Here is an 88,349-nt window from a genome sequence, read left to right on the forward strand (position 1 = left end):
TTACCCCCCGCAAGGATGCACCATCCTTTGCAAAGGAATCTCTGCATGCCGTTTATAAACAGGCGGTTTATATTTCGATGGGAACCATTTTAAATAAGGATCTTGATTTTTATAAGCTGTGCTTTACGGCTTTTCGTGATTTGCCTGTGCAGTTTATATTGTCTTCAGGGAAGGATACTGATTTGGAGCCCATTGCTGATCTTATTCCTGACAACTTCATCATCAGACCCTATCTCCCACAATTGGAAGTGCTGCAGGGTGTAGATGCTTTTCTGACACATGCGGGCATGAACAGTGCAAGTGAAGCTTTGTATTATAATGTACCGTTGGTCATGCTCCCGTTAACCTCGGATCAGCCACGTGTAGCAGGCCGGGTGCAGGAGCTCGGAGCAGGTGTCATCGTGGATAAAAATAACCTTACACCCGACGTACTGAGAAACGCGGTGTTAGAAGTGCTCGGTAATGCCTCCTACAAGGAACATGCTGAGGTTATTGGGAAAACGTTACGCGATGCTGGTGGGTACAAGCAGGCTGCTATCGCTATTCAGAACTTTATGGGCAAGCGGTCGTTATCAGCCACGCCCATCTCTTCGCTTGAATAAAGAGGCGACTTGCCTCTATTAAAATTAGACGAGAAAGCCACCACCCCGTTAACGGGGTGGTGGCTTATATTTGATTCATCCGCGTATGGAGGGGTAGAATAAACGGAGAGGGCATATCACCTTTTCCATATCGTTTTAGTATATCTTTCGCAAAGGAGAGTTTACAGATGAATCATACAATTCCGGAATATATGTTGAATGATGGCTTAAAGGTACCTGCCATTGGCTTTGGTACCTATAGCTTAAAAGGAGAAAAAGGTGTTAAACCCATAGCGTCCGCGATGGATGCAGGTTACCGACTAATTGATACAGCGTATAACTATGAGAACGAGGCGACTGTTGGGAAGGCCATTAAACAGAGCTCCGTTTCCAGAGAAGACCTGCTCATTTCATCTAAACTGCCAGGGCGTTACCATGCCTTTGAAAAGGCGATTGTAGCCATCCAAGAATCTCTATACAGAGCAGATCTTGATTATTATGATCTATATCTGATTCACTGGCCAAATCCCAAGCAGGATATGTATGTGGAAGCGTGGCAGGCACTCATTGAGGCGAAGAAACGCGGATATATCCGTTCAATCGGAGTTAGCAATTTCCTTCCGGAACACAATGAACGCCTGATTAAGGAGACCGGAGTAGCGCCAAGTCTGAATCAGATTGAACTGCATCCATTCTTTGATCAAGCGGATCAGCGGGAGAAGGATTCGCAGCATGGCATTGTTAACGAATCGTGGAGTCCGATTGGTCGTGGCAATGATGCTGTACAAGATATCGTAAAAGATGAGCAGATCCTTCGTATTGCCGAGGCTCATGGCAAAACGGGTACGCAGGTTATTTTGCGCTGGCATACCCAGCTTGGGTCAATTCCGATCCCTAAAGCAGGTTCGCTTCAACACCAGCAAGAAAATATCGATATTTTTGATTTCGAGCTGAGCGAGAAGGAGATGGAAGTCATTTCTTCTTATAATCGTAAAGATGGACGGTTGTGGAATCAGGACCCGAGTGAATACGAAGAATTTTAAATGCTTATTATAAAAAGTTCGGTTCACCTTACGGTGAGTTGAATGGTTATAAAATAAATATAGCCTCCTAACCTACAGAGATGTAGATTAGGAGGCTTTTTGATGTATGTTTTTACAAACGTTCATCACTTATTTACTCACCGTTCAATCTGGATATATGATCTTGATCTCTTGCATTCATGTGCAAATCCTGCGCCGCGCATGGAAATATCAAATTTTGGATATGTCCGCAAGAATGGAGGATAGCCAATATAGCGGACAAACGGTAACTTTATGGAGAGAGATGACAGGGCTGCTTATCCACGATACAAATTCAATGGGGGGACGTGAAGTGATGAAAAGGTCATGGAGAAAACGACTGACAATTGGAATCTGCCTAATGATGAGCATAGCTGCTCTTGGGGGCTGTTCAGGAGACAACGGAAGTGCAGGTGAAGCAGGAGGAGATGGACCTACCCCCATTTCAATCTGGATGTCGATGAATACCAATGCTTCCATCACACTCAAGAGCATGAATGAAATCACGGCGATTAAGGAATGGGAGAAGAAAACCAATACCAAAATCGAATTCCAGCATCCCGCTGTGGGTGCCGAGACCGAACAGTTCAATGTCATGATTGCCTCGAATCAGCTGCCTGATGCCATGTTTGTCAATGGAGATTACGCCAAGCTATTCAATGATGGTATCATCATTCGACTTAACGATCTTATTGATGAATACGCTCCCAATTTGAAAAAGATCCTGGACGAGAATCCCGAGGTTGCCAAACAGTTAAAAGCCGACAACGGAGATATCTATGCGATACCGCATCTGCGGCTTGGGGAATACAAAACCTTCGGCGGTACGTTCATCCGTCAGGATTGGTTGGATGAGCTGAAGCTGGAGAAACCGGAAACGATTGAGGAATGGGAGACGGTACTCAAGGCCTTCAAGGAGAAAAAAGGCGTTGCAGCGCCCCTGTTGTTTGGTGCACCACCCAAAATGAGCACGATGGGACCAGCCGCACCGACATATCTGGAGGCTTACGGCATCACTAATAATACGTTTATGAAAGATGGCAAGGTGGTCTATGGACCAATCGAGCCAGAATATAAGGAATTTCTAACGATGTTCCATCGCTGGTATCAGGAGGGATTGATTGATCCCGATTTTGCTACCAATGATCAGAAAACATACGACGCCAAAATTTTGAGCAGTCAAGCTGGTGCGTTTTTCACCTTCATCGGTGGAGGTGTAGGCCGCTACCTGCCCGCTCTGCAGGAAACGGATCCGAACGCCAACCTGACAGCCACTCAATATCCGGTGCTGAATAAGGGTGATGAACCACTGTTTACCGGACGTTCCTGGGAGTGGAGCAGTAGCGGCGTTGTGCTCACCAATAGCAACAAACATCCGGAGGAAACGGTCAAAGCACTCGATTATTTCTTCAGTGAAGAAGGACATATGCTGAAAAATTTCGGTATGGAGGGCCTCACCTATACGATGAAGGACGGTTACCCGACCTATACTGATGAGATTTTGAAAAATCCAGACGGTCTGTCGGTTGCTCAGGCCATGGCCAAACATTTTATTGCGAACTATCCCTTCGTGGGGGAGGATGACGATAGGTACAACGAGCAATATTATCAGCTCCAACAGCAGAAGGATGCGGCGGTTCTGTTCTCCAAATACAGCGAGAATACACTGAAGGTGGGCCTTCCTCCAACCAGTCTGACAACAGAAGAATCTACGGAGTACAGCAAGATCATGAGTGATATTGGAACCTACCGGGACGAGATGTTCGTCAAATTTGTCATTGGGGTTGAGCCGATTGAGAACTTTGACAAGTTTGTGGATCAGATCAACAAGTTTAACGTGAAACGGGCTATTGAAATTCAGCAAGCTGCCCTGGATCGGTATAACGCCAGATAAGGAAGAGATGTCCACGGTGGTGTAGCCTTTTTACGACTTTGCTACCGTGGATGCCCTCTTTGGAATGAAAAAGGAAGGGGATGAAAGAGTTGTCGCACAAGCTTTCCTTGTTATGGCTCAATTACAAAAAGAATAAAGCCATCTATTGGATGGCTCTTCCCGTCGTTTTATATTTTCTCGTCTTCAAATACCTGCCGATGTACGGAGCCATCATTGCGTTCAAAGACTACTCGGTGGGCAAAGGCATATGGGGCAGTGATTGGGTCGGATTGCAGCATTTTCGTGATTTCTTTCAGAGCTATTATTTCTGGCGAATTCTGAAGAATACTCTTTTGCTAAGCTTTTATCAGCTGTTGTTCGGTTTTCCGGCTCCCATTCTTCTTGCTCTTCTGCTTAACGAGCTCAGACATGAAATCTTCAAACGTACGGTGCAGACGATCTCGTATATTCCTCACTTTATTTCCATTGTTGTCATCTGTGGCATGATTGTTGATTTTTCGTCCCGAGATGGTCTATTCAACACCATCATTGGTTATTTTGGCGGTCAGAGCAGCGCGCTTCTCAGCGATCCAGCCAATTTCCGTACCATTTATACCGCCTCATCGATCTGGCAGGAGCTTGGCTTCTCCAGCATCATTTATTTGGCTGCACTTAGCGGCATTAACCCCGAGCTTTACGATGCTGCCAACGTGGACGGAGCGAGTCGGCTTCGCCAGGTGTGGCATATCACGCTTCCCGGCATCATTCCGATGATTATGATCCTCCTCATACTCCGCATTGGTGGACTGATGGAGATTGGGTTCGAGAAAATTATTCTGCTCTATAATCCGAATGTGTATGATACGGCAGATGTGATCTCGACGTTTGTCTACCGCAAAGGGATTAGTGAAAGTGCCGAGTTCAGCTATACCACCGCGGTGGGTCTCTTCCAGTCGGTCATTAACTTTACGCTGCTAATCGGTGCCAATCGCCTGTCCAAGGCGATATCCAATACCAAGCTGTTCTAGCCAAGAACGAGGTGAAGGGAGGGAGTTTCTTTGCGAATGAAAAGGTCCATTGGAGAGCGTCTGTTTGGCGGTGCGAACGCAATTCTGATGACAGGGCTAATTATCGTAACCTTGTATCCACTGCTGCATGTGCTAAATGCATCGCTTAGCGACTCAGGTCAACTCATGGCCCATAGAGGTCTGCTGCTTTTCCCCAAAGGAATTACAATGGAGAGCTATAAGCTGGTGCTAAGCAACCCCAATATTCTGTCCGGATACCGGAATACGATATTCATTGTGTTGGTGGGCACGGCGCTTAATCTGCTGTTCACCATTCTGGGGGCGTACACGTTATCTCGCAAAAGCTTTATGCTCCGTAATCCGATTATGCTGGCGATTGTATTTACGATGTTTTTTAACGGCGGAATCATACCATCTTATCTGTTGATCAATAACACGCTTCATATGGGCAACAGCCTCTGGGCTCTGATTGTACCCGGTCTGATCAGCAGCTATAATCTGATTATTATGCGAACTTCCTTTGCGGAAATCTCGGAAAGTCTACTAGAGTCGGCCCGTATAGACGGGGCAGGAGAGATGCTCATTCTGTGGCGGATCGTCGTACCATTGTCCATGCCCGTTATTGCGGTGATGATTCTCTTTTATGGCGTCGGTCACTGGAATTCATGGTTCAGTGCGATCCTGTATATTCGGGACCGGAACCTGTTTCCACTTCAACTGGTGCTGCGAGAAATTCTGATTCAGAACAGTACAGACTCTATGACCACAGGAGCAACCGCTATGGACAAAGAGGCCATCGGGGAAAGTGTGAAATACGCAACCGTTATGGTAGCCACCCTGCCTATATTGTTCATCTATCCGTTTCTGCAGAAATACTTTGTTAAAGGTGTTATGATCGGAGCAATCAAAGAATAGAGTTGCCTTATCAAGCCATACCAAATAACAAACGGTGAGGAGGAGACGCATGAAGAGAAAAAGCATCCTGTTATCCTGGGGCATTTCTTACATGGTCATTCTGCTCATACCGATTGTGATCGGTGCTGCTGTTTTTGCCGAGTCTCGGATGTTGCTTGAGGAAGAAGTGAATCGTTCCAACATGGTGCTGTTATCTCAGGTACAGGAAACCATTGATAACCAGATTGGTGATATTGGCAGCATTAGCAATCAATTAATGGCTGACTCCCAACTCATGAGCTTCATTAATCATGCGTCTGAACAGGATGCCCGCTGGAGGTTCATGGGGATTGATCTGATCAAAAACCTGAAATCTACACGCGTCGGAAACGGCTTGATTAGTGAACTGTATATCTATATCAAACAATCCGATATCGCGTTGTCCTCGTCTTCACTGATTCAAAAAAATTATCTATATGACATGTTCTATCAGGGCACCAATGTAACCGAGGAAGCTTGGACCCGGCTTATGCATGATTCCGGTAAGAGCATGTACCGAAAGATGGAGGTTCGGAGTGAAGATCGACGGATTGAAGACACGCTGGTCTATATTCAGCCGTTTCCTATTCAGAATGGCGCTGACAGCCCTGCGACCTTCGTTGTTAGCCTGGACCCTAACCGATTCCAGCAAGCCATTGATAACGTACGTTTGGAAAAAGAGAGCACTGTGTTCATTCTGGATCACGACGGTCAAACGTTATTTTCTACCGGATCACTTGAAACCCCTTACATGAGTGGGGAGGACCTTAACCTTTTCGATGATGCTGGGAAAAGAACGGAAACGATCGATTGGAACGGAGAATCCGTGACCATATCGCAGATTTCTTCTAAGATCCAGGACTGGAAGTATGTATCCATCATACCTACCCGAATCTATGCCAAGAAGCTGACGGTTATCCGCGATATTACGCTTGGAGGCGTTGCTGCAGGGCTTATCCTTGGCGGGGTGGCAGCCTGGTGGTTCACTAGACGGAATTACCGTCCGCTGGGACGGATCATGAACATTATCTCGGATAAGGTCAAATGGAAGCTGGAACAGCCGGACGATGAATATGGCATTTTGCAATCTGTTCTGATGCAAGCCTGGGAAGAGCAGGATCAATTTGCGAACAGGCTTAAGGATCAGCAAAGCGTTATAAGGAGCAGTCTGCTCTCCAAGTTGATGAAGGGAAGGGTACAGGTGGGTGAGGAGTTTGCATCGACCTTGGAACGTTCAGGTATTCGATTCGAGACGGAGTCGTTTGCTGTATTGCTCCTGCACATTGAGGATGTTGAAGGGCTGTTCCGTTCCAGAGTACGTGAGCAGGACCAGGAGGAGCAGCATCAATTTGTGCACCTGATTCTGACCAATGTGCTGGAGGAGATGATCGGCTCAATCGGTCATGTATACTCTGCGGACATTGATGGAAGAATTGCGTTCCTGATCAATATTCGGGAGTGTGAGGAGGATACCAGTCATCGGTTAATTCGTGCAGTCGAAGAAGCCCAGCGTTTCATCGGCTCCCGATTCTGCGTGTACTTCTCTGTTGGCGTTAGCCATGTTCATCACCGTATTGCGGAAATCGCGGATTGTTTCCGGGAATCGGAAGAAGCGCTGGAATACAGGCTGATTCTGGGGATTGGTCAAATTATTGATCCGAACCGAATTCGTCGACCCAAGGAGGAGCTGTATTACCCTCTTGATCTGGAGAGACAGCTCATCAATTATATTGCTACTGGAAATTATGCCCGTTCCACGGAAGTGATGAATGAAATTCTCATGACTAATTTTGCGGGAGAGCCCTTGTCTGTTGAACTGGCTCGCTGTCTGATGTTTGAGTTGATTGGTACCTTTCTGAAAGCTACGGAGCAGATCAAGACGGACGACCAGAACGAGATGACGCAGCGCAACGACCTGATTCGGCAATTGTTTGCATGTGAGACATTTGAGGAGATCGAGTCCGAATTGCTGCGGATACTGGAGACGGTATGCCAGACGGTGCATGAGCGCAAGCGGTCCCGCAGTGAGGAATTGAGGGATCAACTGGTGGAATTCATTCATGAGAGTTATGCAGATGTCAATCTGGGCTTGACCCATTTATCGGAGCGCTTTCGGTTTCATCCAACCTATGTCTCAAAGTACTTCAAGGAACAGACCGGAGTCAACGTGATCGATTACATCAACCAATATCGAATTGAGCAATCCAAGAAAATTCTACAGGCAGAGGAACTGACGATCCAGGACGTATCCGAGCGGGTGGGTTTCCTGAACAGCAATTCGTTCATTCGTGTTTTCAAGAAATATGAGGGGATCACTCCCGGTCAATATAAGCAAAATAGCAGACTTGTCCAGCAAGAGGCTTGAAGAATATGACTTGTCTAGAGGAGGAACTGTTCCATGTGGAAAAAAGCTATTGAAGATGCACTCCATGTCACTCGGCATAATATAGATCGATTCGAAGGACGCTTTCCCCATGTTAGTAATGGGGATGAGCATTATGTGCTTAACGATAATACGGAGTGGACGGCAGGGTTCTGGTCAGGCATCCTGTGGTTATGCACGGAGTATACTCAGGACCCGAGGTTTCGTGAGGCTGCCGTGAATAGCGTCGATAACTTCCGTCGGCGAATGGAACAGAAAATTATTTTCGATCATCATGATATTGGCTTCCTTTATTCGTTGTCTTCTAAGGCACAATGGATTGTGGAGCATGACGTCGCTGCAAGGGAACTCACGCTGGAAGCTGCTGATATGCTGATGAAACGCTGGCGGGAGGATGCTGGACTGATTCAGGCCTGGGGGCGGGAAGGTGATGTGAACAACGGAGGGCGAATTATTATCGATTGCCTGCTCAATCTTCCACTGCTGTTCTGGGCGTATGAGCAGACCAATAACGAGGAGTATCGTCGCGTCGCCGAGCTGCACGCGCTGAAAAGCCGCCGTTTCCTCGTTCGTGGAGACGACTCTAGTTACCATACCTTTTATTTTGACCAAGCTACCGGAGAGGCCATTCGAGGGGGGACGCATCAAGGCTACAATGATGGTTCTACCTGGACTCGCGGACAGGCATGGGGGATATATGGTTTTGCACTGTGCAGCCGCTATCTGCAAAGTGCAGAGATGCTGGAGACAGCCAAACGTCTTGCCCGTTATTTCATTGCCTATCTTCCGGAGGATGAAGTAGCGTATTGGGATTTTGATGCTCCGCAAATGTCTGACACGAAACGGGACAGTTCTGCATCGGCTATTGTTGCCTGTGGTCTGCTGGAAATTGCTGGGCGGCTTGATGGAGCCGATCCTGAGCGGGAGGTTTTTCAGAACGCAGCGGAATCGTCTATGAAATCTTTAATTCATCATTATTCCACGCAGGGCTCGGATACAGCCGAGGGTCTGCTGAAGCATGGTTCATACTCCGTAAGAGGTGGAGATTCACCTGATGATTACACGATCTGGGGCGATTATTTTTATCTTGAGGCGCTGATGCGTCTGGAAAGAGGTATTCCTGGATATTGGTACGATCGATAAGGTGACTCCTTATATACATTAGTTTTTTTGTTGTATCAACTTGTGAAGTGAGATTAAGGGTCAGTATAATGTTATCTATTGAGAGTATTGGGCCAAACATTTATATTCTGGTGGGTTTCATCCTCCATGCTCCAGAAGGGGGATGTTTTCTTGAAAGTTCTTGAAACAGATCGGTTAAACCTTCGTTGGCTGTCACCGGATGATGGGGAGTTTATGCTTGAGCTTTTGAATGATCCTTCGTGGCTGGAGTTCATTGGCGATAGAGGTGTGAGAACCGTGGAAGGCGCACGTGAATATATCCTGAATGGCCCAGTTGAGATGTACAACCGCTTAGGGTTCGGGCTGTTCTTGACGGAGCGGAAGGCGGATGGTGTTCCGGTCGGGATTTGTGGGCTGATCAAACGAGATTCTTTGGAAGATGTGGACATCGGGTATGCTTTTCTTCCAAAGTTCTGGGGGAATGGATATGCGTACGAGTCCGCTTCGGCAACACTGACCCATGGAAGAACGGTGCTGGGCTTCGATCGTATTGTGGCGATCACTTCTTCAAATAATCAAAAATCTGCAAGGCTTCTTGAAAAACTGGGATTAAAATTCGAAAAAATGATCCGGTTTTCGGATGATGCAGAAGAGCTAAGATTGTATGGATCAGATAAATAACGAAATTGGGCTTGGATGATGAGTCTCCATTTCAATATTAATATAAATATATAAAAGGGGATGTCCCATAAGTCATGAACATGACGAGGACATCCTTTTTAGCTTATTACTATTTAACGAAACGAGCACATGTTATTAGCTGCAATTTCCATAAGTCTACGATTTGGTTTAACGAATGATAGAGATGTTATTTCTCCAAATCTCTATATCGTAGGTTGATGAGGATACAAACGTTTTTGTTTCCGTTGTTCCTCCAGAAGTTGCATCATCCATTGCTGAATGTTCATCGTCTGCGCAGTGGCATAGGCGGAATGGGCGAGATTGCAGGTCTCCAGCGGGTCATCTGTCAAGTTGTACAATTCATATTCATCCTGTACCGGCTCTGTTTTCGTTAACGTTACACATTGTCCTGAAGCGGGCTTTCCAACGGGCTGTGTGATGACATCTTTTACCCCAGGCTGACTCCAAAATTGAGTATTGTCAAAGTACCGGGAAAACTTCCAGATTTCCGGTTTGTTGTTTTTATAAAGGGTGGTAATTACGGTTTCGATATGGTTGGGTTGTACAACAGACGAATAGGATATGCCTAATGGATTGGTTTGGTGCTGACCACGTGTGACATCATCGTCCGTCATAAAATAGACCGGTTGCTGTGTCAGAGCCGGATTATCATCTCCATAAATTAGAGGTGTGAGATTCCGTCCTACCAAATGGCGGGCTTCACTGAAATTCTTTTGCAATCGTCCATGGATTTCGGAAACGTTAATATGGGCCAGACCCAGCATGGTTGGCAGCAGATCGACATGACTTGTCAGGCTATGCACATGTTGTTGCTCGGGAAACAGTTGTTTATTGTGAATCAAAAAAGGAACATGAAGGTATTCCTCATAGGCACAGTACCATTTTTGATGAAGATTGCCGTGAGCGCCCAACAGATCGCCATGATCCGATGTGAAAATAACAATGGTATTGTCATAGAAGGAGGAGCGCGTAAGAGCCTCATACACTTTGAACATTTGGCAATCCGCATTTTTTTGCAATTGGTAATATAGCTGGCGGTAGAAGCTCTGATTGGTGATGGGCTGTAAAGCTTTTGGATACAAGTCTCGGTAACTTGCCTGACAACGTGGTTTGGTACCAAGCCACTCGTGTATTGTCGGAGGAGCGTTGACTGCGGGCATCGGATCTACCTCGAATTTGAAATCGGATAGGCGCGCGGCGAGATCACCATATAACGTAATATCATGGGGGTTCACAAAGGAAGAGACAATGAGCCAGGGCTCGACTTGTTGGTGTTCATTCTTCCTGCGATCAAGGGACTCAATGAGATGAACTGTTTCGGCGGCGTATACCTCATCACGTCCACTTAAGCCAAAAGCGGCGGAGGAAGCGGAGTTTCGGGGGTTTCTGCCTATGGGATCAGGGCCGATCCAATCGGAGAATCCGAAGTCCTCCAAACGACTCGCGTGAAGGTACAGGCTTTCCAACTGGGGTTCAGGAACCCCGGTCAGGGGGTGGTAACTGGGAACGCTTTGGTGGGTGCCGGGAGAGATGATATCCGCATTGGATATATGCCATTTCCCTTTATAGTACGTCTGGTATCCTGCTGCTCGGAAGTAATTGCCCATCGTAGGCACCGTATTAGGATTCAGCCAGAACATGTCAGAGTCATACGATTCCTTGGCAATGCCAACAGTCTGACTGACACCGTGCAGTGATGGATACTGACCTGTGAAAATGGTAGCCCGGCTGGGACAGCAGGCGGTTGTTCCGATATAATGCCGATGGAATTCCATACTATGAGACTTTAAACGTTCCTGGGTAATCAGATTTTCTCTGCGCCATGCCTGTATTTCTTTGCTCTCATATACAGGAGGATAACGCTCTTCATCTACAAGAATGACGAGAAAGTTGGGTTTCTCCATAATAGAAGATGGCAGGGAAGTATTGTTCACGGAGTTCATACACCCTCAATCGTTTTTTACTTTAAGGTATGTGATGATGATTACGAAAAGTCCATATCCACTGACTGCGCTTGTACACAAAACGACCGTTTCCCAGTAGAAGAATGGGGAACGGTCGTTACTGTATATATCTCTTGGATTACTTTAAATTTGCGTTTTGGGCGCAAGTTCAATGGCGGAACGGATGGCGGCCAGCATGCTTTTGTCATCGGCGATGTTTTTGCCTGCGATGTCAAAGGCTGTTCCATGGTCTACAGAAGTACGGATAATGCCGCCTTTGAGACCCACCGTAATGTTCACGCCTTCTTCAATGCCCATGACCTTAATTGGTGCATGTCCTTGGTCGTGATAACAAGCCACAACGATATCAAAATCGCCACGGCCAGCGCGGAAGAATAACGTGTCCGCCGGAAGTGGACCAACGACGTTAATGCCTTCCTTTTGCGCACGTTCGATGCCGGGCTGCAGTTTTTCTTCCTCTTCACCATTACCGAACAGTCCGTTCTCACCTGCATGCGGGTTAATACCGCAAACAGCTACACGCGGATTTTCGAAGCCAGCTTTTTTCAAAGTATCATGAGCCAGTTTAACCACAGTGTATGTTCTTTCCGGGTTGATGCTGGCAATGGCATCAATCAGACCCATATGCGTCGTAAGGTGAATCACTCGCAGATTGGGTGTAGTCAGCATCATGGAGAAATCCTCAGTATCGGTCAAATCAGCCAAAATCTCGGTGTGACCTGGATACAAGTGCCCACCTAGGTGCAGGGCTTCCTTGTTCAGAGGCGCTGTGCAGATGGAGTGAATTTGCTGTTTTTTCGCTAGATCAATGGCCTTCGCCAGAAACTGAAATGCTGCATCTCCCGCAACGGCAGACACTTTTCCATATTCCAGATCTGCAGGAATGAGATCCAAATCAATAACGTCCACTGTACCGAATTCATACTTGGCTTCGGATGGTTCATGAATGGCATTTACTTTCAGGCTCGATCCGATGACAGGCAGGACACGCTCCAATATTTTTGCATCGCCAATGACGAGTGGATTGCAATTTTTGTAGACCTCCTGATGGCCCAATGCTTTCATAATGATCTCGGGTCCAATACCTGCTGCATCGCCCATTGTAATTCCTACGGTTGGTTTCATACGGTAACTCCTCCTTTTAATTTTTCTATTGCATGGATGAAGACGTCGGGCTTGCCGAACCCGCCCGCTTTGGTAATCACGTGCAGATCCTCAATTCCAATAAATTTCGATATCGGTACACCAATTTCAAGCTCATCAAGCAGCTCAAAACCGCTGATATTCCACTTCATACAAATTTGTTTAGCTGTATCTCCGCCCGTCATAGATACACCTTTGAAATACCCATTCTCCAGCAGCTTGGCGCAGATTTCACCTATGGCCCGTACAATTTCATTGCTGACCTCGGTGTGATTAAGTCCTCTGACTTCACCCGTAGCACGTGCTAGTTCAATATCTACCTGTTCGGCGGTTGAATAGAGGACAACGTCATTGCCTTCTACGGCTTTGGCCATCACTTCCTCATACACACGCTCGATTTCTTGCTCACGATCTGCTGCTCCCGATACGGCTTTGAACGAGTGGAACGGGATGGATGATACGTCGGTTTTCTGTAGCAACTGCTTGAGCTGCTCACGAGAGTTTTTGTTCACACTCCCTACAACGGTGAGGATCGGACCTGGATTTGCCGGAATGGTCAATTCCGCAGATTTGGCTCCCAAGCCGTAATGAGTGGGAAGATAGTTCGCAATTCCCGCCGATCCTGCCCAGGCAAATGAATAATCAAGCTTGCTGGTGATGCTTAGTACCTGCTCCAAATGCTGCTCATCCGTCGAGTCGACGAGGATATAGGGAATGCCGTTTGCCTTAAAGGTTTCCAGTTGCGTCTTCATATGATCTGTACCCGATTCAAGATCACTCACCGTAATCTCGCCCACTTCATACTTGGTCTGAAGCTTGAGCAAATCCGGAAGATATGAAAGGGTCACAGGTGTCTTTGGATCATTCGCAATCTCGGTATCGGCCAGTGGAACGCCGTTCAGATAATGCGTGCCATTAAGAATGGTGCGATTGTTCTTGGGATAGCCTGGGGCGATCATCATAAAATCGGGTTTGACCACATCATACAAAGCGTCGATCTCGATCCCGATGTTTCCGCGCATGGTTGAATCCATTTTTTTGAAAATGGTGCCAAATCCGTTCTTTAACAGCAGTTCGGCTGCTCGACTAACCCGCTGATACGCATCCTCCGGTGTGATGGAACGGCTGTCGGTATCAAACACGACCGCATCGTAATTACGAATGTTATTTTCGTCCATGTTGAATAGTACGCTTGTCTTTAATCCATGGCGGGCAAGCTGCACCCCGCTGTCATTGGCGCCGGTCAAATCATCTGCAATAATGGCTAATTTCATGCAGTCATCCCTCCTTGAAAATCAAAATTAAATATAAGTCCGGTCAGCTAAATTCAATGCATTTATGTGGACGGTCTTTGATTGTATTTCTCGACACCGCCTGATTTCTCCAGCCTTTTGGAGAGGAATCCGATGAAGATCGGCAGTAGAATGGCAGTCGTCACAACACTCGCAGCAATTTGTACTGTAGCAATCTCGGCAATCGGGGCAAATGAAGCATTGGCAGCCACGATGGCAGCAGGTGTACCTACAGCGTTACCGGCTGTGGAACCTTCCGAAGCTCCGACAATGGGATTCCAGCCAATGGCTTTGAAGAGCAGGTAGCCGACGCCGCCAGTAATCAATACAGTAATTACACCCAGCATGATGCCGCTAAGTCCGCCTTGAATGATGGACGAGAAGTTGATGCCCATACCGAGTGAAAAGGCGAAGAATGGAACGAGCTTGTCACTGCCTTTGTGCAGCCATTCAGCAAGGTTACGATCCAGGTTACCGATAACAACACCGACGATCAGTGGAAGCAGTACGGCTACAAAAGCCATCGGGGAGAACATGCCGTTGGCAAAGCCCATCGCACCGAAAATGGAAAGAGCAACCATGGTGAGGAACGGTCCGTCGCTGAGTGCGAGGAACGGATAAGCCGCTTTGTCATCTTCTTTGCCGTATTGTCCAGCCAGCGCGATGTACAGTCCACCATTGGAATTCGTCATTGCAGCGATAATGGCAAGCGGTGCCAAACCAAGGAATAAACCATTGGAATCCGCAAAATAGATGGCGATCAAACCTAATACTGCACCAACTGCCCACTTGAACACAAGCAAGGTAACGCCTTTACCAACCGAAGAACCGGCCGTCTTGAACGTAATTTGCGTACCAGCAATCAACAGGAACAGGGCGATCAATGTGCTTGAGCTATTTACGAACAGGGCTTCCGTGAAACCCCCGATTCGCAAAGCATTCGGAAAGAATGTGTTAATGGTTGCACCGAGCAACAGGGGAACAACCATCATACCGCCAGGAATACGATCTAATGTTGCTTTAATGTTCATAGTAGTGGCTCCTTATGAAGTAATCGTTTTTATAAAGCGTTTGCAGGGATTATGTTATCTCATATTGTTTATTTTAGCAACACTTAATTATTGTAAATTTTAAGTGATAGTTATAAGTGTTTAATTATGCAACACATATAATCGTAAAAAAAGCGTAAACCTAAAGTTACTCTTTAAGTTTACGCCATAACGTGGCACGGTTAATCCCTAAGCGTTCGGCCGCCTTGGATTGATTATTGTTTTCCTCATGTAGAACGAGTTGAATAATCTCTTTTTCGATTTCTTTCAGCGTACCACTAAGCTTCATCGTATTGGGTGAGGGTTGTTCACCGAGCAGGTGTGATAAGGTTTCGGCTGAGATCACGTAATCCTGCTCATTCAGTGCAGCCTGTTTGATAAGATGCCTCAACTGGTTCACAGTCATATGCGGGACTTGATCCCTAATTAGCTGCAACGCGTCCTCTTTCATCTTCACCGCAACCGTCCCATACTTCTGGTAGTAATCGCTGAGGAAATGCTGGATCAGTGGAGCGAGATCCTCCTGCCTGTCCACAAGGCTCGGCATAATGATCGTATTCAGCTCGACATCCAGCGTTCTGTTAGGATTCAATCCCTGTTCCCCCAGGATGAATACCCCGATCTGCCTCTGTAGACAGGTCTGAATGAATGAGATCAATTCCTCATCTTTCGAACCATTTTCCAAATGATTAATTTCTACGTTTCGCACTTTGGAGAGTGGTATTTTGTGCAAATGTCCTGGAGGAACCTGGGCAAGATCGATTTGGAGCATCAGCCCACCGCTGGAGTACATTTGATGAATATGTTTTACGAGAAAAGACTTGCCCGAATCCGCTTCGCCTAGCAGATAAATGGGTTCATGGTTTTCGTAAAGCGCCCGGATATTCTTCAATACGGCCTGCATGGCAGGGGATTCGGCAACAATCGGCTCCATGGATATATCGGTATATGCCGTTATGCCGAATTGTGCAAAAGCATAGGGCTGTCCTTTTTCAAGGGAGTATACTTTATAGGTTTTTTTACTTAACGTCGTTTCGTAGGCCGTCACCGTAAGCTGGTAATCATCCACGATGAACACATTTTGAACTTGGGATTGATGGAAATCCAGGTTGGTATTGGTGAGGTGAATCTGATTATCGGTCAGCGGATTCTGCTCAAAATCAGTTAAATTCTCGAATACAACTTCGTTCTGGTCGTCCAAGATCATGAGATTTGGATGCTCCTGGGTAACCAGGTTGTTCAGTATGATGGATATCGCGTGATTTTTGCTCAAGTACCGATATACCAACTGTGCATCTTCAAGCGCTCTGAGAATGGATTCCTTGCCAGACTGGATCAGCAATCCTTCCATTCCATAGGTTTTGGCTGTATTCACGGTGATAACATCGCCAACAATCTGACGGTAACCTGACGCTTTCAGCTCCAGCAGCAGCCTTGCCACATCCTCGGAGCTGCCTATGGTATACACCTTTAAAGGCAGTTCCATCAGATCGATAATCGACTGTGCTCCTGAAGTAATATTGGCAAAGCCAACGATAGCGGTTTGGCCGTTGAACTGGCTTGCCAGCGTTAGCGAACGAATCATGTCATATCCGGACAACTGCACATCAATGACGGGAATGGTTACGGCTTCCTTGATTAGTTGGGCAGTACCGCCGCGGCTAATCATAATCTCCGCTCCGTTTCGTTCAGCCTGAGCCGCCAATTCGGCGCCTTTCATCAGGTCGCCCACCTCATATTGAATGGCTAACTGGGGAAATAGCGGAATACATTCTTCTATAATAGTGGTCATGGATTCGTAAGGAGCGATAATATGAACTCGTGTACGCATAATTTTCCTGCCTTTTATAAAAATCATTCATGGTTCCTGCTGGTACATCAGACCAGAGGGCTTTCCTTATTATAGCCAACTTGCAGAGGAATGGCATCCCTGGCTCCTGACGGACAGGGAATATCCCTTAACCATCAGCAATGGTTATTGTTGCAGTGGCAGTAAATGAAACCTTCAACCTCATATTCATGTATTATAGTACATATGAACTGATCGAAGGAGGAACGGATGATGGGAATCTTATCGAGGTTTAGGGACGTGATGAAAGCGAATGTGAACCATGTGCTGGCTCGGTCGCAAGATCCGGAGAAGACGGTGAATGAATATATGCGGAGCTTGAGCAGTGATTTGGGTCAGGTGAAGGCAGAGACGGCTGCGGTTCTCTCGGATGAGAGCCGGGCGAAGAGAGCTCTGGACGAATGCAGCGCAGAGGTTAAGAAATTACAGCGGTATGCAGAGAAATCTGCGGAGTCCGGTGATGAAGCCAAGGCACGTGGTTTTTTGGAAAAGAAGGCAGAGCAGGCTAAGAAACGGAATGAATTACAAGCTGCCTATGATCGGGCTTCTGCCAAAGCCAAAATGATGAAGCATATGCACGAGAAGCTGGTTGCGGATATGGGGCAATTGGAAGCTCGGCATTCCGAGGTGAAGGGAAGAATGGCCGCTGCCAATGCGCAACAACTGGCCAATGAACGGAACGCCTCCGCTACCAATGCGAATGCTGCTTTGAAGGCGATGGAAGACAAAGCGAATCAGGCACTTAACGAAGCTGAGGCTTTGGCTGAACTTCGTGCTGGGGCACAGGAAGATGATCTGGATGTACTCATTGCGCAGTTGGAGCAGCAAATGAATGCCGAAGCGGGTAATAATGCACAGGTGACGCCGAGTCCAGAGGAAGAGCTTGCAGCAATTCAGAAGAAATTGGAAGATAAATAATGATATATATCATGTAGTACATTTCGTTAAACATTGAGGTGAGCAAATGCCGGTAATCGAGTACAAATGTCCCAACTGCGGCAGTGGAATGCTTTTTGACAGTGCAACTGGAGCGTTATCCTGCCCCAGCTGCGGACGACAGGATAATATCGAACAGATCCCCGATCCGCTGAAGAAACAGGTGTTCACGGAGAATGAGGTCAAGGAGTATCACTGTAACAGCTGCGGCGCGGATATTGTGACTGAGCCGGAGACAAGTGCAACGACATGCAGCTTCTGTGGAGCTGCCGTTGTTCTGAGTGATCGACTGACGGGAGATCTGGCACCGGCCATGGTCTTACCCTTTTCGATCAGTAAGGATGAGGCCAAGCAGGCGTTCAAAAAGTGGTGCAGAAACGGCTTGCTGACACCTAGTGGATTCATGACAGCTGATCGGGTCAAGAGCATTACCGGGATATATGTGCCTTTCTGGTTATATGAGTTACATAACAAAATCGAAGTTCATGGCCGTGGCACAAAAATTAGAACCTACACGCAGGGTGATTACCATTACACGGAAACGCAGCATTTCGATATTTACCGGAGAATACGGCTTAATTATGTGAATCTGCCCATTGATGCTTCGGAAAAAATGAAAGATGAACTGATGGATAAGCTGGAGCCATTTCCGTATAACCAGTTAAAGCTTTTCAAAACCCCGTATCTCGCCGGGTATATTGCGGAAAAATATAGTTATACCGATGAGGAGCTGTACCCGCGCGCCAAGGAAAAAACGAGCTCTTATATCGATTCTTATATTGCATCAACGGTTTCTGGTTATAACAGTGTCAGTTACACAGATAAACAGATTGATACTACGTTAAAAAATGCAGACTATGTGTTGCTCCCGGTATGGATGGTTTACTATGACTACAATCGTTCGCAGTATACCTTTGCCATGAATGGACAGACAGGTAAAGTGGTTGGTAAACCGCCTATTAGCAAAGCTAAAGTTGCCGGATGGTTCGCAGGAATTTCAGCCGTTTCTTTGTTGTCATTGAAACTGGTCTCCTGGATGATGGGAGGTGGATTCCTGTGAGGAAAAGAAAACATCTGGCATGGATGGCAACGCTCATTTTATTTGTGATTACCCTCGTGTCTCCATTGATTCCAATGTCAGTTGTATCGGCAGCAGACAGCAAGAACCTGATTTACGATGAAGCTAATCTGCTGAACGAGCAGGAGAAAAGTGAACTGAACGCATTGGCGAATGAGTATGGGGCTGAAAGACAGACGGATTTTGTTATTCTGACAACGAATAATACACAGAATCAGGATGTACAGCTGCTGACAGAGGATTTCTATGATGAGCACGCTCTTGGGTATGACAAAGCGAATGGAAATGCGGTCATTCTGACGATGGACATGAATAATCGGGAAGTGTATTTGGCTGGATTCTATAAAGCTGAAGATTATCTGGACAACGGTCGGCTGCAATCAATCCGAAGCAGGATTACCTCTGAATTATCTAGTGGGGATTACAAACTCGCTTTTGAGAAATATATTAAGCTTTCCTATAAATATATGGGGTATGAACCTGGTGTGAACCCGAACAATATTTTATTTAACGGTTGGTTCCAATTAGGAGTATCGGTATTAATAGGAGGCGTTGTTGTTGGGATTATGACTTACCGTTCTGGCGGACGTGTGACGGTCAATCGGGCGACCTATGAAGATTCAAGTACTTCCAGTGTAATCGATCGTCAGGATCGGTATATTCGTACTACTGTAACCAAACGCAAAATTGAGAAGAACAACAATAACGGTGGCGGAGGTGGCGGTGGGGGCGGAGGTACCAGCCGAGGCGGTCATTCGCACAGTGGTAGTAGAGGATCTTTCTAGCAGGAAAAACAACAACTCAACTTATGTCATGATGATGCAAAATGCTTACTATAGAAGGGATGGGAACGAGTATGGGATTTTTCAAAAATCAATTTTCGAATGTGGTGGAATGGGAAGAGTTCAGAGATGATATGATTTTCTGGAAGTGGAGTAACCGTGAGATCAAGAAGGGAAGTAAATTGATTATCCGTTCGGGGCAGGATGCGATCTTCCTGAATAACGGCAAGGTGGAAGGGATTTTTGAGGACGAAGGGTCGTTTAATATCGATTCCGAGATCATTCCGTTTCTGTCTACCTTAAAAGGCTTCAAGTTCGGATTCAACAGCGGCATGCGGGTCGAAGTGCTGTTTGTGAATACGAAGGAGTTTACGGTTCGATGGGGTACGCAAAGTCCGGTATTAATTCCGACTCCTCAACTTCCAGGTGGGATGCCGGTTCGTGCGAATGGTACGTTTAATTTTAAAGTGAGTGACTATGTTACATTGATCGATAAAATCGCGGGTATCAAGCAGAGCTATCTGGTCGAGGATGTTAAAATCCGAATTACGTCTGTGCTGGATCAGTTGCTAATGAAATGGATTAGCCGTGAGGGTAAGGACATGTTCAACCTGCAGGCGAATGCCTCGGATATTGCCAAAGGTATTCAGGAAGATCTGGATATGCAAATGATGGACATCGGGATCGGAATCACAGGCTTCCAGGTGATGAGCTTCAATTATCCGCAGGAGATCCAGGATATGATTACGAAGACTGCTTCACATGAAATGATCGGCAATTTGCAAAAATATCAGCAGGTCAGCATGACTGATGGCATCTCATCCGGTAAAGTTAAGGGTGGCGGCGCTGCTTCGGATATGGCGGGCATGATGATGGGCATGAACATGGCGAATGAAATGATGAAGAACATGAATCAGAACCAGAACAACCAGAATCAGAATTCGGATCAAAAACCTGCGGCTAATCAAAACAGCGATGCAGGTGCATCTTCTTCGTCTGGAGACAATAAAAAGCCGAATTTCTGTCCGAACTGTGGCGCTAAGAATGAAGGAGCAAATTTCTGTCCAAACTGTGGTCAGAAGTTGGGTTAACCTATATCTAAATATAAGAAGGGCTTACTCTAAGGTCAAACTTTGGAGTAGGCCCTTTTTTCATTCTATTTTAAATGGGAGAAAACGGTTGACATCGGACCATAAATCATTTATCTTTAAATTAAGATATTTAATTTGAATACAAATTACACCGAGAAAAACAAATATCTTAATTCCGATTTACGAGGAGAGATCAAGATGATGATTCCAACATTGACCAGAATAAATGAACTTTCAAGAAAAGCCAACGCGGCAGGATTGACGGAGATGGAGAAAGCAGAACAAATTCGTCTGCGCCAGGAATATCTGCAAACCTTTCACGGTTCGATCAATGATATTCTGCTGAATGTAACCATCTATGATCCGAACGGCGACGACGTCACTCCGGATAAACTGAAACAGGAACAGGCCCAACAAAATAATAACTGAATCAGCTCGGTTGAATATCTTAATATTAAGATAATATAAATGATCTATAAACCTAGGAGGAAATGATGATGACCATTCAAACTGCAGGTATTCACCATATTACAGCTTTTGCGGGAGATCCGCAGGCCAATGTCGACTTTTATGCTGGAGTTCTGGGACTTCGTCTTGTGAAAAAAACGATTAACTTCGATGCACCAGACGTTTACCATCTGTACTTTGGGGATGAGAACGGAAGTCCGGGTACCATTATCACGTTCTTCCCATCAGCCGGATCACCACGAGGCAAAATTGGTGGCGGTCAGGTCGGCATCACCTCATATGTGATTCCACCTGGGACTATTGGCTTCTGGCAGGATCGGCTGGAGCAGTATAACATTGAGGTAACCAAAACAAGTCGTTTTAACGAAGAGCTGCTGCAATTCGAAGACAGTGAGGGCTTGCGTCTTGAACTGGTTGAACGTGAAGAGGGGCCAGCCAGCACCTGGGTGCATGAAGGCATTCCAGCGGACAAAGCCATCAAAGGATTTGGAGGTGCCGTGCTATTCAGCGTCAATCCGCAGAGAACGATGGATGCGCTGGACAAAATACTTGGATTCACCAAAGTAGACGAAGATGAGGAGTATGTACGATTCCGGTCCGTCGGAGATATCGGTAATGTCGTGGATGTTCCTGTCACCCGGATGGCTTTGGGGGCAGGCGGAGCAGGGACGGTCCACCATATTGCGTGGCGTGCCAAAGATTTTGCAGAGCACGAGCAGTGGAGAGAAGCTGTACAACAGTACGGCTATCAACCAACCCCAGTTCGGGACCGTCAATATTTTAGCGCAATCTATTTCAGAGAAGCGGGCGGAATCCTGTTCGAAATTGCTACTGATCCTCCTGGATTTGCGAAAGATGAGCCTGCGGAGTCGCTTGGACAGAGACTCATGCTGCCTGAGTGGTTTGAGCCATATCGTCCCCAAATCGAAGGCAATTTGCAACCCATCCAGGTAAGAACGGTAGAGCCTTCACATTCTATGATGGCACGTTAAAGAAGGGCCAGAACAAGCAATCTTTTTGATATGAGTTCAACTAAAGGAGCATTGAAGGATGATGGAGAAAAAGGTTACCTGGCTGGAGCTGTTCTATGATTTGCTTTTTGTAGCAGCGGTCTCCAAAGCGGGACATGTCCTGCTGCATGCCGAACACGGCGTGATTTCCTTTGAATATCTGATGAAATTTGTTTTGATTTTTATTCCTGTCTGGTGGGCATGGGTCGGTCAGACCCTATTTATTAACCGTTATGGTCAGGACATTTTCATCCATCGAGTCTTTCTTATCCTTCAACTCCTGTCTGTTCTGGTGATGACGGCGAGTCTCTCGGTTGATTTTGATCAATACTACCTTCCTTTCTTTGCGGGTTATATTGGTTCAAGGACACTTACAGCCATTCAATATTTTATGATTCATAATTCCAAAAGCGAACATCAACAAAAAGCCGCTCGTTATCTGGGTGTATGCTTCATCATCGGCATATTGATCTCAACAGGTTCCCTGTTCTTTGATTCATGGCTGCGATATGCGATTTTGTACGTGGGAATTGCCGTGGATATCATTCTCCCGCTCATCGGACGCAAAAATCTGGTGAAGGTTCCGATACACACGCATCATTTATTGGAACGTTTCGCTCTGTTCACGCTTATCCTGCTTGGTGAGTCGGTCGTCAGCATCATTGCCGTGCTGCAAATGGATCACTGGGATGTACGATCTGTTCTGTTCGCGGCATTTACATCCATATTTGTGATTGCGATGTGGTGGCAGTATTTTGATAATGTTGAGAAAAAGGTCAGTAAAGAAATTCAGACCGCCGGGCAAGCGATCATATACGGCCATCTGTTCATCTATATATCCATGAGCATGATTGCCGCTTCCATTCAACTGTTATACCTGGATGAACTCAATTATGGTTTCATGTTGGCCTTTGTATTTGGTTCAGTTCTGCTGTATTTTCTGTCCACCTCGCTGGTGTTCCACCGATACAGGCATGCTCATCTGCGGCTACGTCCGCGTCACTTGGTGTTTATGCTGGGGATAATGGCTGCGTTTATTGTTGTCGATCTGGTCTATCGGGTGCCTAATTATGCAATCGTGGGAGAGAACATGGTGTTCTTCCTTGTCTATGCCAAATTAACGACCTAATGAGTAGATCACACAAGAATAAAAGTCACGGACGAATGACGTTCGTGGCTTTTTAAGTTGGATAATCGTAAAATCATGTCCACTGTGAGAAAAAACGTTTAACCTGATTTATTTTCTACCATAGAATCTGTTAATATGAGACTAGATACAAGTGAATCTACCAGATTAACGAATATACATAGTGATTCGTGGGTATGGAGATGACAATCAGGAGGGAAATCATTGAGCACACATCAAATCGGAGTTCCATTGGAAGGGTTTGCAGAGTTTAGCCGCACGGTTGCCGCTGAAGGCGCAGTGCTTTTGAAGAACGAAGGACAAGCTCTTCCGATTCGAAAAGACGAAAACGTTTCAGTGTTTGGACGGATTCAAGTCAACTATTATCGCAGTGGTACAGGCTCAGGCGGCAGCGTTCATGTGGCGTATACTACCAATTTGTTGGATGGTCTTCGCAGCAAAAAAGGACTTAAAGTTAATGAAGAATTGGCAGCTGTCTATGAAAAATGGATTGAGGAAAACCCGTTTGATGACGGTGGAAAAGTATGGGCGGCAGAGCCTTGGAATCAGAAAGAAATGCCTTTAACGGATGAAGTGGTATCCCAAGCCAGAAGTAAATCCAGCAAAGCAATCGTGGTGATTGGACGAACAGCAGGCGAAGATCAGGATAATGTGGATGCACCAGGCAGCTACCGGTTGACGGAAGATGAGAAAGCGATGCTGAAGCAGGTCACGAATCATTTTGAACAAACAATCGTCGTGTTGAATGTATCGAACATCATGGACATGAGCTGGTTGAATGATGAAAGTTACGTTCATCCGATCCAAAGTGTCATTTACTCGTGGCATGGCGGTATGGAGGGTGGTAATGCGATCGCCGATGTACTGGCCGGAGACGTTACACCAAGTGGTAAATTAACGGATACGATTGCGTATTCCATTGAAGATTATCCTTCCACAAGCAATTATGGCAATGAGTTTAAGAACCTTTATCAAGAAGATATCTACGTAGGCTATCGTTATTTCGAAACGTTTCGACCTGAAAAAGTACAATTTGAATTTGGATACGGCTTGTCCTATACCACGTTCACAACCAAGGCAGAAGACGCAAAATGGATCTCCCAAGACGGAGAAAATAGCATTAAGGTGAATGTAACCGTAACCAATACGGGCACGACCTATGCCGGTAAAGAAGTAGTGCAGATCTATTATGAAGCCCCACAAGGTCAATTAGGGAAACCTGCAAAAGCTCTGGTGGCATTCGGCAAAACGAATCTGCTTCAGCCGGGTGAGTCTCAGCGCCTGACCGTGAGCTTCCCTGTGGATTCCATGGCTTCCTATGATGATGCTGGCGTAACTGGACATGCATCGGCGTATGTACTTGAGCCAGGAACATATCGTTTGTACGTAGGAACCAGTGTCAAAAATGTGGAGCATGTCAGCATTGATGGCCAAGATGGCTACGTCGTAGAAACGATTCAACTCGTGGAACAGCTCCAGGAGGCAATGGCACCGACTGAAGGCTTTACGAGAATGAAGCCGGGAGCGCGCAAAGAAGACGGATCTTACGAGCTGATTTTTGCAGATGTACCGACGCGCCAAGTATCCATGGCTGAACGAATTGAACAATGCTTACCGCAAACGCTGGAGCAAACGGGCAATCAGGGCTACAAGCTGAGAGATGTGAAGGATGGCAAAATCAGCCTGGAAGCATTTATCGCCCAATTGAGTGATCAGGATCTGGCAGCCATCGTAAGAGGAGAAGGTATGAGCAGCCCACTCGTTACATCGGGTACAGCTTCCGCATTTGGCGGCGTGAGTGACAGTCTGTTCAATTACGGAATCCCTGTTGCATGTACTGCAGATGGTCCATCCGGTATTCGTATGGATAGCGGGGAGAAGGCTACACAAGTTTCCATTGGAACTTTGCTGGCCGCAACATGGAATGCAGAACTCGTCGAAGAGCTGTATGTGATGGAAGGTCAGGAATTGCTGAGAAATCAGGTGGATGCACTGCTCGGGCCTGGATTGAATATTCGCCGGAGTCCGATGAATGGACGTAACTTTGAGTATTTCTCAGAAGATCCGTTGATTTCTGGTGTATTTGCTGCTGCTTGCACAAAAGGAATCATGAAGGGTGGCTCTAATGCTACACTGAAACATTTCGCCTGCAACAATCAGGAGAAACATCGCAGTAAAGTGGATGCTGTTGTATCTGAACGTGCATTGCGTGAGATCTATCTGAAAGGGTTCGAGATTGCCGTGAAAGAAGGCGGTGCGAACTCGATCATGACCTCCTACAATCCGATTAATGGACATTGGGCGGCTTCGAACTACGATCTGAACACGACCATTCTTCGTGGGGAGTGGGGCTTCCAAGGTATCGTGATGACCGACTGGTGGGCTATTATGAACGATGGCGTTGAAGGTGGACCAGCAGATCGGAAAAACACCAACTGGATGGTTCGCGCTCAAAACGATCTGTACATGGTTGTACCTAACTATGGCGCAGAAATCAACGGCTGGGATGATAACACGATCGAATCTCTGGAAAATGGGACGTTGACACGCGGAGAGCTTCAGCGCTCGGCTATGAATATTTGTGAGTTCATCATGAATGCACCTGTCTTCTCCAGAAAACATGAGATTGTAGAGAATGTCGCTTCATTCCAAGCGAATGCTTCACTTTCCTCAGAGCAGGCACAAGTGCTGGCTAATGATGTACAGGTCAAACCCGTTGTGGGCGAACCTGTCTACATGAAAGTGGATGAAGCAGGTCAATATCGGATTATTGTACAGATCATGTCTCCTGAGCCGGAACTGGCTCAAAGTGCATGTAATGTGATTCTTAATGATCAATTGATGACGACCATTCAAACCAATGGTACTGAAGGTAAGTGGATCAGACAGAAACTTGTCAAAGTGGATTTGGAAGCAGGCTTGTACGAATTGAAGCTGGACTTCACCAAACCAGGTCTGCAGATCGACTGGATCGAATTCAAACAAGTGTAACGCAGGATCGTCTGCTCTGTTGTAACTGAACATGACGACTGTTATGATTGTGTTATGAGATCCGGAATTTCTGAACAATCTGGTCAGGAGTGTTGCGAAGGATGAGAAGGTATAATTTTTGGAGCCCCATTCTGCTGATTGCGGTTGCGCTGATTGTCAGAGGCCTGGTTACCAATCTGGGCGTTCTGTTCGGCATGTCGCATGATGCAGCAAGTAATATTGCAATTGTTGCCATGTTGATTGCTGCACTGATAATGTTTAATCGAATGACAAAGGCAAAGCGAAAATGAACATATAATATTCGATATTGATCAAGAGAGAGGCACCCTTAGGGGTGTCTTTTTTGTGTATTGACGTTTCATTCATAACGTCTTAGACTGTTTATGAATAAAACAATAACATTTTTATGATAACGAAAATAACAAATGTAATTACTCCAATGGCTAACCCATCATTTTCCGAAAGGAGACCCATTCATGAAGGTTATGGCGGCATGGTTTGCAGGCAAGCATGAAAAGGCAATTGATGTGGTGAGCAGGAAGTGGGGACTGCAGGAGGGTTCGTGGATCGTTCCGCTGAGATTGGTAGAGTCTTCGTGGAACAGGGATCGAATTGCAATCAGAAAGCTGACTTTCAACGACAGATGAACATAATTAAGGACCGCTGGAGATACTGTGCTCTGTCGGTCCTTTATGGCATTTGACGGAAAGCGGACAGAAAACCGGCATGAGAGGAGAGGGATCCAGTAAATACAACCGATTGGGTGAAGGCAGCAGCACAGGTCGTGCCATCAGAACGTCAGCTGAAATGGCAGGAGATGGAGTTCTATGCATTTATTCATTTTACCATGAATACGTTTACAGATCAGGAGTGGGGAACGGGAAATGAAGATCCCGATATCTTTAACCCTTCTCATCTGAGTACCCGGCAATGGGTTCAGGCGTGCAAATCTGCCGGTATGACCGGATTAATTCTCACATGCAAGCATCACGACGGATTTTGTTTGTGGCCAAGCCAGTACACGAAACATACGGTAGCCGCCAGCCCTTGGCGAAATGGTACGGGTGATCTGGTGAAAGAAGTTGCCGATGCCTGCCGTGAAGGCGGGTTGAAGTTCGGTATCTATCTGTCTCCTTGGGACCGTCATGAAGCATCCTACGGAGATTCAGAGCGATACAACGAATTTTTCAAAAATCAACTGCGTGAGCTGTTAACTCAATATGGTGAACTTTTCTGCGTGTGGTTCGACGGAGCATGCGGAGAGGGGCCGAATGGGAAAAGGCAGGTCTACGATTGGGATTCCTATTATGCGCTGATCCGGGAGTTGCAGCCAGAAGCTGTAATCTCGGTATGTGGACCGGATGTTCGCTGGTGCGGCAATGAGGCAGGTCATACCCGGACTTCAGAATGGAGCGTCGTACCTGCTTATTTACAGGATAACGAGAAGATCCAGGAGCAATCCCAGCAGGTGGATGATGGCGAGTTTGCCAGCAGAATTAATACACAGGATGCAGATTTGGGGAGTCGGGAGGTGATCCGGCAGCATGAGGGCAAGCTCATCTGGTATCCAGCGGAAGTGAATACGTCCATCCGTCCGGGGTGGTTCTATCATGCAAGCGAGGACGATCAAGTCAAATCGCTGGAGGAACTGCTTGCCATCTATGATGGAGCGGTTGGAGGCAACGGGAATTTTCTGCTTAACCTTCCACCAGATCGACGCGGCCTTATTCACGAACAGGATATTGAGCGGCTGCAGCAACTCGGAGACTTTTTGCGCAGTACTTATCGACAAAGTCTGGCTGTTGGGGCGAGAATTCAGGCATCGGATACCATGGATGGAGAACATGCCGCTACCCAGGTATTGTGTGAAGAATCGGATATGTTCTGGTGCCCATCTGAAGGAACTGAACTGGCTTGGCTGGAGATAGAACTGCCGGAGGAAAAGCGGTTCGACCGAGTCGTTCTCATGGAGCATATCCGTTCAGGCCAACGAATTGAGCGCTTTACGCTGGAGGCAAAGGGTGAGAGTGGGGATTGGCAGGAGCTGTATCGCGGCACGATTGTTGGTCACAAACGAATCTGTAGTTTCGAACCTTTTACCGCCAGAACTATTCGTCTGACCATTCATGAATCCAGATGGTATCCAACGTTGTCCTGGCTGGGTGTATATCTGAGCAAACAAGAGGTGCATGAAGCTGGCGATTGAGCCGTAACATTTGTAGATAAGCCGATTTTGGATTCATCCCATGGAAAATAGAGTAGCAAACGATTATTGGTAATTGTATGATCTTATGGAAAAAGGTATATGTAAGGTAGAGCCACACACCAGCAGGAGAGGATGAGAGGATATGAAAGTAGGACTCAGCACATACAGTCTGCAACAGGCACTGGATGCCAAGGAACTGACTGTACCCGACGCCATCCGTTACATCGCCGAGCAGGGCGGAGAACATGTGGAGATTGTTCCGATCGGGTACAGCCTGATCGACCAACCGGAATTAATTGACCAGATTCGAGGGGCTGCGCAAGACGTGGGAATTGATATTTCCAATTACGCAATAGGTGCCAACTTCGTTACTGGAGAAGGTCCGGATGCACTTGAAAATGAGATTGCTGCTGTCATGAAGCATGTGGATGTCGCTGCCGCACTTGGCGTTACGAGAATGCGCCATGATGTTGCGTTTCGTCCTGCACAGGAGGGCACTGTCGCTCAGTTTGAGGCGGATCTGCCTGTTCTGGTGAAGGCCTGTCAGCGAATTGCCGATTACGCAGCGAGTCATGGTATTACAACAAGTGTGGAGAATCATGGTTACTATGTGCAGTCCAGTGAGCGTGTCCGGCGGTTGGTGCATGAGACGGCACGTGAGAACTTCAAGACAACGCTGGATATCGGCAACTTCCTGTGTGTGGATGAAGACCCAGTTAGCGCTGTGAAAAACAACATTCCTTATGCATCCATGGTGCACGCCAAAGATTTCTATCGGAGACCTTCCTACCGTAATCCTGGAGAGGGCTGGTTCCAGACCGCACACGGCAATTACCTGCGCGGAGCGATTGTGGGTCACGGGGATATCGACATGCCGGAAGTATTCCGTGTGTTGAAGCAGTCCGGTTATGACGGATATATCTCTGTCGAATTCGAAGGTATGGAAAATTGCAAAACAGCATCCCGAATCGCGATGGATAACGTCCGCCGCTTCTGGGAGGAAGCATAAGCAGCTACTTACTACTATATAAGTGGAATCAATTTTTATATGTAAGGCTGAAGTAACAGAGGTGAAGTTTGGAACTGTAGGAGCGGTAGCGTCCGCCTTTGTCTGCGGATTTCAACTGCTGAGAGCAGTTGATACAAGAAATCTGTAGACAACAGCGGCCGAAAGTCCAAACATTCACCGTAGTTACGTTAAGCCGATTATCATATGTTTTGAATCAACTGATATGACCATCATTCAACAGATTATGGAGGGGAAAATCCATGTCCAAACTTAAAATTGCCGTTATCGGTGCAGGATCAATTTCCGATTTTCATTTACAAGCGTATGACAGTAATCCCGAAGTTGAAATATACGCCATATGCGATCTGAATGAAGCACGTGCCCAGGAAGCAGCTAAAAAATATAACGCTACCCATGTATTCACCGATTATAAGGAGCTCCTGGCACTACCTGAAATCCATTCGGTCAGCATCTGTACCTGGAATGATACACATGCCGAGATCAGCATTGCTGCACTGGATGCGGGTAAAAACGTACTTTGCGAGAAGCCGCTCTGTCAGACGGTAGAAGACGCGTTAGAGGTAGAGAAGGCTGTTCACCGCAGTGGAAAGCTGCTTCAGGTTGGCTTTGTACGCCGTTATAGCGACAATGCGCAGATCCTGAAGAAGTTCATTGATGAAGGCGAGCTGGGAGAGATCTATTATGCCAAGGCATCCTGTCTACGGCGTTTGGGCAATCCGGGCGGATGGTTTGCAGATGTGGAACGTTCTGGCGGCGGCCCGTTGATCGATATTGGCGTACACATTATTGATATCTCCTGGTACCTGATGGGCAAACCGAAGGTGAAAACCGTCTCCGCGAATGTCTCCAATCGATTGGGTAACCGTGCCAATATCCGTAATCTATCGTTCTACCAGGCAGCGGACTATGATGCGAACAAAAACACCGTGGAGGATATGGCCAACGCACTGATTCGTTTCGAGAACGGAGCAAGCCTGCTGGTAGATGTAAGCTTCACACTGCACGCGAAGCAGGATGAAACTTCGGTCAGACTCTATGGCGATAAAGGTGGAGCTGAACTGGAACCGGAAATTTCACTGATTGGTGAGAAATTCGATACCATTTTGAACATGACGCCACAGGTGGATTTCAAATCTCTTGATTTCGCAGGTTCTTTCCGTAATGAAGTCAATCATTTTATCGACAGTACCCAAGGACGCAAAGAGACGCTAAGCCCCGTTGAGGATGGCGTTGAAATCATGAAAATCCTCTGTGCCATCTACGAGTCCGCACGTGAAGGACGCGAAATTTCACTGTAGATATGGTGTTGCGATCCGAAAATGGCAACGCCACTCGAAGTAGTGAGGTCTAACAAGTCTATACTTGTTGAACCAAACATTTCGCCAAAACGGAGTTAGAACCAATCTGAAGAATGCACTGCAATCGAAATGACTGGGCTTATAGGTCTTTATAAGTTGAAACTGAACGTTTAAGCCAAAACGGAGATTGCAGAACCAATCTGAAGAAGCGAAGCGCTCGCCTTTATCCCCGGATTTCGACCAATTATAAAGTGAAATCAAAGAAATCCGGGGATAACAGCGATCGGAAGATGGTACTGCAATTGGAGTGACAGAGCTTAACTTGTGTAGTTTATCTTATATCCAATCCAAAGGAGATGAACGGGATGAGCGAAACCAAAGATATGGTGCTGGAACAGGAAGAACAGGTCGTCGAAGCCGGGGTGCACAACTTTAGCAAAGAAGAGGAATGGGTGAAGCCTGAAGATCCGTTGCTGAATGAACGTCTGGAGTGGTTCAAGGATCAGAAGCTGGGGCTGATGATGCATTGGGGTCCCTATTCCCAACTTGGACTCGTGGAGTCCTGGGCGCTAAGTGACGAGGATGGCGATTGGTCGCGCAATGATATCGACTGGACTGACGACATGGAGCATTTCAAGCAGGAATACTTTGATCTCAACAAAACCTTCAATCCCATTCGCTTTCAGCCTGAAGAGTGGGCACAGATGGCCGCTGATAACGGGTTCAAATATTTCCTGTTCACCACCAAACATCATGATGGTTTCTGCATGTGGGATACACATACCACCGATTATCGCATCACGGGCAAAGATACTCCTTTTCATACCCATAAGTATGCGGATATTTGCCGGGCGCTTTTTGATGCTTTTCGTGCCAAGGGGCTCGGGATCTCGGCTTACTTCTCCAAAGCGGATTGGCATACGCCATATTACTGGACACCTGGCATGGAGCGAGGAAGCCATATGTGGCGTGGACCATCCTATGATCCGAAAGCGTATCCATGGCTGTGGGAGAAATTCGTGGAGTTCACGCATGAGCAAATTATGGAGCTGCTAACCAACTACGGACGCATCGAATGTCTGTGGCTGGATGCAGGCTGGGTACGTGAAGGCCGTCACGGTCAGGATATCCGATTGGGCGAAGTGGTGGAGCGGGCACGTCAGACAACTCAGCCGTGGCTCCTCGCAGCAGATCGCACAGTAGGCGGACCGTATGAGAATATCGTAACTCCAGAACAGACCATCCCTGAGCATCCAATGAATATTCCTTGGGAGAGCTGTATCACGGTGGGCAATTCCTTTGCGTTTGGATATGATGATCAGTACAAGTCAGCAAGACAGTTGGCGCATATTCTGCTTGAGGTCGTATCCAAGGGTGGTAATTTGGCGCTGAATGTGGGACCACAACCGGACGGGCGTCTTCCAAAAGGGGCAGTCCGAAGTATTAAAGCCCTCGGAGAATGGATCGGTACTCACGGGGAGGGCATCTATGGCACGCGGATTTGCGGACCATACTTCACAGGAGAGTGGGCCTTTACACGTAAGGAAGATCTCAACGTATCGTATGCCTTCCGTTTGTACAGAAGCGAGAACGAGGCGGTACAATCACAGGTGGTCATTCCATTTATGGAAAAGGTGGAGCGAATTGAACTCGTCGGCACAGATGATGTGCTGTCATTCCAACGGACGGAAGATGGACTTGCTGTAGAGTTGCCGCAAGCGGCAGTTACGGAAGTAGCACCTATCACGCTGACGTTCAGATTGTTCACAAACCAATAAATCTACAATTCAAATCCCGGGGGATTTTTACAGTCCTTCGGGATTTTTTTGGTTGGTGATTTTTGCGAAATACCTGTGCTAAAGGACGATTCCCCCTTGTCCAGCAAGGGTTTTGGGAATAAGGAGATGTGGGAGAAAATTGCAAATTGATAAAAGAACACCGCTCAAGGTACTATCGATTTAAGAAAGCGTTACCTGACATTATTACTCACACGGATGACGCTAATACAGAAAAATGAGTCAAAGAAAAGGATGTTTAAGGGATGTAAATGTAATGTATTATTACACTTAAGGTGTAGAAGGAGTGACGCGAATGAGTCGAGCTACGGAAAGCATACCTGCACCGGTGGAGCTCCAGCAAGGAAGGAATTACGCAGAACCCAAGCGACAGCATCCATTTATAAGAAGCCTCAAGAAGCATTGGGAGCTCTATCTACTGGTGCTTCCTCCCGTATTGTATCTGTTAATTTTCAAGTACATTCCGATGGTTGGTGTACAGATTGCCTTCAAAGACTTCAGTGTCGTCAAAGGAATCTGGGGTAGCCCATGGGTTGGACTGAAACACTTTGAAGCCTTTTTTGAATCCCCAAACTTCTGGCTGCTGATCAAAAATACGATTGGGATCAGTTTCTACTCGTTACTCGCCGGATTTCCCATTCCGATCCTGCTGGCGCTCGCGCTGAATGAGATCCGAACAGGTTACTTTAAAAAGACCGTCCAGATGGTCACGTACGCTCCGCATTTTATCTCCACAGTCGTCATGGTATCCATCATCATTCTGATGCTGTCACCGCATGTGGGTGTTGTAGACAAGCTATTTACCTTCCTGGGTTTCCCGATGACCAACTTTATGGGCATTCCCGAATACTTCAAATCCATCTATGTGTGGTCGGGGGTCTGGCAAGGCATGGGCTATTCATCGATCATTTATATCGCGGCTCTCGCTGGGGTTGATCCATCCCTCTATGAGGCAGCGAAGATGGACGGCGCTTCAAGGCTCCGGAAAATCTGGCATATCGACCTACCAACGCTCGTACCGGTCACCGTCATCATGCTGATTCTGAGTTTGGGCAGCATTATGGGCGTGGGCTTTGAAAAAATATATCTAATGCAGAATCCGCTCAACACGAGCGCTTCGGAAGTCATCTCCACGTATGTGTACAAGGTCGGTCTGATCGGGGCCAACTTCAGCTTCTCCTCGGCGGTAGGATTGTTCAACTCCGTTATCAACCTGATCCTGCTGGTTATCGTCAACGGCATTTCCCGCAAAGTATCCCAGAACAGCTTGTGGTAAAGGAGGAGCTCATCCATGTTTAACCTGATGAATCGTAACCGGATCAAGGACCCGCTCGGTGACCGTATCTTCATGACATTCAACTATATCTTTCTGTTCGCCATACTTCTAACAGTGTTTTACCCGCTCTTGTATATCATCAGTTCTTCGTTCAGCTCCTCGCGTGCCGTTACATCCGGTCAGGTGTGGCTGTTCCCGGTAGACTTTAACATCAAGGCCTATATCTCCATTTTCAAAAGCCAGCAGCTCATGCTCGGTTTCTACAACACGATCATCTATACCGTTGTAGGCACATTTATCAATGTGGCCCTTACGGTCATGCTCGCATATCCGCTATCGCGCAAGTCGTTTTACGGACGGGGAGCCATCATTATTTTCATGATGATCACGATGTTCTTTGATGGCGGTCTGATTCCAACCTATCTCTTAATGAAAGATCTTCATCTGCTGGATACACGCTGGGCGATGTGGCTGCCAGGGGCGCTCGCGGTGTTTCAGGTTATCGTAGCGAGGACCTTCTTCCAGTCTTCCATCCCGGAAGAACTGGGGGAGGCGGCGGAAATGGACGGATGCCGGGATATCCGGTATTTGATCAGCGTAGTTCTTCCGTTATCGAAGCCGATTCTGGCGGTCATGACCCTGATGTATGCGGTGGGCCACTGGAATGCGTACTTTGATGCCCTAATCTATCTTCGTTCCGAGAAGCTGTTCCCGCTCCAATATGTGCTGCGCAATCTGCTAATTCTAAACGCCGCAGACCCGGCAATGTTGGCCAATACGAGCCAGCAGATGAGAGATCAGGGGTTCGAGCAGGTCCTGAAATACGCACTGATCGTAGTTGCCAGCATTCCTATTCTCATCATGTACCCGTTTGTGCAGAAGCATTTTGTTAAAGGGGTTATGGTTGGCTCGCTCAAAGGATGATCTTTGTAATCTGTGTCCGTTACGTCACTTGAAAGGAGGTGGGGGAACACTCCGGCTTCCGGGATAAGGTTTAACACGAGTACGTAATCAGAATGTTATGCCGTTTTCAACAAAAAGGAGGAGTCAGATTGAAAAAATCTTGGATTTCGATGTTGTTTCTGGTCTTTGCTTCGATGGCTTTGTTGTCCGCATGTGGTTCATCCGAGGATGCGGGTACAGGGAGCGGCGGTAGCGGGGAGAGCGGTGGCCCGGTAACGATGACCTTCTTTGCCCCACAAGGTAAAGCGTCCATGGAAGAAAATGAGTTCACCAAATTTATCGAAGACAAGTTCGATGTTACCCTGAAATGGGATCTGGCCCCGACGGACGCTCTGCAAGACCGCAGACAGTTGCTGCTGGCGAGTGGGGATTATCCCGAAGTGTTCCTCCATGGCAAGTTCACGACCTCAGACCTTCAAACATACGGAAAACAGGGCGTGTTCCTCCCGCTGCAGGATCTGATCAAGCAGTACGGTCCGAACCTGTCCAAGATGATGGAGGAGAAGCCGTACTTCAAAGAAGCGGTAACTGCGCCGGATGGCAACATCTACGCTCTGCCGATTTTCAATGAATGTTACCACTGTACGTACGCTCAGAAATACTGGATTAACACCGAGTGGCTGGACAATCTGGGTCTCAAAATGCCTACCACGACAGAAGAACTCTACACGGTTCTGAAGGCGTTCAAGGAACAAGACCCGAATGGCAACGGCAAAGCCGATGAGATTCCACTCACCGGTGCACCCAACAAGTACGTATGGAATGGCAACATCGATGCCTATTTAATGAACAGCTTTATCTATAATGACAACGATAAATATTTGATTGTGAATGATGGAAAGGTTGATTTTGCAGCGAATAAGGAAGAGTGGAAAAAAGGGCTGGAGTACATGCACAAGTTGTATGCAGAAGGCCTGATTGATCCGGCTTCCTTCACACAGAACGATCAGGCAATCGGGCAGTTGGGTAACAAGGAAGGCGATGAAGTGGTCGGCTCCATTACGACAGCGCTGGTCAGCTACCTTGTGAACACGTATGACAAAGATATCACCCGCCACCAGCACTGGGACATCGTGCCTCCGCTGAAAGGGCCGGATGGCGTGCAGACGACAGGTGCTACGCAAAGCGTAGGTGAGTTCGAGTTTGCCATCACCAATAAAGCGACCGAAGCACAACAGATCGCTGCGATCAAAATTGTAGATTATATGTTCAGTGAAGAAGGCGCTTTATATGCAGAGTACGGGCCGACCGAAGGCAAAGGCTGGAAGAAGGCGGATGCCGATGAGAAAAACATCAATGGTGAGCCTGCCAAATACAGCTACTACAACCTGCCTGAGCGTGACCCAAATGTTGTAGTCAACGAGAGTTGGTCACAGATCGGAGCACATGACTTGTCCAATACGTTCCGGAATCTTTTTGCAGAAGGTCAGAACCCACTGGAAGCGGAGGGTTACGGTACACGTCTAGCGCAAGCAACCAATGTATATGAACCTTATGCGCCAAAAGAAGTCTATCCTGCGAACGTATTTATCCGTCCTGAAGATACAGAAACCGCTGCGCAGCTCACGACAGCCGTCAAGGATTACGTGATGACCAATATGGCTCAATTCATTATCGGCAGCAAGAGCATCGATAAGGAATGGGACGCGTACGTGAAAGGTTTTGATGGTCTGGGACTCAGCAATTACCTTGAGATTTACCAGCGTGCGATTGAGAAGAATCAATAAAGCTTGATGGATTCATGAATGAGGCTGTCCCGATGCCAACACAGGAATCGGGACGGTCTTCTCCTTTTGACAACCCCACTTCATCCGATATAATTTACTGAATATTTATGGAAAATTAGCGACCAGATTGGCGTGGTTGTCATTCCAGCTTATGCAAAATGCTCATGCGTATAAACAGTGGTGGGGGGCCTCGGAGATGAACAACAGTTGGTTTAGACGTTTGCTGCTATCGTATTTGCCTGTTTTTTTTATCGTGACCACAATCCTGTTTATCATTTTCTTTCAGGTATTCAATGAACAGAACCGGAGAGAAGCACTCAAGGCCAATGAATTTCTGGCGTCACAGGTAACGCAATATTTGGACAATTCACTACGTTCCATCGACTTCAAGGTGCTGCGTGATATTTTGACCAATCCCAACCTGAAAAATTATTATTCGGTAACCGGAAGCGAGGATGTGTATGCCGAAATTCAAGCAGTCCAGGTTATTGATGAATTAAAAATAGAGTATCCGCTGATTGATTCCATATATCTGGTGAGATACAACGACGATACGGTATTCAGCAACGGCAAGGCAGTGCCGATTGAGGAATTCCCGGATGCAGCGTTTATTAAAGACAGTCGTGCTGCGGCAACGCAAAAGTGGGTGGGGGCGAGATCCTTTAAGGCATTCCTGACAGAGGAAGGAAAACAGGTCATTACACTCATTCGCGGTGTCGGAAACGGCACGGGTCTTGTGGTTGTTAACGTCGATCTGCCGACCTTGCAGAAATCCATCATGCAGATGTATGACCCTGAATTCACCTTCGTGAATATCTTCAATCGCTCGGGTGGCAATCTGTGGGACGGAGGAATTCAGGATGGAATTACGGCGGTTTCTCCCAAAACAGACTCAGGTGAAGTATTCTCCGAGTTTACATCCAGCTACAGCGGCTGGAAGGTACAGACGGGACTGAATAATGGCAAGATCGTCAAATTTGCCCTGAAATTTTATAATATCTGGTTTGTTTTTGCCGTTGCTGTTGTCCTGATTGGTGTGGTGTGGGTGATCTATGTGACACGTAGAAATTACAAGCCCATCCAGCAGATTGTCACGTTGATTGAGACGGTGGCTTGGCAGAAACAGCCAGGGGCGGGTTATACGAAGGATAACGAGTTCCGTTTTATCCAGACTACGCTGGAGCAAATGATTGATCAAACTAAGCAATATCAGGAGGAGCATGAAGAGAACCTGATTTTGCAGAAGAAATACTTCTTTCAGGAGCTGCTTGAGGGTACGCGGGACTTTACCGGTAGTGAACTTACAGCGGAGATGAGCAGGTTCAAGCTCCCGCAGTTAGAGGATCGATGGGCTGTAATGGTGGTGGAGATTGATCAGTATTCCCGGTTCATGGAGGAGTACCACAATCAGGATCAATCCCTTCTGAAATTCGTGTTATCCAGCATTCTGCAGGAGAGTGCAAGGCACGAGGGCACCGAAGTGTGGGCAGAGTGGATATCGGATCAGCGTCTGTATGCCATACTCTGGATTCCTGAAATGGAGAAAGGTGAGGAGACCGAGCAGAGACTGCTCTCCGGTTATCTTGACAGGGTTGGGCAGTATTTGAACTTCACCGTAACCATCGGTATTGGAAGAGTCGCAGTGGATGTCCGTGGTCTGAGAGCTTCGCTGAAGGAGGCGGTGCATGCCTTGGAATACAAGGCTGTGCTCGGCATGAATCGGATCATTCCATGCGGGGAGGTACCGAACTCAACCAATGATGTGTATGAGTTCCTGAAGACGATCTCTTTGCTGGTGCAGGCGATGCGACTCTCGGAAGATGTGTGGGAGAAGCATTTTGACCGCTTGTTCGAACAGATCCATGAATCCGTGCTCTCCCGCCAGGAGATTATGAATACGGTCCAATTGCTGTTCCAGCACTATAACCGGGAGTTCGCAGAACTTCCACGAGAGTATCAGGAGCGATGGGCATCTGTATTTACACCACTTCTTCCTAGGTTGGAAGGTTGGGAGACGTTGGATGATTTACGTGCGCTGTGCTGGGAAGGTTTCCGTGAGCTGGCTGATGAGATGCAGACGCTTCATTGCTCCAGAAAACATCGATCTCATATTCTTGAAATTCGCAAGTATATTGAACAGAACTACAACAACCCCGAGCTGTCGCTGAATTATCTAAGTGATCTATTTGATATCAATCCCAAATATTTAAGCAAGCTGTTTAAGGACGAAATTGGTGAGAAGTTCGTGGATCTTCTGATTAGTCACCGTATTGAGAAGGCGAAGCAGCTCATGCTGGAGACGGATAAGGCCATTCAGGAGATCAGTGAGGAAGTTGGGTATACGAATTACAATTCCTTCAATCGGGCGTTCAAGAATGTGGTGGGTGTAGCGCCTAGCGACTACCGAAAAGCCATGTGAGCCCATGCACCAGACTAAGCCGAACTCATAAGGAGAATGTGCATATGGACTATAAAGATGCTTCACTTCCCGTTCAGGAGCGGACCCAAGATCTGCTCGGGCGGATGACCACGGAGGAGAAGATAGGGCAGCTGATCCAGCCGATGGGGTGGAAGACTTATGTTAAGGAAGCAGATAGTACGGTTCAGGTTACAGATGAGTTTAAAAAGGACATCGCAGAGGGCGGGATGGGGTCGTTGTATGGAGCACTTCGTGCTGATCCCTGGACGGAAGTGACGCTGGAGACTGGCCTAACGCCTAGGCAGGGAGCTGTTGCCACCAATGAAATTCAGCGGTATGCCATGGAGAACTCCCGGCTGGGAATTCCCATATTGTTCGGGGAAGAGTGTTCTCACGGGCATATGGCCATTGGGGCAACCGTATTCCCGGTGCCGTTAGCAGTAGGAAGTGCTTGGAACACGGAATTGTACCGCAAGATGTGTGAAGCGATTGCTATGGAGACTCGGAGCCAGGGAGGAGCGGCAACATATTCGCCTGTGCTTGATGTAGTACGGGACCCGAGATGGGGACGGACGGAGGAATGTTTTGCCGAAGATCCATACCTGATCGGTGAACTGGCGGTTGAAGCGATAAAAGGTTTACAGGGTGACCGGCTCGATTCTAATCGGACGATTGTGGCGACACTCAAACATTTTGCAGCCTATGGCAGCTCGGAGGGTGGGCGCAATGCTGCTCCGGTGCATATGGGACTGCGAGAGCTGCACGAGGTGGATCTGCTGCCGTTCAAGAAAGCAGTGGAAGCCGGAGCATGTTCTGTCATGACAGCGTATAACGAGATTGATGGTGTGCCTTGTACGTCGAGTTCGTATCTGCTGAATGATCTCCTGCGCGAGCAATGGGGTTTTGACGGATTTGTCATTACTGACTTTGGTGCAATTCAGATGCTCGTCAATGGACACAACACCGCGGAGAACGGGGAGCAGGCCGTCGCTCAGTCGCTTAAGGCAGGGGTGGATATGGAAATGTCCGGGTACATGTACGGTAAGCATCTCAGGCAGGCCCTGTCGCAAGGATTAATTGAAGAGCAGGATCTGGATACAGCGGTAAGGCGGGTGCTGGAGATGAAGTTCAGACTGGGCTTATTCGAACAACCTTTCGTTGATCCTGACTTTGCAGAGCAGGTGATCGGATGTGAAGAACATATTCAGCTGGCGAGAAAAGTCGCGCAAGAGGGAATCATTTTACTCAAAAATGAAGACAACACCCTTCCGCTCGGTAAAACAGGTACAAAACTGGCGGTCATTGGCCCAAATGCGAACCACGTCTACAACCAGCTTGGCGACTACACCTCGCCGCAGCCGAGAGGACAGATCGTTACGGTGCTGGATGGGATTACGCGCAAGCTTGGTGCTGACACCGGAAAGGTGCTGTACGCACCAGGCTGCCGGATCAAAGGGGATTCCAGAGAGGGCTTTGCGCAAGCGCTCGCCTGTGCTGAAGAAGCAGACACCATCATTATGGTGATGGGAGGGTCAAGTAGCCGGGATTTTGGCGAAGGGACCATTGATCTGCGGACGGGGGCATCCGTTGTTACGGATGATCCATGGAACGATATGGAGTGCGGCGAGGGGATAGACCGCTCGTCTCTGAACCTGATGGGGGTTCAATTGGAACTGGTGCAGGAAGTACATAGGCTGGGGAAACCGGTTATTGTCGTTTATATTAACGGACGGCCGATTGCCGAACCATGGATTGATGAGCATGCCCATGCCATTGTGGAAGCGTGGTACCCCGGGCAGGAGGGGGGCAACGCCATTGCGGATATTCTGTTCGGTGATGTGAATCCATCTGGTCGTCTTACCGTCTCCATTCCCAAGCATGTAGGTCAGCTTCCGGTCAGCTACAATGCCAAACGCACACGGGGCAAGCGATATCTGGAGACTGATTTGTTACCACAATATCCATTTGGCTTTGGGCTGAGTTATACAGAATTTAAGTACGAGAATGTAAGAGTTGTGCCGGAAGTGATCGGACCAGACGATGAAGCCGAGGTGCAGGTAGAGGTCACCAATACGGGAGTAGTTGCGGGAAATGAGGTGGTGCAGCTGTATATTACGGATGTGTCGGCTTCGGTCACCCGAGCCGAAATTTCGCTGAAGGGATTCCGTAAAATTCATCTGGAGCCGGGACAGACCCGGACGGTGACGTTCCCTGTGCAAAAAGAACATCTGGAGCTGATCGACTCCCGTCTTCAGCCTGTTGTGGAGCCCGGTGAATTCAAGCTGATGGTTGGCAGCAGCTCCAGAGACTGGACTGCTTGTAGTTTACACATCCAGAAGGTGGGGGTGGAGGTATGATTCGAATTCAGCGATTCATTCAGGATCTGGCTCAGCAGCAATGGACGGATACCATTGAACTTCTAGAGTGGCAGATGCAGAAAGCCAAGTATATCCGTCCTGGCGAATACGAGTATGAACAGGAGAATGCGGCTGTTCAAAGCTTGAATCCGCTCCATAGCAACCATGGAACGACTTATTTTCTGAGCAAAACCGTAGAGATTCCGGCCCATTGGGAGGAAGATGTGGTCGGATTGATCTTCGAGGCCGGGGGTGAAGGGCTACTGAAGGTGAATGGCACACCTTATAACGGACTGGACCGCAATCATGGGTATGTACCGTTGCCGAAGAGCCGAGTGGGAACTACGCCTTTGCTGGAGATCGAGCTATATGATCCCATACCGGAACCACATGACCCCTTGAATCGACAGGCGGTCATTCAGCCGCCAATTCAGGGCATCCGAGCCGCTTTGGTTCGTGTTAATTCGCCTTTACAGAGTCTAATGTATAGCATTACGGTACTTGCAGAATCACTCAGAGCATTGCCGGAGAAAGACTTAAAGCGCACCCGTCTTATCCGGGATATTCATCAGGTGATGGATAAGATGTACAACGAGCCGGAGCGCTGGAGTGAAGCGGCATGGGTACAGCATTGGGAAGAATGGCTCGCACAGTCGGTGCAGGAGGAAGACCCGGAAGAGTACCGGGACGGATTCATGCATCTGGTTGGGCAGTCCCATATCGATATTGCTTGGCTGTGGCCTGTGCGTGAGACCGTGCGCAAGTCCAGCCGCACCTTCTCCACGATGTGTACTTTGATGGATGAGTATCCGGAGTTCGTGTATTCGCAGAGTCAACCACAGCTGTATGCATTCGTGAAAGAGCACTTTCCAGAGCTGTACGAACGAATCAAAGCCCGAATTGCAGAAGGCCGCTGGGAACTAGTTGGTGGCATGTGGGTAGAGCCTGATCTGAACATTCCGAGTGGCGAGTCGCTGGTGCGGCAGATCTTATACGGGCAGAACTTTTATCAGGAGGAGTTCGGCAAGCGTTCAAACATCGAGTGGCTTCCTGACACGTTTGGCTACTGTGCTTCGCTGCCACAACTGCTCAAGCTGGCTGATATTCCTTATTTTATGACCACTAAGCTCAATTGGAATGATACCAACGTTTTCCCGTATGATCTGTTCCACTGGGTGGGCATTGACGGCACCTCGGTGCTTGCGTATCTCAATCATGGAGTGAATGAACATACCCGGCCCAAGGATGTCGATGAGCACTGGCAATCCTACAAGCAGAAGGATGTACACCCCGAGCAAATGCTGCTGTATGGGCATGGCGATGGTGGAGGCGGGGTAACGAATGAAATGGTTGCGTTCGCAGAGCGATCCCATTTCATGGTTGGGCAGCCCATTAGCAATTTTAGTACAGCAGGTGCGTTCTTCGAAGAAATTTCGACCAATAACCCTAAGCTGCCAAAATGGCATGGCGACTTATATCTGGAACTGCACCGTGGAACCTATACAACTCATGCGCGCAACAAACGGAGCAATCGCAAAGCGGAGGTGTTGTATCGGGAAGCGGAAATCTGGGGGCAGTTTGCCGGAGTTGAAGCAGCGCAGGCGAAAAGTGATCTGGATGAAGGCTGGAAGCTGATCATGCTGAATCAATTCCATGATATTATCCCGGGCACGTCCATTCCCGAAGTATACGTAACATCTATGGAGGAGTATACGAAGGTATTCGCTCTGGGGACATCGGCTATGGAAGGTACCTTTGGCCGTATTGAGGACCGCATTGCGACAGATGGCTTCGACGGTCTGCCCTATGTTGTATTTAATAGCCTAGGCTGGGAGCGGGGAGAAGTCATTACGATTACAGGCGACGAGAAACTGAGCGGTTTAGCAGCGTTTGACCATCAGGGTAATCGTCTGCCGAGTGACCTTGAGGCAAATGGAAACGTGCTGACTTTGTCAGTCTATGTCCCATCCATTCCGGCCTTTGGGTATGCCACGATATGGCTACGCCAGGCACCGGATGCCAATCTTTCTACATTGAAGCAGGATGAATCTTTCCCTTCTGTCTGGGAAACGGACTTTTACAGGCTTGAATTTAACGATGTAGGAGAGGTCACCAGATGGTATGACAAATCCATGCAACGGGAGTGGCTGAAGTCGGGCGATAAAGCGAATGAGTTACAGTTTTTCCATGACAGGCCAACGTATTGGGATGCTTGGGATATTGATCCGCGGTTTGAATCGCAGCGAGCAGGAGTGGCAGAGCTGATCTCCAAAGAAGTAGTACAGCGTGGAGTAACGCAGGATATCCTTCGGTTTCACTGGAAGTTAAACGAGTCTGAGATTTACCAGGATATCATTCTATATCATCATCAACGACGTGTTGATTTCAAGACAAAGGTGAACTGGGCGGAGAGCCATAAGCTGCTTAAAGTGGCTTTTCCCGTTGATTTGGTATCAGCGAAAGCTGCCTATGAAATCCCGTTTGGTGCGCTGGAGCGCCCTACTCATAACAACACCAGTTGGGAGCAAGCCCAGTTTGAAGTGTGTGGTCACCGCTGGGCGGATATCTCCGAGGGCAACAGTGGTGTAAGCCTGCTGAACGATTGTAAATATGGATATGACATCAAGGATCAGATGATCCGTCTTTCCCTGCTCCGTGCTCCTAAATGGCCGGATGAACATGCTGACCAGGGTGAGCATGAATTCACGTATTCCCTGCTGCCGCATCAGGGAGATTGGCGGGAAGCGGGTGTGGTACGACGTGCGATGGAACTGAACCACCCGGTTCGGGTTGTTGCAAGTGAACGACACTCTGGCACATTGCCAGCAGAGCACAGCTGGGTTCATTTCCATAGTGAACATGTCATTCTGGATACGATTAAGGCTTCCGAAGACGGTACGGGAACGGTACTTCGTTTCTATGAGTCATCTGGTGGAAGAGAAACGGTTGAGATTCAATGGGCTGACGCGCGTATACAGACGTCTGTAGTCAATCTGTTGGAGGATGATATTAGACCACTAGCTTGTCATGAAGGGAAGTTTGAGCTGACGTTCAAGCCATATGAAATTCAAACCGTGAAGCTGGTCTCAGCAGATTAGTCTCAAGAAACCGGATAAGAAATGATCGGAGAAAAAGGAGTGACCGGGTAGGGGTCGAAAATTGTATAGAGCATTCCGTCCATCATGAAGGCTCACCAGGAATGAAAAATCAAATACCGAATTAACGGGAGGGTATGGCATGAAATTAACAAACAAGATTGGCGTTATCGTGGATAGCTTCGGTGTAGGTGTACGTGAAGGATTAAGCAAAGCGAAGGATGTAGGTGCAGAAGGCGTACAGATCTATGCAGTCCATGGAGAGATGGACCCCGAGAACCTCTCTCCGGTGGCCCGCAAGGAGTTAAGAAGTTATATCGATTCTCTTGGTCTTGAAATTTCTGCCTTGGTTGGCGATTTGGGCGGCCACGGGTTCCAGGTCAAGGAAGATAATCCGTGGAAAGTAGAGAAGTCCAAGCGCATCGTGGATCTTGCTCTAGATCTAGGTACGAATATCGTCACAACACATATCGGTATTGTTCCGCACGATCCTTCCTCCGAAGTGTATGCCACACTGCATGCCGCATGTGAGGAACTGGGCCAATACGCCAAAAGCGCAGGAGCCTACTTCGCGATTGAGACGGGACCGGAAACGGCTGCAGACCTGAAAGGGTTTCTGGATACCCTGTCGACTAACGGGGTTTCGGTGAATTTTGATCCGGCGAACATGGTGATGGTTACCGGAGATGACCCTACACGAGGTGTTCATCTGCTGAAGGATTATATTGTGCATACCCATGTGAAAGATGGTGTGCGCCTGAAGGAAGTAGACCCGAGGGACGTATACGGTGCAGTGGGATATGCGCCTATGGATCATGAGAAAATTGCCGAAATGGTCTCTTCCGGAACGTTCTTCCGTGAGGTACCGCTGGGCGAGGGCAGTGTGGATTTTGACGCATACTTTGCAGCCCTTCGGGATATTGGCTACAAAGGTTATCTGACGATTGAACGCGAGGTAGGCGACCAGCCGGAACAGGACATTCGCAAAGCGGTTAAATTTATCCAACAATACCGATAGGGAGCTGAGCAGATGAAAGTGGGCCTGAGTACGTATAGCTTGTTGAACGATCTGAATTCAGGTGAAATGACGGTTCTGGATATCATCGACTGGATTGCTGCAAATGGTGGCGAGCATATGGAGATGGTTCCGTATGGTTACACCGTGGAGGACAATCCTGATCTCGCCGACGCCATTCGGGAGCGAGCTGCTTCTGCGGGTATTGAGCTGTCCAACTATTCGATGCCTGCGAATTTCGTGCAGGAGACGGAAGAAGCTTTTGAAGAAGAGATAGCTCGGGTCAAAAGACATGTCGATGTTGTACACCGGATGGGTGTAAAGCATATGCGTCATGACGTAACGGCGTTTACGTTGCCTAAGGAGAAAATGACCATTGCATGGTTTGAGGAAAATTTGCCGCTGATGGTGAAGGGAAGCCAGATCATTGCTGATTATGCTGCACAGTTTGGCATTACAACGACCATTGAGAATCACGGCTTCAGTGTGCAGGCCAGTGACCGTGTGCAGCGTGTGCTTCATGCCGTAGATCGTCCCAACTTTAAAACGACACTCGATATCGGCAACTTCATGTGCGTGGACGAGAATCCGATTATCGGGGTCATGAAAAATCTGCCGTACGCTTCTCTGGTCCACTTCAAGGACTTTTATTTCCGCCCTTATGATGAGCATCCCGGCGAAGGGGAATGGTTCACTACCGCTTACGGTAACTTCCTGCGCGGTGCTATTGTGGGGCAAGGGGATATTCCAATTCGCAAAATTGTGAGGCTGATTAAAGACTCAGGTTATGATGGTAACATTACGATTGAGTTTGAGGGCATGGAGGAATGCAAATCTGCTTCCAAAATCGCCATGAGCAACCTGCGCCGCTTCTGGGAAGAGGCTTAAGGCAATCATTTAGTTTTAAATCGTGGGGCCACTTTAAGGAAGTGGCTCTTTTTGCACTTCTTATGTTGGGAAATATACGCGAGGAATGGGTAACGTAAGCGAACTGATCAAGTCGTCAGATCCCTCTCCATTCCCCGCATTAATTCAGTTCGAGGTATTTAGCCGCGAAGCCTAAAACACTAACATTAATTGGTTCTACATAAGGATTAAGTTACGATCATCACAAGTATGGTATAATAGATCTATTCAGCCTGGAAAATGACTGGCTATGGATAGGGGAGATCACTGATCTATGCAGGTATTCGAGGACTGGAACCAGAAAGTGAAGAAAACGTTTAATGCTACGAATCCCGAGGTTGTATTGACGGTATCTGAAGCAGGGAGTTTGCTCGGTCTGACCAAAGATCAGATGAAACTTTATGTAGACAAGAATAAACTAACTAAGGTCCCGATCATGAGAAGTGTTCACCGATACCTCTTGTTGAAAAGTGAAATAGATAGCATCGTAAAAACGCGCTAACCTCATAGGATCGACCGCAGCCATTTTACCGATAGGATTCGGGAGAGTGGTTTTTTTTTGGAGAAAGGAGGAACAGACCATGCTGAGCAAACTCTCGAGAGGGCTATACCATTGGGTGAATTGGAAATGGGTGGTGGCTTCGGTTGTTATTTTTGCATGCTTTATTGCATTCATTCTTCCCTGGCAGGCGGCGAAGTCGGAAGAAGTAACAGGAAGTGGAGAATCACCGGATACATCCTTCCTGTATTCGGCAAATGATCTCTACCAGATGGCTGATCAATATGGCGAAGAAGGGCGGAGCGCTTATATCCAGGCACGTTTTACATTTGATCTCGTCTGGCCGATCGTTTATCTGTTCCTGTTGTTGGTTTTGTTGTCTATTCTGTATCGAGTGATTCCGCCAGAGAATCGCTGGCGAAGGCTTAATTTGCTTCCAGTTGGAGGATGGGCCTTAGATATGCTTGAAAATGCAGGGGCCTCCTTGACGATGTATCGTTATCCTGTACATACTCCCGTGGTAGCGGAGTTGACCCCGATTTTTACTCTGCTGAAATGGTGTCTCATCTCTACCAGTTTTGCTGCGCTGGTACCGGGTATTATCCTAACAATCTTTCATTTCGCTCGCACAAACCGGGGATAAAATAAGGAATACAGGACAATCCTACCACTGGATGATTTTTGTGCCCCAGTCTGCTGGAAGTTGAATGAATAGTGGTCAGAGCCCCTTTGGAGAGGGGAATTTGTTCAGAGGAGCTTGTGGAAATACCTTCTTGTCAGTGGACAACTTATTCGTATATACTCTTGTCGCAAGTGGCAGGAATGGTTCAATTACATGATATCAAGGAGATGAAGCACGAATGGCGATTAGCTTGAATGTTTATCTTGTAACGGATGGTAACGGACGTGAAGCAATAGAATTTTATAAAAAGGCATTTGGAGCGGAAGTGCTGGCTCTCCAAACATTTGGCGATGGTCCTTCCAACCCAGACCACCCCGTTCCTCCCGAAGCGAAAGACCGCATCATGCATGCTTCTTTGCAGATTGGCAGTTCTGTACTGATGTTATCCGATACATTCCCTGGCATGCCTTATATTGTGGGTAATCATGTGAATGTCACGGTGAACACGGATACTGCGGATGAAGCCAAAGAAATTTTCAACCAGCTGCAAGACGGTGGCGAAGTGAAAATGCCGATCCAGGAAACATTTTGGAGTCCAGCCTACGGCACGGTTATCGATAAATTTGGCGTTCAGTTCCAGATCAGCTGTGCAGCAGCCAACCATCAGTAAAATGTAAGCTAGTGTCTCTGACATAAAAGATAAAACTACAAAACCTCCAGGACATGAGTAACGTGTCTGGAGGTTTTTTTGTGACTCCTGCAAGGAGTGTGTATACTTGCTAATCTGAAAATTAGACTTCTTTCTGAATCTTGGAAGGATTGTTGATTTTGTAGGGAACAGGGTTCTTGGTCAGCTTTTTCTTGATAATCTTTGCTTCAAAAGTAAGCACATCGCCAACCTCAAGCTCCTGCTTCTTGATCGTGGCACTGTGGCTGGACCAGGCTTCGCCAACGTCAATAACTTCGGGCTCGGTGATCGTAAGAGCTTCATAGATAATGACTTCATCATCATTGTCGGAGAAATGGTTCGGCACGGTCGTAAATTCCTTCACAACAGCGGACATTTTCACTTTACCCTCCGGCAATTCAATCTTAAGCGATTTAGCTTTACCTGCGGTTTTTGCCTTTAGTTTAGCAGCACTGCTTGTTGCGTTAGCGGGTCCAACATACTCTTCCACCAGACCATCAGGGTCGCCTTTTAGCTCGGAGGAGGTATCATCGTTATCCGTGTCCACATCCAGTTCGGAATCAAAGTCACTCATACCGGATGGAATCTTATCCGAATAGGAAGCAGTAACAGGATCTTGTGCAGCATCAGAGCTAGGGAGCTCTTCTAAGTTGGTTGTAGCGACTGGTTCATTAGATTTGTCCTTTGCCGTACCCGCTCCAACCGGACTTTTTACATTATAGCTGGACGCCTGCATTTCTTTCAGATAAGACGGATGAATGCAGTGTTTCTGGTTATTGTCCAATTGAATGACTGCTGCCATATGATCGACAAAGCCAATGATGGTGCAAGGCATATTCAGCCCATTCCCTTTATAATAGAACGTTTTGACCTTTGTTGCTTTTTCCGAAAGCAAGCCCCATTCCTGGCACTTCTCAATCAACTCGTCCTCGTTCTCCAAAGCGGTATAATACTGCGGTTCGATCATAAAAGCATATGCCATAACGAATTTCCGCCTTTCCAATCATATCTTCATGTTCATCGTTGCCAAATTACACTCAGTGTATCACAAAAGTGGACTCTTCGATGAGGAATATAAAAAGCGCCTGCGTAGGCGCCTATGGTATAATTTTGGTAGACAACGGGTGGGTATTACCGTAATGAAGTCATAAACAAAAACCCACCGTTAAACAGGTTGACCGCCTGCGGTGGGATTTGCTCTGCATCTGAACAGACGTGCGCCGTGAGAGGATTTCACCTCTCCATATTGTCTATTCTTATGTTATCATAGCCATTTTATACAGGCAAATGAGTGACTGTTCCTACATTAAAATTAATATTTTTTTATGAATATCTTCAAGGAGGATGATCTCCATGGACAAAAAAGTGAATCCTCAAACTCTTTGGCTTGGGGTGGGTATTGCCATTGGAACGAGTATTGGTGTGGCAACAAACCAGATCACTCTGGGGGTTGCCTTTGGTGTGGCAATGGGCGTCGTGGTTGGATCTGTCGTTAGCAAACGTGCAGGCTCGGGGCTGGATGATATGCTGAGTGAACATGTCAAGGAATTGTATAAGCAGGAGGAATGGGAAGAGGTACTTGAGCGGTCGCAGGATCATCCGGTGCTGCTTCTGAAACACAGTACAACTTGTCCAGTCAGTGCGAGAGCATACAGGGAGTTTATGGCCTTTGTGGGCTCGAATGCATCAGATCCCGGGCAGAAGATGGAGTACCGGATCGTCAAAGTCATCGAAAGCCGCTCGCTTTCCCGCCGCATTGCGGAAGATACCGAGGTTCACCATGAATCGCCGCAAGTCCTGCTGCTGGACGGCGGCCAAGTTATTCAACATACGTCACACGGGAAAATTACCCGGAAGAGACTGCTGCAATGGGCCCAGAATCCGTTTGGATAAAGGGCACCCAACATACATAGACCCGCTTCCTTCAGCTAATCGCTGAGTGGAACGGGTCTTTTTTACGCTTTTTTTACACCCTGGAGGGTATTTCTTTACCCCCTTTTTACAGCGTTTCGTATTACGATTTCATATGTAGAAGGTTGCAAGAACGGTAGAGAGAGGGAGGGGAGCACATGGTGAATGATGCCACGATAATTGGGCTGGTCGTGCTGTTGTTTGTGGTGTTCTGGGGCTTTGTGAAATTTTGTGAGAAAGCATGAATGCATAGGGCATGAAAGGGGAGAAGCCGTATGATCGTCATCGGCATGATTGTGCTCGCACTGGTAGTCTATCTTGGTTACGTGCTAGTGAGGCCGGAGAAGTTCTGATGGTCGCTTGGGGCACGAAACCAGAAGCACTCGGATCGTCGATTTTAGGGAGGAAATGCGGATATGAGTAGCGGTTTATTACAAGTGGCGGTGACGCTGCTGATCATCATACTATTGGTGAAGCCAGTAGGGAGTTATCTGGTGAAGGTGTTTGACGGCAAACGAACAGGATTGGATCGGATATTTGGCGGGCCTGAGCGATTGCTGTATCGATTGATGGGGGTGAAGGAGAACGAGTCGATGGGTTGGAAAAAGTACCTGTCAGCCGTGCTCATTTCGAACTTCATCATGCTTTTATTGATGTTTCTGGTGCTGCGGCTGCAAAAGTATTTGCCACTCAACCCGGATGGCATTGGTAATATGCCTGCGGCGCAGGCCTTTAATACAGCTGCATCGTTCATGACCAACACGAACTGGCAGTCTTACACGGGCGAGAACGCCCTGTCGTATCTGTCACAGATGCTGGCCGTGACGTTTCCAATGTTCACCTCAGCCGCGACCGGCTTCGCGGTCGCTATTGCCTTCATTCGCGGCCTGGTGGGCCGACGGGATGAACTGGGGAACTTCTACGTCGACGTGGTACGGTCGATTACGAGAATCTTTTTGCCGCTGAGCTTCATTGTGGCGTTGTTCCTCGTATTCCAGGGTGTGCCGCAGACACTGGCGGGAGCGGTGAACGCAACCACACTGGATGGGGCACAGCAGACGATTAGCCGCGGGCTGGTCGCTTCGCTGGAGTCGATCAAACACTTGGGTACCAATGGTGGAGGCTGGTTCGGAACCAATGCAGCGCATCCATTTGAGAACCCCACGGCTTTGTCGAACCTGGTGCATATCGTCTGCATGATGCTGCTTCCTACTGCGCTGGTTTATGCCTTCGGCATCATGGTGAACAACCGGAAGCAGGGCTGGACGCTGTTTGCGGCTATGAGTTTACTTTTCCTCGTGATGCTGACCACGGTATTTGTTTCGGAATATCGCGGTGTGCCAGCGCTGGATGCGGTGGGAATCCAAGGTAATATGGAAGGCAAGGAAGTCAGGTTTGGGGTATCCGAATCGGCGCTTTTCACAGCGGTGACTACAGCAGCCACAACCGGGTCGGTGAACAATATGCATGAGTCGCTTACCCCGCTTGGTGGCATGGTTGCACTGGCCGAGATGATGCTCAACAACGTATTCGGCGGTAAAGGGGTAGGTTTGCTCAACGGATTGCTCTATGTGATTCTGGCTGTGTTTATCTGTGGGCTGATGGTTGGGCGGACCCCTGAATTTCTGGGCAAAAAAATTGAGGGTAAGGAAGTGAAGCTCGCGTCTATCGCGCTGCTTGTTCATCCTTTGATTATTCTGGCTCCGACCGCGCTGGCGCTTATGCGCCCTGAATCTGTCGCTTCAATTTCGAATTCAGGCATGCATGGTCTGACCGAAGTGTTATATGCCTTTGCATCCGGAGCTGCCAATAATGGATCGGCGTTTGCCGGACTGAATGCCAATACGGACTTTTACAACATCGCTATTGGTGTGGTAATGCTGCTTGGAAGATACATTTCCATGATCGCGATGCTCGCCATTGCCGGATCACTGGCCACCAAACGGGTTGTTCCCGTAACAACGGGTACATTGCGTACGCACACGCCTCTTTTTGCAGGTATTCTGGTGATGATGATTGTGGTAGTTGGGGCGTTGACGTTCTTCCCATCACTGGCGCTTGGACCAATCGCAGAACATCTGGCGATGATCCGATGATGAACGGCACGGTGATCGGATATGGGAATAGGAGCAAGGACGTAAAGTGCGGAGGTGGATTATCACAATGAATGTAGTAGAACGAAAGAAGGAGCAGACGGTGGAAGGATTAGACAGAGGCACGATCAGAACCCAGGGTAAAGGCACGAGAGGTACGGGCACGGATCCCGGTACGCCCAAAAGAAGCAAAACATTAAGTCGGGATATTCTGCTTCAGGCATCTCTGGATGCCTTCAAGAAGCTGAACCCGGTCGTCATGATCAAAAATCCGGTGATGTTTATCGTCGAAGTCGGTACACTCATCACATTGCTGTTATGTATCAATCCAGATCTATTTGTTGCATCCGAGGCAGGGCGAGGGTACAACATCGCGGTGTTTCTCATCCTGTTGTTCACGTTGCTGTTTGCCAACTTTGCTGAAGCACTGGCAGAGGGACGGGGTAAAGCTCAGGCAGATACGCTACGGAAGACGAAATCGGACACGACTGCAAAGCTGGTACAGAAAGATGGGACCATTAAGCAAGTGTCTTCGACCCAGTTGAAAAAAGGAGATATCGTCCGTGTAGAAGCAGGCGAACTGATTCCCACGGACGGTGAGATTATTGAAGGGCTGGCCTCTATCGACGAGTCCGCTATTACCGGGGAATCGGCTCCCGTAATCAAGGAGGCGGGCGGTGACTTTTCCTCCGTTACAGGAGGCACGCGGGTTACTTCTGACTATATCGTGATGCGTGTGCAGACCGATCCGGGGGAGTCGTTCCTCGACCGAATGATCTCACTCGTTGAAGGCGCACAGCGCCAGAAAACGCCGAATGAAATTGCGCTGACAACACTGCTCGCCGTGTTGACCCTGATATTCCTGATTGTCATCATGACCATGGTGCCAATGGCGAACTATTTGGGCATCCGGCTCGATCTGGCTACCCTTATCGCATTGCTTGTCTGTCTGATTCCGACGACGATCGGCGGGTTGTTATCCGCGATCGGTATTGCCGGGATGGACCGTGTCACGCAGTTCAACGTACTCGCCATGTCGGGTAAAGCGGTGGAAGCGGCAGGGGATATTGATACGCTGATTCTGGATAAAACCGGAACTATTACGTACGGCAACCGCATGGCCTCGGAGTTTATTCCTGTTCAGGGCGTATCTGCACAGGAGATGACTCGGGCTGCGCTGCAAGCTTCCGTAGTCGATGAGACACCGGAGGGGCGCTCGGTTGTTGAATTGGCTGGCAAGCAGGGTGAGAACTGGGCGGAGACAGAATATGCAGATGCAGAACATGTGAACTTCACTGCAGAAACTCGCATGTCGGGTCTGAATCTAAGCGGTGGGAAGCAAATTCGCAAAGGTGCGGTGGATGCGATCAAACGCCATATTTCCTCCCGTGGAGGACGGATACCCGGCGATTTGGACGATATAGCTAACCGAATTGCAAAAGCTGGGGGTACACCGCTTGCTGTTGCGATTGATGACCAGATTTATGGTGTGATCTATCTGAAAGATACAGTGAAACCAGGGCTAAAAGAGAAGTTTGCTGAGATGCGAGCCATGGGCATCAAGACGATCATGTGTACAGGGGATAATCCCCTGACGGCGGCGACCATTGCGCTGGAAGCGGGCGTGGATGATTTTATTGCCGAGGCCAAGCCGGAAGACAAGATTACCGCGATCAAAAAAGAGCAGCAGGAGGGCAAGCTCGTCGCCATGACCGGCGACGGCACCAACGATGCTCCTGCTCTGGCGCAGGCCGATGTCGGCCTCGCGATGAATTCGGGCACCATGGCGGCCAAGGAAGCGGCCAACATGATCGATCTGGATTCCGACCCGACCAAGCTGTTGTCGGTGGTCTCCATTGGCAAGCAGCTGCTTATTACCCGCGGCGCACTGACGACCTTTTCGATATCCAATGATATTGCCAAGTATTTCGCCATCATTCCGGCCATGTTTATTCTAGCCATGCCGCAGCTTCAGGCACTCAATATTATGAATCTCGCTTCACCGCAGTCCGCAATTTTGTCAGCGCTGATCTTCAACGCCATCATTATCCCACTGCTAATCCCAATCGCCATGCGGGGTGTGAAATATCGGGCTATGTCCGCGGAGCGGCTGCTTGGACGAAATGTGTTCATCTATGGTGTGGGCGGTGTAATTGTTCCGTTTATCGGTATTAAGCTGATTGATCTGGTACTGTCGGGGCTTATTTAACTAAGTATTTAAAAAGAAGCCTTGATTTACACGACAACGAAGAGTGCAGAACCAATCTGAAGAAACGAAGTGTTCGCCTTTATCCCCGGATTTTATCCCTTGGAAAAGGGAATCAAAAAAAATCTGGGGATAACAGCGATCGTAGGATGGTGCTGCAATCGGAGTGAACCAGTGTAACACGTATAGGTTGAGTTTTTACAATAACAAATCAGGATGTGATTCATATGAAACAGGTACTGCCCGCCATTCGGTTGTCTGTCGTACTTATGCTAATTTGCGGTATTATCTACCCGCTTGTTACAACCGGAGTGGCGCAGCTGCTCTTCTCAAATCAGGCGAACGGCAGTCTGATCACACAAGGCGGGAAAACCATCGGTTCGTCTCTGCTGGCGCAGGAAGTAAAATCGCCGGGGCTGTTCCAGCCCCGGGCATCGAACGCTAATTATGATGGAACTGCTTCGGCAGGTTCCAATCGCGCCGTGGCCTCGGAGGCGTATATTGTTGAAATGAAGGAAAAGGTGGCTCAGCTCAAGCAAGAGAATCCGGGCTTGCAGCAAATTCCTGCAGATCTCGTGACAGGTTCCGGTTCCGGTCTTGATCCGGATCTGTCACCGGAAGCAGCAAAAGCACAGATTCCCCGGATTAGCCAGGCAACGGGCCTTGGTGAGCAAGAGCTTGCCAAGATCGTGGAGGAACATACACAAGGGCGCCAGCTAGGCATTTTCGGTGAGCCGCGTGTGAATGTGACCGCTCTGAATCAAGCGTTGACGGCTGAGCTAAAATAACAGGCATCGTGTTGGGTAGATCCACGGGGAATACAACTTCCCTCGGTTGTTCGTATCAGGCCTTCTTCCGAGCTTCGGAAGGGGCTTTCTCCATTTTAAGTAAAGGTTATGTTGGGGGAGTGAACAGGATGGAAGACAGCTTCAAGCGGAAGTCCCCGGAAGACATCTTGAAGATGATCACGAAGCTGCAGCAGGGCACCTTGAAGATATATATCGGTCCGGTCAGCGGTTCGGGCAAAACGTATCATATGCTTAGGGAAGGAAACACATTACGCCACCAGGGGATCGATGTGGTCATCTGCGCTGTGTCGACCATGCAAAGACCGGAGACCGTGGAGCAGCTTGGCGAGTTGGAGCGGATTCCAAGCATTCACTGGTCTCGCTGGAAGGATGGCATGGAGATGAAGGACCTGAATCTGGATGCTCTGCTGGCACGTAATCCGGAGGTCGTGCTCGTTGATGGGCTTGCTCATAGAAATCGAAAAGGGGCACGTCATGCAACCCGACTGGAAGACATTCGGTATTTGCTGCGACACAACATCAGTGTCATTACAACGGTGAATGTATATGAACTGGAGGGATATACGGAGCTTGCACGCCAGCTAACGGGAATTGCAGCAGAGCATACTGTACCTGCCGATACCCTTGAACTGGCCGATGAAGTGAAATTGATCGATGTAACCCCGGAAACCGTATTAAGCCGTCTTGCGGAGGGACACCTTCGGGGACATGAAGGTGAAGCGGTGTTTCGGCATGGCAATTTGGGCATTTTGCGTGAACTGGCTCTTCGACTTGTTGCGGAAGGGGTCAACGAATCACTGCGTGAGCACCGGGAAGAGATGGGAATTACGGTTACGACAGGCATCATGGAAAGCATTTTGGTATCCACCCAATATCACTGGAACGGGTCCATCTATATTCGGCGCGGACAGCAGATTGCGAAGAGATTAAACGGGGATCTGCATGCCGTGACCTTTCGCAATATGAAGCAGCCGCTAACCAAGGAAGCTACTGTTTTTCGTCGAAACATGATTAAACTGGTGGAGAAATTCGGGGGACAGTTTGAGGAATTGCCTGTATTACACCGCCGTAACATTCCATCTACGCTTGCACGCTACGCAGTCCAGCATCAGATTACCCGTATTGTTATGGGACACTCACGGCACAGTCGCTGGCAGGAGCTGTGGCGGGGATCATTTGTTAATTCATTGCTGCGCAGAGTGCGGGGTGTCGATCTGTTTCTGCTTGCCGATCGGGCACAGCATGAGGGCGAGCGGGTACTTCCGACCCGATTGTCGGATACAGAGACGCCAACATATCGCAGGTTAAGTGAGCAGGAGATGAAGGCACAGATTGGTCAGATTCGGCGTGGTAAGTTCAAGGTATACATCGGTGCTGCGCCAGGTGTAGGAAAAACCTATATGATGCTCCGGGAAGGCAATGATCTGCTCCGCAAAGGCATCGACGTACGGATTGGTCTGCTGGAGACACATAATCGGGCGGAGACGGTGGAACAGATCGGCCAGTTATCCATCATTCCACGAGAGCAGCGGGTGTACCAAGGGGTGCAGCTCGAGGAAATGGACACTGATACCATTCTTCGTCTATGTCCTGAAGTGGTATTGGTGGATGAACTCGCGCATACGAATGTCCCGGGAAGCTTGCGGCAAAAGCGTTACGAAGATGTGCAGATCCTGTTGGATGCGGGCATCTCTGTCATCACTACCGTGAATGTGCAGCATCTGGAAAGTCTGAACGATGCGGTGGAACATATTACGGGAATTCGAGTCCGAGAGACCGTGCCGGATCAGATTTTACAAATGGCAGATGAGGTCCAACTTATCGATGTTGCCCCCCAAGCCTTGCGGCAACGCATGCGGGAGGGTAAAATCTATGCAGCAGCCAAGGTGGAACAAGCGCTTGGTCATTTTTTTCGCATTGGTAATCTGATTGCCTTACGGGAACTTGCCCTGCGGGAATTGGCCGATGATGTGGATGAACGCCTCGAATCACAGGAGCGCAAAAGTGCACTTCGCGGTCCCTGGCGCAGACAGGAGGCGGTCTTTGTCTGTGTAAGCAGTGATGAGCATGCGGAGCGGCTGATTCGCCGCGGATTTCGTACAGCCTACCGGTTAAAGGCGGTCTGGCATGTGCACTATGTTCATGTAGGTGAAGTCATGAGTGATGAAGTGAAATGCCAGTTGGAGGAGCTGGAACAGCTGACCGTTCGACTGGGCGGCAAATTTCATATTCATCATAGCCAGAGGCTGAGAGATGTGGCTGGTATTTTGGCGGGTAAAGCTTCTGAAGAAAAAGCAACGCAGTTGGTGGTTGGTCAAGCGAGACGAGTCTGGTGGCTGAATGGCTATCGTGGAAAGGGAACGGTGGTCAGCAGGCTGGTGCGGTTATCCAGACATATGGACGTATTGATCGTTGCGGACTACGATTATGATCTGAGCGGGATGTGAGATGTGCTGTGTCTGAACGAAATAAAGGGGAAGACTTCCGGCTGAAGCTGAACCGTGTTCCCAAATATATATGGGTAACCCTTGGAATCACATTGCTAACCATTCTGCTTCATGCGATAGGGATTAGTGATGACCTGGTTAACGTGGGGTTAATTTATCTTTTTCCGGTATTGGTCAGCGCTGTGTACTGGGGAATGGGTCCGGCCATATATGCAGCAAGTCTTAGCGTTGTTGCCTTTGACTTCTTTTTTGTTCCCCCGTTTCTCAGTTTTACGGTTGAAGATTTGCGATATATGTTTTCTTTTATAGTGTATTTGGCAGTGGCGGTATTAACGGCGAGTCTGGCGGGGCGCCTGCGGCAGCAGCTGGAGGTGGTAAAACAACGCGAGATTACGACGAATTCGCTATATGCTTTAAGCCGTCAGATGACGGCTGTTACAGATTTGCATACTCTACTCGGCAACATTGTGAGACAAGTGTCACTGACACTTGGGGCTCCGGCGGCAATATATCTCCCGAATGCTCAAGGCGAACTTCAGGTTACCTCCTCTTCGGAGGATTCGGATTCAATAGCCTGGGGTGAAGGGGAAGCTGAAGTCGCTATTGCCAAATGGGTGTATAAACATGGCGAAATTGCCGGACGCGGCTCCTCCAGCCTGCGGGAATCGTCTGGTCTGTATGTGCCGCTGCGTACAGAAGACCAGACACATGGGGTGCTTGCTGTGAATCTGGAATCCAGCGATCTTCAGGAGCAGCGGGAAGAGCTGCGTTTGCTGGAAGCGTGTGGCGGGCTGGCAGCAAGTGCCATTGCCCGTGTCAAGCTGGCTGAGGAAGCGAGACTCGCGCAAGTGACGGCTGAATCGGAACGAATTCGCACCGCTTTGCTGGACTCGGTGTCCCATGAGCTACGGACACCCCTTACGGCCATCATTGGTTCAGCGACAGGTTTGCTGGAGAATGATTCTCTTTTTACCCCGGAGGATCGAAAAGAACTGACAGGCAATATTCGGGATGGAGCGCTTCGCATGAACAGGCTGGTAACCAATTTGCTGGGCATGGTGAAGCTGGAGAGTGGCATGTTGCAGCTGCGCAGAAAATGGTGCGACGTGGGCGACATGATCGGCATTGTGCTAACCCAGGTTCAACAATTCATCCAGCACCGTCGCATTCGGGTTGAATTGCCCGATCAGCCGCCGTTTGTATCCGGGGATGAGGTTTTGCTGGAGCAGGTTCTGGTCAACGTCATCAGCAATGCCATCAAATATTCACCAGAGGACAGTGAAATCGTCATTACGGTGAAGGTGGATGAGCGGCATGGACGAATGACTATTGTGGTGGCTGATTCGGGTGTTGGGATTCCGGAAGCAGAGCGCGAGCGGGTGTTTGAGAAGTTTTATCGATCCGAATCGTCACGGCATGTGACAGGTACGGGACTCGGGCTTGCCATCTGTAGAGGAATCGTCGAAGTTCACGGAGGTACGATTACCGCAGAACCGAATCCGGGAGGCGGGACGCGGGTATGCATCTGTTTGCCCACAGAGGAACCCGAAGCATCATTCCCGTATATGGGACAAGGAGAGGAAGAATGACATGACGGCACCGCAAGGCGCGCGTATATTAATTGTGGATGATGAACCACAAATCCGTAAACTGCTGAAGGTTACGCTTCAGGCGCATCATTTTGAGATTCACGAATGCGCCGACGGCGAAGAAGCGGTCATTCAGGCGAGCATTGTACATCCTGATCTGATTGTGCTTGATCTGGGCTTGCCCGGTATGTCTGGAATGGATGTACTTCAGCGGATTCGGGAATGGTCGCAGGTACCAGTCATTGTGCTGACTGCAAAGGAACGCGAAGAGGATAAAATTGCTGCACTTGATGGCGGGGCGGATGATTATGTCACCAAACCGTTTGGCATGGGGGAGCTCGTTGCCCGTATTCGGGTTGCCCTTCGCCATGTGGCTAAAACTACAGATGAGCCGGTATTACGTTTTGGTTCGCTTACCATTGATTTGGCCCAGAGACAGGTCGATTTGGATGGATCACCCGTAAAGTTAACACCAACTGAGTATGAAATGCTGAAAGTGCTCGCAACCCATGCAGGCAAAATTATTACCCAACGCCAGCTGCTGCAACAGGTGTGGGGAGGGCATCATCATGAGTCGGACAGCCATTACTTGCGGGTATATGTCGGTCATCTGCGCAAAAAATTGCAGGAAGATCCCACGCGTCCACGTTTTATTCAGACCGAGCCGGGAATCGGCTATCGTTTTCTGCTTCAGGATTAGGCTGGGAAACAAGATAAAAGCTCAAAAAAGCACCAGCCCCTCCCTGCTGAGAGGAGACTAGTGCTTTTGAATTGCAAACAATGAACTTCTTATGACGTGTACTTCGGCAACCAGTCGCCATGAGCTTCGATCAGTTCATCACACATTGAGACGATATCATCGATGGACAGCTCGGCAGCTGTATGCGGGTCAAGCATCGCGGCATGATAGATGTGCTCTCTTTTGCCCGTAATCGCCGCTTCAATGGTCAACAGCTGGGTGTTAATATTCGTGCGGTTCAATGCCGCGAGTTGCGGAGGCAGGTCCCCGATATACGTCGGGCTAATACCTGATCCATCAACAAGACAAGGCACCTCAACACAGGCTTCACGAGGCAGGTTGGTGATCAGTCCGTTATTCATGACATTACCGCCGATTTTGTAAGGGCGATCCGTCTCCATAGCTTCCATAATATGCGAAGCGTATTCGCGGCTGCGCGTATGTTCAATATTTTCGCTGGATAACAGCTTCTCACGCATTTCTTTCCAGCCTTCAATCTGGTTCATGCAGCGGCGCGGATACTCATCCAGCGGAATATTGAAGCGTTCGATCAGCTCCGGGTAGTTTCGTTTGATAAAATAAGGATGGTACTCGGCATTATGCTCGGAGGACTCGGTTACATAGTATCCAAAACGCTGCATCAGCTCATAACGCACCATGTCATCATGCTGCTCTTTCTGCTTTTCCTTCGCCAGACGTTTAATCTCCGGATACAGATCTTGACCATCGCGTGTCACTTCAAGCAGCCAGGCCATATGGTTGATACCCGCAACTTTTGCGACCACACCCGTCTGATCAATCCCCAGTGCTTCAAACAGATGCGGTACACACACCTGTACACTGTGACACAGACCTACAGTTTTGATTCCGCCATGCACGTTCATGACATTCGTTAGTACCGCCATCGGGTTGGTGTAGTTCAGGAACCACGCATCAGGACACACTTCCTGCATATCCCGTGCAAAATCGAGCATCACCGGAATCGTCCGCAAATTACGGAAAATCCCGCCAATCCCGAGCGTATCGGCAATCGTCTGACGCAATCCATATTTCTTCGGAATCTCAAAATCCGTAATGGTACATGGATCATAACCGCCCACCTGAATGGCGTTAATCACATATTTGGCTCCGCGTAGTGCTTCCTTGCGGTCGGTATAAGCTTTGATGGCACATTGGCTTCCGAGCGAACTGGCCATACTGGTAAGCAAACGCTCTGAGTCGCTTAGGCGTTCAGCATCAATATCGAACAACGCCAGCTCAAAATCCTGAAGTGCTTCGGTCATCATAACGTCACCCAATACATTTTTGACAAAAACGGTGCTTCCCGCACCGAGGAACGTAATTTTGTTCATCTCAAGTTCAGCCTCCCTGAATTAATGGTGTACCTCCAATATAGGCGGATTGGGCTTATATAACTATGGCTCAACCTCTCTGAAACATGGCATAATCCCATTTTTGGATTCGCTTACAGCTAATAATTCATTTATTTACCTGTTATAATTTTAGTGAAGAGATTGCCTGTTGTGGTGAACGGAGGGAGTGTGGAATGTTGAAATTAATCGAAACGAACGTGGTTCCTATGGATTTGACGCAGATGGAATTGGTACTGTTATTTTTCGGTTGGCAGGCATGTGATCCGTCGCATTATTGGGGTCCGGGTGTTCGGGATGCCTATATTGTTCATTACATTCATGAAGGCCGGGGCACTGTGTTTATGGCGGATCAGCAATACGAGCTTACACAGGGTCAAGGCTTTGTGATTCTTCCGGATACGCTTATTCATTATGAAGCGGATGCGAAGCAGCCATGGACTTATTCCTGGTTCGGGTTCAAGGGTGTTCATGCCAAGGCATTCATGCAGCGGGCTCACATCAGTCCGGAACATCCTGTATTTGAGGCTAGAGATGGAGACACATTTGCTCGTCTTTATACGGAGATGGTTCAAGCATCAACACGTACCGGGGGAGATGTGTTCAACCAGAGCCTGCTGTACCGGCTGATCGCCGAATTGATTGCATCTTCTCCCGCAGAAGAGCAGCTGCAACGGCCACTGTCCACTAAAGAGGAATACATCAGGCAGGCCGTTCAATTTATGGAGAACAGGTATAGTCAGAGAACTTCAATTCTAGATATTGCCCGAGCCGTAGGTTTGGATCGCACATATCTGTCAGGGCTTTTCAAGGAGAGGTACGGCAAGTCATTACAGGCTTTCTTTCTCGAATACCGGATGAACCGTGCAGCTGAACTGCTGCAGCATTCAGCCCTGTCGGTTAGTGAAGTGGCCCACTCTGTGGGGTACACAGATCCATTACTGTTTTCCAAGATGTTTAAGCGAGTGACGGGTGTGTCTCCAAAAGGGTCGAGAAGCATGGAACAGGGAGATTAGTCTTCATTATGCTGTATGTATTGGGGAGAGTGGGGAGTTTAAATTCAAAAGGGTTGCTGCAAAGTCATGTTCATGACTTATGAAGCAACCCTTATTTTGATGATTAATGCGGTACTTGGGATTGGAAATCGTCCCGGCTGGACTGATCTGCGTGGTAAAAGACCACATCGCCATCCTTTACAGGCCATATTTTGCCTTGGCTGTCTACAGGAATGTTACTGAAGCCCTCCATTTGCCACTGATTCATTAATGGTGCATGAATGTATTGCAGATGCGGCGCATCCGTATTGCCATTCCTTACTGTCTCCAGATTGAAGTTAACCACGATATAACCGTTCTTTAGAAATACAGCGGCCTTTTCATCCAATTGATTTTGTCTGGCAAGCGGTTCAAGACTGGTTCCCTTCGGCACGGCGTAGACATCTGCCGGAAGACTATATTCCCCATACCAACGCTGAATGGCTGCATTGGCTCGGTCCGCATTCACCCCAGTAGGGATGTTTGTCTTTGGTCCAATTAATGTGCGGATCGGAGCCGACAGGATCATCCAGTCATAGCGTCCAACCCAGGTTTTCTGGTGAGAAGTCTGATCCACCAGTCGGACCATAAAATCAGCCAGTGTAGTTTGACTCTGTTCCTCGGCTGTCAGCTCATAGGTATACTGGTAACGCGCAGTATCGCCAAGCTCCGTGCCGGGTACATTCCGTAGACGCGAATTAAGAACGACAAACCGCTTCTCCAAATCCTCGGAGGATCCGATACGGATCAGTCGTTCCTGACCTCGGTGGTAGTACAGATCCACTTCCTGTCGCGAGGAGCCATCTTTACTCACGAAATAGAAGGTCGGTGTGATCCGAACACCATCCTGTTTACCAAACATGTTGCCTTTGGTTTTCAGGTCAAACTTGATGTGGTATCCGGTTTTCACAGCCACATTGCGGAACCCTTGAACCGGATGGCTGCCTGGACGTATAGGCAATACGAACGGTACCAGAGTTCCTCGTGGATCACCATCAATACGATTTAATCCTGTCCAATAGCTAACCCCCGTAGGTTCCGAGCTGCCAAGCTGCTTGCGAAATATATTTTCCCAGTTATAGTCCGATATATCGGTGACGTGAAAATCATACAAACGTCCGATGACTTCCACAGGGACCGTATCTGAGGCGACATGGTGCGCCAGATTGGTGTTGGCATCCGGTTGCTCAGTGAATGTCGCTGGTGCATTCTCCGCAATATTGCGGAATTCGACTTGGTAGTTGCCCTCATCCACCCAAACCGGGAGATAAAAGGTGGTATCCAACTGATTCACCGGAATATCTACCCATGTCTTGGTAGGGATAAACTGGCTCCGGTCTGCGTTATAGGCATCAAACGGGAAGCGAACCTGTTTGATGCGAAAATATTTAGCATAGTCACGATTACCATAACCCGGGTAACTTGCTACGTCCAAATGCTGTCCTGATGTGGGAATACGCACGATAAATGGTCGTTCCAGAATCAGTGCTGAACGAGTGGTATCTGGAATCGTCTTCTGATTGTGTGGTTGATCATCCGAGACTAAGGCATAGTTGACGACAGGGGTATGAACCGTAACGGTGTTGATGCTATTAATCGGTAACACTTTGTTTGAACCACCGTTTACGTTACCCGGTATTAAATCGTAATGGATCTCACCAGAACTGGTCGTATTTTCTTTATTCAGGAGTGTATTGCTGATCATGTTATTGGACTTATACAGAACATCCTGTCCGATGGTCGTTGGATTAGGAATATTCGTTGGGATTGGGCCATCTTTGGTTGTTTCTGCATCATCCATAATCTTGGTGTTATTGAATTTAACCAAGTCATTATTCACTTTACTCTGAGGTGTGTTTGACTCGGCCATTCCTTTTAATCGAGAAGTATCATCAGGCACATCCGGGGGTGAATTCAAACCACCTGTTAATTTGGGTGGCGTATATGAGATTGCACTCGTTTGGCCCGGCGTTACATGTCTTTCTACAGCTTCATCATTTTTGGACTCTAAAGTTGGTGGTATGTATCCTGAAGGCGTCATCGTGACCGTTTCACCAGGTAAAGCGTAATTTTTCATCGTTGCTTTAGCGATCTTGTACACTTCAAGATTGTTAATTTTCCAGTAAGAGTAGTCCCTTGTGATCTGGAAGTTGTAAGGCTGAGTTACGCTATCCCCTGTTTTAATTGGTGGGCCAGGGGAACAAGCTCCTTTAGGTGGACAAACCTCTGGGCCGGGTATAGTCCATTCTCTGACATAGGTTATCGTAACGTTACAAACATACGTTGTTTTCCCCGTCATTTTGGCCCATGCTTGTTTGAACAGGTAGTTGTCTGCAAATGCATTGGTGTACAAAGATTCAGATGTAGGGATCCCTTTTAACACATCGAATTTTTCAGCGCCTCTATTATCTGCTTTAATTACTCCATTCGCATTCGGATCCAAATCACTCATGTTCATCGTGGTTCCTTGAGAAGGTGGTCCGATGTTTGGTGTACAGGATCCGCCACCACCGTTGTTACCACCATCATCGCCTGGATCTTCCTCTACACCCACAACTGTAGTCGTAGTTAACTCGAAATCATCCTTCTCCCACAATACTGTTATAGTTGTTGTCCCTTTAGCGTCAGCTGAAACGAGGCCAGATGAACTTACTGTAGCCACTGAAGGGTTGGAAGAGGTCCAAGTTGTTTTACCATTGCCACTATTCACATTGGTTTCAGCACCAAAGCTTCCATCACCTGTTCTGGTTTTAACTGTTGCATTTAATTGTTTTTTTTCTTTAAGTTGAAGTTGTCCACCATTTGTGAGATTGATTTCTTTGGTGATCTCGGCTAATGCTTTCCAATATAAATCTGTGTTAAATTGATAGTCAACATTCCATTTGGGTGGATTATATTCCTCAGTTTTGATAGGTGCAATTGCGCCACCAATTTGCGTGGTGAATTTTGTGTTACGACCAGTAAATGATTCAACAGAAACTAAAATCGGTTGTCCAGGTTCATAGTAAGCTGTATTATCCATGTAGTGAGGCTCGTTAGATTTGTCAGTTATTTCTGCAGTAGTACGCTTTTCACCAGCTTTATCAAAGTACTCAGTCGGAATATATACATCTTTATTCAAATTAAGATCGACACAGATTGTTGAAGATACCGGAAGATTTTTTGTGCGATCGTTTTCTATTTCGAAGTTGTTGCACTGGCCATCTACTTTCCATCTTAGGCTATCAATTTGGTATATATAGACTCCGATATTGGTTTTCCTTTTCCCTTCAACAGGGATAACTTTTTTTTGTGACTTCGCAGGTGTAGAAGGCTCCATATGGAATGTTTTCAGCTCTGGTTTAGTTCCTGGCCCCCCACCTGCATGGACTTGAGTTATTGATGATACAAATACTACGAGTGACAGCACGAACAACATCAATTTTTTAATAGATGTTTTTTGCCCCAAACCTTATCTCTCCTCTAATATGTGGCTATTACGCTGTAAGTAGGACCTTCTTTGGCCACAAGGCTGACATCCGAAATTATCTCTTTATCGAAATGTAAAAGGCCTCTACTCCAGTAGACTGGATTATTAACAGCGAATACACCTCTATTTTTTGTGACATCATTAATACTAGGACCAGCATATGCAGCAAAGGCATCTGAAGTTGGAGAATTCATAGGATTAATTGTTGCTGAATTAAGTAAACTTCCAGCTTGAAGTGCATTCATGGTAGTACTTTTCACGTTCAATTCAAGTTCTGCAAAAGAATAATAAGCTCCCCGTAAGAGGGTGTATCCTTCATCCACAAAAACAGGATAATAAATACTTCTTTCTGCACCCTTCGCAAAGGTATTAACAATAATCCAATTCTTTATCTTGAGATCGGCATATTTAGTGTCTGTAATAATATTTTTATTGCGAACTTTCGAGAAGTCGTCTGTAACCTCGCTGTAATCAACGTTTGGTGAAACCTTTTTCTCAGGTGTCTTCTTATATTTAGGCGCAATAATGTTTATGTTTGTTCCAGTCAAACCAACTTGGCGAAGTTCATTCAAACCCTTGTAGTCCGAAGGTTTAGTTTTAGCAACGGATGCATAACGAGCAATGAGAACAGCAACCTCAGCTCGTGTTGTCGTGCGATCCGTACCGAAGGTTTTATCGTTTGCGACGCTCATCAATCCCGTACCCAGGGCAACCGCAACCGCGTTTTTTTGCGAGCTTGCCAGCTTACCCGTAAAGTACTCTTTCACAGGCACAACCGTGTTGGTTACATCAGATAGTGCTTGTTTGTACTCAGGATCAACTGCGGTCAGTCCTTGCGTTAACCATGAGGCCATTTCTCCACGTTGGAGTGCCGCTTGCGCATCCAGTTTCCCATTGTATTTGGAAGGGCTTATGAATCCTTTTTGGATCGCGATGGAAACGCCGTTTTTTGCCCAGTCCGGTACGTCTGTGAAGTTGTTTTGTTCTTGAATGGTGGCATCAGGCTGCTCTGCAAGGCGCCCCAGAATACTTGCCATTTCTGCCTTGGTGACAGGCGAGCTTGGTTTGAATGTTCCATCTGCATATCCTTTAAAATATCCTTGCTCCACTGCCGAATTGATCGCCGCAGCGGCCCAGTGTGTAGATGGGACATCTTTGAATTTTAGTGTGGCCTGAGCGGCTTCTACCGAACTTCCGATTCCTCCCAAACCTACAATCCCCCCTGTCAACAATGCCAATGCGGTTACCCCGGAAATCATCATCTTTTTCATGAATACTGCTCCTCTCGATTCTCGTTTACCTGTTTTGTGTATGTACGCCACTGCTTCACACTGCTAGATACTAAATTTGTCATAATCATCAATATTCTACCATGTAAAACTCGGCTTTTGGCATTATTTTTCAATAAATTCCATCCACTCCAGGTGTGCAGATATCCTCCTCAGGGCCCATTTAACCTCGAAAAATGCAAAAAAAGGCCACGAATCCGAAGATTCATAGCCTTATACTTTAAGGTGTCAGTCCTATTTAGTTCAATAATGTACTTCAAGAATAACCGATTTCCAAACATTTGAAAAGACAGAAATAGCGATATGATGAAAATCAGGCAATCGGTGTTCCGTTCGGTAAGGTCTGGTCCGGCGTTAACAATACAACGTCACCTTCGCCAGGCACGCCGCCAAGCACCAGTACTTCGGATACAAAACCTGCAATTCGGCGCGGCGGGAAATTGACTACAGCAATAACCTGCTTGCCTACCATCATGTCAGGGGTATAATGTTTCGTAATTTGGGCGCTCGAACGTTTAAGGCCAAGTGGGCCGAAATCGATGGTCATTTTAATGGCAGGGATACGAGCCTTTGGAAAAGGTTCGGCTTCTACCACTGTACCAACGCGGATATCATGCTGTATAAACTCTTCCAAAGTAGCCATGTTGTGATGTCTCCTTTCAGCTATGGAGTCCATTATAAAATAGAAATACCCAAAAAATCCAGATTGCGCTAATCGCAACCTGGATTTTAGTGGTGATATTGTATGAGCGATGCCCGTTTTTGTCCCACTGGGAAGTGAGCGGGGCAGAGCGCTTAATGCAGCAACATCATATTAAATTATGCGCCATTCCACTTTTCACCAGTCAGATATTTCTCAGTCAGGATGGATAACATCTGAATGCCGACTTCATTATGTCCACCTTCGGGAATGATGATGTCTGCATACTTTTTGGAAGGCTCGATAAAAGCATCATGCATCGGTTTGACGGTTTCGAGATATTGTTTGTACACGGATTGAATCGTACGGCCGCGTTCTTCCATATCCCGCAGTACTCTGCGCAGAATACGCACGTCGGAATCCGTATCAACAAATACCTTGATATCCAGAAGGGCACGCAGATGTTCATCGATCAGGACATGCAGTCCTTCCACAATAACGATATGGTTCGGTGCCAGTTCAACCGTTTCATCAGCGGCACGGTTATCTATGGTGAAGTCATATACGGGAGCATATGCCGTTTGTCCTTGTTTTAACAGGGTAAGATGCTCAATTAACAGATCATTATCGAATGCAAACGGATGATCGTAATTGGTGAGTCGACGTTGCTCAGGGGTGAGCTGTGACTGGTCTTTGTAATAATTGTCCTGGGATATGAAAGTCACTTTGCCCGATCCAAGACGGTCTATGACGGAGCGAGCTACCGTCGTTTTACCGGAGCCGGTTCCTCCGGCGATACCAATAATGAGCATGATTGTTCCATAAACCTCCCTAGAATGGCAGCATGGTTATGGATAAATAATGGATGAATCGGGATAGATTCAAGTCCTTACCCACATGTCTGTCTGTGAATGCACAATTTCTCTATTGTAGCACAGCAACTCACTTTTTTCATCTTAGGGAATTACCACATTTTTCTGTAGAACTACCCATCAACCTGTATCAATTTAGTCTCAACTTCGCAATTATAGGTTGTAGGATCTAGGACCTTCGATATATGATGTCGAAAGATGCCAGTTAATGGGGGGTATCTACAAATATAAAGGGAGGTGTACGTTATGAAAAAATCAAGCAAAGTCATTTCTTCCACAGTTATTGCTGCCATTGCAGCTGTATCCGTCGTAACTTCTGCTTCTGCAGCAAGTGTATCTACGGTAAATCCGGTGGGGTCTTCAGCTATTGATCTGAGCAGCATGGATATCGAAACAGCTTTGATGATGGTTCAGCAAGAACGCACGAAATTGCTGGATATCCAATTACAGGCACAAATTCAAGAAGTTCAAAATCGAAATCAAGCGATTGCAGAGCTGAACGTACAATTGCAGGCAGCTATTCAGAACGGGGATACTGCCCAAGCTCAAAAGCTGAAAAACCAAATTGATGCGATGGGCAATTCACTACAGATGGATATGCTGCGTTTGCAGTCTTTATCTAACAAACGTAATGAAACCTTTGATGTGATGACTAACTTCATCAAGAAAATGCAGGATTCAAGATCGTCTATCATCGGAAACATGCGCTAGGAATGTAAAAAAAGAGCGAAGACGGAATGCATTTCCGACACTTCGCTCTTTTTGTATTCTACTATTTACAAGGTTGCGTATGTTGCATCAACCCAGTCTGGAGTTAACCCGACCAGTCGCGGCGCCGGGTGAACAGATCCTTCAGCTCATCCGTCGACAGCTCGGTAATCCAGTTTTCAGAGCTGGTGATAATATTGTCGCTGAGCTGCTGTTTACTCTCCAGCATCTCGTCAATGCGTTCTTCAAGTGTGCCCAGCGAGATGAACTTGTGTACCTGAACATCCTTCGTCTGTCCCATCCGATAGGCGCGGTCTGTAGCCTGATTTTCTACGGCAGGGTTCCACCAGCGGTCAAAGTGGAATACATGATTCGCTGCGGTCAGGTTCAAGCCCACGCCGCCTGCTTTGATGGATAGAATAAAGACCGACGGCTGCTCTGCCGCAGGCAACGTCCGGGACTGGAACTCATCAATCATGCGATCCCTTCCTGTCTTGGACGTACCCCCATGCAGATATAGCACAGGTTCCTGCAACTCCTGTCTCAATACTTGTTGCAGCATCTGTCCCATGCCGATGTATTGTGTGAAAATCAGGCACCGTTCGCCCTCATCCCGTAGTTCGCGGACCAGTTCCATCAGTCGTTCCAGCTTCGCGGAGCGACTGATCAGCATGGCCATATCCTGCGGACTGTACAGGTCATACTCTGTTACAGAGCCTTCCGAGGAGATCGTTTCCGGCAAGGCTTCTTTGGTCAGCAGCAGGGGATGATCACACAACTGCTTGAGCTGGGTTAAGGCAGACAGAATCGCACCTTTGCGCTTGATGCCTTCCAGCTCTTTCATTTTGTCCATCAGTTCCTGAACGGACTGGTCATACAGTGCACTTTGCTCACCCGTAAGGTGAATGTAGGTTTTCATCTCATTTTTGTCCGGCAGATCGAGTTGAATATTCGGATCTTTCTTCTTGCGGCGCAGCATGAATGGCTTCACGAGCTGCTGCAAATCTTGCATGCGTTGCTCGTCCTTATCCTTCTCGATCGCACTGATAAAGCGAGTCTGAAATGCCCGCGCGCTGCCCAAATAGCCTGGGTTAATAAAATCATAGATGGACCACAGCTCGGACAGCCGATTTTCAATCGGCGTACCAGTCAGTGCAATACGGTGTTTTGCCGGGAAGCTGCGTACTGCCATGGACTGCTTCGTTTGGGCATTTTTAATATTTTGCGCCTCATCCAGACAGATGGATGCCCACGTATATGACTGCAACATCTCCTGATCGAGAGTAGCTGTTGCATACGAGGTAATGATGATATCTACCTGTTCAGTCTGTTCCCGGAACTCTTCTCCGCTCAGTCTTCGTGCCCCGTAATGTAAACTGACGTTAATTGAAGGCGCGAAGCGGCTGATTTCTTTTTGCCAGTTCCCCAATACGGAAGTGGGGCAGACGAGAAGGGCCGGGGCCTGGCCAGGCAAGCGCTGCTCATGCTCTTTGAGATGAAGTAAATACGTAATGAACTGTATCGTTTTTCCAAGTCCCATGTCATCCGCAAGACAAGCCCCGAGACCGAATCTACGCAGGAAACCAAGCCATGCGAAACCTTCCTTTTGATAAGAACGCAGCTCAGCATGCAATCCTTCCGGAATAGGCAGGGAAGGAGCGCCGCCTTGCCCGCCGCCAAGCTGTGCGATTACCCGGTTCAGGTGTTCGTTCAGTTCCACCTCAAGTCGAATGTTCTCGTTGGATTGTGGCTGTTCTTCATCCTCTTCTTGTCCTTCCTTGCGTTTCTGGTTACGATATTCGCGTTGCTCATTATGCAGCAGATGAAGATGAAGAATATCCTGAAACGACAGTCCTTGCTCCTGATCCACACCGCCCATGGCCCGGCGAATCTGCTCAAGCAAGGCCGGATCAAGAGGAACCCATTCTCCACGGAAGCGGACCAGCCGTTCATTACGGGCCACGAGATCAGCGAATTCTTCCTCGCTGAGATCCGTATCCCCAATCGCAATACGCCAGTCAAAATGAATGATCGAGTCCAGTCCAAAGAACGACTGTCCCCGTTCACTGCCTTCCTCCGGTTTCACCTTGGCACGTAGCTTGGGTTTCTTCTTGCGTGCAGCTTCCCACCAACCCGGAAGCAGCACTTGCCAGCCAGCTTCGAGTAGTCGTCCGCTGTCTTGCGTCAGGAACAGCCAAGCATCCTGATCTTCCAATGGATCACTGAGCACATCCCGAATGCCACTGATAGCGCGGCGAATTCGGGGCAGATGTGCACGCAGCTGCTCCAGCCATCCTCCCGAACGATCAAGGATGAACGGCGTCCACACGTCAGGCCATTCACCTTCCAACCGGCCACGTGAATCTAGCCTCACGGGAACGAGTACGGCTGCATCCAGTTTGTTCTGCAATACCAGCCGTAGCCGCCAAGCCGGTTCATCATCTTCCGGCTCCAGCAATTGCAGGAGTGGACGGAATGGGGCTGCGTCTGCTTTCCAGCCGATGGACACCAGCCAGGATTGGGCATCCATGCCGGCTGTTTGCGGAGCTGTTCCGCTTTGTGGAAACAACTGCGGGAATTCTCGCCGCAGATCGGTGGCCGCTTCTTCTGTACTGTACCATCGTTGGAACACAGAAGCCGAATAGGCAGCACTCAGTCCTTCGGCGTAGCTCTCATCCGTTTGTTCCAGGGCTTTGCCAAAAGCGGTGCGATCCTGCTTTTTCAAGCTGTCCGGGTCCCAGGTCCATTGCAGTTGTCCGGTACGAAATGCGGTGAAGCTAGGGATGTATTTACGATTTTCAATCGATGCTGCAAGTACCGGGGCCAGCCGGATCAAATGCTCAGCCTGCTCGTCCCATTTCCATTCAATGTGCAGAAGGGTGTGCATTTCGCTGAAGAAAGGAATAACTTCTTCCGCAGGCAGGACGACCAGTTCAATCTCTTCGATCTGTCTTGTTTCAAGTTCTGTACCGTAGAAAGAAGGGGCATGCCAAGCAAATAATCGCTGCTTGAGTGATTGTCCCGATACAAAGTGATGGGTGTTCAGCGCTCCATAAAACAAGGCATCCCCGTATCCTGTCAATGCAACATGGACCTCAATTGTTTCGGTGTAAGGGTGCATTAGGCTCATGAGATCAACTTACCTTTCCGAAGCTCTTCCTGTAGGGCGCGCAGTCGGCTGTTGCGAACAGCCAATGTGGTGATAAACTGCTCCCAGTGTTCTTCCTGCTTCAATTTTTTATAAATTTTGGACAGACGCTTCAACAGTTTCACTGCTGCTTTGTATCCGTCCCTGTTTTTGTGTCCGATATAACGATCCACTGCTTGATGGTAGAAAGGCAAAAGCAGTTCGGGTGCATCCTTTTCAATCGGCTGTAGCACCGCTACCCGGAATTCTAGCGGCTCTGTCTCCGTGCTCAGTTGAAAATCAATCCACCGCCGCCACTGTCCCCGGGAATGCATTGCTTCTTCATAAGCTGGCCGGGAATGAGGCAGCATGCTGACCAATGTGTCCCACATGCGGTGCTCTACATCAGGAAGATGATGAATGGCTGTGTCCCACAACTGCATGTAATCATTCAGAGGGGAGTTCCGTCGGTTCGCGAGCAGAGGTCCGAGCTGTACTAACCACTCGCCTAGCCGTTTCCAGTCTGAAGAATCTGCAAGCACATGAAGAAAATGCAGCAGATGCTCCGGCGGGATGCCATATGCCGAGCCTCCGCTAATCAATCGCTGCCAAGCCTGATCATCTTGTCCCAAATGGAAATACATCCAGCTCTGCGCCAATACCAGCGGCAAGGGCAGAGTGACAGATTTAATCGGCGCATTGCGCCCGTTTTCCGTTAGATTCGATACGCTCAGCACGCTCTCACCAGGTTTGGCGGGTTTGGAAATAGCAGTCAGTCCGTTTTCCATTTCCTGTAGAAACGCTAGCTCTGACTCTAGCGTTTTCCGGTTTTCCTGGAGATGAGGCACGATCCAGTTTAACCAAAGCTGTCGATACATCGGGGTGAAGAACATCATGCTGGATGTCTCGGATATCATCTGCATACGCAGGTAAGATGAGGTTTCCTCAAGCCTTTTCCAAAGTTGTTCAAGCTTCGTGCCCTTCAGACCAGAGAAATCCAACGGACGGCTAAAGATCTGTTCCAATCCTTTCTGGAGCGCATCCACGGCAAGTTGAGCAGGATAGCTCAGATACACCGGTGTATGTGTGATTGAATTGCGGCCAGGCACACAGAAGCGAATCAGGTGCAACTGAACATGCAGCTCAAATAACTGGTCCATGCCAGCGGACAGCTTAGGTTTGATGGAATAGAGCTCGTCCGCTGCGGCCTGTACATACGATGTACTTGGCGTACCTATCCCGAGTCGTTTCAGGCATGCCCGAAACAGCTCATGCCATTCCGTAATTTCAAGTTCTGCAAGTTCCGTTGCACGTTCCTTGATCTGGCTATACTGGTTATCAGGGATGGTGAGATCCTCTTCGTGCGCTGCGTAATCTGAATGTCCAGAAGTTGCTATAACAGCAGGTTTTGGAGCCTGTTTCAGTGCCGTACTGGAGTGGGCGTTCACAATGCCGTGTACGGGTCGGCCCAGTTGCTCCGCATAACTCATTAGAACGGCTATCATATGTTTGCACTGAGAACCAACCGGACAGGTACAGTGACTGGTGTTCAACGATTGCAAGCTCAGGGTTACTTCATAATCATCGGAGCCCTGCACTTCAGCCAAAATTCCGTTTTGTTCAGTGTAGGTTAATGTTCCGACGCGTTTCTGTTTATAATATTGAAATCCGCGCATAATCGTCAGGTTGTTAAAATGTTCAGCGACCTGCCTGATCAGCTGTTGCCACTGCGCATCATCCATGTTCATGTCAATAGGTATGTTCATCATTCCATCTCCTGGGGAAATCATAGGTTCAGTAATCACCACGTCTTGACGTAATGGTGTACATTTCATGTATCCATCATATCAGTTATCATGTGCTCCGTGCATCGGTTCTGAGAACTTGGATGGGACTTTTTAATAGGTGAAACCCAAGAGTACCGATCTCTATTTTTTACCATAAACCATGCATAATAGGCTCGTCTTGTGTATGCTTATCGTATGTATTCCTTTCAGGAACGATGCAGGCCGGGATTCGGCTTAATTTTAAACAACAGGAGAGAGCATATGAAAATACTTACGTTAAATACGCACGCTTGGGCAGAAGAAGACCAACTGAACAAGATCAGTCAGCTGGCTGATTTTATCAATACACACCAATTTGATGTGATTTCCATGCAAGAGGTTAATCAATCAATGCAAGAAGCAACGCTGTCCGCGGAGGAACTGAAACATTACTTTGCTACGGAATCGGATGCTGTGATCAAAAAAGACAACTACGCCTACGTTCTGCTTACGCAACTGACCGAGACCTATTACTGGACATGGATTCCCGCCCACGTCGGTTTCCAAAAATACGATGAAGGGCTGGCTATCCTGAGCCGGACGCCGATCACAAAGGCTTTTGGAGAGTATGTATCCCACATGCGGGATTACGATAACTACCGCACACGCAAAATTGTAGGTGTTCAGACTGAAGTACAAGGTGAAGCCACCTGGTTTGTGAATGGACACTATAACTGGTGGGATGATGAACAAGAGCCTTTCAAGGGGCAGTGGGAACTGACTGAGAGCAAGCTCGCTCCATATATGGACCAGCCGCTGTATATTATGGGTGATTTCAATAATGTCGCGGAAGTACGTGAGGAAGGCTACGATTATATGATGAGCAAGGGCTGGAATGACCTGTACACGACAGCTGTGCAAAAGGATGACGGTGCAACCGTGGTCAAAGCCATTGCCGGATGGGCGGATAACAAACGAGATCTGCGTATTGATTATATTTTCTCGAATCGTCCGGTACAGGCGAAGTCTTCGACAGTAGTTCTCAACGGAAAGAACGGCCCTGTGGTCTCTGACCATTATGGCGTAGCTGTGGAAATTTAACAGTAGGTCAGCCTTGTACACAATTTTTTATCAAAATAAAACGAAAGCCTCCGCTCACTTCCTTATAAGGAAAGTGCAGTGGGAGGCTTTTTATTTTTAAACCTTTGCTCCCCACGTTGTCGAAATAAGGCGATTTGTTCAGAATCGGTTCAGAGCCTCTCTATATAATGTGCATTATCGTACATGTCCATATTATTTAAGGAAGATCCTCGATTGGATTTTGCGTTGGAATGACACGAACTTACTTCATATTGGGGGAGCATTCTTTTGAAAAAAAATCATTTCATCAGCTCGATTCTCGCGGCGTCCTTGTTGACAACACCTTTGTGGACGACACAGGCTAACGCCGCAGTATCATTTACCGATATCGATAAATCCTATGCCAAAGATGCCATAGTAGAGTTGCAAAACGAAGGGATTGTCACTGGATTCAGTGATGGCCAATTTAATCCGTCCGGTATGATTACCAGACAGGATTTTGCCATCCTGATTGCCAGGACGTTGAAGCTGGATGTAACCAATAACGTCCCATCCAATCCATCATTTACAGATATTCCTGTGACCAGCTATGCCTATGCTTCTGTTGAAGCGGTATATCAAGCAGGTATATTTAAAGGCATGGGAAGTGGGAAATTCGGGAGTGGTAAGACATTATCCAGACAGGATATGGTCGTAACCCTGATGAGAGCGAAGGGAACAGACGTAACGGGCAAAGCTGCTTCGTTAACGTTCAAGGACAGCGCAAGCATCTCGGAATATGCAAAAGACGCGGTCGGAGCGGCGCTCGAGGCGGGATTCATTATCGGCGATCAAAACAACATGTTTAAACCCGTGTTACAAGCCGATCGTCAAGCTGCGGCACTGACGGCTTCTCGATTGCTGCAATCGATAAAAGAAACTACAGGTCCGCAACCTGAACCAGTGCCTACGCCAACACCAACACCAGAGGTAACACCAACGCCCGTGCCTACTCCGGCTCCATCTACCAGTTCGAATAATAGCGGGTCCTCATCAGGTGGAAGTAGCGACAGCGGGAACATGAATCCATCTGTACCTGCGGATACAACAGCACCAACGGTGGATGTAAGCAAATTTAGCATTATCGATAATTACAGCGGAACCTGGGATCAAGTTCAGGGGGATTCTGGAGCAGTAAGTGAAGAAGGAGCCGTTGTAACTTTCTATAGATGGACCGATACGAATACAAATGAAGTCGTGGATGAAGGAGAGTTGGAAGAAGGAATTCCCCTTGCCAAAAGCAAATCGGATGGTTCACTTGCGCTTACCAAATTGAAAAATTTGACTCCAGGAGACTACACATTTGTGGTTACTGCCAAGGATTCAGCAGGTAATGAGTCTCCTAAAGATGCGGCGCATGTATTTACTTTTACGCTTGTAAACGGGGATAAGCCAGTAGCCGTGCCAACTATAAGGTCTAGTAATTATGGTTTCGATTCGAACAACTCCAAAGCGAAGTATCTCCAGGTTCAAACTGTTAATCCTGCATTTTCTCTTTATTATAATGTAGGGGAAAGTTTTGTAGATGGTACCATCGAGTATTCGACCAACGCTTTTCAGTTTAGCGTAAACGATTCTTACGAAATTGATGGTGAGTCTTATACAATCGATAGCAGCCAAATTAGCAATGATGGTCATACGCTTAAGCTTAAAGTGACTGTGGAAGCTGATACCCGTATTACTCTGGTATTATTAGATAAGCGTAATAATGATATAAGTCAAAATGATTTTATCATTCGAGCAGATGCGGATGGTGAAGGATTAACCAAATCTGTATCTGAAGAAAACGAGAAACTTATCGTTCACTTTGTCATTTACGGATAAATGGAATTTAGATGAGACGGACTACATTTATGTAGTCCGTGGTTTCTTCTTAGGGTAAGAATGAGAACATGAAGGATTATTTGTAAGCGTAATCAAAAATCTGTAGCCACCGGGAAGCAGGTCAGTTATACTTGGTTTATTATTTGGCTATTCCAAAGATAAACGAGGATCATCAACGTTCACCAAAAAGGGATTTTCTCACAAAGGTTAAGCGCTATACCTATGTATTCCATCGGGAGAGGAATGTGGGCATTCAATGACAACGTATTTCAGTGAACCGCAGAGCATGTATTATCGATTCGGAGAAGATCAGGATCAGGTGCTGAAGGTGCTGGCAGAGAGGTATATAGGTGCCAACGCGCAGGCTGATTTTGTATATCGCGTATTTCAGAAGTCTGGTATTTTGCAAAATGAGAAGGGTCTGTATGATCTGAATTTGAGTAAATGTTTCCCTGATGCACATAAAGGACAGATTTCCTATGCCGCAGCGCTGATATGGGGGGATGAAGATCGAAATCTGGATGTGCTGATCCGCTGTTATGGACCGGTTCGTTTCTATTTTAACGAGCAATTGGTATATCGCTCCACGGTCATGGATGAGATCAACCTGGACGCGACTGTGAAACTGGGAATCGACATTAAACCGGGATGGAATATGTTGTTGCTGGAGATGAAGTATACACCTGCGGGCTTTGGATGCCAGTTTGGCTCGGACGAGGGGAAAGTGCGTATTCTGAATGTGCTTGCTCCTTTCCAGGAGAGACAGGGACAGGCCGGATGGGTGTATTCCAAACCGATAAGTTCGGAGGAGAATCATCCGGAATGGAATCTGCTCGGGTCAGAAGAGGATCACAGACTCGATTGGCTGCCTGACGAGCAATGGTCAGAGGAGAAACAGACGCAACCATCCATGGAGAGAATATACGGACATCTTCCAGGTCAGCAAGTCTATGCGTGGACACGGTTAATCAACAGGGATTCAAGTGATTGCCCGATCCGTTTGTCTGGTCAATCTTCCGGACCACTGAATATATGGCTGAACGGTGTATCGGCAGTGCAATTGAAGGAAGCAGGTCCATTCGAGGTGAACATACCCGGATCTTTTGGACGGAATGACCTGTTGATTCGCAGTGAATGTAGCGATACGGCTGAGTCATGGAATTTTGTAATAAATGCAACGGTGAATGGAGAGCAATTGGAACTGGAGCTTCCCCAGCGTGTGCACGGAGCTTCTGGAGAGCCGTGGCTATATCTAGGACCTTTTGAATCGGAGGACGTAGAACCTGATTTGCAGGATCTAATGCGTACTGATCGGGTGTTTAAAGGACGGAAGGAACGCATATATTGGCGATTGGACAGACCGGATGCGTGGATACGCCCCTATTATGAAAATGCAATGCTCAGTAACAAATGGACCGTAGGCAGTGTAACCAACTATGGTCGCTGGGACTATCCTTTAGGTGTCACCGTATATGGTCTGTTGCAAACTGGACGTTATTTGCAGCGGCCCGACATTACGCGTTATGCGTCAGAACATGTGCAGGCGTGTACCCGTATGGATGAGTACTCATTATGGGATCGGGAGCAGTATGGTTTCCCAGCGGTTAACCAGCAGCTGGTTATGATGAAAATGCTGGATAACTGTGGCTCCTTTGGCTCAGCCATGCTGGAAGCCTATTCCGAATGTCAGGAGCCGACGTTTTTGCCGATTGCCGATCGAATTGCAGATTTTATGTTGACCCGGTTGGAGCGACAGGAGGACGGTGCATTTTACCGTGAGTGTATCGGTGAATTTGCCGAGAATACGATGTGGGCAGATGACCTTTATATGAGCACTCCGTTTCTTGTGCGGTATGCCCGACTGACGGGAAATAATTCAGCACTGGATGAAGCTGCTAGACAATTTTTATTGTATCGGAAATATCTGTTCATGCCTGAATTCAAGATCATGTCCCACGTATACGATTTTAAATATGGACAGGCGACACAAATTCCGTGGGGACGGGGAAATGGTTGGACGCTTTTTTCGCTGTCTGAGGTATTGGAAGCTTTGCCGACAGAGCACCCGGAGCGCCCGACTTTAATTGCCTTCTTTAATGAATTATGTGAAGGATATGCAGCTCTGCAAGGAGAGGGTGGATTGTGGCATCAGGTATTGAATGATTCGGAAACATACCAGGAAGCCTCCTGTACAGCGATGTTTGCTTATGGTTTTGCACGGGGAGTACGTTTTGGTTGGTTATATCAACCTGAACGTTACATTGAAGCGGCTGAGCGGGCCTGGAACGGATTAACCCGTAAAGCGATTGATCGTCAGGGTAATGTACATGGTGTATGCAGTGGTTCGAGATATGCCTTTACTGCAGAATATTACAATAAGGACCTGCTCACGGTAACGAATGACAATCACGGTATTGGCATTATGATGCTGGCAGGAACCGAAGTGGCGAAGATGAAGAAACATCTGGCCCAGCCTAAGGTGTCATCAACTGCTGTGACGCAATCCTGAAAGTGTCAGTAAAACTACAGGATACCTTGATCGAAATCTCACATGATAGCTACTCTAACGTTTCATTGCAGACGGCTGGATGACCACTGGTGAGATGGAGCGAGGTAGAGTACGCGGCACGAAGAATGCTGTATATATGAATAACCACTGGGAGCGTCATTCCTGGTGGTTATTTAATCACTAAGAATATTGAAGACAATTGAATGGACATTTGTCCCAACCCCTTACTTTTTTGACAGGAAAGCTTACTTTTGTTTATGTCATGAGCAGCCATAGGCCGTTACAATAGTTTTTGTAAGCGATTCCATAAAAGCTAAAGGGGAGGAAATTCATTCATGTTGAATACCAAAAAGTGGGTAACCTTATTCTGCCTATCCCTGTTAATGTTCGCTACAGCCTGTTCCGGAGGGTCATCAGGACCATCTGCTTCATCCAATGAAGGAGAAGAAGGGGGCACTTCCGGCAATATTGAAATTCGTATGACTTGGTGGGGATCACAGACTCGACACGATCTTACGACCAAAGTGATTAAGCTGTTTGAAGAAAAACACCCTGGCATTACCATCAAGCCGGAATATTCCGGTTGGGATGGATACTTTGACAAGCTGACCACACAGGTAGCCGGTTCAAATGCACCGGATATCATACAGATGGATTACGCTTTTCTAACCGATTTTGCCCGGCGTGGTGCATTGCTTGACCTGACCCCATACGCAGAGAGCAAGGAGCTGCGCACCGAGGATCATGACAAGAGCATGCTCAAAGCCGGATCGATTGACGATAAATTATACGCGATTACATTGGGTGTAAATGCGCCAGGTGTCATCTATGATGCCACCGTATTCCAGGAGCTCGGAATCGAGGAGCCGCAGGAAAGCTGGACGTGGAAAGATTTTAGTGACGTAGCTGCCAAGATTGCAGCAGAGAAGGGTGACGGTTTCTACGGTTCGGCCGATGTATCCGGAACTACTAACATGTTTGAGGTATTTATCCGGCAAACAGGCAAGGGACTATTTGATGGCGGGACGTTGACAGCGACCAGCGAGGAGCTTCAGCAATGGTTTGACATGTGGGGGGCGCTTCGTGAGAACGGGGGTGCTACCTCCGCAGAAGTGACGGCGTCCACTACGAATGCACTGGAGACACGCCCGATCTCACTTGGTACAGCTGCCATGGACTTTGCCTGGTCTAACCAATTGCTGACGTTCCAGCAGGTTAACAAAAACCAGGATCATAAGCTTGGGATACAAGTGCTTCCGCACGGTGTGGGTGAAAAGCAAATCGGTGAATACCTGAAAGCAGGTCAGTTCCTGTCCGGTTATGCCAAAACGAAACATCCGAAGGAAGTGGCAATGTTTATCGACTTCATGGTAAATGATCCCGAAGCTACCGCCATTCTAGGCTCGGAACGCGGAGTACCCGTCAATGCCAGCATCCGTGAGAAGATGCAGCCTACACTGCCAGAAGCGGAGCAAGCTATCTTCCAATTTATCGATGTGGTATCGAAAAACTCCAGTGAAATTGATCCGCCATACCCGCAAGGATTTTCCGAAGTGGATACCAGCTTCAAGAGTGCAAGCGAGCAGATTGCCTTTGGTCAAGACAACACACCGGATGTGATTGCCCAGTTCATTGAAGGGGCCAAGGCGACACTTGCATCAAGTCAATAACACTTGAACGGTTCCAGACTTCATATTCCGCGGGGAGGTTGCGAAGATGAGTACAACACAGGTCAGTCAAGCACGAACCGAGCGTGTGACAGCCCGGCGGGTGAAACGGAAATATGCCCATAATGGAGCAGCGCTTCTTTTCCTGGCCCCATGGCTGGTTGGTTTATTATTTCTGACACTTGGGCCGATGCTCGTTTCCTTATACATTTCGTTCACAGACTACAGTATCCTGGCCGCCCCTTCCTGGGTCGGTCTGGATAACTACTTCACGATGTTTACATCGGATAAACTGTTTATCCAATCGCTCAAAGTCACATTTACGTATGTCGCCGTATCCGTACCGATCAAGCTGATCTTTGCCCTGCTGGTGGCGATGCTGTTGAACAAGGGCATTCGTGGGCTTGGCATTTACCGTACGGTGTATTACATTCCAACCCTGCTTGGGGGCAGTGTCGCGATTGCGATGCTGTGGCGCAAAATGCTGGGCGGTGACGGTCTGCTTAATGGGGTGCTTGCCATGGTCGGCATTAAGGCACCCGATTGGGTCGCCAACCCGAATTATGCCCTGTATTCGATCGTACTGCTGTCCGTATGGCAGTTCGGATCGTCGATGATTATTTTCCTGGCAGGATTGAAGAAGATTCCACCTGAGTATGACGAAGCTTCCGCCGTTGATGGAGCAGGCCCACTCCGGAGATTCTTTTATATCACACTGCCGATTCTGTCGCCGGTTATCTTTTTCAATCTCGTGATGCAGCTGATTACCTCCTTCCAATCATTTACTCAGGCTTTTGTCATCAGTAACGGCAGCGGGGGGCCAGTCAATTCAACATTAATGTACTCTCTATACCTGTACAAAAAAGGGTTCTCGTTCTTCCAGATGGGTTATGCATCCGCCATGGCCTGGGTGCTGGTGATCCTGATCGGTGTCTTTACATTGCTGGTATTCCGCAGCAGCAAGCTGTGGGTGCACTATGAGGATGGTGGAAAATCATGATTGGACAACGAAACTCTGCTGCGTGGGTAGTCGCCAAACATGTACTGATCTCGGTCATTGCCTTTGTCATGCTGTACCCGGTGCTCTGGATACTGGGCAGTTCATTCAAACCGGGACATATGATTTTCACCGAAACTTGGTTTTGGCCGCAAGAATGGAACTGGCAAAACTACATCAATGGCTGGACAGGAATTCAGGGCAATCCCTTCTCTCGTTTTCTGACCAACTCGGTCGTCCTGTCGCTGGGCGCTGTGCTTGGCAATGTCATCTCTTGCTCGATGGCGGCGTATGCCTTTGCCAGATTGAATTTTCGGTTCAAAGCGATTTGCTTTGGCTTAATGCTGATGACGATCATGCTGCCACACCATGTGACGCTGATCCCTCAATATATTCTGTTTAACCATTTGGAATGGGTGAATACGTATCTGCCGCTGGTAGTGCCAAAATGGCTGGCGACCGATGCCTTCTTTATTTTCCTGATGGTCCAGTTCTTTCGGGGATTGCCCAAAGAGTTGGATGAAGCGGCGACGATTGATGGATGTGGTCCTGTACGAATTTATACCAAAATTATCATCCCGCTGGCCTTTCCGGCGCTGGTGACGACGATGATCTTTACCTTTTTGTGGACATGGGATGACTTCTTCAGCCAGTTGATTTATCTGAGTGATGTCAGCAAATATACGGTGCCGCTGGGCTTACGTCTATTCCTCGATTCCAGTTCCCAATCCGATTGGGGCCCGATGTTTGCGATGTCAGTGCTGTCACTGGTGCCTTGTTTTATCGTATTTATCGTGTGTCAAAAGTATTTCGTGGAAGGAATCGCGACCTCTGGGCTCAAAGGGTAATTCCAAGACGAAACGAGTTGATTCCATGCGGAAACGAAGATTATCTGTATTCCTAAATCATAAGCTGCAACAAAGCAAGCTCTCCACGTTGATGGTGACTTGCTTTATTGCGTTTAACCTGCTGCTCGTCTCGGTTATTGTTTGGCTGGCATACCAGTCGTTCTCTGCCGTCACGTTTACCGAGATCAGCAAAGCACGACTTGCTCTTCTGAACGAGAGTACACGCCGCGGGTTTGATTTTATTACTGGTGTGACAGGCACGGCTTATTCTTTAGCGAGCAACCGTGAGCTGTCGAATCTGCTGGAAACGAAGGGAACGGGAAGGCTGACACAGATCCACCAACGGCGTGAGGTATCCAAAATACTGGATCATACGGTGGTAGTCAGTGAAGGTATTACCTCAGTGGAGCTGTATACGGATGCCTTCAACGGTGTCACTGTCACGATGGCCGACCGCATCTATTCAGTGGATACGATTGCCGGTGATTCATGGTTTGCTGCACTGGAGCATGCGGATGCGGCTTGGGTACCTCTGCGGGAAAACGAATCAGGCCAATCGCTAATCGGATACGCCCAGCGAATCTTTGACAGCCGGGGTGGTACGGTAGCCTACGTGCTCATTCGCCTGAGTCGCGCCGATATTGTACGCAGATTTGCGGATATGCCGATGGTGCTGGATGGACAGGTGCTGTTGGTGGATACCGCAGGCAACGTCGTCATGCAGATGGGCGATGACAATTTAGGGGTGAATTCTGCTGAGGATTCAAGCTTAATTCATGGAGCCTCAAAAATTTTTCCTTCTATTAATGTATCTGCTAATGTAGCTGCTGCTGGGGAAAGCGAACCAGTCGTCGATCGTGCATGGATTCAGGAGCATGTTGAACATGGGCAGGACGGATTTGAAGTGGTTTCCGGCAAGCCTGGTGGAGCTCAGCTGGTTCTGTATTCAAGACCTGCCATGCTTCAGTGGCGACTGGTACAGACCATCCCTGTTCACACCCTGTTATCTCCTGTGAGGCAGGCCGGATGGCAGGTCCTTGGAATAGCTGTGCTGGGATTACTATTTTCAGCGGTACTTGCATATCTGTTCGTTTGGCGGATTGTTCGTCCTTTACGTCAGTTGATCAAGCGGATGAGGCAACTGGAGAAGGGGGATTTCAATACCCGGGTTCAGCTTTCGTTTACTGAGGAATATGCCCATTTGGCGTATGGATTCAACCATATGGCTTCACAGTTGACGGAGTTGATGGAGCAGGTCAAGGAAGAGAGCCGGGCGAAGCGTGAAGCACAGACCGGTTTACTGGAGGCGCAAATCAAACCGCATTTTTTGTACAACACACTTGACATGATCCACTGGCGTGCTCTCGATTATGAAGCCAAGGACATCAGCCGCATGATTGTACAACTCAGCAAACTGCTGCGTATTGGATTGAGCGGTGGCAGATTATTCATCCGGGTACGGGATGAGTTGGAGCATGCTCGTTGTTATGTCAGAATTCAGTCGGAGCGGCTGCCCTTCTCTATTGATTATCAGGAACAGATTGATCCGAGAGTGCGAGGCTGTTACATTCCCAAAATCATTTTGCAGCCTTTTATCGAGAATGCGGTCATGCATGGGCATCCGAAGGAAGGACAACTTCGCATACAGGTGGATATACGGGAATCGGAGAGCAACGATCCACCATCCAAAATCATCATTTGCATAAAGGATAACGGACAGGGCTTGCCTGAGGGCTGGAAGTTGGAGGAGACGACTGGCATTGGGATACGAAATGTACATCAACGCATTCAATTATATTGTGGCACTGGGTACGGCGTTGATATATGTGCAGGTGAATTAGGCGGAGTAGAAGTGACCATTACACTGCCGCGTATTGAGACGGAAGAACAATTAAACTTATGGCTGGGCGGTGAAAATGAATGAAAACCATTATGCTCGTAGACGATGACCCGCATATTGTAAAAGCATTGACCGACCATATTGATTGGCCATCCATCGGCCTCCGCATTGCAGGAACAGCTTCCAATGGGGTGGACGCACTGGAGCTGTTCCAACAGCTGCGCCCCGATCTTGTGATGACGGACGTCTATTTGCCAGGAATGACAGGACTTGAGGTCACGCAGGCGTTGCGGAGGGACCATCCCCATCTGCCGATCATCATTCTTAGCGGATATGACGAATTCGAGAATGCCCGGGCTGCCATGCGCTGGGGAGTGAATCATTTTTTGCTAAAGCCTGCGGAAGTGGAGGAGATTGAGTCTGTTCTGCGTGAGGTGCTACTGGAAGAGGATGTGCGTGAGCGGCGTGAGCAGCTGGAGCGGACGTACAAACAGGAGATTGGACGGGTGGTTCCTTATCTTCGCAAATTGTTTCTCCACGAGCTGTTAACCACACGCTACCGGGAAGAGGAGTTACCTGCGGAGCGTATGGATTATGTGGGCATTCGTATACCCTCTCAAGTGCGCGCCATCAGTCTACAGTTGTACCGGCCTGCATTTTTGACAAAGATGAAAGAGAGGGACTGGCAGCTATTAAGATATGGGGCAGCTGATATTATTCAGGAGACCGTCAAAGAGCAGATTTCGCAGATAAACGACTGCCAGGTTGAGATCGTGGATTACTCGGACCAGGTGTTAGTGCTGCTTCTATTTGACGAGAAGGACCCGCTAGAGCAATTTGAGTCCATTGTTGAACGGATGATTGATCAGATTTTTACGTATCTCAAAATCGAAATGAGCGCAGGTATTGGAACGTCCAAAGAGCACTTATGCGAAGTGATGGACTCCTATCTGGAGAGCAGAGAGGCGCTGGAGAAAGCAGAGTTTCAAGGCGGGAGCCGTGTATATCGATATGATTCATCAGATGCGTTAACCCCGAGCGCAACGGATTACTCGCAATTGCTGCGACAATGGAGTGAGTCATGGGCAGGTATGAGGACTGATCTGGCAGAGGAGATATGGGTTCACCTTCGCAATCTGCTGGAAGAAGGGGGTGGTACCAGTATTCAGGATGTGCAGGTTGTGGCTGTGAGCCTGTTCGACACGTTAATTCATAGTTGGAACCGGCATTATCCCATGCTGGCACCACCGCTCTCGATGAGCCACTTTTTGCGGGAAATTCAATCGAAATATGGGCTGCAGGATCTGATATGCTGGATGGATGGTATTATTCGAAACTGGATGGAACAGATACGTAAAGAAATGGGCGAGAAAAAAACCAATAAACTAGTGGAGCAGGTAAAACAGTACGTTGAAATGCATTATGCTGAAGAGATTAGTTTTGAAGCCATTGCCAAGGGACTGTTTGTACACCCCAAATATTTGAGTCAGCTGTTCAAGAGGGTGACCGGAGAGAACTTTGTGAGTTATGTAAATGGGTATCGGATTCAACGTGCGCTGGAACTATTACAGTCAGGGCATTACATGGTCTACGAGGTTAGTGAAATGACTGGGTTCCGCAACGCGACGTATTTCAGTCAGGTGTTCAAGATGCTTACGGGCAAGAGTCCGTCTGAGGTGGGGTAGAGCCATCAATAGGGTAAGCATAATAAAATAGATTGGACGGACTACAACGTATGATCATCGATCAACAGGAGTTTAACGTAAAAGGATTGACCTATTCAATTAGGTCCGCAATGGAAAAGGATGCTGAGGCATTGTCTTCACTTCGTTTACAGATGGATGGAGAAACCGAGTATATGGATCGTGAGCAAGGTGAAGGCTTTATTGATCCAGCTAGATGTGAACAAATAATCCGTTTGGACTCGGAGAAAGAGAGAAACCTGTTTCTCGTTACTATTGTAAAGGAACAAATCGTCGGGTATTCCAGGTGTGAAGGTGTTGATCTAAAGCGATTTTCTCATAAGGTTGAATTTGGCGTTTGTGTAGGGAAAGAGTTCTGGGGTTACGGGATCGGCAAGAAACTACTCGAACTATCAATAGATTGGGCAGACACGAATGGAATTGAGAAGATGACATTGAACGTGGTGGGGACGAACGATAAAGCGATGGTGCTTTACAAAAGAATGGGCTTCGAGATAGAGGGGACTGTGAAAAAGGATCGACGACACGCGGACGGTCGGTATTACGATACAGTTATGATGGGAAGGTTCAGGGGCTGAGGGGGAGAAGGTGGTGGTGAGAGGTTGGCTAACAATATACGCCACTCCTTTTATTATTCAATAACTATTCTTTTATATGAAAGAACAGATACACGAGTAACTACTTATCTCTCATGGAGAGAGTTAATATCTATCAGATGTATTTTCTTAAAATCTGATTTCATATATTGTTATAGAGGCTAATAGATATGTGCGATACAAGACTAAGTATCCCTTGAGCTACCCTTTCTCTATAAGTTAATGATAATCAACATTGTCATATCTATTGAGTGTAGCAGATGGGGTCTGATTACAAGACAAAGATTGATTATAAATAGAAGGGAGATATAACGGTTCTATTTGTTCTCATAAAACGGAGATAGAAAAATATTAATTAAGGGTTGCAATTTATTTTTGTACATGGTATATTCTTATTCCGGCCAAGAAAACACGAGAAACACGGTGCGGCAAGCGAATGAAATAAGCTTCGAAAGAAACTTAAAAAAAGAGCTTGCAAAGTTGGTTCGGATGTGATAAGATATAAAAGTTGCTGAGGTGAACAACACACGGCAATGAAACAAGTTTGATCTTTGAAAACTGAACAACGAGTGAGTAACGATCTTGCTTGCAAGATCGACGCTGAGAAATCGGTACACGTCTTCGGACTGTATGATTTCAAAGCAAAATAAATGAGATTTTTAATCTCGTCAGTTTCAAAATGAGCTTATCGCTCTTTTCAATACTTTATTGGAGAGTTTGATCCTGGCTCAGGACGAACGCTGGCGGCATGCCTAATACATGCAAGTCGAGCGGACTTAAAGAGAAGCTTGCTTCTC

Annotated in this window: 65 protein-coding genes and 1 rRNA gene (1 of these 66 only partly in view); 53 read left to right on the forward strand and 13 right to left on the reverse strand. The window is 47.8% G+C overall.

Annotated elements, in window-relative coordinates; all coding sequences use genetic code 11:
• The 8 genes from CRO25_RS28560 to CRO25_RS28595 form a co-directional block, all read left to right on the forward strand.
• Positions 1-602, forward strand: partial view of a macrolide family glycosyltransferase gene (locus CRO25_RS28560; RefSeq protein ID WP_079697271.1) — the 3' end only. The gene continues 649 nt to the left of window position 1, outside the view; only the last 602 of its 1,251 coding nucleotides appear in the window; its start codon lies beyond the left edge, outside the window; it ends in the stop codon at positions 600-602.
• A gap of 167 nt (positions 603-769) precedes the next feature.
• Complete coding sequence (locus CRO25_RS28565) at positions 770-1,624, forward strand: aldo/keto reductase (RefSeq protein WP_079697272.1); 855 nt, start codon at positions 770-772, stop codon at positions 1,622-1,624.
• 106 nt (positions 1,625-1,730) lie between these two features.
• Positions 1,731-3,536, forward strand: a complete 1,806-nt coding sequence (locus CRO25_RS28570) for an extracellular solute-binding protein (protein ID WP_097115836.1) — start codon at positions 1,731-1,733, stop codon at positions 3,534-3,536.
• Between the two features lie 80 nt (positions 3,537-3,616).
• Entirely contained in the window at positions 3,617-4,543 is a 927-nt protein-coding gene (locus tag CRO25_RS28575; RefSeq protein WP_064641218.1) for a sugar ABC transporter permease, read from the forward strand.
• Between the two features lie 30 nt (positions 4,544-4,573).
• Positions 4,574-5,458 carry a carbohydrate ABC transporter permease gene (locus CRO25_RS28580; RefSeq protein WP_097115837.1) on the forward strand — a complete coding sequence of 295 codons (885 nt, stop codon included), beginning with the start codon at positions 4,574-4,576 and terminating at the stop codon, positions 5,456-5,458.
• Between the two features lie 49 nt (positions 5,459-5,507).
• Positions 5,508-7,841: a helix-turn-helix domain-containing protein gene (locus CRO25_RS28585; RefSeq protein WP_079697273.1), complete on the forward strand. Its 2,334-nt coding sequence runs from the start codon at positions 5,508-5,510 to the stop codon at positions 7,839-7,841.
• Positions 7,842-7,874: 33 nt separating this feature from the next.
• Positions 7,875-9,002 (forward strand): glycoside hydrolase family 88 protein, encoded by a 1,128-nt coding sequence (locus CRO25_RS28590; protein WP_079697274.1) that lies wholly within the window; start codon positions 7,875-7,877, stop codon positions 9,000-9,002.
• A 126-nt stretch (positions 9,003-9,128) separates the two neighbouring features.
• Positions 9,129-9,662 (forward strand): GNAT family N-acetyltransferase, encoded by a 534-nt coding sequence (locus CRO25_RS28595; protein WP_372829523.1) that lies wholly within the window; start codon positions 9,129-9,131, stop codon positions 9,660-9,662.
• 203 nt (positions 9,663-9,865) lie between these two features.
• On the opposite strand, the gene CRO25_RS28600 is transcribed toward CRO25_RS28595, so the two are convergent.
• The 5 genes from CRO25_RS28600 to CRO25_RS28620 form a co-directional block, all read right to left on the reverse strand.
• A complete protein-coding gene (locus CRO25_RS28600; protein WP_256863776.1) occupies positions 9,866-11,587 on the reverse strand; it encodes a sulfatase-like hydrolase/transferase in 1,722 nt (573 codons plus the stop codon).
• A 183-nt stretch (positions 11,588-11,770) separates the two neighbouring features.
• On the reverse strand, positions 11,771-12,772 hold the full coding sequence (gene pdxA / locus CRO25_RS28605) for a 4-hydroxythreonine-4-phosphate dehydrogenase PdxA (RefSeq protein WP_079697276.1): 1,002 nt from the start codon (positions 12,770-12,772) through the stop codon (positions 11,771-11,773).
• The gene (locus tag CRO25_RS28610) at positions 12,769-14,064 is read right to left on the reverse strand and encodes a four-carbon acid sugar kinase family protein (protein WP_079697277.1); all 1,296 of its coding nucleotides are present in this window, start codon (positions 14,062-14,064) and stop codon (positions 12,769-12,771) included. Before CRO25_RS28610 ends, pdxA begins: the two co-directional genes overlap by 4 nt.
• A 62-nt stretch (positions 14,065-14,126) precedes the next feature.
• Positions 14,127-15,113 (reverse strand): 2-keto-3-deoxygluconate permease, encoded by a 987-nt coding sequence (locus CRO25_RS28615; RefSeq protein ID WP_063566472.1) that lies wholly within the window; start codon positions 15,111-15,113, stop codon positions 14,127-14,129.
• Positions 15,114-15,279: 166 nt separating this feature from the next.
• Complete coding sequence (locus CRO25_RS28620) at positions 15,280-16,962, reverse strand: sigma-54-dependent transcriptional regulator (protein WP_079697313.1); 1,683 nt, start codon at positions 16,960-16,962, stop codon at positions 15,280-15,282.
• Positions 16,963-17,193: 231 nt separating this feature from the next.
• Between CRO25_RS28620 and CRO25_RS28625 the strand changes: the two genes are divergently transcribed.
• The 25 genes from CRO25_RS28625 (at position 17,194) to CRO25_RS28740 (ending at position 48,362) form a co-directional block, all read left to right on the forward strand.
• Complete coding sequence (locus tag CRO25_RS28625) at positions 17,194-17,898, forward strand: PspA/IM30 family protein (RefSeq protein WP_179132283.1); 705 nt, start codon at positions 17,194-17,196, stop codon at positions 17,896-17,898.
• A 46-nt stretch (positions 17,899-17,944) separates the two neighbouring features.
• Positions 17,945-18,976 carry a TFIIB-type zinc ribbon-containing protein gene (locus CRO25_RS28630; protein ID WP_063566469.1) on the forward strand — a complete coding sequence of 344 codons (1,032 nt, stop codon included), beginning with the start codon at positions 17,945-17,947 and terminating at the stop codon, positions 18,974-18,976.
• Positions 18,977-18,999: 23 nt separating this feature from the next.
• The gene (locus CRO25_RS28635) at positions 19,000-19,779 is read left to right on the forward strand and encodes a TPM domain-containing protein (RefSeq protein WP_079697314.1); all 780 of its coding nucleotides are present in this window, start codon (positions 19,000-19,002) and stop codon (positions 19,777-19,779) included.
• Between the two features lie 71 nt (positions 19,780-19,850).
• Positions 19,851-20,867 (forward strand): SPFH domain-containing protein, encoded by a 1,017-nt coding sequence (locus tag CRO25_RS28640; protein ID WP_063566468.1) that lies wholly within the window; start codon positions 19,851-19,853, stop codon positions 20,865-20,867.
• A gap of 201 nt (positions 20,868-21,068) precedes the next feature.
• Positions 21,069-21,296 (forward strand): DUF896 domain-containing protein, encoded by a 228-nt coding sequence (locus CRO25_RS28645; RefSeq protein WP_079697315.1) that lies wholly within the window; start codon positions 21,069-21,071, stop codon positions 21,294-21,296.
• A gap of 68 nt (positions 21,297-21,364) precedes the next feature.
• Positions 21,365-22,327 (forward strand): ring-cleaving dioxygenase, encoded by a 963-nt coding sequence (locus tag CRO25_RS28650; RefSeq protein ID WP_079697279.1) that lies wholly within the window; start codon positions 21,365-21,367, stop codon positions 22,325-22,327.
• Positions 22,328-22,385: 58 nt separating this feature from the next.
• The gene (locus CRO25_RS28655) at positions 22,386-23,474 is read left to right on the forward strand and encodes a low temperature requirement protein A (RefSeq protein ID WP_079697280.1); all 1,089 of its coding nucleotides are present in this window, start codon (positions 22,386-22,388) and stop codon (positions 23,472-23,474) included.
• 222 nt (positions 23,475-23,696) lie between these two features.
• Positions 23,697-26,483, forward strand: coding sequence for a glycoside hydrolase family 3 C-terminal domain-containing protein (locus CRO25_RS28660; protein WP_079697281.1), 2,787 nt, complete (start codon positions 23,697-23,699; stop codon positions 26,481-26,483).
• Positions 26,484-26,584: 101 nt separating this feature from the next.
• Complete coding sequence (locus tag CRO25_RS28665; RefSeq protein WP_024629467.1) at positions 26,585-26,773, forward strand: hypothetical protein; 189 nt, start codon at positions 26,585-26,587, stop codon at positions 26,771-26,773.
• Between the two features lie 186 nt (positions 26,774-26,959).
• Complete coding sequence (locus CRO25_RS33605) at positions 26,960-27,130, forward strand: hypothetical protein (RefSeq protein ID WP_179132284.1); 171 nt, start codon at positions 26,960-26,962, stop codon at positions 27,128-27,130.
• Between the two features lie 116 nt (positions 27,131-27,246).
• Positions 27,247-28,689 carry an alpha-L-fucosidase gene (locus CRO25_RS28670; RefSeq protein WP_256863773.1) on the forward strand — a complete coding sequence of 481 codons (1,443 nt, stop codon included), beginning with the start codon at positions 27,247-27,249 and terminating at the stop codon, positions 28,687-28,689.
• Between the two features lie 142 nt (positions 28,690-28,831).
• On the forward strand, positions 28,832-29,698 hold the full coding sequence (locus CRO25_RS28675) for a sugar phosphate isomerase/epimerase (protein WP_079697282.1): 867 nt from the start codon (positions 28,832-28,834) through the stop codon (positions 29,696-29,698).
• A 260-nt stretch (positions 29,699-29,958) separates the two neighbouring features.
• Entirely contained in the window at positions 29,959-31,017 is a 1,059-nt protein-coding gene (locus tag CRO25_RS28680) for a Gfo/Idh/MocA family protein (RefSeq protein ID WP_063566462.1), read from the forward strand.
• Between the two features lie 365 nt (positions 31,018-31,382).
• On the forward strand, positions 31,383-32,795 hold the full coding sequence (locus CRO25_RS28685) for an alpha-L-fucosidase (RefSeq protein WP_079697283.1): 1,413 nt from the start codon (positions 31,383-31,385) through the stop codon (positions 32,793-32,795).
• Between the two features lie 313 nt (positions 32,796-33,108).
• Positions 33,109-34,089 carry a sugar ABC transporter permease gene (locus CRO25_RS28690; RefSeq protein WP_024629462.1) on the forward strand — a complete coding sequence of 327 codons (981 nt, stop codon included), beginning with the start codon at positions 33,109-33,111 and terminating at the stop codon, positions 34,087-34,089.
• A gap of 15 nt (positions 34,090-34,104) precedes the next feature.
• Complete coding sequence (locus CRO25_RS28695; protein ID WP_256863774.1) at positions 34,105-35,013, forward strand: carbohydrate ABC transporter permease; 909 nt, start codon at positions 34,105-34,107, stop codon at positions 35,011-35,013.
• Positions 35,014-35,141: 128 nt separating this feature from the next.
• Positions 35,142-36,779, forward strand: a complete 1,638-nt coding sequence (locus tag CRO25_RS28700) for an extracellular solute-binding protein (protein WP_079697284.1) — start codon at positions 35,142-35,144, stop codon at positions 36,777-36,779.
• A 196-nt stretch (positions 36,780-36,975) separates the two neighbouring features.
• Positions 36,976-39,198, forward strand: a complete 2,223-nt coding sequence (locus CRO25_RS28705; RefSeq protein ID WP_179132285.1) for a helix-turn-helix domain-containing protein — start codon at positions 36,976-36,978, stop codon at positions 39,196-39,198.
• Between the two features lie 44 nt (positions 39,199-39,242).
• Positions 39,243-41,555: a glycoside hydrolase family 3 N-terminal domain-containing protein gene (locus CRO25_RS28710; RefSeq protein ID WP_079697286.1), complete on the forward strand. Its 2,313-nt coding sequence runs from the start codon at positions 39,243-39,245 to the stop codon at positions 41,553-41,555.
• On the forward strand, positions 41,552-44,653 hold the full coding sequence (locus tag CRO25_RS28715; protein ID WP_079697287.1) for an alpha-mannosidase: 3,102 nt from the start codon (positions 41,552-41,554) through the stop codon (positions 44,651-44,653). The genes CRO25_RS28710 and CRO25_RS28715 overlap by 4 nt, the downstream gene beginning before the upstream one ends.
• A gap of 139 nt (positions 44,654-44,792) precedes the next feature.
• Complete coding sequence (locus CRO25_RS28720) at positions 44,793-45,668, forward strand: sugar phosphate isomerase/epimerase (RefSeq protein ID WP_079697288.1); 876 nt, start codon at positions 44,793-44,795, stop codon at positions 45,666-45,668.
• Between the two features lie 12 nt (positions 45,669-45,680).
• Entirely contained in the window at positions 45,681-46,553 is an 873-nt protein-coding gene (locus tag CRO25_RS28725) for a sugar phosphate isomerase/epimerase (protein ID WP_063566455.1), read from the forward strand.
• Between the two features lie 292 nt (positions 46,554-46,845).
• Positions 46,846-47,073: a hypothetical protein gene (locus CRO25_RS28730; protein ID WP_053782996.1), complete on the forward strand. Its 228-nt coding sequence runs from the start codon at positions 46,846-46,848 to the stop codon at positions 47,071-47,073.
• A gap of 79 nt (positions 47,074-47,152) precedes the next feature.
• Positions 47,153-47,713: a hypothetical protein gene (locus CRO25_RS28735; RefSeq protein WP_079697289.1), complete on the forward strand. Its 561-nt coding sequence runs from the start codon at positions 47,153-47,155 to the stop codon at positions 47,711-47,713.
• A gap of 217 nt (positions 47,714-47,930) precedes the next feature.
• On the forward strand, positions 47,931-48,362 hold the full coding sequence (locus tag CRO25_RS28740; protein ID WP_079697290.1) for a VOC family protein: 432 nt from the start codon (positions 47,931-47,933) through the stop codon (positions 48,360-48,362).
• A 121-nt stretch (positions 48,363-48,483) separates the two neighbouring features.
• Here the strand turns inward: CRO25_RS28740 and CRO25_RS28745 are convergent, their stop codons facing one another.
• A complete protein-coding gene (locus CRO25_RS28745) occupies positions 48,484-49,362 on the reverse strand; it encodes a hypothetical protein (RefSeq protein ID WP_079697291.1) in 879 nt (292 codons plus the stop codon).
• Between the two features lie 371 nt (positions 49,363-49,733).
• Between CRO25_RS28745 and ytxJ the strand changes: the two genes are divergently transcribed.
• From ytxJ to CRO25_RS28785, 8 genes are all read left to right on the forward strand, one after another.
• A complete protein-coding gene (gene ytxJ / locus CRO25_RS28750; protein WP_179132286.1) occupies positions 49,734-50,273 on the forward strand; it encodes a bacillithiol system redox-active protein YtxJ in 540 nt (179 codons plus the stop codon).
• A gap of 308 nt (positions 50,274-50,581) precedes the next feature.
• Positions 50,582-50,644, forward strand: coding sequence for a potassium-transporting ATPase subunit F (locus tag CRO25_RS28755; protein ID WP_231952816.1), 63 nt, complete (start codon positions 50,582-50,584; stop codon positions 50,642-50,644).
• A 63-nt stretch (positions 50,645-50,707) separates the two neighbouring features.
• Complete coding sequence (kdpA, locus tag CRO25_RS28760) at positions 50,708-52,387, forward strand: potassium-transporting ATPase subunit KdpA (protein WP_063566450.1); 1,680 nt, start codon at positions 50,708-50,710, stop codon at positions 52,385-52,387.
• A 67-nt stretch (positions 52,388-52,454) separates the two neighbouring features.
• The gene (gene kdpB, locus CRO25_RS28765; RefSeq protein ID WP_256863775.1) at positions 52,455-54,593 is read left to right on the forward strand and encodes a potassium-transporting ATPase subunit KdpB; all 2,139 of its coding nucleotides are present in this window, start codon (positions 52,455-52,457) and stop codon (positions 54,591-54,593) included.
• A gap of 224 nt (positions 54,594-54,817) precedes the next feature.
• Positions 54,818-55,378: a potassium-transporting ATPase subunit KdpC gene (kdpC, locus tag CRO25_RS28770; protein WP_063566449.1), complete on the forward strand. Its 561-nt coding sequence runs from the start codon at positions 54,818-54,820 to the stop codon at positions 55,376-55,378.
• A gap of 128 nt (positions 55,379-55,506) precedes the next feature.
• Positions 55,507-57,846 (forward strand): histidine kinase, encoded by a 2,340-nt coding sequence (locus tag CRO25_RS28775; RefSeq protein ID WP_079697293.1) that lies wholly within the window; start codon positions 55,507-55,509, stop codon positions 57,844-57,846.
• A gap of 8 nt (positions 57,847-57,854) precedes the next feature.
• Entirely contained in the window at positions 57,855-59,435 is a 1,581-nt protein-coding gene (locus tag CRO25_RS28780; protein ID WP_231952808.1) for an ATP-binding protein, read from the forward strand.
• A 1-nt stretch (position 59,436) separates the two neighbouring features.
• Entirely contained in the window at positions 59,437-60,135 is a 699-nt protein-coding gene (locus tag CRO25_RS28785; RefSeq protein ID WP_079697294.1) for a response regulator, read from the forward strand.
• A gap of 89 nt (positions 60,136-60,224) precedes the next feature.
• On the opposite strand, the gene CRO25_RS28790 is transcribed toward CRO25_RS28785, so the two are convergent.
• Positions 60,225-61,526 (reverse strand): alpha-glucosidase/alpha-galactosidase, encoded by a 1,302-nt coding sequence (locus tag CRO25_RS28790; RefSeq protein ID WP_079697295.1) that lies wholly within the window; start codon positions 61,524-61,526, stop codon positions 60,225-60,227.
• 194 nt (positions 61,527-61,720) lie between these two features.
• On the opposite strand from CRO25_RS28790, the gene CRO25_RS28795 reads away from it, so the two are divergent.
• Entirely contained in the window at positions 61,721-62,560 is an 840-nt protein-coding gene (locus CRO25_RS28795) for an AraC family transcriptional regulator (RefSeq protein WP_079697296.1), read from the forward strand.
• A 103-nt stretch (positions 62,561-62,663) separates the two neighbouring features.
• Here the strand turns inward: CRO25_RS28795 and CRO25_RS28800 are convergent, their stop codons facing one another.
• The 4 genes from CRO25_RS28800 to udk all read right to left on the reverse strand — a co-directional run bounded on the left by CRO25_RS28800 (position 62,664) and on the right by udk (position 68,788).
• Positions 62,664-65,600: a DUF5704 domain-containing protein gene (locus CRO25_RS28800; RefSeq protein ID WP_079697320.1), complete on the reverse strand. Its 2,937-nt coding sequence runs from the start codon at positions 65,598-65,600 to the stop codon at positions 62,664-62,666.
• 440 nt (positions 65,601-66,040) lie between these two features.
• A complete protein-coding gene (locus CRO25_RS28805) occupies positions 66,041-67,318 on the reverse strand; it encodes an S-layer homology domain-containing protein (RefSeq protein WP_079697297.1) in 1,278 nt (425 codons plus the stop codon).
• Positions 67,319-67,649: 331 nt separating this feature from the next.
• The gene (gene csaA, locus CRO25_RS28810) at positions 67,650-67,979 is read right to left on the reverse strand and encodes a chaperone CsaA (RefSeq protein WP_079697298.1); all 330 of its coding nucleotides are present in this window, start codon (positions 67,977-67,979) and stop codon (positions 67,650-67,652) included.
• A gap of 176 nt (positions 67,980-68,155) precedes the next feature.
• Positions 68,156-68,788 carry a uridine kinase gene (gene udk, locus CRO25_RS28815; protein WP_063566443.1) on the reverse strand — a complete coding sequence of 211 codons (633 nt, stop codon included), beginning with the start codon at positions 68,786-68,788 and terminating at the stop codon, positions 68,156-68,158.
• A 306-nt stretch (positions 68,789-69,094) separates the two neighbouring features.
• On the opposite strand from udk, the gene CRO25_RS28820 reads away from it, so the two are divergent.
• Entirely contained in the window at positions 69,095-69,559 is a 465-nt protein-coding gene (locus tag CRO25_RS28820) for a hypothetical protein (protein WP_097115838.1), read from the forward strand.
• Between the two features lie 103 nt (positions 69,560-69,662).
• On the opposite strand, the gene CRO25_RS28825 is transcribed toward CRO25_RS28820, so the two are convergent.
• Both CRO25_RS28825 and CRO25_RS28830 read right to left on the reverse strand, forming a co-directional pair.
• Positions 69,663-72,677 (reverse strand): DEAD/DEAH box helicase, encoded by a 3,015-nt coding sequence (locus CRO25_RS28825; RefSeq protein WP_079697321.1) that lies wholly within the window; start codon positions 72,675-72,677, stop codon positions 69,663-69,665.
• A gap of 5 nt (positions 72,678-72,682) precedes the next feature.
• On the reverse strand, positions 72,683-74,449 hold the full coding sequence (locus CRO25_RS28830) for an SWIM zinc finger domain-containing protein (RefSeq protein ID WP_179132287.1): 1,767 nt from the start codon (positions 74,447-74,449) through the stop codon (positions 72,683-72,685).
• A gap of 282 nt (positions 74,450-74,731) precedes the next feature.
• On the opposite strand from CRO25_RS28830, the gene CRO25_RS28835 reads away from it, so the two are divergent.
• The 10 genes from CRO25_RS28835 to CRO25_RS28880 form a co-directional block, all read left to right on the forward strand.
• Positions 74,732-75,550: an endonuclease/exonuclease/phosphatase family protein gene (locus CRO25_RS28835; protein ID WP_064641291.1), complete on the forward strand. Its 819-nt coding sequence runs from the start codon at positions 74,732-74,734 to the stop codon at positions 75,548-75,550.
• 267 nt (positions 75,551-75,817) lie between these two features.
• Positions 75,818-77,392: an S-layer homology domain-containing protein gene (locus CRO25_RS28840; RefSeq protein ID WP_079697301.1), complete on the forward strand. Its 1,575-nt coding sequence runs from the start codon at positions 75,818-75,820 to the stop codon at positions 77,390-77,392.
• A gap of 256 nt (positions 77,393-77,648) precedes the next feature.
• The gene (locus CRO25_RS28845) at positions 77,649-79,901 is read left to right on the forward strand and encodes a glycoside hydrolase family 105 protein (protein WP_079697302.1); all 2,253 of its coding nucleotides are present in this window, start codon (positions 77,649-77,651) and stop codon (positions 79,899-79,901) included.
• 335 nt (positions 79,902-80,236) lie between these two features.
• Positions 80,237-81,571 (forward strand): ABC transporter substrate-binding protein, encoded by a 1,335-nt coding sequence (locus CRO25_RS28850; protein ID WP_079697303.1) that lies wholly within the window; start codon positions 80,237-80,239, stop codon positions 81,569-81,571.
• A 46-nt stretch (positions 81,572-81,617) separates the two neighbouring features.
• Positions 81,618-82,568, forward strand: coding sequence for a carbohydrate ABC transporter permease (locus CRO25_RS28855; protein ID WP_079697304.1), 951 nt, complete (start codon positions 81,618-81,620; stop codon positions 82,566-82,568).
• The gene (locus CRO25_RS28860; protein WP_079697305.1) at positions 82,565-83,413 is read left to right on the forward strand and encodes a carbohydrate ABC transporter permease; all 849 of its coding nucleotides are present in this window, start codon (positions 82,565-82,567) and stop codon (positions 83,411-83,413) included. Before CRO25_RS28855 ends, CRO25_RS28860 begins: the two co-directional genes overlap by 4 nt.
• Before the next feature lie 25 nt (positions 83,414-83,438).
• Positions 83,439-85,337, forward strand: a complete 1,899-nt coding sequence (locus CRO25_RS28865; protein WP_079697306.1) for a sensor histidine kinase — start codon at positions 83,439-83,441, stop codon at positions 85,335-85,337.
• Positions 85,334-86,938, forward strand: a complete 1,605-nt coding sequence (locus CRO25_RS28870) for a response regulator (protein ID WP_079697307.1) — start codon at positions 85,334-85,336, stop codon at positions 86,936-86,938. Before CRO25_RS28865 ends, CRO25_RS28870 begins: the two co-directional genes overlap by 4 nt.
• Positions 86,939-86,988: 50 nt before the next feature.
• Entirely contained in the window at positions 86,989-87,534 is a 546-nt protein-coding gene (locus tag CRO25_RS28875; RefSeq protein ID WP_079697308.1) for a GNAT family N-acetyltransferase, read from the forward strand.
• Positions 87,535-88,257: 723 nt separating this feature from the next.
• Positions 88,258-88,349 (forward strand): 16S ribosomal RNA (locus CRO25_RS28880); the annotation flags it as partial.

It is taken from the genome of Paenibacillus sp. RU5M, from assembly GCF_900221055.1.
GTDB lineage: Bacteria > Bacillota > Bacilli > Paenibacillales > Paenibacillaceae > Paenibacillus > Paenibacillus marchantiae.

Excerpts from the sequence above, each read along its gene's own strand:
- CRO25_RS28565 (WP_079697272.1), top strand. The coding sequence starts at position 770 with ATGAATCATACAATTCCGGAATATATGTTGAATGATGGCTTAAAGGTA.
- CRO25_RS28570 (WP_097115836.1), top strand. The coding sequence starts at position 1,731 with ATGTTTTTACAAACGTTCATCACTTATTTACTCACCGTTCAATCTGGA.
- CRO25_RS28575 (WP_064641218.1), top strand. The coding sequence starts at position 3,617 with ATGAAAGAGTTGTCGCACAAGCTTTCCTTGTTATGGCTCAATTACAAA.
- CRO25_RS28585 (WP_079697273.1), top strand. The coding sequence starts at position 5,508 with ATGAAGAGAAAAAGCATCCTGTTATCCTGGGGCATTTCTTACATGGTC.
- CRO25_RS28590 (WP_079697274.1), top strand. The coding sequence starts at position 7,875 with ATGTGGAAAAAAGCTATTGAAGATGCACTCCATGTCACTCGGCATAAT.
- CRO25_RS28595 (WP_372829523.1), top strand. The coding sequence starts at position 9,129 with ATGCTCCAGAAGGGGGATGTTTTCTTGAAAGTTCTTGAAACAGATCGG.
- CRO25_RS28600 (WP_256863776.1), bottom strand. The coding sequence starts at position 11,587 with ATGGAGAAACCCAACTTTCTCGTCATTCTTGTAGATGAAGAGCGTTAT.
- pdxA (WP_079697276.1), bottom strand. The coding sequence starts at position 12,772 with ATGAAACCAACCGTAGGAATTACAATGGGCGATGCAGCAGGTATTGGA.
- CRO25_RS28610 (WP_079697277.1), bottom strand. The coding sequence starts at position 14,064 with ATGAAATTAGCCATTATTGCAGATGATTTGACCGGCGCCAATGACAGC.
- CRO25_RS28615 (WP_063566472.1), bottom strand. The coding sequence starts at position 15,113 with ATGAACATTAAAGCAACATTAGATCGTATTCCTGGCGGTATGATGGTT.
- CRO25_RS28620 (WP_079697313.1), bottom strand. The coding sequence starts at position 16,962 with ATGCGTACACGAGTTCATATTATCGCTCCTTACGAATCCATGACCACT.
- CRO25_RS28625 (WP_179132283.1), top strand. The coding sequence starts at position 17,194 with ATGGGAATCTTATCGAGGTTTAGGGACGTGATGAAAGCGAATGTGAAC.
- CRO25_RS28630 (WP_063566469.1), top strand. The coding sequence starts at position 17,945 with ATGCCGGTAATCGAGTACAAATGTCCCAACTGCGGCAGTGGAATGCTT.
- CRO25_RS28635 (WP_079697314.1), top strand. The coding sequence starts at position 19,000 with ATGGCAACGCTCATTTTATTTGTGATTACCCTCGTGTCTCCATTGATT.
- CRO25_RS28640 (WP_063566468.1), top strand. The coding sequence starts at position 19,851 with ATGGGATTTTTCAAAAATCAATTTTCGAATGTGGTGGAATGGGAAGAG.
- CRO25_RS28645 (WP_079697315.1), top strand. The coding sequence starts at position 21,069 with ATGATTCCAACATTGACCAGAATAAATGAACTTTCAAGAAAAGCCAAC.
- CRO25_RS28650 (WP_079697279.1), top strand. The coding sequence starts at position 21,365 with ATGACCATTCAAACTGCAGGTATTCACCATATTACAGCTTTTGCGGGA.
- CRO25_RS28655 (WP_079697280.1), top strand. The coding sequence starts at position 22,386 with ATGATGGAGAAAAAGGTTACCTGGCTGGAGCTGTTCTATGATTTGCTT.
- CRO25_RS28665 (WP_024629467.1), top strand. The coding sequence starts at position 26,585 with ATGAGAAGGTATAATTTTTGGAGCCCCATTCTGCTGATTGCGGTTGCG.
- CRO25_RS33605 (WP_179132284.1), top strand. The coding sequence starts at position 26,960 with ATGAAGGTTATGGCGGCATGGTTTGCAGGCAAGCATGAAAAGGCAATT.
- CRO25_RS28675 (WP_079697282.1), top strand. The coding sequence starts at position 28,832 with ATGAAAGTAGGACTCAGCACATACAGTCTGCAACAGGCACTGGATGCC.
- CRO25_RS28680 (WP_063566462.1), top strand. The coding sequence starts at position 29,959 with ATGTCCAAACTTAAAATTGCCGTTATCGGTGCAGGATCAATTTCCGAT.
- CRO25_RS28685 (WP_079697283.1), top strand. The coding sequence starts at position 31,383 with ATGAGCGAAACCAAAGATATGGTGCTGGAACAGGAAGAACAGGTCGTC.
- CRO25_RS28690 (WP_024629462.1), top strand. The coding sequence starts at position 33,109 with ATGAGTCGAGCTACGGAAAGCATACCTGCACCGGTGGAGCTCCAGCAA.
- CRO25_RS28695 (WP_256863774.1), top strand. The coding sequence starts at position 34,105 with ATGTTTAACCTGATGAATCGTAACCGGATCAAGGACCCGCTCGGTGAC.
- CRO25_RS28705 (WP_179132285.1), top strand. The coding sequence starts at position 36,976 with ATGAACAACAGTTGGTTTAGACGTTTGCTGCTATCGTATTTGCCTGTT.
- CRO25_RS28710 (WP_079697286.1), top strand. The coding sequence starts at position 39,243 with ATGGACTATAAAGATGCTTCACTTCCCGTTCAGGAGCGGACCCAAGAT.
- CRO25_RS28715 (WP_079697287.1), top strand. The coding sequence starts at position 41,552 with ATGATTCGAATTCAGCGATTCATTCAGGATCTGGCTCAGCAGCAATGG.
- CRO25_RS28720 (WP_079697288.1), top strand. The coding sequence starts at position 44,793 with ATGAAATTAACAAACAAGATTGGCGTTATCGTGGATAGCTTCGGTGTA.
- CRO25_RS28725 (WP_063566455.1), top strand. The coding sequence starts at position 45,681 with ATGAAAGTGGGCCTGAGTACGTATAGCTTGTTGAACGATCTGAATTCA.
- CRO25_RS28730 (WP_053782996.1), top strand. The coding sequence starts at position 46,846 with ATGCAGGTATTCGAGGACTGGAACCAGAAAGTGAAGAAAACGTTTAAT.
- CRO25_RS28735 (WP_079697289.1), top strand. The coding sequence starts at position 47,153 with ATGCTGAGCAAACTCTCGAGAGGGCTATACCATTGGGTGAATTGGAAA.
- CRO25_RS28740 (WP_079697290.1), top strand. The coding sequence starts at position 47,931 with ATGGCGATTAGCTTGAATGTTTATCTTGTAACGGATGGTAACGGACGT.
- CRO25_RS28745 (WP_079697291.1), bottom strand. The coding sequence starts at position 49,362 with ATGGCATATGCTTTTATGATCGAACCGCAGTATTATACCGCTTTGGAG.
- ytxJ (WP_179132286.1), top strand. The coding sequence starts at position 49,734 with ATGGACAAAAAAGTGAATCCTCAAACTCTTTGGCTTGGGGTGGGTATT.
- kdpA (WP_063566450.1), top strand. The coding sequence starts at position 50,708 with ATGAGTAGCGGTTTATTACAAGTGGCGGTGACGCTGCTGATCATCATA.
- kdpB (WP_256863775.1), top strand. The coding sequence starts at position 52,455 with ATGAATGTAGTAGAACGAAAGAAGGAGCAGACGGTGGAAGGATTAGAC.
- kdpC (WP_063566449.1), top strand. The coding sequence starts at position 54,818 with ATGAAACAGGTACTGCCCGCCATTCGGTTGTCTGTCGTACTTATGCTA.
- CRO25_RS28775 (WP_079697293.1), top strand. The coding sequence starts at position 55,507 with ATGGAAGACAGCTTCAAGCGGAAGTCCCCGGAAGACATCTTGAAGATG.
- CRO25_RS28785 (WP_079697294.1), top strand. The coding sequence starts at position 59,437 with ATGACGGCACCGCAAGGCGCGCGTATATTAATTGTGGATGATGAACCA.
- CRO25_RS28790 (WP_079697295.1), bottom strand. The coding sequence starts at position 61,526 with ATGAACAAAATTACGTTCCTCGGTGCGGGAAGCACCGTTTTTGTCAAA.
- CRO25_RS28795 (WP_079697296.1), top strand. The coding sequence starts at position 61,721 with ATGTTGAAATTAATCGAAACGAACGTGGTTCCTATGGATTTGACGCAG.
- CRO25_RS28800 (WP_079697320.1), bottom strand. The coding sequence starts at position 65,600 with ATGGATAATACAGCTTACTATGAACCTGGACAACCGATTTTAGTTTCT.
- CRO25_RS28805 (WP_079697297.1), bottom strand. The coding sequence starts at position 67,318 with ATGAAAAAGATGATGATTTCCGGGGTAACCGCATTGGCATTGTTGACA.
- csaA (WP_079697298.1), bottom strand. The coding sequence starts at position 67,979 with ATGGCTACTTTGGAAGAGTTTATACAGCATGATATCCGCGTTGGTACA.
- udk (WP_063566443.1), bottom strand. The coding sequence starts at position 68,788 with ATGCTCATTATTGGTATCGCCGGAGGAACCGGCTCCGGTAAAACGACG.
- CRO25_RS28820 (WP_097115838.1), top strand. The coding sequence starts at position 69,095 with ATGAAAAAATCAAGCAAAGTCATTTCTTCCACAGTTATTGCTGCCATT.
- CRO25_RS28825 (WP_079697321.1), bottom strand. The coding sequence starts at position 72,677 with ATGCACCCTTACACCGAAACAATTGAGGTCCATGTTGCATTGACAGGA.
- CRO25_RS28830 (WP_179132287.1), bottom strand. The coding sequence starts at position 74,449 with ATGAACATACCTATTGACATGAACATGGATGATGCGCAGTGGCAACAG.
- CRO25_RS28835 (WP_064641291.1), top strand. The coding sequence starts at position 74,732 with ATGAAAATACTTACGTTAAATACGCACGCTTGGGCAGAAGAAGACCAA.
- CRO25_RS28845 (WP_079697302.1), top strand. The coding sequence starts at position 77,649 with ATGACAACGTATTTCAGTGAACCGCAGAGCATGTATTATCGATTCGGA.
- CRO25_RS28850 (WP_079697303.1), top strand. The coding sequence starts at position 80,237 with ATGTTGAATACCAAAAAGTGGGTAACCTTATTCTGCCTATCCCTGTTA.
- CRO25_RS28855 (WP_079697304.1), top strand. The coding sequence starts at position 81,618 with ATGAGTACAACACAGGTCAGTCAAGCACGAACCGAGCGTGTGACAGCC.
- CRO25_RS28860 (WP_079697305.1), top strand. The coding sequence starts at position 82,565 with ATGATTGGACAACGAAACTCTGCTGCGTGGGTAGTCGCCAAACATGTA.
- CRO25_RS28865 (WP_079697306.1), top strand. The coding sequence starts at position 83,439 with ATGCGGAAACGAAGATTATCTGTATTCCTAAATCATAAGCTGCAACAA.
- CRO25_RS28870 (WP_079697307.1), top strand. The coding sequence starts at position 85,334 with ATGAAAACCATTATGCTCGTAGACGATGACCCGCATATTGTAAAAGCA.
- CRO25_RS28875 (WP_079697308.1), top strand. The coding sequence starts at position 86,989 with ATGATCATCGATCAACAGGAGTTTAACGTAAAAGGATTGACCTATTCA.